Below are 115,343 nucleotides of genomic sequence, written 5' to 3' on the forward strand. Positions count from 1 at the left end.
TTTTCATGCTTGTTTTTAAGAAAGTGATAGACGTGTTGTTTCAGTTTGTACTTTATTTCTTCTCTGGATTGTTTGTCTTTCTCCTCATCTGTAAAATCATCAAATACATGTCCATATTTTATCAGATATGGGAGTGTAAGTCCCTGAACAAGCAATGTAAGCAAAATCACAACGAAAGTAATGAACAGGATAAGGTTTCTGTTGGGAAAAGGAAGTCCGTTTTCAAGGGTAATCGGAATGGCTAACGCAGCGGCTAATGATACAACACCTCTCATCCCTGTCCACCCAAGCATCAAAGGCATCAGCAAACGTCTTCTTGAGGAAGAAGCACGAGGTGCCACACTTGGCCGGAAAATAAGTGTAGCCAGCATTGCAGCATAAGAGCTTATGATTCTGGCAGCAATCAGAACACCGGTCACCAATATCCCATATTGAATAGCTATTCTCAAAGGAATTCCTTCCCACCGCAGTCCGCCAACAATTTCAGGAAGTTCCAGTCCGATAATTAAAAATACAATACCATTCAGAATAAAGACGAAGCTTTCCCATACACTGTAACCTCTTATACGGCTGGTACTGTTTAAAAAGATCATTCTTTTAGCTGACATATACAGACCTCCGCAAACTACGGCTAAAACTCCGGAACAATGGAGCTGCTCTGCAATCCAATACATCAGATAAGGCTCAATAAGTGTTAATGCAATATCTGAAGAGGCATCTGTAGGAAGTCTTTTGTGAGCCTGCACAAAAATCCATGCCAGCAATAAACCCATTCCTACTCCTCCGATTAGCATCCATAAAAAATCCAGCGAAGCTTCCTGCCATACAAACTGTCCGGTTCCTACAGCAATTAAAGCAAAACGGAATATAATAAGTGAAGAAGCATCATTCAACAAACTTTCTCCTTCCAGAACAGCAGATGTAGTGGATGGTATTTTTACAAATTTCATGATGGCTCCTGTACTTACAGCATCAGGTGGAGAAACGATTCCTCCCAGCAAAAATCCGAGGGCAAGTGTAAAACCGGGTATAAAGTAATTGGCCGTCACTGCTACGGCCAGTGCGGTAAAAAAGACCACTAAAAATGCAAAGCTTCCAATAATACGCCACCACCGTTTCATTTCTTTAAAGGAAATAGACCACGCAGCTTCAAATAGTAAAGGAGGTAAAAAGATAAAAAAGATAAGATCCGGATTAATTTTTACAACCGGGAGGCCAGGTACAAAACTGACAAGCAATCCGAATACAACAAGTAAAATCGGGTAAGCAATTTTTAATTTTGCAGCCCACATGTTGAGCAGCACGATGGCCGCAATCATGGCCAATAAAAAAGGTAAGATGGTATGCATTAATATTGTGTTTTATCCATCATATTTACTACTTCTATTTGATTTTTAAAAATTAAATAGCAATTTTTCTTATTTTTTGTGTCCACAGATCAATTCATCTGTTTGTAGATTATGTTTTTCATCTCTGATTGAATGATATAGAATTTTAATCAAACTTCTAATAAAACACGTCAAGTTTCGTCGTCTCCGCGCTATACTTTTGTTCTGTAACAAAATAGAAAATATGGACAAAGTAACCTTAGAACGAATTCAGAACCTTCATCCGTTGGTAAGAGATGAAGTGAAGCAAATTGTACAGGAATGTGACGAAGCACTTACCGGAAGAGCCAAGATACGGATCACCCAGGGATTAAGATCTTTTGAAGAACAGGAAAAGCTGTATGCAATCGGAAGAATTACGTCAGGAAAAAAGGTAACCAATGCAAAGGCAGGACAAAGCATCCACAATTACGGTCTTGCAGTAGATATCTGCCTGATGATTGACGGAAAAACAGCAAGCTGGGACACTGCAAAAGACTGGGATAATGACCAAGTTGCAGATTGGTATGAGTGTGTGAAAATTTTTGCCCGCCATGGCTGGGACTGGGGTGGCAACTGGAAAACATTTAAAGATCTTCCCCACTTTGAAAAAAAGAATATTCCTTCTAAAAAAGGCCCTGTAAAAACCAGTTGGAGAACACTTCTTAAGATGCCAAAAGACAAGCAGAATTACGTTATTTTTTAGTGTCATTTATTTGAAAATAAATATAATACGACACGTTCTGTCGCTTCCCCACACTACCTTTGCTTTATAAGAAAACAACGAAAAAAGCAATGAAATCTCAATATGGAATCTGAATGTTTTTATGATCAATCAATAGATTCTGTAGATTTAAGATTGCATGTGTCCTTTTAACAAAACATTAAAAATATCACATGAAAAAGACAACCATTCTTTCTTTGGACGGAGGTGGAATAAGGGGAATCATAACCTGTATTATTCTGCGTTACATAGAAGAACAGCTCCAGTATTATGATAAGCCCACTGCCAAGCTGGGAGATTATTTTGATCTGGTAGCAGGCAGCAGCACCGGAGGTCTGATTGCTTCTATTATTCTCTCTCCTGATGAAACCCGAAAAGCAAAATATTCTATTCAAAAAGGATTGGAATTATATGCTGAAAAGGGCGGCGACATCTTCCAGGTTTCTTTTTGGGAAAAACTGGTCAATCCATTCGGATTATTGAATGAAAGAATTTCCCAGGAAGCTCTTGAAAAAAACTTAAATGATTTTTTTGGAAATTTAGAATTAAAAGAACTAATAAAACCCTGTTTGATAACAAGTTATGATATAGAAAACAGAAGAGCAAAGCTTTTCAACTCATGGAAAGCCAACCTCAGTACAGATAATTTTTTTGTAAGAGATATCTGCAGAGCGACTTCCGCTGCTCCTACGTATTTTAGTCCAGTTCAGATTAAATCCATGTACGGACAGATTTTCAGTCTCATTGATGGCGGAATGTTTGCCAATAATCCTGCTCTTTGTGCTTATGCTGAGGCAAGAAAAATTCCTTTTGCAGAAGTGTTGAAAAATCATCAGAAAGCCAACCATCCAAGTGTAAATGATATGATTATTATTTCTATCGGAACAGGAATTGAGGCAAGACCTTACCCTTTTAAAAGACTTGAAAAAGCCGGTAAAATTGGTTGGGTAAGCCCAATTATTGACATTTTAATGTCTGCCAATGCAGAAACAGTAGATTATCAGCTGGAACAAATGTTTCAGACGCTGGGTCTCAGAAATCAAAAAAATTATTACCGCTTGAATCCCTCATTAAAAAATGCTTCTCCAGCAATGGATAATGTGAGAAGATCCAATATTGAAAACCTGATCCAGGCCGGATTGAGCTATATTGATGATAACAGAGAAATTTTGAACCAAATTGTTCAGAAACTCATTAAAAATAAAATATAAGCTTTTTACCTTATAAATAACTCATATAAGCTATTAAGATTATATTAAAAAAATCTTTTTTAAATACGTCAAGTTTTGTCGTTATCCTCTACTACCTTTGGAGTATCAAAAAGACACAAAACAACAATCCATAAAAAACTTTTAAAAGCCATTGAATTCAACATTCTCTTATGCTGAACAGCCTGAAATATGTTCACAACACCTTATAACACAAAACATGGAAACACCAGATCACAATACAAATATACTCTTTGATGAAGATCTCTATACCATTGAGTGGAGCGATATTGAAAATGCTGAGATGGATTATGAAAACTATCTCAATGACATTGAAAACTTCTTTAGAGAAGATTTTAAAGAAGGAGCACTTGAAGAAGATACTTTTTAAATAAAAAACTAATACACGACAAGTTCTGGCGCTGTTCAACATTACCTCTATAATACACGTACAGCAGTCTCATTAAACATTCTCAACACCTTTGAATTCACCATTCACAAAATGCTGGACAGCCAGAACTATGTCTGAAAATATAGCCTAAAAGGAACCTGCTTTACTAAAAGGCAGGACAAAACAATCAATTTATTAACCCACAGATCACACAACGTTTTATGAAAACAAAACAAGAATTAAAACTCTATTTTGAAAATGGAGATATCCCAAAACAGGAAGACTTTTGGGAATGGCAGGACTCGTACTGGCATAAAGACGAAAAAATTGATACACAGAAGGTGACAGGCCTTGAAAATGGCACATTCAACCTGCTCTATGCTGAAATGGATGCTGAGAAGAATGCCTCACTGGCGTTCTTTGCACAAAGAAAAATAGTTATAAAACCAGGAACGTTAACTATTCCAAAAAGCTTTACCGGAGGTTTGATCGTTACTGAAGTACAAATTCCTGACAGTGTAACAAGTATTCAGGAAAATGCATTTACAGGAAGCGGCTTAACAGCACTTGAGATTCCTGCCCGCGTAACGGATATTCAAGGCTGGGCTTTTTTCGGCAACCGAATTACATCTTTACATATTCCTGACAGTGTAACCTATATTGGAACTCAAGCATTTACAGGAAATCAGTTGACTGAAGTACACCTTCCAAAAGGAATAACAGTTATCTCACAAGGGGCATTCTCAGGTAATAAACTAACATCTATTGAGATTCCAAATGGAGTGACAGAAATTAAATCCGATGCTTTCTACGGTAATCAACTAACCTCAGCAACGATCCCCAACAGTGTTCTCAATATTGAAGCAGGAGCATTTTCAGGGAACAAACTTACAGAGGTTGTATTAGGTGAAAACACAAAGTATCATATGTATTCTTTTGATACTGATGTTAAGATAACCGGCGGACAACTTACCAATTAAACATTATACAAATGAAAACAAAACAAGAATTAAAAAAATATTTCGAAAACGGAGATATCCCCATCCAGGAAGAATTCTGGGAATGGCAGGAGTCTTACTGGCACAAAGATGAAAAAATTCCGGCAGATCAATTAGATTATGATCTCTCTCAAAAAGCAGATGTCAATGCCTCCAATCTAAGTCCACAGAATGCTCAGCTTTGGAAAGATAAGATTGAAACTCAAACCTCCATTCAGACTCCACAATTGAACGGGAACATCTTAACGGTATTCTACACCGGAGAGAATGGTACCCAGCAAAGTAAATCTGTTGATTTAAGCAGTTTGATAACCCGTGATATCAGTATTGAGAACGCCACCTATGATGCTTCTCAAAATATTATTACGATTACCCAAAATGATGGCTCAGCCTTTCACATCAATCTTTCGGAATTCAGTATCATTCCGACGACCAATTCCGACGGAAGCGTAACCTTGTCACAGGAAGGACAGGAAAAAATCTCCCTGAAAAAAGTAGCTGTAACAGGCAGCTATAATGATCTTTCTGATAAACCGACTTTTAGTGGAAATGATAATTTACAAAATGTTATCGACAGAGGGAACGGAACAACCAAGCCTATTATTTTCCAGCCAGCCCAAGGCAGAGCAGGTGAAATAAATTTCAGTCCTACAACTTATTCCTTTTGGTTTGGAAATTTAAATACAGATCATACCGGAGCCTATGGATTAGGAATTGGCTATAATACATTATCAAAATTAACCACAGGAGCAAATAACGTAGCACTCGGTTCTTATGCTTTAAATGAGCTCACCACAGGAAGATGGAATACAGCAACGGGAGTTTCAAGCGGAACTAAGCTAACAACCGGAAATTTCAATGCCTTTTTCGGAACACAATCAGGAACAGAAACAACAACGGGAACCGGAAATACGTATATCGGAGATGAAGCAGGAAACAAAAATATTACCGGAACGAATAATACGGCTCTTGGTCTTGGAGCGGCTTATTCCTTAACGAATGGAACTCAAAATACTTTTTTAGGTGCTTTTGCCGGAAACATTCATGGTAAAGCAACAGGATCCGGTGCATGGGGTTTCAATACTTTTGTTGGATATAATGCAGCCTCCACTACTCACGCTATGGGTGTTTGGGGTGATAATAATGTCGTGATCGGCTGTAATGCTCCATTAGGAGGTTCAACATTCAACAAGCTGGTTATTGAATCCAATCCGGTAGCAAGACGTCATGATTTTGTAACCCCTTTAATTGGCGGTGACTTTGCTGCAAGAACATTAGATTTTGATGCTGTAGTATCTGCAAAAAGGACACCTTTAGCTGATAACACCTATACAAAAGTAGCTGTTCTAAATGCCAATAATGTATTTGGATATAAAAATCTTTCAGACTTCCAAAACTACATTCCTCTCACAGGAACAGAAGTAAATAATCCCGTTTCTGGTAATATCCAGTTTACAGACGAAGATCCGGAGGAAAGAATCATTTATAGAACGAATGAACTTGATGGGGTAAAAAATATTCTCGGCCTATTTCCTGAAGCTGCTATGATGTCTTCCGGTAACTTAGATGGAACCAATGCCTCTACTATTTCTGTAAGTAAAGAAAATGGGGTTTTCGCATATGGCCACGGAGCTCGTTTGATGCTGAGTGATGTAGGTGCTGCTTTAAGGCAGACAGACGGAGGAGGGCTAAAAGGAATTTTTGCAAGTCCGAACTTGGATGAACCTGTGCTCATAGAACATGAAGCACCAAGTGCCAGAGGATTAAGTTCTAAAACTTATTTTGGAGACAATGCCCAGGACAATGATTACATCCAGAAACAGTATACGGATAAGCAACATTCTTACAGCACCAAAGAAGAGCTAACAGGCGGAAAATGGATCAACGGGAAACCCGTTTACAAAAAAACCTTGTATCTGGATCAGATTCCAAGAACAGGTCAAATTGAATTGAAAGCTGAATTCCCAGATCTTGAAACGATTATTTCCAACGAAATGTTTACGGAGTGGTATGACTTGAAAACCGCATTTGCAGGTAACCAATGGAGAACAAAAGCCTACATCACCATAGAAAGGGAAATGGCTATCATAGAACTGTTGAATGTGCCTGATTATGATTATTCTCTTATCAATTCGTTTACTCTAACTCTCGAATACACAAAAAAATAAGCACAAAATGTCAACCAACAATACATCAACAGCAAAGTCCGCATTTACCGTCGGAACATCCTTAGTCGGAGAAGGAATTATTAATTATAAAGAAACAAACCCTATGAATACAACCAATAATGCATCACAATCACTTTTCAGATTTGTAAGTCTGAGGAACCCACAATTAACAGAAACTAAAGACAAAAACCTAGGGTTTATCCACAGACCTAAAGGAGTAACCGGCGTTTTTGATACAGCAGTTGCAGGAAGACCTGCCAAAACATTAAAATTTGCAGCAATGAAAAGAGTTGCAGGTGAATTTAACAATGCGGGATTCGAAAGCGAAAAGAAAATTGAAGAAGGTGCATTTAAAGATCTTCTTGTAATTGGAAGAAAGCTTTCTAAAAAAGAAACATTAGAGAGTGCTGACTGGGCTCTGGTAACAGACTATTACAAAAGTCTTATTAACACCAACAGACAGCTAAATGCAGAGGGAATTGCTATATTTTCCCAGCTTTGGAATAATTATATTCATCAAATTGTTACCCAGGGAGATTTCTATATCAAAGAAGCAATCAGCCACGTTCTAATGGCTATTCAGCTTGGTTTTGCCAGCAATCAGGATCTTACCGATCAGGAAATCATCAAGGTTAATGGTGAAAAACCATTGGAAAAAGCAATGGATGGAAAAATTATACTACCCGCCATCTTATTTTCAGAGGATGTTGAAACCCTTTCAGTTTCTGCAAGAGCTGCTGAAGGTTCTGAACCTGCCCTGAGTGCAAAAACCATTCAAAGACTGGAATCTGAAGCAAGAGCTTCATTGGCTGCCACCAAAGCAATTCATAGAAAAGAATCTTTAAGCACCCTGAACTCTGAGCTTGAAAAACTTCAGAAAAAATTCCACAAATCCAGACATCAGGCATACGAGGATGAGTATTCCAGATATATGGCAGAAAACAAAGAGCGTTTAGAGCTTTATGACAAGAAACTGGCTGAAGTAGACAGCAAAATCACTCCAGACATGTCTGAAGAAGAAAAAGAACGCCTTTACAGCACCTTAAAGGAATATGAAGTTGCTCCGTTTGTATTTACGTACAATAATGAAATCAATTTACAAGATTTACAGGCAAAGCTTTCGCCGGAATCTTTCGACCTTTTTGTTGAGCTTTTCGGTGAAACCACAACGGGATTAGTTTCTCTGGCTGAAGAGACGGACAGCCTTCAGATCCTTTCACATGATACTTTGAGAATGGGCACTCAGACTATTGTTCTTGATGATGAGATAGAAAGCTATGCCGATGCTTTACTTGTTGTAAAAAACAATATTTCATCTTCCATAGAAACCGCTCTGCAAAACAGTCCTCTTCCGGAACAGCAGTATGCCAATATCGGTGGAGCTTCAGTTCCCCTTATTCAAAATACTGCCAGAACGCCGATGGCATATAGCTTATACGCACACAGTTCTTACAGAGTGTCCGGCAGCAGAGGATTTGTTAGTTTTTCTTTTGAAGTTGAAGATGTTTCATGGAGCGTTGCCAATGCCAGAATCACTGCTACAACGGATGCAGCCGGAACTTTCGAAGAAAACTACAGCAATATTTCTGTTGTAGACAATAAAATTTCTTTACCTGCAGCTTTGGTAGACAGATTCAGAAGCAGCTTTAGTTTCAAAATAGAAATCATTTTTGATAACGGAAGCGTAGCCTACGGAGAGATTGCTACACAATATCCAAAAGAAGATCTGAACCTTACCGGAATGCTGACCCTGAAACGTGCAGCCATTGAAAACCCGGGGACACCGGATCCGGTAACCATTCAGAAACGTAAAAATTTCGGAATAAAAAGACTGGGTGTAGCAGATTATCTAAAGGTAGTACAAAGTGTTCATGCCTACGTTCCCGGAGAGGTTTCCAATATTGAGAATGTTATGGCAAGCGAATTAAGACATAAATCTTCCGTTTCCAGAGAATATTCTGAAATTACAGATACAACATCTAAATCTCAGGAAACAGAGAAGATGTCCGACACTTCAAAAACTTCCAGAACGGATATGCAGACCGAAGTTGCTAAAGAAATTGAGAAGCAACAAAGTATTTCTGCCTACACAAGATTCAGCTATGGAAATGACAGTGCCATGAAGTTTGAAATCGGTGCAGACTATGCCAATAACACAGCACAGCACGACAGTACAAGACAGGCCGTGATGAAATCTCAGGAAATTACGGAAAGAGCGATGGAAAGAGTTCTGACTAAAATTTCAGAGGAAAGAGTACAGAAAATCATCAAAGAATATACGGAAACCAATGTTCATGAATATGACAACAGAGGAAAAGTAACCAATACTGATAATCCTGATGCTGCACAACCTAAACATATTACAGGAGTTTACAGATGGATCGACAAGAAAATGAAGAACCAGATCTACAATTATGGTAAGCGTACCATGTTTGAATTTATGGTTCCTGAACCTTCAAGATTACACCGTTTGGCCCTTACTGTTGCAAAAGCGCAGGTACTTAAAGCTCCTGTAGATCCTAGAAAAGCACCGGAACCATGGTTAATGCCAGATCCAAAATCTGCAACTATTGTACAGATCCAGCATTGGGCTCAGGAATATGGAGTGAATTTAGTAGCCTTCCCGGAAGCAACCAAACAGGTTATTCATACAGCTTCTAGTGTTCCTCAGACAAATGACGATTTTGGAATTGATCATACCCAATTTACCATCCCGGACAACTATGCCGGAAAGAATGCAAGCTTCGCCTGCAGATCAACAAGAAACAGAGGTGGCGGATGGTCAGGATCACGTTATTCTGAAGTAATGTTCTCTAACTTAAAAGGAGATATGATTGGACGTTCTGAACGTGGTGGAGACCTTAATTTTGATGACGGATCATCTGGTTTCAATATCACAGGGAATGTAACTTTCCAGGTGAAAGGACACAATGTTAGAAGTTACACCATCAAAGTGGTTGTAAATTGTGAACTAAGCGATGCATTTATCAATCAATGGAAAACTGAAAGCTTCAATGAAATTATTAAAGCCTATGAAGCTGCTTATGCAAAATTCCAGGAAGATCAGGCAAGATTGGATGCAGAGCAAAAAGAAAAAGAGGCACAGCTTAAAGAAAGACAGGATACGTTCTACCGTTATATGGAGCATGATGTATTAAAGCACAACTGTATCGCTTACTTATTGCAGGATTACCTTTATACATTAGGCCAGGAAACAACCAATGGTGCCGATGAGAAAACAAAAATGGATAATTTCCAGGTCTACCTGAATGAAAATCTGGACCGATATACCGCACTTGCCAAATTTATGGAACAGGCATTTGAATGGGAAATTATGGATTATACCTTCTATCCATACTATTGGGCTAACCGTAAAAGCTGGCAGGAATTCTATATCAGTGAAAGTATGGATCCTTTATTCAGAAGCTTCCTACAGGCAGGTATGGCAAGAATTATCGTTACCGTAAAGCCAGGCTTCGAAGCAGCCGTTCAGTTCTTCCTTGAAACCGGATTAATCTGGAATGGCGGATCTGTACCGGTAATCGGAGACCCAATGTACATGAGTATCGTGGACGAAATGAGACAGCCGACAGGAGAACCTCAGGGTAAATACTGGATTACCAGAATCCCTACTACACTGACGATTCTTCAGGATAAGTCTACAGGACTTCCAGTGAAGCAGCCTCTACCGATTTTCCCTGAAAATGATCCTAAGAATTGTGAGAATCCTTCAGAACTGGAGTTTGAAACAAGTTTCTCTCTGGATACTGATGCTCAGTTGTCACATAGTGATGGAGCGACAACATTACCTACAACAATTGTTGGATAGTATTAACCTTAATGGCGGTGTGAAATATCACCGCTATTTTTTTACAATTTTTAATTTCAAAAAACTTTAAAAAATGAAAAATATAGATATTAGAAATCTTGCAAAGATTGGTGTGGCTGATGTGGATGTTTATAAGACGGACAGAAGAAAATACTCAAAATATAAGCTTGAAGGAGATGTTACTTTTTATCGTTCAAAAACAAATATGATAGATAAATTGACTAAAAAAGAGAGGATAGGTTTGAATGACTCCGGATATATAGGGCAATTTGGATTTGACAAATTTAATGCGGAACACTGTCCTACTGGGAGCATAATATATTACAGAAATAAAGAAGGTAAGAAAATTACTGATAAGCTTTATACAGGATATTCTTGTCCGTACTTAAGTATTTGGCCACCTAAAATAAATAAAGAAAAAAGCTATGTTTTTTTATATGTAAGTACAGAAAATAATAATGCTGCTCCTGAATTGTTAGAATATGAATGTAAAGAATTGAATGAAAATAATGACTCCTTTATATCTATAACTAACAAAATAACTGTAACTAAAGAACGTACAGAAACTGTTCCTAATTCTGATGATAAATTTTATAAAATAAAAATAGAGTGCTTGGAACCATTTGAAAAGGATATTAGTGTTGAAGCCAAGTATGAAGGAAAAACAGTTGGAAGGCTAATTGTAAAAGCAAATGCTAAAGTATATGAAACAACCATACAGCCAGTTTTTGTTTCTTTTGATTCCGCTCCCTCCACAACTGTTGAATTAAAAGACCATAAAGAATTTGAATTTGTTAATAAATTACATAATTTCTTTAATAAACAATCTTTTAACCAAGCATATATTAAAGGCAATCTTGCTGAGCATACTCACGTTGTAAAATTTGACAAAACTGATTTTCTTAAAGATGATGTAGTTAAAATGAAAGGAAAAAATCTATTCGTAAACTACCAAGAAAACAACCAAAGAAATGCATTGATTTATAATGATTTAATCGAAAACAAATATTCCGCATTATTTTACAATGTAGTAGAAATACAAAAAAATATTGAAAAAATGCAAGCCTGTATAAAAACAATATTACAAGCATTCAAAAAAAATTTTAAGTATGATAATGAATCTAATCTGAAGAAAGCAAAAAAATTTCATGAAGATCATACGGCCACAAATGCCTGGAATCAAATAAAGGATACACTATATAAGGAATATTTAAATTATAAATCAGAGTATTTAAAAAGTAAAATTGTACATCTTAATCAGGATAAAATTGTTTATATATTTGTCAACATGTCTGTGGAAGGTGGTAAAAATGAAGATGCTAAAACACAGGCTTATTCTTATCGAAATTCAGGAATTACGCATATTTTCAAAAGTGCTATTAAGGATGAAGATGCCCTTTCTCTAGTTATTCATGAACTTGGACATTCTTTGGGATTACTCCACACTTTCGAAGACGAAGCCAGTAAAGAAATAAATAGATTAAACACTTTAATAACACGAAAAAAAGCAGAATTAGATGAATTAAATAATGTCAAAGTTGACTTAAAAAAATATTTTACACTTGATACAAAATATAGAGTTATACAGTCTGTTATTGAAAGTTCTGAAAAATCTTTGGTTGATATTGAAGAATTCGAAAAAAGATTTTTAATAAATATTGTCGGTGAAAGCTCTTATTTAAATGACAAATCGGAGCTGGTTACCGATAAAAAAACCTCAGTAATAGAACTTGAAAGTATTAATTTGCCGGATTTTGATGTTAACACAACAAAAAATAAAGTCATGAATGATATTAAAAATTATGAGAGTCAAATTGCAAAATGGACTCCTTATTTAGGTATTGTAAAAAATCAAAGTGAAACTTTAGAAAACATAATGGATTACAGACAATTTGCCGATTTGCAAGAAAGCAATGCAGGAGAAGATGGGAAACCAAATTTTAATCAAAAGTTTAAATACAAATCCTTTTATCAATGGCAATGGCAAAAAATGGTAGAAAAGTCTGTCGATTATGATTATATTAGTCCAATAAAATTGTAAACAATGAAACATATTATTTTCTTACTTATATTTTTAGTAAATTTCTTGGGTGCACAAGAATTCCTGGCAAAATTTGAAGAAAATGGTAAATTTGGATTGAAAGATCAAACTAATATATTATTACCCGCCATCTATGATCGGATAACTACCGATATATTGATTGTAACACACAAAGGGGACGAAACAACCATTTATGATCAGAAACTATCCATACTCTATAAAGATCAGGAGATTTTAACCTATAGGTATTCCGAAAATCCAGATATTTTACAAATTATTTTAAATAACGGAACTTTGGTTACTTATACACGGGATGGATTACTGAGCAATACTTCGCAATTATCCCCACAAAAAGAATCTGACAAATCATATAAAGAAGACAAAAACAATGGTTATCAAATTTATACGATTGAAAAAAATAAAATCCGGGAAAAATCATTTAATATTTTTGTGGATCCTGAAGATGACCTTTTAAATATTAAATATCCTTCTTATGGACAAGAACCAAAATTCTTAAATAATAAAAAGAGTTTGGAAATTGAATATACTTTGAGAAGAAAAAGTACATCAAATGAAAAAATTATAGATTATGGAGATAGTGAGGAAAGATTATTTTCTCCATTAAAGATATCATATATTATTTCAAAACTAAAAAATAAATATGGTGTTTGGGATTTCAAAGAACAAAAAGAAATTATTCCATTTCATTATAAAAAAATTATTTCTTATCAAAATTATTTATATCTGGAAAAAGATGGATTATCAACCTTCTATCCTAATATAGGTACTGATCCCAGATATAAAAAACTTGAACCTTATATTGGAGCTTTTGCCAGGTTTGAAACTCCGGATGGCAAAAAGGGATGGGTAGATCGAAAAGGGAAAGAATATTTTGATCAATAATAAATAAGCCACTGCAATGCTGTGGCTTATATTTTTTAGACCTGTCACATTCTTGCTACACTCATCACATATAAAATATTAGAAGTCAATTAAAATATGGCAGTATTAAAAATTATACAGAGTATAAAGCCCATAACAACGTAGAATACGACGGAACTTATAAAAAATGGGATGAAAATGGAAATTTGAAGGTATCCTTCTAATAAGAATATAATCGATAAAAAAAATTAAAACACGTCAAGTTTTGACGTTTTCCCTCCCTACTTTTGAAACACAAATAAAAAACACAAAAAATAATCTTAAAATTCTAAAAAAATTTTGAATTCACCATTCACAAAATGCTGGACAGTCAAAACTATGTCTAAAAACCAGAAATCTGGAATATAGCTATCCATCTTTTAAACAAAGCCCAGCCTTTGAAGGGATATTCTAATCTTAACCTATTTAATACAAAAATCATCGAATTTCATTATGAAAACAAAAGAAGACTTAAAACGATACTTCGAAACCGGAGACATACCCACACAAGAGCATTTCTGGTCCTGGCTAGACTCTTATTGGCACAAAAATGACCTGATCCCCTTAAACCAAATTCAAAATAGTGATCAAATTATCCAGCAAAGCAGCAGCTTTAAGGATTATATGAATCCCACTCTGGAAGTTGGAGCACTCGCAATTTCAGGGTCTGTTGGATTTCCCACAGGATCAACGATGAGAGGTAGAACGGATTCCTTTTTAGATATCATCTATGCCAACCAAATTGAACTTCTGGGTGATATGCTATTGCAAACTATTTTCTATTACACAGATAAAAATGTTTTTATTGCAAAACAGGATATCAATGCAAAAACTTTCACTCCAACCCTTCCTGCGACAGCAAAAAAATGGAAAGTTTCCCTACATCACGCTGACAAGACACAAACAGTCACTCAGTCAGAATTAAATGCAATCAAAATTAATTGCTATTCATCTAAATTAATTACACTTAATGATATCGTAGATAATACAAAAATATCTGCAAAGGTTATATCAGAATACAATAATTTTGAAATTAATTTAGGAGAAAGTATCAATACAGAAATAGGTAGGATAGCAGTGAATAATGGCTTCAACTCTACCTCCGATACAGGAATACGAACCGCTTTAATTCCTGTAGTTACAGGTAACTATTGGCTAAGCCCAAAATCAGGATATAAAATATCCCGTGTTGTTTTCTATAAGGATGGAATATTCGCCAACCAGAATGTTACTACCAATGATTTTTCAGTGGATAATGCAACCTCTAATCAGGTAAGAATAGTTTTTGAAAAAAATACTCCCACGGATATTATTACTGAGCAGGATCGCTTTGATTTCAACTATATTTTAAAGAATATTAGCGCCAGTAAGTATGATCAATTATTAAATGAAAGTAAAAAAAGCAAGCCTCTTCCATCTACAATTTATACCATAAATGAACAGGTTGCCATCCTAAATACTAATGATACCGACATCAATTTTGATTTAGCGAATCGTAAGATCATAATTTCCGGGGGAGCAATCATTGACACAGGAAACACAACCGTAGGGAGAATTAGTTTGCCCACTACAACCGTGGGTATAGATATGCCTTCTGCTATAACAGCCGGCGTTGTATTGTATAATAAAACAAACAATACAATCATTGTTCAAAATCAAACATCTCCACCTTTATTAAATCATTTGATTTTGTTTACTTATCGGTATAGTGGTTCGTTCACTAGTTTTTACGTTACCGGTCTGAAAAATTATTCTGTAAACGGAGTTTCTATATATCAAAAGGATGCAAGGCAAATGAATAAATTTGCCGTCGATAATTTCGGGATTAAATATTGGAATGCTCCGGTTTATCCTGCCTTCAATCCTTTAACTCTAAATTCGGATGTTCTTTACCCAATGTATGATCGTGTAATAGCCCCTTTCTCTAATAATGTCACAAAAACAGTTATCGGTCAAACAGAAGGTCCAACACCTTATGATATTTTACGAATTGATATTTCATTTAACAGGAAAGCAGCGCCAACACAAAGGCGCAGAAAGCCACGTATATTTGTTTGCGGAGGTACACATGGAGGTGAAAAGTTAAGTGTTTACACTACCTATTTATTTTTTAAACTCTTGCTTGAAAATCCTGATCAAGATGAAATAATAAACGTCTTACGATCTAATTATGACTGGACATTTATTCCTTTAGTTAACCCATATGCATTAAATGTTGGAAATGTAGGGGGTACGGAATCCGTAAGATGGAATCATAATGGTGTGGATATTAATAGAAATTTTGATTATCGCTGGGCAGAATATGCAGACGGAGGCGCTGGATCACAATCTTATAAAGGTACTGCACCTTTCAGCGAAAAAGAATCACAACTGGTGAGAGATACTTTTAATACGATCAAAACAGACACCGTATTATATATTGATTGCCATAATTTTGGTTCAGGGGTTACTATTGATTATCGGGCTGCGTGGTTTGCATCATCATTTAACACTGTTCAAAATGCAATATATTCATTGTGTGACAGATTAGATGCTGAAATAAGGAAACGATATAATTATCTGGCTGATAAAGATCTCCTTGCATTTTCCGATATTGACGGCAGTTCTCCGATGTCTCAGGCCTGGATGGGAAATCAGCAGGTAGCAGCAATGACAATGGAAACAGATCAGGGAGACTTTTACAACCCAACAGATCCTACATCCTTTAACAGTAATGTTATTACAAGAAGTATAGAAACCTATGTAAATACATTCTATTCTATGGGTAAATATGCTGTTGATCTTTATAACAGCAGAATATAATAATTCTTCATAAAGTTTCCACAAATAATAAAACACGACACGTTTTGTCGCATTAACCGCATATATTTGTCTTATAAAACTTTACCATGAAAACGCAGCCCTGCTGCACCCTAAAAATAGAGAAATGAAGAAAGATTTTTATCTGACAAGATATGCCTTAATTATTAAAAGATTAGAGAGTTCTCCGGCTACTTATTCCCAGCTGGAGAGCTATCTTTTAAATTCTTTTGAATTCCAGGATGCTGAAATCAAGAGCTACTCTATCCGTACCCTGCAGAGAGATATCCGGGAGATTTCCAATCTTTTTAATCTCTCCATTCACAACAAAAAAAAGGGAGACAACCGATATTATATTGAGAGCCGTCCCATTATGGAAGTGGATGAATACAACCAAAAACTGCTGGAATCTTTCCAGGTAAGTAATGCCCTGAATCTTCATCCGGATTTTTCAGATTTTATCTTTTTTGAAAGCCGTAAACCTACCGGTGTAGAACACTTTTATGATCTCTTCTTTGCAATTCGAAATAAAAGGGTGGTGACATTTGAACACTACAATTACAAAAACAAACTGATGACCTCCAGAAAAGTTCATCCTTTGGCGTTAAAAGAATCTAAAGACCGATGGTATCTCATTGCCATCGATACAAAAGATAAAGTTTTAAAATCATTCGGGTTAGACAGAATCAACTATCTGGACGTTACTAAAAATCAGTTCAGAGAGAAGTACAAATACAATTTCAGGGAGCATTTCAAAAATGCATTCGGGGTAATGAATCTGGCAGAGCAGAAACCTCAAAATATTGTATTGAAATGCAGCCGCCATCAGGGAGAGTATATCAGAAGCTTCCCTCTTCACCAATCGCAGAAAGAGACTAAAGAAACGCCTGAAGAAATTTATTTCGAGTTTTTCCTCCATCCGACGTATGACTTTATGCAGGAAATTCTTTCTTTCGGAAAAGAGGTCACCGTTCTGGAACCTAAAGGTTTAGTTGATGACATTCGCAATCATTTACAGGAATCTTTGAACCGCTATCTTGAAAGCTAAGCACAAAGAATGTATTTCATATTTTTTGTTATATTTACATAAATATACCCTTATTGAAAACTTTATTCATTGGCCTCAGCTGTTTTATCTCTACCTTTTTTCTCGCACAGCAGAAAGAAGAGTTCAGACTCGTAAAGAGCTATTATAACCAGCACAGAAATATGCTGAATAAAGAGTTCAAAAAGAAATTTGATGCAGAATCCAACACCGTAAAAAAAACGGCCATAAAGGGTGATTTCCTTTTTTTCATGAAAAAAATGGACAGCATTGAAAATAATGCACTGATCGGAGCTTTATTAAAAGTCAGGAATCTTGAAGATCTTCAGACTATCAAAAACCCAGGATTTGCCTCATCTGGAAAGTTTTCAAACGCTGAAAAGAGTGCAGATTATCCTGGCGGGATCAATTCTCTGAGACAGGAAGTCGCCAATCTGCTGTATGTTGACGGGGTATATTCTGAAGTAAAAATGATAAAAACGGATGTCGCTTTTATTGTTGAGAAAGATGGAACAGTCAGCAATGTTCATGCACAAGGGGATAATTTCACCTTCAACAGGCAGGCAGAAATTGCCTTATATTCTCTGGCAGAAAAATTTTCTCCGGCAACGATAAAAGGAGACCCTGCCATTTACCATTTTAAACTTCCTTTAACCTTAACCATAACGGATTAATGTTTACAGACGAATATTATATGAAAATGGCACTGCAGGAAGCAGAAACCGCTTTAGAAAAAGATGAGGTTCCTATTGGATGTATTGTGGTTTCCAATAACAGGATTATTGCAAGAGCCCATAACCTTACTGAAACACTGAATGATGTTACCGCACATGCTGAAATGCAGGCGATCACCTCAGCAGCAAACTTTCTTGGAGGAAAATATTTAAAAGACTGTACACTTTATGTAACCATGGAGCCATGTGTCATGTGTTCCGGCGCACTTTCCTGGTCTCAGATCTCTAAAGTAGTCATTGGAGCCCGTGACGAGCAGAGAGGGTTTATCAATAAACATCTTTCGCTGCATCCAAAAACAGAAGTTATCACAGGAATCATGGAAGCCGAATGCTCTTCAATTGTTAAAGATTTTTTTAAAAGCAAAAGATAGTCTTTTAATCATCACATAAAAAAGGGGCGGATATTTTCCAATATCCGCCCCTTTTATTTTATAGCGTATAGAATTCTGTATTCCTCTCGAATCAGTCATTAAAAATAGAATATCTCACAATATCAAAATATTCTCCGTCTTTCTTAATTTCCTGTTTTAAAATGGCTTCCTGCTCCATTCCTATTTTTTCCATAATTCTTCCGGATGCCGGGTTATGAAGGAAATGAGTGGCAAAAATTTTATTGAATTTCAAGGTATGAAAACCAAAATCTACAACAGCTTTTGCTGCTTCGGTCACATATCCTTTATTCCAATAAGACATTCCGATCCAATAGCCAAGCTCTGCTTTATCATCATCTCTGTCATGAAGGCCGATTGCTCCGATAATATGTCCGTCTTTGTTACGAATCCCAAAAGTATATCCGGTATTGTTATCAAAAGCTTCTTTTGACATTTCCAGCCAGGATCTGGCATCGTTTTCCACGTAGGGATAAGGAATATTGGAGGTAAGATCAGAATAAATTCTGTGCTGAAGATATTCAACAATGAAAGGAATATCCTTCTCCTCCAGTTGTGAAAGAATAAGCCTTTCAGTTTCTATAATCGGAAATTTTTTCATGATAATAAAATTAAGGTTGAGGTGAAGACTAAGGCATTACCCGGATTCAACCTGAACCTTAATCTTTTAATTTATAAATCTTTTCCAAGGAAGTAAAGTCCTTTCAGGGTGTGAAGTCTGTCCATCACATGAATTTTGTCTGTCAAAGGTTTATAGACGTGGGAAACTCCTCCCGTTGCCACTACAAAACAATCGTCATTAACTTCGTCATTGATACGGTTGACAAAACCTTCTACCATTCCTAAGAAGCCATACACCATTCCACTCTGCATACAGGTTACGGTATCCAATCCCAAAACAGATTTTGGCTTTTTCAGTTCGATATCCGGAAGCTGTGCCGTCTGGTTGATGAGTGAATTCAGAGAAGTAACAATTCCCGGAGCAATAATTACGCCTAAGGTCTCCCCGGTTTCAGCCACGCAACTTGCTGTAAGAGCCGTTCCGAAATCGATAACAATCTTTTTCTTACCAGGATATAGATTATGGGCTGCTACAAGGTTTGCATAGATATCTGTACCCATCTGCTTGGATTTTGCCTGCACCGCTGAAGGAGTATTCCTGTCAACAATAACAGCAGTAGTTCCATGAATTTTTTTGATTCCTGAGCTCATTACTTTGGTAAGCTGAGGTACTACGGATCCGATAATTACCTTATCGATTTCTTTGGGTTCAATTTTATACGTTTGGTAAAGCATCAGCATCTGTACATAAAGCTCATCTGCTGTTCTGTAAGGCTTTGTATTGATTACCCACGAAACATCACAATTATCACCATTGAAAAGACCAAATCTGATATTGCTGTTCCCTACATTGATTACGATTGAATTCATTGACATATTTTTCAGAAGAAATTCATTATATATAATTGAAATTCCTGCTCGATTTTGAGGGATTAAATTTAATCATTTTTATAAAAAACAAGCCCCCAATCTCTTATAAATTAAGTTTATCTTAAAAATACTTCTGTAAAAAGCGCTTCAATGCAAAACAAGTACGTTTGAAACCTGCACGATTCCTCTGAGGGCTACAAACAAGGTTGTTTTTCTTTTTACGAGATATCGGAAAGTCTTAACCAGGCTGCGGGAAACAAAATGAGGCGTATTTTTATTATTACAACATACATTTGGTTCATAAAAGCTAAAAAAAATCTATAGAAACCTATTGCTGAGTGATTAAAAAAAATTATCCTTGTACAAGAATTAAAAAACAAAAAATGGATAAAAATTTAAAAGCTATCGCCTATTTTTTATTTATAATTATGAGTTGTAGTATAAATGCACAAACTAATTATAGTTTCGATTATAAATTTCTGATAAAAAGCAGTCATAGTCCTATAAATAAATCCCAGTTCCTGATCAACTCTGAAAATCCAAAGTATATCATGTATAAATATAATGACGATATATCCAAGTTATATGATTATGAAAATAATGAAGTTATAATGCTCAATCACAAAACGGATCCTAACAAGAATATTTATAACTTCGTTTCTTCTCAAAAACTTACCTCTCAAAATAGATTTATAACCGATGATATTATCGTTGAAAAAATCGGAGAAAATAAATATTTAATACAATATTCCCGCATTTTTGAAAATATAAATAGGAAGATTAAGCTAACGATCAAATTGAAACCATGGGATAAAGATTTAATTCGATTTTATTATTCAGACCTGGGTGATGATATTGACAAAATGCTTCTCTCAAGCTTAAAAGAAAAATTGAATGGGAATTATGATTTTATTATAGAAAGCTATACTATAGATTATAAAAATGGCTTTAAGGTCACTAATTCAATAAAAAATGTAGAGAAAATCAATTTGAAAATAGCACTTCAGAATTAGGATAAAACCGCAGAGAATTCAGCAGCATCTATTATGTACACTATAAAAAAAGAGCTATCTCAAAATGAAATAGCTCTTTTTTAGTTTATTTTACTTCTACAAAATTATTCTCCATATTCACATCTGCAATTCTCTGACTGAAATCAATTCCCAAAACAGATAACTGAGATTTAGTATAAGGAATGGTAAGCGTGTATTCTTTCTGAGTCCAGGGCCAGTAAGGCATTGTTTTAAGCTCCCCGTAGATATCTTTTTCTTTCCATGTATGAGTCATATTCAATGGGATCTGATACGTAATAACTTTCTTATCCGCAGTCATCACTCCAAAATCAATAGGCATTGGGACCTGACCATTATTAACCAGGGTAATAGTGGTAGACTTGGCATCATATTTTACATCTTTGATTCCGTAATCGATTGTCTTTGTTGTATTAATCCAATAGTTGTGGAACCACTTCAGATCCATTCCGGAAACCTTTTGGGCAATGTGAAGGAAATCTCTGTCTGAAGGATGTTTCATACTCCATTGATCATAATATTGTTTTAACGTTTCTGCAAGGTTCTGCTCTCCCATAATGTATCCAAGCTGTACCAGGTATAATTCTCCTTTTACATAAGATGCATAGGTATAAGATGTACCGTTATCATGATGATCTCCCAACCAAACAGCCGGTTCTTCAATTCCTTTTTTGATAAATTTTCTGTAACCATCAAGCGTTTTTGCAAACGGGTTTGGCAGATCTTCAGGGAACAGCTGATACATGGTATATCCTTCTGCATAGCTTGTGAACCCTTCATCCATCCATGGACGAACAGACTCGTTAGTAGCGAGCATTTGCTGATACCATGAATGAGAGCCTTCGTGAGCCATTAAGCCCATTAAATCTTTAACATTTTTAGCTTCCCCTAAAATCATAGTACACATTCCGTACTCCATTCCGCCATCTCCTCCCTGGATAAATGCATAAGTTGGGTATACATATTTTCCAAAGTGGGCATTCATGATCTGGAAATACTTCGTGATGTAAGGTTGTGATTCACCCCATGCTTTTGTTTTATCATTTTTCTGATAGACCAGATATACTTTTGGTCCTTCAGGAACATTGAAGCTTTCTACAGAATAATCTCTGTCTGCACTCCATGCAAAGTCAAGGATATTTTTTGCAGTCCATTTCCAGGTTGCTTTTTTATCTTTTTCTGTTTTTATTTTAGCATTGGCATCGTAGCCTTTTACTTCTGCAGGGTTCTCCAGAATTCCTCCTGCTCCCACTACATAATCTTTATTGATTTTAATGGTAACATCAAAATCTGAGAACGGCGCATGAAATTCTCTTCCCAGATAATCAAAAGTTGCCCAGCCGTCATAATCGTACTCCGCAATTTTTGGATACCATTGGGTCATCGTCATGTCTACCCCTTCCCTGTTGTTTCTTCCACTTCTTCTGATCTGCTGAGGGATTACAGAATCCCAGTCCATCGTAAACGTAGTGGTAGAGTTGGGTTTAATAGGTTCTGCCAGGTATACTTTCATAATGGTTTCCTGAACTTCAAATTTCAGGTCTTTTCCATTTTGTTTAATCCAGTGAATATTCTGAGCTCCTTCCTGATCTTTTGGAATAGAAGCCAGTCTTGAAATACCATCTTTCTGCAGTCTTCCGTCACCATTTTTTCCTTGGGAAGCCACTCTCTGATCCATCATAGAATTAGGTTTGAAAGCATTCCAGTATAAGTGGAAATAAACCACATTCAGCTTATCCGGCGAATTGTTGGTGTATTCTAAAGTTTGTTTTCCCTGATAGGTAAATTTTTCAGCATTGACATCAATATCCATCTTGTACTTCGCAGCCTGCTGATAATAAGCTCCTTGCTGAGCCTGAAATTGTGAAATGATAAACGCAAAAATGATTGCAGCCGATTTTCTCATTTAAAATTTTATTTTTTTCTAAAGGTAGGTAATTTAAATAAAAGCCTCAAATAGGAGTTATTCTGAGATTTTATTCTGTTTAATATGGTTTTAGATAGATTTTAATCTGAATTGTTAAATTATCTTTTGAGCTTTATTTCCAACAATCCTTGTCAAGGTTTAAAACCCTGACAAAGATTATCTATCCACAGCTTTTCAAAGGTGTTCATTTATTTTCAGAGGTTTTTAATAGTTTTTTGATTAAAGTAATCTGTCCCAGATGATAATAGCTGTGTTCAATCATTCCATCGATATTCCTACGGTAAGTTCCGTACTTTTCATCTGCAAAAACCTCATCAAGTTTGGAATCAGGCATCTGTTCCAGGAGTGCTGCGAATTTTTCAGAATTTTTCCAAAATTTATCCAACAAATCCTCCCATTGTTTCTGCGATTCTATGGGAGGAAGGTCAAAACTGAATTGATCTTTAATTTCAAGATTCCCACCTTCAAAAACATTCATAATTCCTGCAATATAATAATCTATATGGAAAGTGAGCATTGCAATGGTATTAAGAGAGTCTATCTTTGTCACAGCCTGTTTCCAAGTCACCTCTGAAAGCTGATCTTTAAAATTGGTATTGGCGATCCAGAGACCATCCAGCAGAACCTCTCTGAATCTTTTCGCAAGTTGTGAAACTGAGCTCATGGATATTTTATTTATATTTCCTAAAGATAGGTTTTTATTTAAACACAAATTTCACCAATGAAAACCACTATTTTAAACACAATAAAATAGTGCAATTTGTGCAAATAAATTTGTGATATTCGTGTTTAACTAATTACAAAAAAACCTCAGATACAAATGCACCTGAGGTTGATATTATAATGAAATATAATTATTTTTTAGTGGAAGCTTCTTTCTTTCCACTTCTTAAAATCTTTTCAAGGATTCTTAAAGTGATCAGATAGGTTGGTTTTACTCCTGTAAGACCTAAGCCTCCTGAAGACAACGTACTTCCTGTTTCCAGCGGATTATCCGATGCATAGTAAGCATAGCATACAAAAAGATCTGGTGAAATATGATGTCTGATCTTGGAAGCTACCTGAATAGCTTTCTGATAATGTGCTCCTTCCATTTCAAGCCCAATAGCCTTCCATGAAGTATTCATAAAGTAAGAAAGGATATCTTTATTCTGAAGAGAAGTTCCTAAAACAGTAATCATGGGTCCTTCAAAAGCTTTCAGTTCATCATCGTTGAAATCTTCCAGCTTTAAAGCATTTTCAAAAGGATAGTTATCTGCTGTTCCTTCAAAAATATGAGAAGTAGGAATCATAATATCTCCTTTTTCTCCGGTAAGGATACCTGCTTTCCCCATAATGGAAACAGATTTTACATGCATCATATACACTTCACCTTTATGCTCAAAAGGTCTAAGCAACTCATCCATTACTTCGAATGCCTGTTCACCGAATGCGTAATCAAAAACCATCACCACATCGTCTCCACCGAACTTGCAATCAGCAAATGGAGTATTCTTCAGGTCTGTTTTGCTGAGGTCTATAATCTGAACATCAATATTACTTCCGCTTTTATCAGCAATATGAATCATCCCTTCATCCAAAGCATATTTTGATACTTTGTCACGAAGTTCTTTTTTGTTTGAAATTTCTTCGTACAGTTTATAATCAATTTCATGATGCTGCTTCTTTTTAAGGGCATTATTGGCATACAGCATATTTTTCACCGAATGCATATTGGCAGAAATAATATGTAACGGACGCATGTGAAGATTCTTTTCAAATAAAACCTCTTTCACTTTGTTGGCCCATTTTTCTCCAAAATAATGGTGCCCTACTCTTTCTTTTAATATAGAACTGAAATGAATTTCTCTTTCTCTGCTTCCTTTTGCATCATCAAGACTTACTTTTCCTAAGTTGTAAATGATTTTAAACAAACGGTCAGGATTTTGATCGTCACCAAAAGTATTGTAAGCCCTTAAAGTCTCATCAAAAGATCTTCCTATTAAAGAAGAAAGATGGATAAGTGCCACTTCTTTTTCTTTTCTGCTGAATTTCTTTTCTCCTTTTACTACTTCTTCAATGATTTTGAAAGCACGTGTAGGCTTCCAGTTTTCATCCTGAATGAATGCCAGATTACGGATTTTATCAGCTTCTATAAAAAGGAAGGTAAGGTGGGTAAGAATGTCATAAATTTCGGAACGGCCCAAAAGAACCTCAATATTCATCTGGTGTTCGTCTATTCTATAACAGTTTCTTCTTCTTTTCTTTGGAACAATGGGTTCGAAACTTCCTTTATCAAACCCTTCATCAGATGTAAGATGAATAAAAGCACATTCTTCAATTCCTTCCGGAAGTCTGTCTAGTACATACATCAAGCCGTCAAGTTCCAGTTTGCTTGGAATATTCATGGTTCCATAAATTTCCGGATTGATGGTCTTTAACAAACTTCTGATACTCTCTCCTGAAACTCCACCCGGCTTGAAAAATCCTCTATAAAATAAATGTCTCATAGAGATGTATAGTCTTTCAATAGCCTCTGTTGTTTCTCTTGCTCTAGAATTTGTCATAAAATAAATTTCACACAAATATACAAAATCTTTGCCCATTTTATTTTAACTGTCTTTTAACAAGTCGTTTAAAACATATGCTTCAGGCTAATGAATATTTGTTTTAATACGTCGAGATTTGGCGTCTGCTAAGGCTAAGTTTGCCATAATTACACTAAACATATACAGATGAGCTATCCAAAAAGATTAGGATTACATACGCAATATCCATCGATGAGTATTTCAGATATTACACAACAGGAAATATTAACAGTAAAAGACAGGGAAGAAGATGATGTTCTTTTTCTCAATAAAACAGAACTTAATACGGTAAAAACTCTTTTTCAGATTCGTAATGCAAATTATTACAGAAAACAGATTAAGCCCATTCAGTTATCTGATTATTCCACAGATATTTTCCCTAAAGAAAGGGTCTTTATTGTAGGAAAAATATTTCCGGTAATCAATATTCTTTTCAACTACGCAGGAGTAAAAGATGTGGAACAAAATGTCAATCCGCTTGTTATAGAAATTGTAGAAGGAGCTTCTAAGGTAAAATATTTTGATTCCGCCATTCATCATTCAAAATATATTAATATTGATGGAGGTAAAATTAAAATACTTCTTCCAAAAAATTATGTTGGCAATAACTTTCCTCAATTGATGTATGATTTCCTAACCAACAAAAATTCTGTAGAAAAATATATTGGAGGAGAATTTCCTGATTACGAAACTTATCAACTTGCTTTACGAAACAAAGCTATAAAAATACAAGACTGGAAAGGACAGGATGGTTCATGGCTGACAAAAGACAGGGCAGAAAATAATGATACCTGGAGAAGAGCTTATTCTTATATTATTGAGCACAAAATACCTGGAAGACTTGCTCCATTTAAACAAATTTATGATTTTTACGAGGGTGTAGACTGGAATATTAAGAACCGTTTCGGGCATGAAGTAAAGTGGTGCAAAGGAGCTAAAGGACTGGTAAAAGCATTATCGAACTCACTGGAAGGAGGAAATAGCTTTTTAGCCAATGATGTCGAAACGATTCTCAATGAATTAAATTTAGGTATTTGTGATTTTGCCATAACCAAATTTCATGAGCTGATGTATGGACAATATGCTAAAACTCCTTTAAAAGGAGACGCGGCCTATACCTGGGATAAAGAATTTATCCAACATGAACAAGGGGTTGTAGCCCCGCCCATTTATGGAAAAACGGGTTCATCAACGATATCCAGATTCCAGAATATGGCAGACAAAGACCCTTTCGGCGGATGGCATGGAGCCGGAGCTCAGGCAATTAGTTGGTTTAACGACATTGTTCCGGCATTTGATGATTTTACGCCTAATGCTAAAGTAACAGATTCACAATTCAGGATAGATTTACCATTATTAATGCTATATTTATCAAAGCATAAACCAAAGTGGTATGGATTTAAAGGCAAATTACATTCAGATGGAACTGTAAATAATGAAATTGTAAAAATTATTAAACCTTATGAAAAGTAAATTAAATAGAATTTCTCTTTTTTGGAAAATATGGATTTGTCATATCTTTATATACTTTCCTATCAGAGCTTTGTTTTTTTTGTTTCAGCTGGATGAAACACCTGATTTTACTCAAATTGTTAAATCAATTCTGATTTCTCCTTTTGCCGGAATATATGGATTATTTGATAAGTTCCCTCTTGTAATCCTCCTTCAGATGCTGGTCATGTTTTTTATAAATGCAGTTATTTCTTCTAAAAAAATACTCCCTTATCTCTTGATAACTTTTGCAACTCACATCTTATTTTATGCATTTGATATTTATGACATGGATTATTTTAAGCCTTTTCTCTATTCATTTTTTATTTTTCTGCCGATCTTTTTATTTATTTTCAGGAAAAATCTCAAGAATTAGTGTAAATAATTGTAAATTTAATTCGATATATATACAGGAAGGCAGCAAATACAATCTTTTTTGCACTGCTTAGGCAACTGGCATTCTTATTTACAATTGTTTTTGAACAGGAAACATAAAACACCCTATTAAAAAACACCAAACAATCGTTTAAATTGTATAAATTTTCAAAAGACCCCTAAAATTTTTAGGGTTAAAATATTTTTGATTCATTTTTTTTGTAAATTTGCCCTGTAAAAAATCAACCCAATTATGTCAACCTTAAGATTCAAAGCATTAGAAACCCTTCCATTTAAGGATTTCAGAAAAGACAACTCTGTTGAGATCCCTGCGAAATTATCAGAGCTATTCTGTAAAAATGTTTTCTCAGAAGAAACAATGAGAGAATATTTAACGAAAGAAGCATTCGGTTCTATCATGGATGCGATTAAAAAAGGAACTAAGATCCAGAGACATATTGCAGACCAGGTAGCTGTAGCAATGAAAGACTGGGCAATGAGCAAAGGGGTAACCCACTATACTCACTGGTTCCAGCCTTTAACAGGTACTACTGCAGAAAAGCACGATTCTTTCTTCACTCCAATTGAAGGAGGCAGAGCTATTGAAAGATTCAGTGGAAACATGCTTATCCAACAGGAGCCTGACGCATCGTCTTTCCCTAACGGAGGTATCAGAAATACTTTTGAAGCAAGAGGTTATACAGCTTGGGATCCTACATCTCCGGCATTCATTATGGGAACTACATTATGTATCCCTTCAATCTTCATTTCTTATACAGGAGAAACATTAGATTATAAAGCACCTCTTTTGAGAGCTTTGAACGCTGTGGATGAAGCTGCAACGAACGTAATGCAGTATTTTGATAAAAATGTAACGAAGGTAACGCCTACTTTGGGTTGGGAGCAGGAATATTTCCTTGTTGATTCAGCATTATACCAATCACGTCCGGATCTTGTATTAACAGGTAAGACATTGTTAGGACATTCTCCGGCAAAAGGACAGCAGCTGGATGACCACTATTTCGGTTCTATCCCTACAAGAGTAATGAACTTCATGAAAGAGCTGGAAATCGAGTGTATGAAATTAGGTATTCCTGCTACAACAAGACACAACGAGGTAGCCCCTAACCAGTTTGAGCTTGCTCCAATGTTTGAAGAAGTAAACGTTGCTGTAGACCACAACTCTTTGTTGATGGACATCATGGCAAGAGTAGCTCACAAACACCACTTCCACATCCTTTTCCACGAAAAACCATTCGCAGGAGTAAACGGAAGTGGAAAACACAACAACTGGTCTTTAGCAACAGATACGGGAGAAAACCTGTTAAGCCCAGGAAAAAATCCAAAGAAAAACTTACAGTTCTTAACCTTCTTTGTTAACACAATCAAAGCAGTTCATGAATATGCAGACCTTTTAAGAGCAAGTATCGCTTCTGCAAGCAATGACCACAGACTTGGGGCTAACGAAGCTCCGCCGGCAATTATTTCCGTATTCATCGGAAGTCAGTTGTTCAGCGTATTGGAAGAACTTGAAAAAGTAACTAACGGAAAACTATCTCCGGAAGAGAAAACAGAATTAAAATTAAATGTAGTTGGAAAAATTCCTGAAATCCTGTTAGATAATACAGACAGAAACAGAACTTCTCCATTTGCATTTACAGGAAATAAATTTGAAATCAGAGCGGTAGGTTCTTCTGCAAACTGCGCAGAGTCTATGACGGTAATGAACACCATTGCGGCAAAACAGTTAAATGATTTCAAGAAAGAAGTTGATGCTTTAATTGAAACAGGTCTTAAGAAAGATGAAGCCATCTTCAATGTATTGAGAGAATACATCAAGCAGTGTAAAAACATTATGTTTGAAGGTGACGGATATTCTGATGACTGGGCAAAAGAAGCTAAGAAAAGAGGATTAAATAACCTTAAAACAACTCCTGAAGCTTTAAAGCAGGAAATGGACAAGAAATTCTTAGATCTATATGAAGAGATGGGAATCTTTAACCACAGAGAAGTTGAAGCAAGAAACGAAATTAAATTAGAGAAATACTCTACTGTTATTGATATTGAGGCAAGAGTTTTAGGTGATATCGCAAGAAACCACATTATTCCTTCTGCACTAAACTATCAGAACAGATTAATTGAAAACGTAAAAGGTCTTAAAGAAATCTTTGGTGACAAAGAATTCAAAACTTTAGCAAAAGAACAAATGAGTTTAATTACAAGCATTTCTGAAAATGTTTCTAAAATTAAGCTTGGTGTTGAAGATCTTCTGAAAGCCAGAGAAACTGCAAAAAGTACATCAGACAGCCAAAAACAGGCAGAAAGCTATTGTAATAAAGTAAAGCCATTATTTGATCCAATCAGAGAAGCTTCTGATGCATTGGAAATGATGGTAGACGACGAGCTTTGGCCGATGACAAAATACAGAGAAATGTTGTTTACAAAATAACGTCCTGTAAAGTTCCATATTAGTTTAAATTCCTCGGTTTTCCGGGGAATTTTTTTGTTTTATTAACAGCCCTGAAAATTAGAGTTTTAAATCACAGAACCTGATATATAGAAGAAAATCGACAGAGTTTGTTAAAGAATCTTAATAAAAAAAACCGCACACTTACCAAAAATAGGCCGTTGCGGTTTATTTTTCTTTAACATATGTAAACAATATGTTAAAATGTGTTAAAATAAGATCCTGACAATTATCATATCAGGGGTCTTTTGCTCGGAATCTCTACTTTTGTATTGCTTTTGAAAATAAATATTCCTTTTTAACACGGATAATCAAATATATATGAAGAAAAGAGTTTTGTTTTATTTAGTTGCTTTAGTTACTACAGTTTCATTGCAATCGTGTGCTACAAATTATGTGGTTTCAAAACCAGCAACTTACACAAAAGAATACAAAACAGATGCCAAACTAGCTTCTATAGATAACAAAAAAATAGAGCAGGATAAGCAAAGACTTATCGACTCTTTCCTTGCTGAAAAGGCAGCATCTATCGCTAGTGCTAAAAAAGCAGTTAAGAATTCTGAGATTGCAAAAGCAATCAAACATAATAAAACCATTGACGGTATCCTTGAAGAAGCTGAAACATATCTTGGGACTCCTTACAGATACGGAGGGACAACCAGAAACGGTATCGATTGTTCAGCTTTTGTTCTTTCTGTATTCGGAGCAGCAGCAGGGCTTAGCTTACCAAGAGTAGCAGCATCTCAGGCTCAGGAAGGTGAAAGAGTAGAAAAAGGAGAATTACAGAAGGGAGATTTGATTTTCTTCTCTCATGGAAGAAGAATTTCTCACGTAGGTATTGTAGAGAGTGTTTCTGAAGAGGGTGAGATTAAATTTATCCACGCAGCAACATCAAAAGGAGTAATGATTTCTTCACTGAATGATTCTTATTGGGGGCCTAAGTTCAGATTTGCTAAGAGAGTGATTAATGAAGAAGGAGAAAATTATAACAACTTAGCAGCGACTACTCCAGCTACACCAGCAAATTTTTAATTTTATAAATAATTGATTTAAATAATGAAGCCATCAGAAATCTGATGGCTTTTTTATATGTGCTGTTTACATTAAGTTTTGGCTAAAGCCCACTCCTGCTGAATTAATTTCTATTTATTTTAGATTGGTTATTCCACAATTGCCGGTATCAGCCATTCTTATCAATTTCAATATCCAGTTTATAGAGCAGTCCATAGATTTCAGAAAGCGAAAATTTAGCCTTTTTAAGCCTGTTTAAAGCCGGATCTATTGAATAGTTAACTGATGTGCGGAAATCTGCTTTTTCAAGGTTTGTACTATCAAAAACAGCGCCCGACAAATCGCAGTGAGTGAAGACGGCATTTGACAGATCACATTCAGTAAAATCCACCTCTATTAATTTGGTATTTTTAAAGACAGTCTTCTTAATGGAAGTCTGATAAAAAACGGAGTTATTTAAAGCACTTCCGTCAAACGTGAAAGATAATCCAAAGGCATTACAATCATTAAACTGAAGTCCAAACATTTTACATTCTTTGAAAACTACCTCATGGAAGGCTGTTTTGATAAGCTTTGTCATACTTAGATTACAGGCTGTAAATTCACAGTCTGTAAAACTGAAACCGGATAGATTTCCGTATTCAAAATTACAGTTTCTGAATGTACAGTTTTCATATTCTCCTTTTTGTAATTGGGTAAGATCAATATTTTCAAAATCCTGATCCAGGATATAAGCATCTTTCATTTTTTATGATTTATAGAACGACAATATACTCCACAATCTGCAGATGTGTAAAGAAGAAGTATTACCTTTTTGCGATTTTATATTTTCGCTTAAAAGATATTACACCAGGCTATTCTTATCCGAATAATTAAGTTTAAAGAAAATAAATGTCATCATGGAGAAGGCCAGTAAAGAACTTCCACCATAACTGAAATACGGGAGAGGAATCCCAACTGTTGGGAAAAGCCCCATAACCATCCCTAAATTGATCGAAAAGTGCATCAGCAGAATCGAGGCAAAGCAATACCCGAATACACGGTTAAAAGTAGATTTCTGTTTCTCTGCCAGATAATATATCCTTCCAATATAGACCATGTAGCATAAAATAAGAATCGCACTTCCTAAAAAGCCCCATTCTTCTCCTACTGTACAAAAGATATAATCCGTTTCCTGCTCAGGCACAAATTTCCCCTGGGTAACAGATCCTTCACGGTATCCTTTTCCCCAAAGGCCACCGGATCCGATAGCCGTTTTGGAATATAACAGATTGTATCCTGAAGTATCTCTAAATGCCTTTTCACCTTTGTAAAGAACCTCAATTCTTTCTCTTTGGTGTTTAGGAAGTTTTTCTAAAATATAAGGAGACCCGAAAGCCAGGCCGCACAATAAAAGAATGGAACCGGTAATTCCCGAAATAGAAATAACGTCCCATGACATTCTATGATAATTCATAGCAATCAGAACACCAGCAATCACTAAAACAGCGATCGCAACATAAACGGGAGGAACCGCTAATGCGATCAAAAAAACTCCGGCGAAAATAAATCCAATACCAAATAAAAGACCACTCAGTCCTTCTCTGTACAAAGCAATAAAAAACGCTATAAATACGAGCATAGAACCCACATCAGGAATCGCCAGAACGACGGCTGCAGGAATACCTATAATAGCAAGGGCAGTCCAGATAGATTTTTTATTTTTAATATTAAAATCCGGGCTTGAAACAAAATTAGCCAGCATCAAAGCAGTTCCAATTTTTGCAAACTCCACGGGCTGCATGGTGAAACTTCCAAACTTATACCAGTTCTTTTGTCCCAGAATTTCTTTACCAAACGGGAAAAGCCCTATCAATAACAAAACTCCTCCAATGTAAATAATCCCGGCCATATTCTCAAAGAATTTGCTTCTCCCAACGAATATAATAAGCCCCACAAATACAGAAATACAGAAAAAAACCAATTGCTTTTCTCCTAGTTTCTGGTCCACACTGTAGATGTTTGCAATCGCAAAAATGCAAAGCAGGAAATACAGCCCAAGGCCCAGTTTATCTATTCCTTCTGTCCATTTCATTGCTTCACAGGTTTTTTAGCAGTGTTATTTTTTTTAGCTTCCTCTTCTATTTTCTTTTGCAGTTTAGCTTTTTGTTGCTTTACCAACTCCAGACTATCCTTAATTTTTTTCTGTTTAATGGAATCAGGTTTAGGATCCACATACAAACCTTTACGCTTCAAATCAGCAATCCATTGCCTTTTATATTCAGGCATGAAACTCGAGGTAATCATTTTTTTATAAAGATTTTCTCTTTTCAGATCACCTGTAATATATTTTTCAGCAATCACTGTACAAGCCGGTCCAGCCCACGTAGCACCAAATCCAGCATGTTCCATTACTGCTACTACTACAATTTTTGGTTTATCAGCAGGAGCAATCAATACAAAGATAGAATTATCCTTTCCTTGCGGAACCTGTGCTGTACCTGTTTTAGCCAATTGGGTAAAGTCATTGGATTTCAATCCTCTTGCCGTTCCTCTCAAAACCACAGCTTCCATCCCTTTTAAAACAGGTTCGAAATGCTTTGGATCTACTAACGTTTTATGTTTAACCTTGAATCTTTGATCAGGATTGGGTTTTCCATCAATAGCCTTTACGATATGAGGCGTATAATACCATCCTTTATTCGCGATAGCAGCTACGTAGTTCGCTAACTGAATAGGCGTTACCAAAACATCACCCTGCCCCATTCCATTATAAATAGCACCGGTTGACATCTCGTCCCAGTTGGTAAAATCCTTTCTCTGGGAGCCACTTGCCTTCATGATGGCTTTAAATCTTTTTTCGTAAAAATCTCCGGAAGGGATTCTTCCTTTTGCTCCAACAGCAAAATCATTATTTAAAAACTCACCCACCCCAAAACTACTCATGATTTTTTTCCATTCATCAACCCCTTTAGAAGGATTCCCCGGGTATTTTTTGATGATGGCAATAAATGCATAGGTAAAGAAACAGTTACTGGAAACCTGAATAGAAGGAATTAACGGATCAGCTCCACCATGTCCTTTAATTCTTTTTCCTTTATAGAAGAATCCTCCTCCACAAGGGAAGATTGTTTTTTCATCCATTACTCCCATTTGCATGGCCGCGAGTGCTGTCAGCAATTTGAAAGTTGATCCCGGAGGATATCCTGCCTGTAAAGAACGGTCAAAAGTAGGTTTATTCTCGTAGAGAGTATCTTTTGAAAGGGCATATAAATTTTTTGATTTATAAGGTCCGGTGAAAAGGTTCGGATCAATGTCCGGTCCTGTTGCCGCCACTAATACTTCCCCATTATTAGGATCTAAAGCTACAATAGCACCATGTTTGTTGACCATCATTTCCTCAGCTGTTCTCTGAAGATCATAATCAATGGTTAAGGTAATATCTTTACCTGTAATCACATCTTTATCTAAAGATCCGTTTTTATAGGAACCGATATTTCTGAGCCTGATATCTTTTTGAATATATTTTATCCCTTTTACTCCTCTAAGTTCTTTTTCGTAGGATTTTTCAACTCCTGTTTTCCCGATAAAATCTCCTGGTAAATAATAGACAGAATCTTTTTTAATATCTCTTTCGTTCACCTCACTGGTGTATCCCAGAAGGTTTCCGGATGTGGAGACTTCATACTGACGCTGAGGTCTTGATACTATATTGAATGCGGGGTATTTAAAAATAATTTCCTGAACTCTTGCAATATCTTCCCTGCTGAGGTCTTTAATGAAAGTCATTGGGGTCAGCTTCGAATAATATTTCTCCTTTTTGATAATATTGACTCTATTGATAAAATCCTGTTTTGTAATTTTCATCAAACTACAAAAAGCCAGTGTATCAAAATCAGGTTTCATCAAAGCCTGAGTAAATGAAATTTCATAAGCAGGCTGATTGCCTACCATGATTTTACCATTTCTATCAAAAATAACTCCACGCTGTGGAATAACATATTCTGTTTTAATGGATGTATTCGCAGCATTCAATGCATAACGGTCTGTAAACAATTGCAAATACGCAAGCCTCACCACAAAAATAAGTGCGATGATAACGAGGATCGAAAAGATTTTTAAATAACGTGTGTTCAAACTTTTTGTTTGATTTTAAATATTAATGCGTAAATGACTATAAAGATAAATGAAATTACACTTGTCACCAACACATTAAATAATATTTCAAAAAACCTGCTAAACTTAAAGAACTCAATATACTGTAATAAAAGTTGATGCAGGAAAATACTTGAAAATAAAAACAGCAAAAACTGCGCCCATTGAAGGGACTGAAAAGAGAAAAAATCCGTAGAAGTATCCGTAGAAGTTCTAAAGATCAACGTTCTGAAATAGGCAATCAGCGTTGTTGCAAACGCATTAATTCCCCATGTATTAAGAAAACCATCAATAGATAGTCCTATTAAAAAGCTCAATGCCAGGAACTGAAATTTATTTCTGAAAAATGGATAAAACATGACAAACACAGGATATAATACCGGAGTATATTTTCCGAAAAGCGTAATCCTGTTCAATACAAAAATTTGTAATGCAACAAGAAAGATCATGATCAATATATCGGTAAATAAAGTTCTGCTAATCATTTTCTTTTTTTATTACAGCCTGCATAGTGTCCTGAATCTTCTGCACTTCTGCTTTCTTAAGATTCTTCACTACATACACTTTATTCAATGCTCCCATTTTCTCACTCAGCTCTACGGAAATATCCCAGAAGCCGGTTTTATTATCTACAGAATATCCTGCAATAGTACCAATGGTTACGCCCTTAGGAAAAATAGCAGATTTACCATCTGTAACGACAGTATCCCCTACTTTTAAGGCAACATATTTAGGGATATCCGCAAGGTGCATGACTCTTGAGTTATCTCCATTCCACGTTAAGGTACCAAAATATCCTGAGTTTTTAAGTGCTGCATTAATTCTGATCTTGTTGACACTTAACACCGATTGAACTAATGCATAACTATCTGTAGAATTGATTACAATTCCCGCAATCCCTCTCGGCGCCATTACCCCCATTTGAGGGAAGACACCGTCTCTTCGGCCACGGTTAATGGTAAAATAGTTATTTCTTCTGTTGATACTGTTGAAAACAATTTCACCATCAACAAAAGTATAGATCTGCCCTCCACCAATGGTATCATGAACTCTTTTGAAAACAGGATTTTTCTCTCCGTCTTTTCCATAGAGCTCAGTCATAAGGGCTTTATTCTGAACCACAAGATCTTCATTGATCTGTTTTAGCTTCAGATAAGAAACTCCTTCATCAATATATCCGGAAACCCAGGAATTGAAAGCAGCCGTTTGGCCTGCAATCCAGGATCTCTGCATGGCATTTCTAGAGAATATCAAAACCAGAGCAATAATTTGCAGGAATATAAAGAAGACGAAAAGAGTATTCTTCGAAAATAATCTCAGCAAAAATCCCATTCAGATATAAAGTCGTAAAAAGTTAAAATTATTTAATTAAGAAATTGAACTTATCCATATTCTTAAGGGCAATCCCTGTTCCGCGAACTACAGCTCTCAACGGATCTTCAGCAACAAATACAGGAAGGCCTGTTTTTTTGTGAATTCTGTCCGCAAGACCTCTTAATAGCGCTCCTCCTCCGGCAAGATAAATACCTGTTTTGTAAATATCAGCTGCCAATTCCGGTGGAGTAAGAGAAAGTGTTTCCATTACGGCATCCTCGATTCTGATGATCGATTTGTCTAATGCACGTGCAATCTCTTTGTATCCAACCATAATTTCTTTAGGCTTACCGGTGATAAGGTCTCTACCCTGTACCGGGATGTCCTCGATATCTACATCAAGATCTTCTACTGCAGAACCTACTTCAATTTTGATTCTTTCAGCTGTTCTTTCTCCGATATAAAGGTTATGGTGAGTTCTTAAGTAATAAGCAATATCGTTGGTAAATACATCCCCGGCAATCTTCACAGATTTATCACATACGATTCCTCCTAAAGCTACTACAGCAATTTCCGTAGTACCACCACCTATATCGATGATCATATTTCCTTCAGGCTTTTGTACGTCAATCCCAACTCCTATTGCAGCTGCCATTGGTTCATAGATCAATCGTACTTCTTTTGCGTTTACTTTCTGAGCAGAGTCTCTTACCGCTCTTTTTTCAACTTCAGTGATACCAGAAGGGATACAGATTACAATTCGTAATGCAGGCTGTATGAATTTACCTTTGATTCCAGGAATTTTCTTGATGAATTCCTTGATCATATGTTCAGAAGCGTGAAAATCAGCAATAACTCCATCCTTCAAAGGACGGATTGTCTTGATATCCTCGTGAGTTTTACCTTGCATATGCTTAGCCTGTTCCCCTACAGCAATGGGTTTACCCGTAGAACGTTCAATTGCAACAATTGACGGTTGATCTATAACAATTTTATTATTATGGATAATTAGGGTATTAGCCGTTCCCAGGTCTATCGCAATTTCTTGCGTAAACATATCAAATAAACTCATATTTTTCTTCTGATTTTAAGTTTACAAAGATATAAATTTAAGACTACTAAAGAAATTTCCCACCAACTTAATTTGGTTAAAATTTTATTAAAATTTATAATTCTTTATTAACTTTCAATTTAGACATTTACAGAGTTTGATTTCAACTAAAATTCAAGGGGTGTTAAAAGGGTTGAAAAGCGAAATCCCAAAAGGGCAAAAAAGCTAAGAAAGCAGAGGATTCTGATGGGATTAAAGCGAAAAAATTCAAACGAAAAATAATTCAAGCTTTGCTTACAAGACAATTTTGTCATTTTACCGTTTAGCATTTCTTCCATAAACTTCTTTCCTTCTGCTTTTATAGTTTTTTACGATAATTATCATATACACTTTCAGAGAATGGTTAATTAAAAAAATCGTAAATTTGCGACTGCTTATGTTACAGTATTCCAACATTCATCGAACGTCAAATTTTGCCGTGCTTTCAATAAGCTACGAGAAAGCCGACGTAGAAACGAGAGGAAAGTTTGCATTCTTTGATGAGAACATCAAAAACTTTGTTTCCAGAGTCCATCAGGAAGATCTTGGTGATGCATTTGTGGTTTCCACCTGTAACAGGACCGAAATCTATACCACTTCCCCCAATTACCTTTTAGTGGCTGAGGAGTATTGTAAAACCATCGGAGTACATCTTACGGATTTTCTTCAGTTTGCCAATATTCTTACCAAAGAGGAAGCTCTTATTCACCTTTTCAGAGTAGCTGCGGGTCTTGAAAGTCAGATTATCGGAGATTTTGAAATCATCGGACAGATCAAAAAAGCATACAACCGTTTCAAAAAAGAGAGACAAAATTCTAATCCTTACCTGGAAAGAGCAATCAATGCAGCTATTCAGATTTCGAAAAGAATAAAAAATGAAACCGGCATTTCCAATGGAGCGGCTTCTGTTTCTTATGCAGCGGTTCATTATATTTTAAACAGCCAGAAAAGGATTGCAGAAAAAAACATCCTTCTTCTCGGGGTAGGTGAGATTGGGCAGAATACCGTTGAAAATCTGGTAAAACATGTCTTTCAGCCGAAAATTAAAATTGCCAACAGAACTCAGGAGAAAGCTGAAAAGATTTCCCAGAAATATAATATTCCTCACGTTGATTATTCTGATTTTGACAAGGAATTAAAAAACACCGATATCCTTATTGTAGCAACAGGAGCCAAGCATCCTATTATCAACCAGTCTCATTTCCCGAACGGAAAAGAAACACTGGTGATTGATCTTTCGATCCCTCATAACGTTGAAAAGAATGTTACCGAAAATGAAAATGTAACTCTGATTGATGTGGATGAGCTTTCAAAACAGATCCAGGAAACGATTCAACAGCGGGAAAGAGAAATTCCGAAAGCTGAAAAAATCATTAAGGAACTGATGAAAGACTTTATTGAATGGGAGAAAAAGAGAAAGCTGGCACCCAATATTCATCACTTCAAAGCGGTTCTAAAGAATATGGAACGCAACGAAATGCATAATTTTTACAGAAAGAATAAATACATAAACATCACGGACATGGAACTTTCTGACAAAATGATCCAGAAAATCACCAACCGTTTTGCAAAATATATCATCGACAATCCTTTAAAAGCCGAAGAAATTAGTAAATTAATGCACGAAATATTAGTTGAACAACCAAACAACGAATTCAATGAAAAGCATTAGAATCGGAACGAGAAATTCCGCACTTGCACTTTGGCAGGCTAGAGAGGTTGCGAGGCACCTTCAGAACAACAATTATTTAACGGAAATTGTTCCTATCGTTTCTTCTGGCGATAAGAACCTTAATCAGCCACTCTATTCTTTAGGAATCACCGGGGTTTTCACAAGAGACCTTGATGTTGCCTTATTGAATGACGAGATTGATATTGCCGTACATTCTTTAAAAGACGTTCCTACTCAATTGCCTCAGAATATTGAGATGATTGCTTATCTGGAAAGAGATTATCCACAGGACATTCTAATCAGAAAGAAATCAGCAAGAAACAAAGAGTTCCATGAGCTTAAGCTTGCCACCAGCAGTTTAAGAAGAAGAGCTTTCTGGCTGAGAAATTATCCGACTACTGATTTTTCGGATATCCGTGGGAATATTCAAACCAGACTTCAAAAACTGGAAGATGGAGATTTTGATGCCACCATTCTATCTTTGGCAGGTATCAAAAGAATGAAAATGGAAATTGATTATGAAATGCTTCCATTAATGATTTGCGCTCCATCCCAAGGAGTAATTTCCGTAGCCGGACATACTGACAAACCGGAGATCAACGAAATTGTAAGCCAGATCAACCACGAGCAGACTCAGATCTGTGTAGAAATTGAAAGAAATTTCCTGAGTACTTTAGAAGGAGGCTGTACTGCGCCTATCGGAGCATTTGCAGAAATCATTGGCGACCAGATCCGTTTCAAAGCAGCACTTTGCTCTTTAGACGGGAAAAACTGCATTGCTGTGGATGAAAACTTCGTGTATACTCCGGAAGAAAATTTTGGAGAAAAGTTCGCAAAAGTGGTTCTTGAAAACGGAGGAAAAGAATTAATGGCAGAAATCAAAAGCCAGATCTGATATTTCAGATTATAAATTCCTTCCGCAGCTCTTTTCATCTTCTTAATTTTACAGACATGAAAATCTTATTTACCAAAAATATAGACCCAACGATTATATCCAAAGAATTAGGAGAGGATATTTCGGTCGACTGTGTTGAGGTAATTAAGACAAAGCCTATTATGATCAGTCCTTTTGATCTGAAAAATTATTCTCTGATTTTCACCAGCGTGAATGGAGTGATCTCATTTTTCAAAAACAGATTTAAGCCCAATGAGAATTTTACGGCAAAAAACTACAACAAGATCTATTGTGTGGGCGAAAAAACGAAGAGGGAATTAAGAAAACATGGCTTCGGAACCTTTAAGGTGTTGAAAAATGCCGAGACTCTTTCCAGGTTTATTATCGGGAAATGCCAGCACGAGCAGTTTCTTCACTTCTGTGGCAATCTTGCCATCAATGTTCTGGATCAGGAACTTCCTTTACAAAACATTAAGTACAAAAAAGTTACGATATACAATACTGAGGAAACTCATCCTTTAATAAATGAAAAATATCATGCTGCAGTATTTTTTAGTCCGAGCGGAGTTCGTAGTTTTGCAAGGCGAAATTCTCTGGAAGGGATGAAACTTTTTTCCATTGGCGAAACCACTTCCGGTGAGCTGAGAAATTATACGCAGGAAGAAATTTTCACTTCTGAAGAAAATACACTGACCTCCATCTTTGCATTGATCAGAAAAGAAATCAGAAGTAGAATTTAGAATATCTGTTACCGAAATATTGCCGGTAATATTAGTTAAAATTGATTATGATAAAGAACGACCTATATTTAAAAGCACTTCGCGGAGAAACCGTTGAAAGACCTCCTGTCTGGATGATGAGGCAGGCTGGAAGATATCTGCCGGAATTCATTGCCTTGAGAGACCAATATGATTTCTTTACAAGATGTCAGACTCCTGAGCTTGCTGCTGAGATCACTCTACAGCCTATCCGCAGATTTCCTTTGGATGCTGCGATTCTGTTTTCTGATATCCTGGTAGTGCCACAGGCAATGGGAATTGATTTCAAGATGAAAGAATCCGTTGGCCCTTGGCTGGATACTCCTATCAGAACAATGGAACAGGTTCAGAATATTGAAACTCCGGACGTGAATGATACTTTAGGCTACGTTTTTGATGCTATTGAGCTTACGCTACAGAAACTGGACAATGACATTCCATTGATCGGTTTTGCCGGTTCTCCATGGACTATCCTTTGCTATTGTGTAGAAGGAAAAGGAAGTAAAGCTTTTGATATTGCGAAATCTTTCTGTTTCCAACAACCTGAAGCAGCTCATTTATTATTGCAAAAAATTACAGATACTACTATTGCTTATTTGAAGAGAAAAGTAGAAAAAGGAGTTTCTGCAGTACAGGTTTTCGATTCATGGGGAGGAATGCTTTCTCCTACAGATTATCAGGAATTCTCATGGCAGTATATTAATCAGATTGTTGAAGCATTAAGTCCGCTTACTCACGTTGTTGTCTTTGGAAAAGGATGTTGGTTTGCACTGGAAGATATGACAATGTCTAAAGCTTCTGCTCTTGGGGTAGACTGGACTATTAAGCCTGAATTCGCAAGAACACTGACCAATCACACAATGACGCTACAAGGAAACTTTGATCCTGCCAGACTTCACTCAACACCTGAAACGATCAAGAAAATGGTGAACGAAATGATTAACCGTTTTGGAAAAGACAGATATATCGCCAACTTAGGTCACGGAATTTTACCTAATGTCCCTGTTGAAAATGCAGAAGCATTTATCAGAGCAGTGGTTGACTGGAAGCCGAATTTATAAAATTATTTCTTTTTGAAATACAAAAAAAACCTTACAGAATGTTCTATAAGGTTTTTTTGTTCCTTTTTCCAATGATTATTCCTTCATTATTTTCTTCTTAACAATTTTTCCGTCATGATTAATGATCATTATAATATAGACTCCTTTTGGCAGATCTGACACATCATAAGAATCTGATCCTTTACTAAATGTCCTCACCAGCTTCCCTGACTGATCAATCACAGAAATCTTTTCAACCTTATTTCGAGAGTTTTGTTTAATATAAAGATTTCCCTTAACGGGATTTGGATATACGTCTATATGATCAACATATGAAACCTCAGAAGTTGCCAAAACTCCACTTGTAATCATCACATTATCTACGACAACACCGTAAGAATAGTCTCCGGCATCATCATAAACAAATCTGAGTTTAAAAGCCGCGTTAGCATAGGGTGTCAGGTCTATATTTGCAGCAGTATCATAACTTGTTACTACAAATGTAAAGGTGTTAAAATCAAGATCCCACACTCCTGCATCTCCTGAAAAAGTAAAAACCTGAACCCAGGAAGTTCCATTGAAAACTTCAACTTTTAAAGTAGAATCCAGATTATCAATCATATTGGCATAATTAAACGACAGCTTTGGATTTACTACTCCGGTAAGGTTAATTACAGGAGAAATCAGTCTGGCATTCGTATTAATTCCGGTTGGCCCTGCATCATCATCATCAAAAAAAGCTGCCCCATCGGGAAAGCCTGCGAAACCATTCTGTGAACCCACGTTCCAGTTAAAAGAGTTATCCGGATTCTCTACCGTCCACCCGGTCGGCAAAGCATTACCATTGAAGTTTTCAGAAAAAATCTGTGCATTACATAAACCACAAATGGATAAAAATAGAATAAATAGCTTTTTCATAATAAAATATTTGATGTTTATATAAAATTAATGAATTATATTTCATAAAACATAACTATACACAAAATAAATACATTACATACATTTGAATTTTATCTATAATTTATACCTTTATGCTTAAACTTTAAATCACATCCTATGAAAAAACTAAACAAAGAAAGAATGAAAAGCATTATAGCGGGAGGAGAAATCTGCCTTGAATGCGCCATCGGATATTACCAGGTTATTATTGACGGCCGATGCTATTGTGTTCCAATAGACTAATAAAAAAAGCAGCTATTAAGCTGCTTTTTAATTTATATCATAAAGAATATCGTATTGATTAGCTCAACATTCTTTGTGCTTTTTTAACTCCTTCTACCAGGATATCAATTTCTTCAAAAGTATTATACACCGCAAAACTTGCTCTTACCGTTCCGGCAATATTAAAGAAGTTCATGATCGGTTGTGTACAGTGGTGGCCTGTTCTTACAGCAATTCCCATTTTATCAAGGATCATTCCTACATCAGAGGCTATACCCACTCCTTCCAGATTAAAGGAAACAACCCCGGTTCTCTTTGCTTTTTCTCCATAGATCTTAATTCCTTCTATTTCTAAAAGCTGTCTTTGAGCATAGTCCAATAAAGCATTTTCATGATTCTGAATATTGGCATGACCTATTCTGTTCATAAAATCAACAGCAGCTCCTAAAGCGATATTTCCACCTACATTAGGTGTTCCCGCTTCATATTTAAACGGAAGACCGGCATACGTAGTTCCTTCGAAAGAACATGTTGCAATCATCTCTCCTCCTCCGTGAAACGGTGGCAATGCTTCTAATATTTCTCGTTTACCATATAAAATCCCTGTTCCCATAGGAGCATACATTTTATGGCCTGAGAATACAAAGAAGTCACAATCCAGCTTCTGAACATCAATATTGAAATGCGGAGCAGACTGAGCCCCGTCAATAACGATGTAAGCTTCTGTATTCTTTCTTGTTTTTGCAATAATCTCTTCTACAGGATTCACAATTCCCAATGCATTGGAAACCTGATTCACAGAAACAACCTTTGTTTTTTCGCTTAAAAACTGGTCAAAATGATCCATCTGAAGAATTCCGTTTTCATCAATAGGAATGACGCGAAGTTTAGCTCCGGTTCTTTCACAAAGCATCTGCCATGGAACAATATTAGAATGGTGTTCCAGATATGAAATGATAATTTCATCATCTTTCTGCAGTTTCTGTGTTAAAATATAAGCGATAAGGTTCAGCCCTTCTGTTGTTCCTTTTGTAAAGATTACTTCAAAATCATGTTCAGCATTGATGAATTTCTGGATTTTTCTTCTTGAAAGTTCCATTTCTTCTGTTGCCAACTGGCTTAGCGTATGAATTCCTCTGTGAACATTGGCATTAAGTTCTGTATAATATGCATGACAGACTTCCAAAACTGAATTTGGTTTTTGAGATGTAGCTGCATTATCCAGATAAACCAAAGGCTTACCGTTCACTTCTCTGTCCAATATAGAAAACTGGCTTCTTATTTCCTGAATGTCAAACATTTATTTATTTTTTAAATTAAAACGTTCTTATTTAGAACTCTTCAAATTTACGGCTTTTTTTCTGAAAGGAAGCATAGGGTTAAAGCCTGATACTTGTCAGCTGATAGAAATATTCGATAGCTCAAGGTGAAGAAAGTCAATAAAGCAAAAACTTTATAGAAGAGTGCCTGTTCCTCAAATAATGCAAATAAAAAACCTGCCAATACATTGACAGGTTTTATATTGTTTAAATAAGCAATTCTTATTCTGCTGCAGTTTCTTCTGCTGGAGCTGCACCTTCTTCAGTTGCAACTTCTTCTTCATCTTCATCATCCATTGCTGCTGCACCTCCTTTCATTGCATTTCTAGACATCTTAACAGCAACTACTACTGCATTGTCCGGGTGCATGAAAGAATATCCTTCTGTTTTGATACCACCGATGTAAAGTTTGTTACCAATTCTTAATGGAGTAACATCTACAACGATTTCGTCAGGTAGGTTAGCAGGGATAGCTTTTACTTTTAGTTTTCTGAAAGACTGACGTAAAACACCACCAGCTACAACACCTTTTGAACGTCCAGTAATTCTTACAGGAACCTCCATAACTACTGGCTTATCGTCAGATAGTTGATAGAAGTCTACGTGAAGAATTTTATCAGTGATTGGGTGAAACTGAATGTCCTGAAGAACAGCTGGAATTGTTTTTCCGTCAACCTCAATAGATACCGTGTGTGCTTCAGGAGTGTATACTAATCCTTTAAAAGCTTTCTCTTCAGCAGAGAAGTTTAAAGGAGCTTCACCTCCATAAACAACACAAGGAACTAATTCAGCATCACGTAAAGCTTTTGTAGACTTTTTGCCCACGTTTTCTCTTTTTGTACCTTGAATTGTAATAGATTTCATTTATAATAAATTTAAAAAATTATTCTTATTTAATTTGCAAATTGCTAAAAATCAATTAAATAACAAACTTACTGCTAATTGATTTATGCTCATGAACCATGGTCATAACATCTGCAAATAACGGGGCGCAAGATAGCACTTTTATTTTAGATGACAAATTATTTTTAACAGGAATTGAGTCAGTTACAATAACTTCCAAGAGTTTTGAGTTCTCAATATTATCGTAAGCCTTACCTGAAAGCACTCCGTGCGTTGCCATAGCTCTTACTGTTTTCGCTCCTTTTTCAATTAGGATATCTGCTGCTTTACAAAGTGTACCTGCAGTGTCTATCATATCATCAATAAGGATTACGTTTTTACCTGTAACATCACCAATAAGGAACATTTCTTCCACAACGTTTGCCTTTTTTCTTTCCTTATAAGCAATTACTACTTCAGCACCTAAGTGTCCCGCATAGTTTTTAGCTCTTTTCGCACCTCCCATATCCGGAGAAGCAATGGTAAGATTATCAAGATTCAGAGATCTGATATAATCTACGAAAATAGAAGAAGCATACAGGTGATCTACCGGGATTTCGAAGAACCCTTGAATCTGATCTGCGTGAAGATCCATTGTCATTACTCTTGTTGCTCCTGCTGCTGTAAGAAGGTTGGCAACTAACTTCGCACCGATCGGCGCTCTTGGTTTGTCTTTTCTGTCCTGTCTGGCAAGTCCGAAGTAAGGAATTACTACGGTAATGCTCTTTGCAGAAGCTCTTTTCGCTGCATCAATCATTAGAAGAAGCTCTAAAAGATTGTCTGCAGGAGGGAATGTAGATCCAATCAGGAAAACTCTTCCTCCTCTTACAGATTCGTCCAAAACAGGTTCAAATTCCCCGTCGCTGAACTCCTGAAAGTTGATTTTTCCTAATTCTTTCCCATAATTCTGGGCAATTTTCTCTGCCAAGTCCCTGCTGGTTCTTGTACAAAATAGATAACTTAACTGATCGGCCATTTTTACTTTTTAAAAGATTTTGCAAATTTAAAAAAAAACCACAAGATTTACTCCTGTGGTTTCTAAGTTTTTATTTTATCAATTATTAAGGGAATTTAACTCCTGAATATTTGTTCGGATCTACCTGTGGAAGTGTAGACTTGTATTTAGCATTGATGGACTTGATAAATTCATTAGCAACAATACCGTATCCGCGTCCTGTCAGGTGAACTCCATCTAAAGAGAAAGCTCCTCCCGTTACAAATTTCGCAGTATATTTCACTCCGTCAAATAAGATTCCTGACTGTGCATTCAGTTCAACCATTTTAGTATTGGCATCTACAAATGCAAGCCCATAGGAGTCAGCAAGTGATTTGATGGAAGCATTATATGCAGTAGTTGCAGTTTTTACGTAGCCAGCTTCTGTTTTCGTTAATACATGTTGGTTTTGTAATGGATAAGAAATTCCATAAATATTTACCGGAGCAGGAACTCCTGCTGCAGTACTTCCAATCACAGAACTTGTCGTAAGCAAGATATAATCATCTGCTGTCGCTTGTCTTGCCTGACCAAAGATCTGACCAAAAGCAGCTGCCATCAGTGGCCCCAAAGAAGGAGTTAAAGCAGCGGTAAGCTGAGCCGAAAGATCTGTCAGAGCAACATCTTTAATTAAAACAGGATTTGGACCTGTAGCGGAAAGTAAATTAATTCTATCCCCAGCTCCAAAAGCAGTAAGAGCCTGCTTTAAAGGACCATACAAGCTTGTATTAAGAGTTGTCAGATTTGAACCTAAAAGAGCTGGTGTCAAAGGATTATAAGGCACCGTAGTAAAGAAAGGAACTGAAGTAACAGAAGGGATATTAGCAATAACCCCTTTTGTTGTTCCTACACTTTTAAGACCATCTAAAACCGCCTTAATAGATCCGGCCAAAAGCGCAGGATCAGAGATATCATTTAATTTATAAGTTGCAGGATTTGTATTTCCTGTCTGAACTGTTGCAACCGAATATGTTGTAACCCCTCCTACAGTCTGCGAGTTTGTTCCTCCGTTGGTAGCATAGGACAATACATCATTATTTCCTATCCAAAGAGAGAAAAACGTAGCTTTCTGAGCCATAGCATCAGCCAGTACACTGGTTGTTGCAGAAGAAGCAAATCTTACAAAATAAGGATTAGCCGTACCGGTTAGAAGACCTGCCTGACTTCCATATCCAGGAGCAACTAAGTGGAATGACTTCGCACCCGGAACCCCCATATTGTTATAAGTACCTCCTCCGGATAGCACATCTAGTGCTGCTGCTGCCCCACTTGGTACAGGAGCCAAAGATCCGTTAACAACCTGAAGAGTCAATTTTCCAGGAAATCCCGGAAGGTTATTGAATCCACCTACGTCATTAGGCATTAAAGGTTGTTTAAAGTCTCCTCCCCCTGCAAGTTTCATCTGTGCAGCGATCATACTTGGATAAGATTCATTCTGGCCACTGCTATACAGCGCACCATCACGATATCCTGAAGTAAGAGAGTTTCCTAACGATATATATTTTGAAAAATCAGCATCTCCTTTTGTTACCTGGATATCTTTCACATCCGTATCGAAATCCGTATTACAGCTTACTGTAAAAAGAAGTGCAGAAACTGCAATTGTCGATATTATAATTTTTTTCATAGTCTTCTAAAATTAAAATGGATTATAAGATAAACCTAGACCTAAGTAGAATGCTGTTGCTTTTGACTGTCCGTAGAAACCTAAGTTAGCATTATCTACATTTCTGTATTGAGGCATTGCATATCCTCCGGCAATATCCACTCCGAATTGTTTCAGCTTGATACCTATCCCTCCGGTAACCACATAAGTATCATATGAAGGTGTCTCCGGAATAAAGTTATCTGTTGTATAAGGTGCTTCATCATAATAAGCTCCCAAACGTCCATAGATCATATTGGTGAATGCATACTGAGTTCCCAATCTGAAAGTTTTGGAGTTTTTGAAATTCTTAGGATTGGTAAGAATAGTAGGATCCGATGGATTGTTTCCAATAGGAGCATTCTCGAAATCTAAAGTAAGTTTGCTGTATCTCTCCCATCCATGATAGTTAAAGTCTGCAGAAACCTGCCATTTCGGTGTCACTTTATAAGTTAAACCAATGGTATATTCTTCCACCAACGGAAGTGTTGCAGAGAACCCATCCTGTCCGGCAGCATTTAGTTTCAACTGATTATAGATAGATTGAGAAGGGAACTGGAAAGTAGCTGTACCATTCTTAGCTTTCATATCTATTGCTGAACGGTAAGCAATACTTACATCTAATTTCGGATCAGGTCTGAAGTAGAAACCGAAACCATATCCGTGTCCGCTTGCTTTTTTATCATTGATATTTACCTGCCCTCCAAATTGTGTTACTGCTTTATCCCAATCTACAACTCCTTTTGCATAAATATAGCTGGCACCAAAAGATACCCATGGAGCTAGTTTTACAGAAACCATGGGTTGGAAGTAGAAACTTTTCAGTTCTAATTTCTGAACCATTTCTTTACCTTCCCAGTCATTCGGCCACTTAATTGTACTTCCAAAAGGCGTTGTTACACTAAGACCTACGGTAAGCTTTTCTATCGGTCTATAAGTAATCGCGGCATAGAAAGGAGTTCCTACAGGGTTATCTGTCTCTGTACTTTGTAAAGTATTGAAGTTTTGAAAAGTAACCTTGTTACTTGCTGCAAATCCTCCTGCCACTACACTCAGTTTGGAAGGGATAAATGACATACCCGCAGGGTTAAAAAATGTCACACTCGCGTCTTCGGCATGAGCACTAGTATGCGCCATTGCCAATTGTTTTACCCCTTGCAGGGAAACTCTGAAGCCTCCTGCGTAAGATAGAACTCCCGCCAATAAAGCAGTTGATACTAATATTTTTTTCATAGACTATTATTATATAAGCCAAATATAAAATTATTTTGAATACGTCTGTTAATATTTGCCAATATTTTAAACATTATCCTAAAAGAAAACTATGTTTAAAATAACACCTTGAAATAAACAAAAGACAAAACAATCATTATTAAAGGTTTAAGAATACCGAAAAACAACAACTCATTTATTGTTTAATTTTAAACAAATGTTTAACATTGTACCGCAGCATACTAAAAAAACAATACAGGAAAGCAAAATGATAATGAATGTTAAATTAAAAAAAATCTATGTTCATTTATTTCCTTATAGCAGCCTTTATACAGCCTGTGACATTCATTCTTACCTAAAATAAGAAAATGTTTTTTCCCGAATTCAGGTTATTTAAGTATTTTAGAATCGCATAAAGATAAAAATACATAAATTTGCAGATTATAAATTATAGTAAATATGAGTTGTGGATGTAAAACATCCGGCGATTCTGCACATTCTTGCGGCCCTAAAAAAACCGCAAATGGCTGTGAAAATGTAAATACCTGCGGGAATAGTTATAAATTAAGTGTTTTTGACTGGCTTTCTAACATCAACAATCCGGCACCAAACAGGTGTGATTTTGTAGAAGTTAGATTTAAAAATGACAGAAAATCGTTTTATAAAAATGTAAATAATATTCCTTTACATATTGGTAGTGTAGTTACAGTAGAATCAAGTCCGGGACACGATGTAGGCGTTGTAAGCCTTACGGGAGAATTAGTAAAGATTCAGATGAAAAAGAAAAAGTTTTCTGAAGAATCGGCACTCAAAATATACAGACAGGCCAACCAAAAAGATCTTGAGGTATGGCAGGAAGCAAGAAAAAAAGAAGATGGTGTAAAGCTTGAAGCAAGAAAAATTGCCCAGAGAATAGGCCTTGAAATGAAAGTTACTGATGTGGAATACCAGGGTGACTCTTCAAAAATCACCTTCTATTACACTGCCGAAAACCGGGTGGATTTCAGACAGTTAATTAAAGACTATGCCGGAGCATTTCGTACTAAAATCGATATGAAACAAATCGGTTTCAGACAGGAAGCAGCCAAAGTAGGTGGAATCGGATCTTGCGGACGTGAGCTTTGCTGTTCTACATGGCTTACAGATTTCAGGTCTGTAAACACCAACGTTGCAAGATATCAGCAGCTGAGCATCAATCCTCAGAAGCTTGCAGGACAGTGCGGTAAACTAAAATGCTGCCTTAACTACGAACTTGACAGTTACCTGGATGCCTTGAGCAACTTCCCTTCTTCTTCAACAACGTTGGAAACGGAGAAAGGAAAAGCATTCTGTATCAAAATCGACGTTTTCAAAAAGAAAATGTGGTTTGCTTACGTGGACAGTTCTATTGCATGGTATGATTTCGACATTGACCTTGTTAAAAAGTTGATTTCAAAAAACAAAAGAGGAGAAAAAACACTTCCTCTTGAAGATTTGAAACAGCCGGACACTCCTACCCATACTATTGATTTGATCCAGGAAAACAATGTGGATCGTTTCGAGAAGAAAAACAGAGGAAACAGAAACAGGAATACTCCAAACAAACAGAGTAACAGCCAACAGGCACAGCAAGGACAAGGGCAAGGGCAAAAAAGAAACAGACCGGAGAGACCAGAAAGGCCGGAAAGATCTGAAAAAACCGAAAACCCAAATGCTCCTCAGTCCGGGAATCAGCCCAAACCTCAAAAGCAGCACCCACAGCAAAAAGGACCTGTGGAAAAAACGGTGAGTAATTCTGATGCTGATAAAAACCCGCAGAGCAACCCAAATAAGAAGAAATTCAAAAAGAAATATCCTCCAAAAAAAGATAATAATGCATAAAATTTTAGGATTACTTTCACTTATCCTTTTCTTTAGCTGTAACTCTTCCTCAGGAGGAGATGTCATCATGAATTCCGTTGATAACAAATGGAATAAGAAAAGTGAACAAAAATTTAATCTTGAAATTTCAGATCCGCAGAATCCTAAAAATATTATATTTGTCGTAAGAAACAACAACAGTTATCCTTACAGCAATATAAGGTTTATTGTAAATTTCACCAATCTCCAGAACAAAAAAAAGGAAACCGATACCTTAAATTATGTATTGGCAAAACCAAATGGAGAATGGCTTGGTACAGGGTTTGGTGATACGAAGGAAACTTTGTTTCAATATAAATTAAATTATCAGTTTCCGGGAAAAGGAAAATATGAAATCGGTCTTACTCAGGCCATGAGAAATGACAACCTTCCGGGAATTGAGGATATTGGAGTAAAAATAGAAACGGCTAAACCGTAACCATAAATGGAAGAAAACAAAAAAAATGCAGGAAATAAGGGGAAAACATTTCCTCTGCCTCCCAAAAAAAAGAAAGATACCTCCTGGAGAAAATGGGTCTCGTTCATTTGGATCGGACTTGTTGCAGTAGTTCTGGGGATTTCGGGACTTTTCTTTGCGGTATCTCAAGGATTTCTTGGGGAAATGCCTGATGTAAAAGAACTTGAAAACCCGGACATTTTTGTCGCTTCAGAGATTATTTCCTCAGACGGAGTCACTTTGGGTAAATTCGAAAAAGAGAAAACACAACCTATCGTTTATAAGGATCTTCCTCCTTTCCTTATTTATGCCCTTCAGGCTAAAGAAGATGAGCGTTTCAAAGAACACTCCGGAATTGATCTTCAGTCTGTTGCCAGAGCTGTAGTTTTTGGGGGTGGACGAGGTGGAGGATCTACCATAACCCAGCAGCTGGCAAAATTACTTTTTACAGGGAAAAGAGCAGATAATAAAATTAAAGCTGTTTTTCAAAAGCTGAAAGAATGGGTAGTGGCTGTAAGCCTTGAAAAAAGATATACTAAAGAAGAAATTGTAACATTGTATTTCAATAAGTTTGACTTTTTATACAATGCAAACGGTATTGAAATGGCTTCCAAAATATACTTTAACAAGAAAACATCCGAGCTTACTCTGCCGGAAGCAACAATGTTTGTTGCCATGCTTGAAAATCCGGTAAAAAATAACCCGATGAGAAATCCGGAAAGAGCAAAAGCAAGAAGAGATGTTGTTTTGGATCAAATGCTAAAAACAGGCTATATAGATCAGGCTACGTTTGATAAAGCTGCTGCTACACCTATTACATTAGATTATCATCCAATCAAAAGTATTAACGATGACTATTCAGCCTATTACAAGTTTTATCTGAGAAAAGAAATTGATAAATATCTTGAAACTCATGAAAAAGAAACCGGCAAAAAGCTGAACCTTTACAAAGACGGCTTAAAGATATATGTTACCCTTGATTCTAAAATGCAGAAATATGCAGAAGAAGCCATCAAGGAACACTTAACGGATCTTCAGAAAAGATTTGACGCAGAGCAGAGGGGAAGAAAGAACAGACCGTTCTATTATCTTAATGACAAACAAATCAATAGTGTGATGGTTCAGGCCATGAAAAGAACCGGCCGATACAAACTGTTGAAAGCTGACGGCATGCCTGACGACTCTATTATGATGGAATTCAAGAAACCTATCAAAACTTCACGATTCACATGGAACGGAGAAGAAGAGATAGAAATGTCTCCTTGGGATTCTATCAGATATCACAAACAGATTGCACAGGCAGGTTTGATGTCTATGGTTCCAGGAACCGGAGAGATCAAAGCTTGGGTAGGTGGTATAGACTGGCAGCACTTCCAGTATGACCACATTAAGCAGGGTAAAAGACAGGTAGGATCCACATTCAAACCTTTCGTATATGCAACGGCTATTATGAAATTGGGAATGACGCCTTGTTCAACCGTTTCTAACGGAACTTATGATCATAACGGATGGCATGTACCGGGAAGAGGAGGAATGCTTACTTTAAAAGATGCATTGGCACACTCTCAAAACCCTGTTGCGGCAAGACTTATTGAAATGACAGGAGTAGACGCTGTAATTCAAACGGCAAGAGATCTGGGCGTAACAGAAGATATTCCAAGAAACAATACAATTGCTTTAGGATCATCAGACATTACAATTTATGAAATGTTAGGTGCCTACAGTACTTTTGCCAACTATGGTAACCACAATAAACCGGAAATGATCTGGAGAATTGAAGATGCCAACGGTAGAGTAATCAAAGAAGTAAATGTAGAACCGAAAGAAGTCATGAACCCGATGTATGCTTACACCATGATTGAATTAATGAAAGGTGTTGCACAATACGGAACAGCTTCCGGAGAATTAGGAAGAAGAGGAATCTCAAAAGCAGTAGAAATTGCTGCTAAAACAGGAACCACTCAGAATAACTCTGACGGATGGTTTATGGGAATCACTCCAAAACTAGCCACCGGAGCATGGGTTGGATGGGAAGACAGAGCAACCCACTTCTTTGGAACGGGTGAAGGTCAGGGTGCGAAAATGGCATTACCGATCTGGGCAATTTTCATGAAGAAAGTATGGGCAGATAAGAGTCTGAAAGTTAGTCCTGATGATAAGTTTGTCAAACCTTCAGACTGGAAAGACGGATGTTCAAACCTTAAAGGATTAAGTGGAGGATATGGAGATGACGGAAGCCTTCAAACCATTGACGAAATTAAAAACCCAAGGCCTGCAGATCCTACTCCTAAAAAAACAACAGAAAAGAAAGAAGATAACATCAATGAAAACCTTCATTCCAATGATGAAGTAGATTTCAATAAATAAATTCTCTTTTAGAAATACATAAGACCTTTCAATAATTTGGAAGGTCATTTCTTTTATAATTAATACCTTTGAAGGATGAATATCGAACGTATCAGACAGCCATTTATTGAAAATTTTCCTGGTGATTTTTCCAACAATTCCATGCAGAGAAATACCCCTAAGGTTTTATTTGCCACCATTAAACCTGCCGGCTTTGACAAACCAGAACTGATTGCTTTTAATGAAGTTTTATCAGAGGAAATAGGCTTAGGAAAATATAATGATAAAGATCTGGATTTTCTGGTTGGAAATAATCTTCCGGAAAACGTTCAAACCTATGCCACAGCTTATGCAGGACACCAATTTGGAAACTGGGCCGGGCAGCTGGGAGATGGAAGAGCCATCCTTGCTGGTGAGATTATCAGTGAGACAGGAAAAAAGACAGAAATCCAATGGAAAGGCGCTGGTGCCACTCCTTACTCAAGACATGCCGACGGAAGAGCCGTATTAAGGTCTTCTGTACGTGAATACCTTATGAGTGAGGCAATGTATCATTTGGGTGTTCCCACCACAAGAGCATTGAGTCTTGCTTTTACCGGAGAAGAGGTAATGCGCGATATCATGTATAACGGAAATCCAGCGTTAGAAAAAGGAGCCGTGGTTATCAGAACTGCTGAAAGTTTTTTACGTTTCGGACATTTTGAACTGATGTCTGCTCAAAGAGAGTACAACAGCCTTCAGGAGCTTGCCGACTTTACCATTGAAAACTATTACCCGGAAATTACAGCAACTGACAGCAAGAAATACAGAGACTTTTTTGAAAATATCTGTACCCGGACTGCCAACCTAATCGTTGAATGGTTCAGAGTAGGTTTTGTACACGGAGTGATGAACACAGATAATATGTCAGTTCTCGGATTAACGATTGATTATGGCCCCTATTCTATGATGGATGAATATGATTTGAATTTCACCCCCAATACGACAGATCTTCCGGGAAGAAGATATGCATTCGGAAAACAGGGACAGATCGCACAATGGAATCTTTGGCAGCTTGCGAATGCCCTTCACCCGTTAATCAAAGATGAAAAATTCTTAGAAGACACTTTAAATAATTTCGGCACTTACTTCTGGAAAGCTCATGACCACATGCTTTGTAAAAAATTCGGTTTTGATCAGCTTCAAAAAGAGGATGAAGAATTTTTCACTAACTGGCAGGGTCTTATGCAGGAACTTCAGCTGGATTACACCCTATTTTTCAATCAACTGGAAAAAATAACTCAGAACACCAATATATCAGAACATTTTAAAGAAGTCTCTTATATTATGTTGAATGAAGAAAAACGGGAAAAACTCAATAATTTCATCAAAAGCTATGAAGCAAGAATCGCTTTAAACTCAATTTCGGGAGAAGCCTCTTTAGAGATGATGAAAAAAGCTAACCCCAAATTTATCCTCCGAAATTATCTTCTTTATGAGTGTATTGAAGAAATCAGTAACGGCAAAAAAGAAATGCTTGAAAAACTGACCAGAGCCCTCGAAAATCCATATCAGGAAATATACCCCGAGTTCTCGGCCAAAAGACCAGCCGGATATGATGACACAGCCGGATGTTCCACTCTTTCATGTAGTTCGTAATTAATAATTTTTTATAAAAAATCAAAAAACGTGTAATTATTTTCATTTTTTTATTACATTTACTGACAACTTTAAACGTAAACCAAATGAAAACAAAATTACTATTCATTTTCCTAGTCTCTTCTATACTTGGGAATGCACAGATTCTCACAGAGACTTTTCAGGGCACGACATTTCCTCCAACAGGATGGACAACCGGAACAAATGTGGCTTCAAGACCTTGGGGATTTACCACAACCATATTTAATGCAACCGGACAAGCAACATTTAATATCACAGGAGGAAAATCCGCAGGGATCGGATGGATTGCTCAGGCACAGGATGCTCATTTAACAAGTCCTTCTTTCAGTTTAGTAGGAACAACAAGTCCCGTACTTAAGTTCAACGCTAAAATAGGATACGAATACATGGTTGATCCTAATCCTAACGGAGACCTAAAAGTAGAAGTTTCCACAGATGGAGGTACTACATGGACTCAGGTATGGGTGGAAGAAAACTATGGATTATTTGTTGATTATGAAACTCTGGCAATTACTGTGAGCTTGTCTTCATATGCAGGACAGGCAAATGTTAAAGTAAGATTTCATTATGTAGCCAATGATGCAGACAGTCTTTCAATAGATGATGTACAGGTTTTAGCAAGTGCTACATTAGCAACTCAGGAAAACAATGCTAAAGTAACAGGTATTACGGATATCTATCCAAACCCAACGAGAGGAGAAATCAATATAAAAACAGACAAAAAAATCAAATCTGCTACAGTATTTGATGCAAGTGGAAAATCTCTGCTTAACAACAATTCTGAGAGATTGGATATTTCTTCACTTCCAAAAGGAATCTATCTGTTAAAAGTAGACTTCTTGGATGGAACTTCCAAAACAGAAAAAGTAATCAAACAATAAGAACCTTTATATAAACTTTTAGAACCACCAATTTTGGTGGTTTTTTTATTTTACTTTTGCAAAAAATTTGACACGTGTCTTATATCAAAACAAAAATCATCAATTTTTTTAAATTGGTTTTCCCTTCCACTTATACAGAAATGGCAGTATTCCTGTTTTTCATGATCTGTTACGGAATTCTGGGATCTTATATCGCTCTTCATTACCGGATTATTTTTGACAGCAGAATTCCGTGGGATGCTTACTTCAGTTTTGATAATAAATCGATCCTGATGACAGGAGGAAGCTTTGAAAGACACCCATTATCCTACTATTTTTTTAATTGGGTAAGAGAATTTTCATTATTTATTTCCGGAGGAAAAATGGATGCCAATTTCAGGCTCACCCTGGCATGGCTCAGCAACCTGATCATCACATTGAATATTATTCAGGTTTTCAAATATTTAAAGAACATCATTAGCCTTCCTTTATGGCTAAGCATTGTAATCATTCTGTTCTTTGGAGCTTTTTCAACCAATATTATTTTGTCATTTACTCCAGAGAATTTCACCTATACCCTATTTTTACTCTCACTATACAATCACTATGCAGCTATAAAATTAAGGGAAGAAGAAAAAACTCCTGCTGCAGCATTATCACTGGCGGGGATAACCATCGGAGGACTTACGATTACCAACTTTGTAAAAGTTTTCATTCCTCTTCTTTTTGAGAAAGATCTTTTCAGCAACTGGAAAAAATTCGGAAATGCAGCATTCAGGGTAATCGTTTCAGTGATCTGCTTTGTACTTCTTTATTTGAACAGAATTGATTTTAAATACCAGAATATCTTTTCCAAAACAAACCAACAATATGAAAAGTTCTCAAATGTAGAATCCATGCCGACATGGGACATGATTCTTTCCTTCTTTTTCGGAGGGAATATTCTTTTCCCGGGATTTATTATGTCTGACAAACATAATATGAAAGGATTTAACTTCAAAGGGCTTTATATGGATCTTTATTCATCACCCTTTCCATATCTTTTCATAGCCTTATTATTGATACTGATAAGTTGGAGTTATATTAAAAATTTTAAGAATAAATGGGTTCAGGTAATCGCTATTTCGTTTCTGGTTGACATCATGATCCACTGTGTGATGAGGTTTGGGCTTCACACTTCCTATATCTATGGAGGACATTTTGTTTTTGTCTACCCTCTTCTTTTAGGATGGCTCTTTTTTGCCTACAGATCCTCTCCGAAAATCATGGCATTTTTAACATTCACCCTGGTGATATTATTTGCCTATCTGCTGGTTAATAATATATTCAGAATGACTGAATTTTTCTGGTTTATGGAAAACTATTACCGATAAAAAAAGCTGAGAAAAATTTCTCAGCTTTCTGTTTTTATTTTGAAATAAACTACTCCTATTTTGCCTCCGCACAGAAAATTCTATACTGTACTGCTACAGCAGACTTAAAGTATTCTCTGATTCTGGAAAGATCACTGGCAGCACTTTGTTTTGTGAAATAACTTCCGGCTAAAATTTTGTAATTAGGTCTTAAAGACGCATCCGTTTCCACTTTCAGATTAGGGAATCTTTTTCTGAAATACGACTTCACCTCATTAGCCTCCTCATTACTTTTCACCGTTGTAATCTGAATTTTGAAGCCTAAAATTCTAGGATTTTTTCTACAAATCTCCGCATTGGTAAGTTCTCTGCTCGGCACAAAGATCTTAGGAGGTTTTGTATTGATTCCCGTAGAAATTCCACTATCATTGTTGCTAAAATCTTTAGAGGAATTTGTAGGGGTAACTTTAGCACATTTACTTTCAACTCCTTCCAAAGCAGCGTTAATTTTAGAATCCATCGTTATGACAAGCTCCGTTCCCGATAGGGTATCTTTTTTAACAACCTGCTGTGCTTCAATATTATAAAATCCAAATAATGATAATATCGAAAATATTTTGATTAGATTTCTCATTTAAACTTGTTTCCGCAAATTTATACAAATTAAAAAACTATACCAAACTGGTTATTTAGAATCAATACAAATTAAACGTAAATGATATTTTCCCTTTTCGATATACCGTTAAATTCCTGTTAAAAATATTATTTTTGCGGAATTGATTGAATGTTCAATAATTTACTAACATAAGATAATTTAAATGATTAGTTGGAGAAAGCATTATAAAAAAACGTTGATCGCAATAGGCTTATTGCTATCAACCAGTGCTTCATTTTACGGGCAAGACGGCGATCCTAAAAACGGAGAGAAACTTTTCAAAGCGAATTGTACTGCATGTCACGCGCTGGACAAACAAGTTGTAGGACCACCATTAAAAGGGGTTGTAGAACGTGTAAAGACAGAAGGTGGTGTAGACAAAGATTGGCTTCACAAGTGGATCAAAGACAACAAAGCTCTAAGAGCTTCTGGGGATAAATACGCCAATGAGATTTTTGAAAAGTTTAACAAGACTGAAATGCAGGTCTTTCCAAATCTTACAGATAAGGATATTGACGACATTTTAGCTTTCACAACTAATCCTCCCGCTCCGGAGGAGAAAAAGCCGGAAGCAACTCCTGCAACTGACGCTACTGCGGCAGCACCTGCAGACAAAACTACAACAAACGTTGTCATCATTTCACTTTTAGCGATTGCAGGTTTACTGGTTTGGATCTTGGTTAAACTAAGACAATTGGTAACTTTAGGTCAATCCGAAGAATTAGCAGGACTTAATGAAACAAGAGTTCGTTCTTTCAGCGAAATGTATGAGAAGTTCCACTTCATTGGTAAAGGGTTATTGGCAATTCTTGCTATTTTAGCCGCTTACGGAGTATGGAACTGGTTAATGTGGATCGGGGTTTACAAAGGGTACAAACCTGAGCAGCCTATCTACTTCTCTCACAAAATCCACGCTGGAGAACAGAAAATTGACTGTCAGTTATGTCACTCTAGTGCTAAATACGGAAAAGTATCTGAGATCCCTTCTATGAACGTTTGTATGAACTGTCACAGAACAATTTCTGAATACAACGCAGATCACTACATGGAGCCAGGAAAAGACAAGGCATTCTATGACGGAGAAATCCAGAAGATCTACGCTGCAACAGGTTGGGATCCTGCAAAACAACAGTACACAGGAAAAACACAGCCGGTTGAATGGACAAGAATCCACAACATGCCAGATTTCGTTTACTTCAACCACTCTCAGCACGTAATTGCTGGAGAACAAGCGATCATCAATTCTTTCAACAAAAAGAATCCTAACAACAAAATTGATGTTGTATGTAAAGCTTGTCACGGTAAAATTGACACAATGAATGTTGTTCAGATGGCTAACGACTTTACTATGGGATGGTGTATCGAGTGCCACAGAACGACTGAAGTTGATATGAACAACGGTTATAATAAAGAGTACTTCAAAAATCTACATGACAAGTTGAAAAAACAATATCCACAAGATGGAGGTAAGATCACTGTAGATGCAATTGGAGGTCTTGAGTGTGGTAAATGTCATTATTAATAACTAAAAAATTAGAAGTATAAATGGCTTCAAACAAAATACAATTCAGAAGTATTCATGAACTTAAAGATCCAGCTTTGAATAATAAGCTGGCTCAGAAAGAGTTTCAGGAAGAAATTCCGGTAGAAGATTTCCTTGGAGATGCTGAGACAAACGGATCAAGTACTTCAAGAAGAGATTTCCTTAAATTACTAGGATTCTCTACAGCAGCAGTAACATTAGCTGCCTGCGAAGCTCCGGTAATCAAAACGATTCCTTATGTGGTAAAGCCACATGATATTATTCCGGGAATCCCTAACTATTACGCTTCAACATATTTTGATGGTTTCGATTTCGCTAGTGTTTTAGTAAAAACTAGAGAAGGTAGACCCATTAAGATTGAACCAAACCCGGCTGGTGGTGATTTAGGTAAAACTAATGCAAGAGCTCAGGCAAGTGTACTTTCTCTTTATGATAACGATAAAGTAAAACAGCCTAAACTAGACGGTAAAGACGAAACTTTCGATAAAGTAGACAGTTTTGTGATCAAAGGTTTAGAAGAAGCTAAAGCGTCAGGCAAAAAGATTGTGGTTTTATCACACTCTTTTGCTTCGCCAACTTTCAAAAAGCTATTCGCTGAATTCAAAGCTAAATATCCTACAGCTGAACTGGTAACCTTCGATGCATATCCTTATGCTGCAGGACTAGATGCTGCTCAGGAAGTATTCGGACAAAGAGCATTACCTGTTTATGACCTTAATGGTTCTGAGTTGGTAGTTTCTTTCCAGGCCGATTTCTTAGGAGATTATAATGCATCCAGCTTAGAGTCTTCTTATGCAGCAGCTAGAAAACCAAGTGCAACCATGTTGAGACACATCCAAGTGGAATCTAACATGTCATTAACGGGTGCTAACGCTGACTCAAGATACAGATTAAAGCCAAGTGCAGTAAACAAAACATTAGTTGAAGTTTATAACGCAATCGTAGGTGGTGGTACTTCTGATAAGACTGCTACTGAAATTGCAAACGAATTGAAAGCAAAAGGAAGCAAAGCTGTTGTTTTTGCTGACGGTTCTAAAGGAGCACAGGTTTTAGCACACTTAATCAACCAAAAATTAGGTTCAGTAGCTTTCACTGGTAAAGCAAACTTCCTAAAAGAATTCAACGGTGCAAGATATCAGGAATTCCTAGGTTGGGTAAATGGTGGACAAGTTGGTGTATTAGTTACCAACAATGTAGATCCTATCTATGCTCATCCAAAAGGAGAAGACTTCAAAAAGTCTTTATCAAAAGTTCCTTATGTAATTGCTGTTGCTGATAAGAAAAATGAAATGTACAAAGCAGCGAAAGCTGTAATTCCGGTTGCTAACTGGTTAGAGTCTTGGGGAGATATCGAACCACAGACAGGAGTATATTCATTAATGCAGCCAACGATCCAGAAGATCTACAAATCAAGACAGATTGAAGAATCTCTATTGGTTTGGAAAAATGGTAAAAATAATGCAGCAAACAACTACTACGATTATTTAAAGGCAAGCTCAGCTTCTCTTTTAGGTGGTACTTCTTTCAACAAAGCATTATATAACGGGATCAATGCTTCTACAAATTCAACAACATTATCTTACGCTGGTGGAAACGCGGCTCAGGCTGTTGCTGAATTAGGAAACTTCAAAGCTTCCGAATTAGAATTAGTATTATACACTACGACTTCAATGGGAGACGGAACTCAGGCAAACAACCCTTGGTTACAAGAGTTACCTGATCCAATCACTAGAATGTCTTGGGATAACTACTTGACAATTTCTCCAAAAGATGCAGAAAAGTTTGCGATCGATAACGACCTTAACGCGAGAATGCAGTTAGATGGTTCTATCGTAAACCTTACGGTAAACGGAGTTACAATAAAAGACGTTCCTGTATTCGTACAGCCAGGTCAAGCAGAAGGATCAGTAGGTCTTGCGCTTGGTTATGGTAAGAAAAACTCAGGAGCAACTGCTGATACAGGGGTAAATGCTTATCCTTTATTTGATGGTTCAAACCTTGTTCTTTCCGGAGTTAAAATCGAGAAGACAGGAGAAGATCACGAATTCGCAGGCATCCAGCTTCAAAATACATTAATGGGTCGTTACGAAATCGCGAAGGAAGTGCCTTTAGCTGAATTCATCAACGTACCATTTGATGACGAGCACAAAGGATGGAACAAGCCTTTGGAATACCACACAATCAGTGGAGCTCTTCCAGCAAGAAAAATTGACCTTTGGGATGCATTTGATGATACTGATGGTCCTCACTTCAACTTATCTATTGACTTGAACTCTTGTACAGGTTGTGGAGCATGTATTATTGCTTGTCAGGCTGAGAACAACGTTCCTGTAGTAGGTAAAGAAGAGGTAAGAATGTCTAGAGATATGTATTGGTTAAGAATTGACCGTTACTATTCTTCAAGACAAAAAGTAGAAGTATACGAAGGATTGAAAGAAGGAATGGCTGTACCAGAATTGTACGGTACTGCTTTCGGAGACGGAGGTGCATTAAACCACCCTGCAGATAATCCGGATGTAATCTTCCAACCTGTAATGTGTCAGCACTGTAACCACGCTCCATGTGAAACGGTATGTCCGGTAGCGGCTACTTCACACGGTAAGCAAGGTCAAAACCATATGGCTTACAACAGATGTATCGGTACAAGATATTGTGCAAACAACTGTCCGTACAAAGTAAGACGTTTCAACTGGTTTACTTATAACCTAAATGAAAAGTTCGATTTCAACATGAACAATGATTTAGGAAGAATGGTACTTAACCCAGACGTAGTTGTAAGAACTAGAGGGGTAATGGAGAAATGTTCAATGTGTATCCAAATGACTCAGAATACTATTCTTGAGGCTAAGAAAGAGGGAAGAAGAGTGAAGGATGGAGAATTCCAGACTGCTTGTTCTAAAGCTTGTTCTACTGGAGCAATGACATTTGGAGACATGAATGATAAAGATTCTTCTATTAGAAAGGTATATGCCTCTAACAGAAGATATTATTTACTAGAGGAGATCGGAACAAAACCAAACGTGTTCTATCATACTAAAGTAAGAAACAGAGTAGAAAAATAAAGTTTAAATAATAAATAGGTAAAAAATGTCAGGACATTACGAAGCTCCGATAAGGGAACCTCTAATTATTGGTCACAAAACTTATCACGATATTACAGAAGATATCGCACGACCTATCGAAGAAAGAGCAGGTAAATTATGGTGGATCTCATTATATGCTGCACTAGTTCTATTCCTCTATGGATTCGGCTGTATCGCTTACACTATCGGGACAGGTATTGGAGCATGGGGGCTTAACAGAACTATTAACTGGGGTTGGGATATTACCAACTTCGTATGGTGGGTAGGTATCGGTCACGCCGGGACCCTAATCTCCGCAGTATTATTATTATTTAGACAGAGATGGAGAATGTCTGTAAACAGATCTGCAGAGGCGATGACGATCTTTGCGGTTGTACAGGCAGCAATCTTCCCTGTAATCCACATGGGTAGAGTTTGGGTTGGATACTGGGTATTCCCTTTACCAAACCAGTTCGGTTCTCTTTGGGGGAACTTTAACTCTCCTCTACTTTGGGACGTATTTGCGATCTCGACGTATTTCTCAGTATCAACTGTATTCTGGTTCATGGGACTTATCCCTGACTTTGCAATGATCAGAGATAGAGCTAAAACTCCTTGGACTAAGAAAATTTATACATTCCTTGCATTCGGTTGGGGTGGTAAAGCAAAACACTGGCAAAGATTCGAAGAACTTTCTTTGGTTCTTGCAGGTTTGGCTACTCCACTTGTATTCTCAGTACACACAACCGTATCTTTTGACTTCGCAACTTCAGTTATTAAAGGATGGCACTCAACAATCTATCCTCCTTACTTCGTTGCTGGGGCGATCTTCTCAGGATTTGCAATGGTACAGACACTATTGTTAATTGCAAGAAAAGTGTGTCACTTAGAAGAATATATTACAATGTATCATATTGAAATTATGAACATCGTAATCGTTCTTACAGGGGGTATGGTAACTGTAGCTTATGCTACTGAATATTTCATCGGATGGTACTCAGGATCTAGATTTGAAGATTTCACATATCTTTCTCCAGGTGCTGCTGTAGGACCTTACTGGTGGGCATTCTGGTCATTGATCATCTGTAACCTTGTGGTTCCTGCTTCTTTCTGGTTCAAAAGACTTAGAACGAACATTATCTGGACATTCATTGTTGCATTAATCATTAACATCGGTATGTGGTTTGAGCGTTTTGATATCATCGTTATCAACCTTTCAAGAGACTACTTACCAGGATCATGGACAATGTTTAAGCCAACGATCATTGATGTGGGTGTATATTTAGGAACTATCGGATTCTTCTCTGTATTATTCTTATTGTACGCAAGAACATTCCCTGTAATTGCACAGGCTGAATTAAAATCGATTTTGAAAATCTCAGGTGAAACTTATAAAGCAAAAGAAGGAGATGAGCACCACTAAAATTGTATACGGACTTTATGCTGACGACGACGATTTAATGAACGGCGTTAAAGCATTCAACGATAAAGGAATCGCGATAAACGAAGTATATACTCCGTTTCCGGTTCACGGACTAGACAAGGCTTTAGGGTTAAAGAAAACAAGAATTTCTGATGCCGCATTCTTATATGCTCTTTACGGTGTTACTATCGGTGCTACTGTAACTTGGTATGTGATGAATCATGACTGGCCGCAGAATATCGGTGGTAAACCAGCTTTCGACTGGGCACACAACATGCCGGCATTCGTAGTTCCAATGTTCGAATTAATGGTATTCTGTGCTGCTCACATGATGTCTTTAACTTTCTTGGTTAGAAACAAAATGTATCCGGGAGCTCCAGCTCAGAACCCAGACCCGAGAACTACTGATGATAAATTCATGATGGAATTTGTAACTGAAGATGTAGAATCTGTAAAACAGTTGCTTATTGAAACTGGAGTTGAAGAAATAACTGTTAAAGACGCTTAAAATGAAAAAGAATGTATTAAAAATTACAGCAGTTTTAGGTTTAACAACAGTTTTACTTAACTCTTGCGGACCAAAGGAGAATACTCCGCTGGTATATTTCCCGGACATGTATTTTCCGGTAGCTTATGATCCATTGATGAAAGCTCAGGATGCTTATTCAGATCATGAAAATGAAATTCCTGCTTTTGTTAAAAATAGTGGTGCAACAGGTCTTTCTCCAGTAGAAGGATCAGTTGCTCAAAATAAAGATGGCGTTTTTGAAGAAAGCTTATTACCTAAAAATGTTGACGAGTACAACGCCGGGTATGAAGCTTCTAAAAAACTTACAGTATCTCCTCTAAACCCGGCTAATGCAGCTAAGGATATTGAAAGAGGAAAAATATTGTTTGATCACACTTGTGCGGCATGTCACGGAACAGGAGGTGATGGACAAGGACCTATCGTACAAAGTGGGGCATTCTCCGGAGTACCCAACTATGCAGACAGAGAAATTACTGTAGGATCTGTTCATTATGTATTAACAAACGGTAGAAATGCAATGGGATCTTATGCGGGGCAACTGAACGCAGGAGACAGATGGAGAGTGGCATTGTATGTGATGAGTGCTTTCAAAAAAGGAGCAGCAGCACCGGCAGCAGCTACAGCGGCGGCACCAGCAACAACTGAAACGACTACCGAAACTAAAAAATAAGAAAGAAATGTATAGTTTTTCACCAAAATTAAAATCAACTTCTATAATACTTCTTGTTGTAGGTTTAGTTCTTTTCGGTATTGGTTTCTTTTTGAACAAAGGAATTTCTACTGAGAAAATAGAACAAATGATGGAAGCTGTTCATGCTTCTGGTCATAATGCTCCTACACACTCAAGTGAAATGGTTGGACCACAGGATCACGCAGCTCATTTAGAGCATGCTGAGCTTCAGGTTCACAACCAGCCATTAGCATCGCTGCATTTTGTAGCTGTCTTTTTCTTTGGAGTAAGTTGCGCTGTACTGTTCTTCTACTGTATTCAGCACGCAGCTCACGCAGGATGGCCTATTATCATCACAAGAGTAATGGAGGCTATTGCTTCTTATATTCCTTACGGTGGTGCAATCCTGATTATCCTGATGATCTTAAACATCACTCATAATGGCCATTTATTCCATTGGATGGACCCTGAATTGACAAATCCAGAGTCTGCTCATTTTGACGTGATCCTATTTGAAAAGAAAAGATTCTTAAATATTCCTTTCTATGCAATCAGAACGTTCATCTATGTACTAGGTGCTTCTTTCTTCGCTTGGAAACTGAAAGCTCAGTCTAAAAAAGTAGACGAGACAAAATCAAAAGTAGAATATCAATTCCTTTACAGATGGGCAGTAGGATATATCGTATTCTTCGGATTTGCTTCTGCAGCTTGGGCTTGGGACTGGTTGATGTCTATTGACCCTCACTGGTACTCTACAATGTATATCTGGTATTCAATGGTTAGCTGCCTATCAAGTGGTATTGCTGTCATCATCTTATTAAGTGTTTATCTTAAGAAAAATGGTTTCTTACCACAGTTCAATGACAACCACTTACACGATTTAGGAGTTTTCCTTTTCGCTACAAGTATGCTTTGGACATATACATGGTTCGCTCAGTTCATGCTTTACTGGTATGCAAACGTTCCGGAAGAGGTTAACTATTTCTTCGGTAGATTCCAGCACTATGGTACTACGTTTTTACCAATGCTGATTGTTAACTTCTTATTACCGCTATTGGTATTAGTAAGCAGCAGCATCAAGAGAAACTACAAAGTAGTTACCACAATGGCAGTAGTAGTGATCTTAGGACACCTTTTAGATTACTTCAACATGGTAATGCCAGGAACGGTAGGACCATACTGGAACACTCCTGAAGTATTCTTGTTAATCCTGGGAGCGGTTCTATTCGTAGCAGGATTATTTATGTTTACTGTTCTTTCAGCTTTATCTAAACTGAAGTTGATTCCTACAGGAAACCCATTCTTACACGAATCTGAAATTTATGAGTATCCTTTCTAAGGACTTGTAACAAAATAAAAATATAAAAGACTGATTGGTAAAACGATCAGTCTTTTTTTTATGTATATCTAGCAACAGGCAACCATTCTGTTCGTTATGCGTCTCTATAATGAGATCAACAACCAAAAACAAAATCTTATTATGAAAACAAAACTTTTCATTTACTCCTTCTTTCTGTTTCTCTATAGTTTTATTCAGGCTCAGACAATCACGTTCGTTTCTGAAAAAAGTAATAATCCTCTTCCCAGAGTTTCTGTGTTTGGAAAAGATGGGGCTATTCTCGCATATTCGGATATTGAAGGCAAGATCGACAAACAATCTCTGTCACCTTCCCAGGAAAAGTTTCAGCTTGTTTATAATAATTTTCCGGTGGCCACCCTATCCTATTCCGACTTTGATCAATCTGTGATAAAAATCAATGATCAGGTAAAGGAAATTGAAACGGTAGTGATCAAAAATAATAAGCCCGCCAAATACATTTTCATCAAAGGAAACTTTAATGCTTATGTAACGGTAAACAATAAGCTGAATAGCTATGCAGACGGAATTGTAACCTACATTTTTGATAATAAAACAAAAAAACTGAAAAGCACGAATGTAGAACAGTACAGAGTTTTCAGACTGACAGAGTCTAAAAATGAGAAAAAGGAAACTTCAAAATGGGACTATAGCAATTCTCTGGAGCTGCCCAAACTTAAAAATGTTGGAAATCCGGAAGAATATAAAACAAAAAGAAATACCATTAAAGAGGTGAAGGGTGAATACAAAGACCAAATAGAGGTGACTGGTACTGCCCTTCAGGATAAAGAATTTTCATTCTTTGGATACAGATTTTACGATATAAAAACAATTTTAAACATGTCTTTTGAAAAAGGATCAGAAAAGACCCTTAAGGATTTCCTGGAATATAATGAACTTGTTTTTGTAAAACTGAAACATAAAAGTGAACCCAATTACAATCAGATAACACTTTATACCAACTTTTATCCTACAGAACTTAATTTTAGCAATGACAATGATATTGAGAAAGTGAAATTCGATAAAGACAACAGCAATTATAAAACATCTTACTGGCAGGATTCATCATTTCCCAATATGCAGACTATTTTTAGCAATTTTTTCAAAGGTGATCTAAAAGAACAAGCCAATAAAAAATAATAGAAACTCTGTTCAGCACTACTTTCCATGTTGTAAATATTCCGATTGAATTCTAAAATTAAAAGAACAGCATACATTTTCGGAAAAGAATAATAATTCAGCAAAAAACATAAAGTAAAAAATAAAATCCAGTATTAATAAAGGTTTTATTAAATTTGCAACAAACCAAATAAAAATGAAAAAGTTTTCTTTTCTACTTGTTTTCAGTCTGTTGCTTTTTACAGCATGTAAGAAAGATCATGTAGATGCTACGAATACTAAAACACTGCAGTCAAGTATCAATGATATGACTTCCAGTTTACCTACCATTAAGCAGATTAAGTTTAATGAAGCTCTTTATATCCTTAAAACATTTGGAGTAGAGGCAGATGGTGATATCAATGAATTAAAAGCTCTTGGAAAACTGATTAACGGGAAAAAAGTTCCTGAAATCATGTCTCTGGCTGACGAAGTTGCACAGAAAAACGGAATAGAATGGGCAAGTACTGCTCCACCATCACTTGGAGAAATGAATATCTTCGGAGATGATAAAGCCAAAGAAAGCGATCCTAATGATGTAAAAGCAGGGTCATTAAGCCTTGTAACAAGACCTACAGGAGATGACGGAACCGGAGCGCCTACGGCAATTCAGATTGTTCCAAGACTTGTAGATACAGCCGGAAATCCTGTATCTTTCACGGGAGCTGGTCTGGAAGCCACTCTTGAAGTGTTCAGTAACGGGGTAAGACTGGCTACTGCCAAAAACCTGATGCAGGATAATAACTTTAAAGGATTCAATTTAAAATTCTCCTCTATTCCGGCAGCAAAAGTAATAGACAATAAAATTGATATCACGGTTTCTGTAAAAACAACGGCTAAGACTTTCAAAATGTCTAAAATCGGTCTTGATGTAAATGCAGCAGCATTAAAAGTTCCTACAGTTCCTAAAACTGATTCAACCGCTGTTCCTGAACAACCAAGTGCTGTAATTGATCCAAACAATCCAACAGCTACTCCTGGTGCAACAACTGATCCTGCAACAGCTACTCCGGCAGCTCCGGCAGCGCCAAAGCAACCGACAGCAGACCCTAAAAATACCGTAAGCAAATTTTTGAACAGTGTAAGTTCTCAGAATTTAAAAGCAGCATACGAAACAGCAAGCAATCCAAGCTGGGGAAGTTATGAATCCTTTTCAAACCCTACTTCAGGTTTTGGATCGGTAAAAAACGTAAGTGTAAAGAATATTACTACCAGCGGTGCTAATGCAAACAGTGCCAGCGTAAACGCTACTTATGACGTAACGGATAAAAGCGGTAAGACGACTTCTTTAAAAGTAACTTTCGGGCTTAAAAATGTAAATGGAGACTGGAAAATTTCCAGCTATAAAATCAATTAATAAATGGCTTCAGCAGAACTGATCAAGAAACTAGAAGAAACAATTGAAAATATCCCCGATTTTCCTATTCCGGGAATACAGTTTAAGGATATTTCACCCATCTTTTTAGACCCAAAACTTTATGAAGATGTTATTGCTGATCTTGCAGCCTTCAGTAAAGGAAAAATAGATGCAGTATGCGGAATTGAAAGCCGTGGTTACCTCTTCGGAATCGCTATCGCTGTGGCATTGGAAGTTCCATTCATCTTAATTAGAAAAGCCGGAAAACTTCCTCCTCCCATCATTTCAGAAAAATATGATCTGGAATATGGAAGTGCTATTATTGAAACCCGTGAAGGACAGATAAAACCTGGACAAAGAGTTTTAATTCACGATGATCTTTTAGCAACAGGAGGCACTACAGAAGCAGCAGCTAAACTAGTAGAAAAGCAGGGAGCAATTGTTTCACAGTTTAGTTTCCTTATAGGCTTAGAAGGCTTAAACGGTGATGAAAAACTGAAAAAATTCGGTGCTGAAATCTACCATATTTTAGGATATTAAGATATAATATATATGCTTCGACAGGCTCAGCATGACAACGCTAATAATTTACTGTGAGATGAGAACAAGTAGTATTAGAAGGGTCACGCTAAGCTCAGTCGAAGCATCTTTTTTTAATAAATTCATCACTCACGATTAACAATTCACAAAATTTCATCAATAATACTCACAAAGTATTTTGTAAATCTCTCAGAAACAATTAAATTTGCATTTCAATTTTTAAAAACTTATGGCAAAATTGGGAAAGAGTGCTCAGAACGAGCAAGAAGGTAAAGAAACAGTTGAGTTCTTTAAAGACCTTGACAGAGAAGCTTTAAACACTGAAAGATTCGTTGAAAAATATTCAAAACCTCTTGGTTTGGTATTTGGAGTATTGATTTTAGGAGTTTTAGGATTCTTTGCTTATAAGCAATTCGTAGTTGCTCCAAAGAACACTGAAGCTGTAAAAAGTTTCCTTGCTGCTCAAAAAAACCTTGCAGAAGGCAAAGATAAAGATGCTCTAGGTGGAAAATCTGCAGCTAACCCTGGTTTTATAGGTACAGCTAATGAATATTCTTCTACTGAAATCGGTAAACTTTCTTCTTACAATGCCGGTTTATTAAAATTCAAAGAAGGAAAGTTCCAGGAAGCTTATGATCTTTTAGATAAATTCTCTTCCAAAAACAAAACTTTGATGGCAATGAAGTACGGAGCTATGGCAGATGCTAAATCAGGTCTTAACAAAAATGATGAGGCTTTAGGTTTGCTAGACCAGGCTGCAACAGCATCTGATGATCCTTATACAACCTATTATTTCACAAGAAAAGCAGGGATTGTTGCTTTAGGATTAAAGAAAAATACAGAAGCTAAAAAGTACTTCTCAGCAATTGACGAGAAATATCAGGACTACGACAACGGAATGTCTGATTCTTATATCGAAATGACTAAATATTATTAAAAAATGGCAACAGTTAATCTTTCCGATTACAAGCCACTTCATATAACTAATGCCGAAGATTTTTCTATCGGCATTGTTTTTTCTGAGTGGAATGATTTTGTAACCTACAATCTTCGTGATGCAGCTTTGGAAATTCTTGAAAAAGAAGGGGTAAAACCTGAAAACATCAAACTTTTCCCTGTTCCCGGAGCTTTTGAATTAAGCTATGCGAGTATGCAGCTTTGCAAAGAGAGAAAATATGACGCAATAATCTCTATAGGATGTGTAATCCGTGGGGAAACGCCTCATTTTGATTATGTATGTTCTGCTGTAGCACAGGGAATTAAAGATTGTAATATCATGACGGATACTCCTACAATTTTCTGTGTATTAACAGATGATACAAAGGAACAGTCTATTGCAAGAAGCGGCGGTGACCTTGGAAACAAAGGTGTAGAAGCAGCCGTAACAGCTCTTAGAATGATTGATTTCAAAAAGAATTTATCTGATAAGAAAGGGAATATTGGTTTCGGTCACTCTTAACCACTTATTCACTTTGACTATATAATGGGACTATTTTTGGATAGTCCTTTTTTATTAGGATAAAATTAATTCATAAATCTTATTAATAAAAAGGATGTTTTTCTTTTTTTCCATCAAAAGTTCTCCACAAAAACTATCTTTGTGAAAACTCATAAAAACAGTCAATACATGTTTTTAAAAAAAATAAAACCTTTCCTCTATTTAGGAATTTTCTATCTTATTATTTCGTTGATAATAAGAACAGTATTCTTTTTTCATCCTATTACTACCGCTAGTTTCGGATTTTTCGAAGTCGTAAAAGTTTTGTTAATAGGTCTTGTGAATGACGTGTTTGTTTTCATACTGGCCAGCTCTATTCTTGCTCTTTACTTCCTCTTTCTTTCCAATTCAAAATATAAAAAACCTTACGGCAATATTATTTTGGGGGCTTTGGTTCTATTCTTCCTTTATATATGGCTTGTTCCCAATAATATATTCAAGCAATATGGAGGTTCTATCATGGAAATCGCTCTTGTGTTTGTAGGAATAAAGACTCTTTTCTTCGGATTGATGCTGTTCCTTCCTACACAAAGAACTAAGATTCGTAACACATTATATTTCATTACATTACTATTATATGTTCTTCTGATTATCTTTAACGGAGTCAGTGAATACTTCTTTTATAATGAATTTGGAGTTCGTTATAATTTTATAGCTGTAGATTATCTTATTTACACCAATGAGGTGATTGGAAATATCATGGAAAGCTATCCTGTTGTTCCATTGTTTTCCGGAATCATGATCGTTACCCTTACCATCACATGGTTCATTTATAAGAAAACAAAAGATGAGCTGCTGGAACTTCCGGATTTTAAACAAAAAATGGTTCTTCTGGGCAGTTTTATGGTACTTTGTGCTTTGAGTGCACTGGCAATCCCTTCGTTGATGCAAATCAAATCTGATAACGTTTTTGCCGATGAAATTGAAGCCAACGGAATTCCTAAGTTTTATTGGGCGTTTACCCATAATGAACTGGATTATTTCCAGTTTTATTCACAGATTAATCAGCAGCAGGCCGAAAAGAATTTCTTAAGCCAGTATCCACAACATACATTATCAAGAGCCGTTGTTGCAGAGCAGCCGGAAGCAAAGAAAAATGTGGTATTGATCTCTATCGAAAGCCTTTCTGCGGACTTCATGGAACACTATGGTAATACACAAAAAATTACTCCTTTCCTGGACAGCCTTGCAGATAAATCCCTGATGTTTACCAATCTTTATGCTACAGGAAACAGAACGGTACGAGGACTGGAAGCCCTGACGCTTTGTATTCCTCCCACTGCAGGAGAAAGTATCATCAAAAGAGATGATAATAAAAAGAAATTCACAACAGGAAGCGTTTTCAAATCCAAAGGATATGATGTAAAGTTTTTATATGGTGGATACAGCTATTTTGATAATATGCAGGACTTCTTCGGTGGAAACGGCTATGGCATTGTAGACAGAAACAACTTTAAACCTGAAGAAATTACTTTTGCCAATGTTTGGGGCGTTGCTGATGAAGATATGGCAAGAAAAGCTATTCAGGTGATGAATGCTGAAGCCAGGTCGGGAAAACCTTTTTTCAATCATTGGATGACGGTTTCCAATCACAGACCATTTACTTATCCCGACGGAAGAATTGATATCCCGGGAACGGCAAAATCCCGCGAAGGTGGTGTAAAATACACTGATTATTCTCTTAAGCTGTTCTTTGATATGGCAAAAAAGCAAGACTGGTATAAAAACACTGTTTTTGTCATTATTGCAGACCACTGTGCATCCAGTGCAGGGAAAACAGAACTCCCGATGGATAAATACAGAATTCCTGCAATGATTTTCTCAGAAGGATTTATTCAGCCTCAGAAATTCGATGCATTGATGTCCCAGATAGATGTGATGCCTACTCTTTTTGGATTATTAAATTTCAGCTATCAGTCTAAATTTTTAGGACAGGATGTCTTCAGACAGGAATTCCAGCCTAAAGCTTATGTGGCAACATATCAAGACCTTGGATTCATCAAAGGTGACCGTTTGACCATTATTTCTCCGGTAAAAAAGGTAAAACAATATTCTTTAGAACTGGAAAAAAGTGATCTGAAACCCGAATTTAAGCTGTATTACGACGAAAAATTATTAAAAAATCCAGAGCAGAAACTGGTAGATGATGCTGTATCAGCCTATCAGTCTACTTCTTACTGGCTAAAAACAAAACAACTGAACAGATAAATATCTAGATATTTTTCGCTTATAATTTGGCATAAAATATTTAAATTAACCCATAAATTTATTAGTATGAAATGGACAGACGACAGAGGCGGAAACGTTGATGACCGCCGTGGTTCAGGAGGCGGTGGCGGCGGAATGATTGTAGGTGGAGGACTCGGAACATTAATTATAGCAGCCATCGTGTTCTTTTTGGGAGGCGACCCGTCCGGTATTTTAAATTCCGGCAGTATGCAATCTTCAGGAAATCCCGGAGAACAAAGAGAGCTTACAGCCAGTGAAAAACAAATCGGAGAAATGGTGGATATGATGGCCAAATGGAATATTCTTACCTGGGATCAGATTTTTAAGGAAAACGGAATGACTTATAGCGCTCCTCAGGTGGTTCTTTTTGAGAATACAACTTCTTCAGCATGTGGTACTGCTCAATCTGCCATGGGACCTTTCTACTGCCCTGCTGATCAGAAAGTCTATATGGATATGAGCTTTTTTGGTGAACTTCAGCAAAAGTTTGGGGCTAAAGTAACAGAATTTACAGTAGCCTATGTTCTTGCTCACGAAGTAGGACACCATGTGCAGACTCTTTTAGGAACGACCCAAAAAGTAGATCAATTAAGAAGAAGCGGAAGATATTCTGAAGAACAAATGAACAGAGTGTCTGTTGCTACAGAGCTACAGGCTGATTTTTATGCCGGAGTCTGGGCTAAAAGAACCAATGACAGCAAACATATTTTGGAGCCCGGAGACATTGAATCTGCCATAGATGCTGCAGAAGCTGTTGGAGATGATAACATCCAGAAAAGAGCACAGGGATATGTGAACCAGGAAAGCTTCACTCACGGATCTTCTGCTCAGCGTAAAGAATGGTTTATGAAAGGTTACAACACCGGAGATATCAGACAGGGTGATACTTTTAACCAGCTATTAAAATAATTTTATCAAAAGATGATATAAAAAAAATGCGGTCTCAGAGTAAGACCGCATTTTTTATTTATTGCAATTCGATAGGGTTAGAATTTTTCTTCGCTTCTTCCTTCACCCTTTCTTCCATTCTCTTTCTCATATCAGCAGGATTCTGGTTTCCACCACCACCTCCAGGGCCTCTTCCACTGCCTATTCTCATTGGAGCAGTAATACCTCCGCCACTTTGATTCATAAATGACATGGGATCGGTTTTAAACTTTTGCTGCTGTTTTAAATAATCTCCTCTTTTCACTTTTAATGTATTGCCAAACTGGTTCAAAGTAGGAAACTCAGCAATTTTATAATTCTTCATTAAATCAAAAGAGTAATCGCCTTTATCATCTTCAACTTTTACAATCAGTCCAGGAAGTCCTCCGAATTTATAAGGCCCATCCTGATAAGGAAGATCCGTTGTAAACCATGCCGTCCATTTTCTCCCTCCAAAATCCGTTTCTGCCTTCTGAACCTTGTATTCGCCTATTTTTCTTGTTTCTGATTCAATTTTCCAGTTCATTGGCCTGTCCTCTTCATAAGAATAGAGATCACGTCCTATTCTGTCTTTAAAATACGTCTTTTGGTTCGTCTTATCCTTTTCTACAGAATAGCTGATATTCGTTCTCAAACCTTCCATCTGATCTCTGTTGATACTTCCTCTTCCGCCTCCACCTTGAAATGCCTTTTGCATGATAGAGTCTCTTTTAATCCTGTTTTCAGAATAAAACACTGATTTTTCCGGAGAAATATCCAGATACGCGTTTTCCGTCTTGATATCTGTTTTATTTTCGGCATCAGGCTTCATAGTCACCTGATACACAAACCTGTTTGTCTGTGCAGAAACATTCTGTATGAACAGCGCTAATGCGATGACACCTAATTTTTTCATTTATATTTTTATTTATTTTAATTCAATGGGGTTCTGGACTGTAGTTGTAGAATAAATTCCTGCAGATGGACTTTGTGATATTGGACCTCCTTGATTATCGCCTCCCATTCCGCCTCTGTGCATTCCGCCTCTGTGCATTCCGCCACCGCCATGACCACCTCTCATTCCTCCTCCATTCATACCACCGCCGCCCATTCCGCCACCATGTCTTCCACCTCCGAAATTCATATTTCCATCTCCATTATTCCCTGCCATTGCTTTTCTGTTTTTACCAAACTCCAGTTCCAGAGCAGCTTTATCCCCATGGAAGTTGGCTCTCGTACTTTGTTTGGCATCGGAGCTTACCTGTTCTTCAAAAGCATTTTTAATGATCATCTTTTTAGCAAGATCAAACTTATAATCTCCTTTATCATCTTCCAGTTTTACAATCAGTCCGGGTAATCCGGAGAATTTATAAGGTCCGTCAGAGAAGGGAATTTCTTTGGTAAACCATGCCGTCCACACTCTTCCTCCAAACTCAGCAACTGCTTTTTGAGCGGCATATCCATTTTGTTTTTCAACAATATTTGTTACGTCCCACTTTACAGGTCTGTCTTCCTGATAATAAATTTGTCTTCCGGCTGCCTTTTCATAATAATACACTTTTTGGTCGGGAATAGTCTTAGTAATAAAATATTCAAAAAAAGTAGGTTCGAAATTTTTCTTTCCGTCTATTTTTGAAAAATCTTTTTCCTCTTTTTTATGATTTTCTTTCATTTCTGATCTGACAACAGTAAAAAGAGAATCTCTTTTCAATTTATTTTCGCTGATAAATAAAGAATGATCTCCTTTAATATCGAGAAAAGTTCTTTCACTTTTCATGCTCACCAGATTGATTGAATCTGGATTTACAAGCGTTTCATAAACAAATCTTGTAGTCTGACCATAAGATACTATCGTGAAAAACAACACAAAAAAAGCGGCTACTTTTTGTTTCATTACCTATTTTCTTTATAGATCGAAAATATGATTCAAGGTTAAAATCCGGAATGAAATCTTCACATGATGAGAAGAAATTTATCTGTTTTTAACATAAATAGTTGCCTTGAAAATCCCTATTAATATCAGAATCATTAAAATAGATATCTTCGATTTGAGATTGCGGAAATTAGTTCGTATTTTTGCATCATTAAATCATTCTAAATAAATACAATGATAAAAGTATCAGACTATGCAAAGGAGAAAGCCATCCAGTTAATGACGGAAGATGGTTTTAACCCTGCTGAAGATTATATAAGAGTAGGGGTGAAAAGCGGCGGATGCTCTGGTTTAGAGTATGTTTTAAAGTTTGATAACCAAAAAACAGACACAGATCAGATTTTTGAAGATAATAACATCAAAATTATTATAGATAAAAAATCCATCCTTTATTTAGCGGGAACAACTCTTGAGTATTCAGGAGGATTGAACGGAAAAGGGTTTGTTTTTAACAACCCGAATGCATCCAGAACATGTGGGTGTGGGGAATCATTTAGTCTTTAGAGAAAAGACATTAGATCCTAGATTTCAGACCTCAGAGCCATTCTGAATTCTGAAATCTAACATCTGAAATCTAAAAAATTATAATGAGTAAATATACAGAAGACGATTTAAGAGTCGATCTAGAAAATAAAAAATATGAATTCGGTTGGGAAACGAAAATTGATTATGAAGATTTCCCGATCGGTTTAAATGAGGACATCGTTCGTGCCATCTCTGCTAAAAAAGAAGAGCCGGAATGGATGACTGAATGGCGTTTGGAATCTTTCAAAATCTGGCAGAAAATGGTAGAGCCTAACTGGGCTAATATCAAGTATGAAAAACCAGATTTTCAGGCAATCCGTTACTATGCTGCTCCTAAAGTAAAGCCTGAACTGGCAAGTCTTGACGAGGTAGATCCTGAATTATTAGCAACTTTTGCCAAATTAGGAATCAATATCGAAGAACAAAAAAGACTTTCTGGAGTTGCCGTAGATATCGTAATGGACTCAGTTTCTGTGAAAACCACTTTCCAGGATACATTGGCAGAAAAAGGAATTATTTTCTGTTCCATCTCTGAGGCTATTAAAAACCATCCTGATCTAGTAAGAAAATATCTTGGAAAAGTAGTTCCAAGAGGAGATAACTTTTATGCAGCTCTGAACTCCGCAGTATTCTCTGACGGAAGTTTCTGTTATATTCCAAAAGGCGTAAAATGCCCAATGGAGCTTTCCACTTATTTCCGTATCAATCAGGCAGGAACAGGACAGTTTGAAAGAACACTTCTTGTAGCGGATGAAGGAAGTTATGTTTCTTATCTTGAAGGTTGTACAGCACCCTCCAGAGATGAAAACCAGCTTCACGCAGCGGTTGTAGAGCTTATCGCTTTAGACAATGCTGAGATTAAATATTCAACGGTACAGAACTGGTATCCTGGTAATGAAGAAGGAAAAGGAGGTGTATTCAACTTTGTAACAAAAAGAGGGCTTTGCGAAAGAAATGCAAAAATCTCATGGACTCAGGTAGAAACAGGTTCTGCAGTAACATGGAAATATCCGTCTTGTATCCTTAAAGGAGACAACTCTATCGGAGAATTCTACTCTATTGCAGTAACCAATAACCACCAGTATGCAGATACAGGAACAAAAATGATCCACATTGGAAAGAATACCAAATCAACGATTATTTCTAAAGGTATTTCTGCCGGAAAATCTCAAAACTCATACAGAGGACAGGTGAAAGTAATGCCTTCTGCAAAAGGGGCAAGAAACTTCTCACAGTGCGACTCTTTATTGATGGGTAATGAATGTGGTGCCCATACTTTCCCTTATATCGAAATCAAGGATCCAACGGCTCAGTTAGAGCACGAGGCAACGACTTCAAAAATTGGGGAAGACCAGATTTTCTATTGCAACCAAAGAGGTATTGATACTGAAAGAGCAATTGCTTTGATCGTCAATGGTTTCAGTAAAGAAGTTTTAAATAAACTTCCGATGGAATTTGCTATTGAAGCTCAGAAATTACTGGAAATTTCATTAGAAGGTTCTGTGGGATAATCCTCCAAAAAGAATCTATCAGATAAAAGTTCACTGATTAATGGCAAGGTTTTCAGTGTTTTTATCAGATTAAAACCGTTATTCGGGAATATAAGTTGTAATCTTCAGTGAAGATTATTACAAAACATAAAATATAGAAAGCTTCTATCCGTCTATTGAGGAAATATTCAATATAAAGACAATGTGTATTAACAGAAGAGAAGCTCACACAATTATAAAAAGAAAAAGTTAGCAAGAATGTTACAAATTAAAGACCTTCACGCCAAAATTGAAGATGGCGCAGAAATATTAAAAGGTATTAATCTTGAGATAAAGCCAGGCGAAGTTCACGCTATTATGGGCCCAAACGGAGCTGGTAAGTCTACCCTTTCTTCTGTAATCGCAGGAAAAGAAGATTACGAAGTAACTGGTGGAGAGATCCTTTTCCAGGGAGAAGACATCAGCGAAGACGCTCCTGAAGATAGAGCTCACAAAGGAATCTTCCTTTCTTTCCAGTATCCAGTGGAAATTCCGGGAGTTTCTGTAACGAACTTTATCAAAGCTGCTTTAAATGAAACAAGAAAAGCAAACGGACTGGAAGAAATGCCGGCAAAAGAAATGCTTGCATTAATCCGCGAGAAGTCTGAAAAACTAGGGATCAAAAAAGATTTCCTTTCAAGATCATTAAACGAGGGATTCTCAGGAGGTGAAAAGAAAAGAAATGAGATCTTCCAGATGATGATGCTTAATCCTAAATTGGCTATTCTTGATGAAACAGATTCAGGATTGGATATTGATGCATTAAGAATTGTGGCAGATGGAGTAAACCACTTTAAAAATGAAGGAAATGCAGTTCTTTTGATTACGCACTATCAGAGATTGCTTAACTATATTCAGCCTGACTTCGTTCACGTTTTAGCAGATGGAAAAATCATCAAAACAGGTGATAAATCTTTAGCATTAGAACTTGAAGAAAAGGGTTACGACTGGCTTCTTAACTAAGAAGAAAATGTATTATTTCAGAGATTAAAATTTTCACAATCATTCGTGAAATGGAGTAAATAAAGAATCTCTATTATTAAAAATTGGATTCCCTGTTCCTCGGAATAGCAATATTTTAGTTCAAAAAAAAAGAAAAAATGGTGCAAACCACAGATATACCAGTAATGGCATTAAAAGAACAGATTATAGAGAACCATAATGAATTTTTGGAGAGTCTTCGTCACAGATTTCTGGATGATGAAAGAAAAGAGGCTCTTCAGAGATTTGCAAATCTTGGTTTTCCGACAAAAAAAGACGAAGAATATAAATATACCAATCTAAAGGAGATCACGGAAAAAAGCTACAACTTCTTCCCGAAAGAGAGCCACAATATCACTAAAGAGCAGTTTGATGAACTGCACCTTGGAGAGGAAAATTTTGATTGGATTGTTTTTGTAAACGGTAAGCTTCACAAGGAGCTTTCAAAAGTTTCTATTGAAAATGTAGAGTTTCTTTCATTCAACTATGCATTGAATGATGAGAAGCACAAAGAGGTTTTTGAAAAATATTTCAATACCATTGCTTCAAAGGAACAAGCGTTTACCAACTTAAACCTTGCTTACTGCAAATATGGTTTCTTCCTTAAGGTTCCTAAAAATGTAGTGATTGAAAAACCAATCCACGTTTTTTATATTTCTCAGAATCAGGAGGAGAACACATTCTACAATACAAGAAACCTTTTGATTGTAGAAGAAGGAGCAAAAGTAGAAGTGATTGAAAGCCACCATAATTTTGACAGCACGTATGTATTGACCAACTCTGTAACGGAGATCTTTACCTATCCTAATGCAAAAGCAGACTGGCACAAACTTCAAAATGATAATAATACAGCCTATTTTATCGACAATACTTTCGCAAGACAGGAGAAAGACAGCTTAACCACTGTAAATACATTCTCTTTCGGAGGTAAACTGGTAAGAAACAACCTTGATTTTATTCATAATGGATCTAATATCAATTCATTCATGAACGGAATCACCATTATCGGAAAAGATCAGTTGGTAGACCACCATACGGCCGTTCACCATAACTTCCCGAACTGTGAAAGCTACCAGAACTATAAAGGAATCTTTGATGGCAATGCCCACGGAGTTTTCAACGGAAAAGTTTTTGTTGACAAAATAGCTCAGAAAACAAACGCTTATCAGCAAAACAACAACGTATTGCTAAGTGAAGGCGCAAGTATTGATACTAAACCTCAGTTAGAGATCTTTGCTGATGATGTAAAATGTTCTCACGGATGTACAGTAGGCCAGTTGAATGAAGATGCTTTATTCTACCTGAGAGCGAGAGGAATTTCTAAAAAAGAAGCACAGGCATTACTTTTATATGCTTTTGCTAATGATGCAATGCAAAACATTGATATAGAACCTCTAAAAGAAAAAATTTCAAAGTTATTGGCTGAGAAATTAGGAGTTGATATAGAATTCTAAGACTTATATATATTGATAAACAAAAGCACTTCATTTTGAAGTGCTTTTTTATTGTACTGCAGATGGTATGTCTGTCTTATTTTTTCAGCCAGCTTTGGTTATCCTTATTTTCCGAACGCTTCTTACCATTATCAAAATTGTAAGCCAAACCTACGCCTAATGTCTGTTTCAACTGTGTTTTCCATATCTGATTATGGTCATACAGCAGATCAAGAGTAACATTCGTAGAAATATATTTATTGATTTTCATGCTTAAAACACCGCTATATCCCAAAACAAGTCTGTCTGGATGGTCAAGATAGTTGGAAAATACAGACGCTGTATTTAACAGGCTGATGTTTTCCATAATTTTCAGCTTATACATAGCTGTTCCTAAGAAACCGAATTGGAAAAGAGAAGAATCACCGTCATTTTTAAGACCATAAGTTCCTGCTTTCTGAAGATCTTTATCTAATACAAAAGTCCATCTTGCATTTGCCGGACGTAAAGTCACCGTAAAATTATCATTGGGACGGTAAGTAACCCCTGCTCCTACACTCACATACCCGGGAGCCATAAAATTGGAAATCTTCTTAGCATCGGGATTGTTTCCGTCTTCATATCCCGGAGCGAACTGAGTTTGTAAACCTGCACCTGCAGACAAATACCAATGCTTGGCAAATTCTCTACCATAGTTTGTAGAAAGGTTAATAACATCCTGCGTTTTTCTTACTCCTGTTCCCTGCGTATTGTTTTGCCCATAACCCAGAATAACAATGTTTTCCCAAAGATTTTTTCCTTTTTCATAAGTCAGGTTATAATTCACTCCGGCAAGCCATCCTACGTTGTTAGCTCCACCACCTACCCAGTTTGAAAAGGCAGCCTGATTAAGCATTAATGTATTTTGTCCCTGAATAGACCAGGCTTTAACAGTATCTGCTGCCGGAGCTTCCGTTTTAGTCTCCTGAGCCAATGCTACAGCCCCAAAAGTGATAGAACTGATCAATAAAAGTTTTTTCATAATGACGATTTACTACAAATGTATAAATAATAATCTAGGCCTTTATAAAATTCACTTTAAAATGAATTTAACACCATTAAAAACAACGCAGTAATACCATGAAAATCATCACATTAAACAACACTCCAGCAACCCGCAAACTTAAGTCAACTTAAAATTATAGTATTTTAAAAACAAAAAAACACTTCATTCCGGAAGTGCTTTTTATTGAAATATCGTATTCTTTATTATTTTTTAATCCACCACTGACTGTCTTTGCGGTCGGAACGTTTTACCCCATTCTCCAAAGTATAGGCGAACCCGATTCCAAGAGTTTGCTTCAGCTGTGTTTTTTCTATCTGATTATGATCGTAAAGTAAATCTACTGTCACATTGGATGAAATATATTTGTTTACTTTCAGGTTTAGTAAAGCTCCATACGCCAGAACCAATCTGTCCGGGCGGTCAAGGTAATTCGAGAAGACAGATGCTGTATTGGTTAAGTAAATATCTTCCATTATTTTCAGTTTATAAATTGCCGTACCCAGAAAACCAAATTGTAATAAAGAAGTATCTCCGTCACTTTTCAGACCATAACTTCCTGCTGTCTGGAGATCTTTATCCAATACAAAAGTCCATCTGGCGTTGGTAGGACGTAAAGTTACCGTAAGATCATCATTAGGTCTGTACGTGATACCCATCCCGACGTTCAGGTAACCTGGTGCCATAAAATTTGAGATTTTCTTTGCTTCAGGATTATTCCCATCTTCGTAACCTGCCGCAAACTGCGACTGCAAACCGGCTCCTAAAGAGAAATACCAGCTTTTCGAAAATTTCCGCCCATAATTGGTAGAAATATTGATCACATCCTGTGTCTTTCTTATTCCTAATCCTTTCGTATCATTCTGTCCATAGCCCAGTATAATAATATTCTCCCAAAGGTCTTTGTCTTTTTCATAGGTCACATTGTAATTGATCCCGGCAAGCCATCCTACGTTGTTGGCTCCACCTCCTACCCAGTTTGAAAAGGCCGCCTGGTTGATCATTAAAGTATTTTTTCCTAATACTGACCAGTATTTCACGGTGTCTACTACTACGGAATCTTTTTTCAATTCTTCTTGTGCACTTGCATATATTCCTATAAAACAGGAAAGAATCAATAAAAACTTCTTCATTACTCTAAATAATTTTCCATACAAAAGTATTAATATAATTTTTTTTCAGGATAAATTCAGCCGTAAAGAATCGAATTTCCTCAAAGCTGAATCAATCACAATAAGATATTTCTATAAAATCAATGCCAAAATAATAAGTTTGAAAATAAAATTTGATACCTTTTGTCTTAAAATCAGGTGAGTAAGAATTGATTCATCGCCAAATTTTCCGAAATTTATCATTGGCTTTTGATTTGACGTAAAATCCACATGTTCAAAAATGTAATTTCCAAAAGAGCGATTATATACCCGTTGCTGATGCTATCTGCGATGTGGTTCGGGTACTTTTTACAAACGCAGGGCTTTTTCCAAAGCTGTTTTGGAGCCATTATCCCATTGCTGCCTGAGGGTTTGCTTGGGGTGGTAACCTCTCCTCTTTTACATGGAAATATAGATCATATCATAGGAAATTCTATCCCTATTGCAGCACTGATGTTTTTACTTTATCAGTTTTATCCTTTAGTGGCCAACAAGGTTTTTATTATCGGATGGCTGGCAACGGGGCTTTTGGTATGGCTGCTTCCTCCTATTGACATTCTTACTGGTGATTATATGTATACCTGTACCATTGGAGCCAGTGGTGTAGTGTATGTGCTTGCCTTCTTCCTCTTCTTTAGCGGTGTCTTCAAGTGGAATACAAAACTTCTCACAATTTCAATGCTTGTTGTTCTGTATTATGGCAGTTTGGTGTGGGGAATGCTTCCCGAAGAACTGTTCTATAATATGCAGGAACCGAGTAAAATCTCATGGCAGGCGCATCTTTCCGGAGCTGTAGTAGGCAGTATCATTGCCTTTGCTTTCAAAAATGTTGGAGAAAAGAAGAAAAAATTCATCTGGGAATTCCCCAATTATTACAACGAAAAAGATGATAAATTGTGGCAGGAATACAAAGAAAATCACCCGGAAGATTTTATGGAACTTCCCTATAAGAAAAAAGATGATATCTGGGATCATTTGGAGGAATTAAGGAAAAGATAATACTTATTTCATTACATTTGGGAAAAAAACACACATGATTTCCGAAGAACATCTCTATGCAATCGCCCTCCGCGAATGCAGCCATATTGGCGACATTCATTTTCATAAATTGGTCCGAACTTTTGGCAGTGCTCAGGAAGCCTGGAAAAGAGCCAGAAATGAGTATAAAAAACTGGAAGGGATAGGACAAAAAACAGTTTCAGACATTGGAAATAAATCTCATTTGAAATTCGCAGAAGAAGAATTAAATTTTTGCGAAAAAAATAATATCCGGATCAGGCTAAAACATCTTAAAGAAACACCTTTCCTCCTTAATGAATGTAATGATGCCCCAGCTATTCTTTACCAAAAAGGAAGTATGGATGATACCCAGCCAAGAGTAAGTATTGTAGGAACCCGAAATATGACATCTTATGGAAAGCAGTTCATTCAGGACTTCTTCGAAGCAACACAATCTTCAGGATATACATCGATAAGCGGTCTGGCTCTGGGTATCGATAAAGAAGTTCATGAACAGTCTATTCGTCACCAAAAACCTACTGTAGCTGTTCTTGCTCATGGTTTCCAGCATTTATATCCCGGAAAAAACAGAAAGCTCTCTGAGAAAATTTTGCAGGAAGGAGGCGCATTAATAACAGAGTTCAGCTCCGGCAGAAAACCTGACCGGGAAAACTTCATCCAGAGAAACCGAATTGTAGCAGGACTATCTCCGGCAACGATTGTAGTAGAAACCGGTTTTGGAGGAGGCTCGGTAAGTACAGCAGCATTTGCCAATGATTACAACCGTGATGTCTTTGCACTGCCCGGAAAGATTACAGACCCTTGCAGCCAAGGCTGTAACCAGCTGATTTTCCATAATAAAGCAACTGCAATTTCAACGATCAAAGATCTTATCAATATACTTGGATTTAATGATCCAAAAGAAAAAATGGAAGAGTTATTTCCTCATCACGAGATTACCATACAATTAACTGACAATCAATATTTAATATATCAGTCAATTAAAGACTATCCACAGATTTCTTTAGATGATCTTTCACAGAAGATTGATCTCTCTACTCACAAAATCTTACCAATAATTTTGGAATTGGAACTTTTAGGGAAAGTAAAATCATTTTCCGGGAGGCAATTTATCGCAATTTAAGATTTAACGATTTCTTAATACTGCATTATTTCACACATAACATTTCATTTTTAATAAATTTTAAACATAAATTATCAATTTAATAATATTACGAAACATTATTATTTAATTTTTAACAATGTTAAAATATAGTGTTGTGAATCTTGAAAAAAAAATTAAATTTGTTGACAATAATATTCAACCTTAATATATGGAACAATATAATATTGACCAGAAAATCCAAGAGTTTATTGCAAAAATTGAAGCAAAAAATCCTAACGAACCGGAATTCTTACAGGCTGTAAAAGAAGTTGCCGTAACCGTAATTCCATTCATTGCTACTAAAAAAGAATATACCGGAATGAAGCTGCTTGAAAGAATGGCTGAAGCTGAAAGAATTATTATTTTCAGAGTTCCATGGGTTGATGATAAAGGAGAGATTCAGGTTAACAGAGGTTTCAGAATCCAAATGAACTCTGCTATTGGACCATATAAAGGAGGAATCCGTTTCCATCCTACAGTAAACTTATCTGTTCTTAAGTTCTTAGCTTTCGAACAGGTATTTAAAAACTCTTTGACAACTCTTCCAATGGGAGGTGGTAAAGGAGGTTCAGATTTCGATCCACAAGGAAAATCTGATATGGAAGTAATGCGTTTCTGCCAGGCTTTCATGACAGAATTATGCAAGCACATCGGTCCTGAAACAGACGTACCTGCAGGAGATATCGGTGTTGGAGCAAGAGAAATCGGATATTTATTCGGACAGTACAAGAAAATCAGAAACGAGTTTACAGGAGTTCTTACAGGAAAAGGTCTTGCTTACGGAGGTTCATTAATCCGTCCTGAAGCTACAGGATATGGTGTAGTGTACTTCGCAGAGCAAATGCTTAAAACTATCGGACAGAATTTCCAGGATAAAATAGTAACTGTATCAGGTTTCGGAAACGTAGCTTGGGGAGTTATCAAAAAAGCGACTGAGCTAGGCGCTAAAGTTGTAACCATCTCTGGTCCTGACGGATATATCTATGATAAAGACGGTATCAGCGGAGAAAAGATCGATTATTTATTAGAACTTAGATCTTCAGGAAACAACAGAGCGGAAGACTATGCTAAAAAATATCCATCTGCTGAGTTCCATGCAGGAAAACGTCCTTGGGATGTGAAGTGTGATGTTGCCTTCCCTTCTGCAACTCAAAACGAATTAGATTTAGATGACGCAAGAAAATTAGTTGAAAACGGATGTGTTTGTGTAACTGAAGCAGCTAACATGCCTTCTACACTAGACGCCATCAACTATTTCTTAGACAATAAAGTATTATTCTCTCCTGGTAAGGCTTCCAACGCTGGAGGTGTTGCTACATCAGGATTAGAAATGACTCAGAACTCTATCCGTCTTAACTGGACTTCTGAAGAAGTTGATGCAAGATTAAAGGAAATCATGATTGGTATTCACAAAGCTTGTAGAGACTATGGAAAAGATGAAGACGGTTATGTAAACTACGTAAAAGGTGCCAATATTGCCGGCTTCGTAAAAGTAGCAGAAGCAATGTTAGCTCAAGGAGTTGTGTAACAAAAAAACAAAGGTTGGGAAAAGTCCCGACCTTTTTTGATATAGCCTGTTCCCGGGATAATGGGAAAAAAGTAAAAAGTGAAAGGAGAAAGCGCAGCTATATGCCGCGCTTTTTTTATTTTTATGTAATGATAAACACCTTTAAGAATATTGATGAGTATATTCTTCTGTTCCCGATAGAAGTACAGGAAAAACTGCTTGAGCTCAGAAAAGCAATTCATTTACAGGTTCATGATCTGGAAGAATACATAGGATATCAGATGCCGGCTTTCAGGTATAAAGGAAAACCCTTAGTTTATTTTGCAGGGTACAAAAAGCATATTGGGTTCTATCCCGGAGCGGAAGGTATTTCTAATTTTGAGAAAGATTTTGAGGAAAGAAAATATAAATTTTCTAAAGGAGCAGTTCAACTTCCTATTGATGAAAATCTTCCGCTGGATCTTGTCCGTAAAATAGTCCAATTCAAAGTGGCAGAAATTGAACAAAAAAAATCCTGAAATATAAAATTTCAGGATTCCGACTAGTGTTTGCTAAAGTGCTTTTACTTTTTCTTTTTCTTGTCTTTCTTTTCCTCTTTAGGGGCATCGGCTGGCTTAGTAGCATCCGTAGGGGTTGTACTTACTGATGGATCAGTTGCCGGAGCAGTCTCCATAGTAGTTGCAGGCGATTTTTCCTGTTGAGTCTTTGGATCCGAAGGACTTGTAGTCTGTGTATTCGGTTGGGTTTGAGTTGTCGCTGGATTATTAGTAGAAGTATCGGCTGGCTTTTGTGGTGTTGATTGTGCTGATACTGCGATTACTCCGACTAATGTAAGCGCTGCCGTTAAAAATAACTTTTTCATAATGTAATATTTAAATGATTGTTTAACTTAAACGAGGCATCATTTATAAAATTATGCGTATGTATCTTATTTAACGTACTTTATAATTATTTAAGAGGAATTTGCAAAATAAGTCCGGTTAATTTGGCGGGAAGATTGAAGCTGGAGGCTGGAAGTTTATTTCAGTAAAAATATTAACTGAGGCAGTTTATTATCAAAGCTTCTATCTTTGAAATCTACTTCGTTATATTCTTCATCATTTTTTCTACGAATTCAAATGCAGCCGGGCAGATTACTGTATTTTTCAGCATCAAATTATTAATCTGATAGATCTTCTTACGGTCCGTATGAGGGTATTCCCGACAGGCTTTCGGCCTTACCTCATAGATAGAACAGGTATTATCATTATTCAGGAAAAAACAGGGAAGATTTTGCAATACTTTATCATTGTCTTCGTCTACTCTTAAAAACCTGGCTTCAAAATCTGCAGACTTCATTCGGAGATGTTTGGAAATTCTCTCAATATCTTTTTCGGTGTAAAGAGGACCGGTTGTTTTGCAGCAATTGGCACATTGTAAGCAGTCTATTTCCTCAAAAACTTCATCATGGGTTTCCTGTACTATATAATCAAGATTCTTGGGCGGTTTTTTCTTTAATCCGTCCAGAAATTTCTTGTGTTCTTTCTGCTTTTGTATAGCCTGTTTTTTATAAAAATCTAAATTCATTTATTCTTTATTTGCCACTAAGTCCGGAAGTTTTTCTTTTTTATATTCATTGATTTTATCCAGATCCAGCACTGTTGAGAGATTTTCTTTGTTAGGATAATACATCGGGACAAATTTCGCTCCATATATAATTTCTCCTGTCGTATATGAAGACCTCTGAACCACGGTATTTGAAAATACTTCATCAAATGCACGAACCTGTATAATAAGTTCAATATCTGTGTTTTTAAAATCCTCTTCAGAAAAACCATAAAACGGAGAGTTTTCATCAATTTTATGGACCACAGTCCAGTTGAGTGCTAATGTATTAATCTTACTCATCTGTGTATTAAGCCTGTAAAAATTACTTTTGGCGATTCCGTTTTCTATCACCTCAATGGCTGCAGATACAATAACATCTGCATCCGTCAATGCATTGTTTTTGTAAGGAGCAAGCCTGAACATTAATGCTGAAGATTCCTGAAAAGGAGCAATTACTGCAATATCAGAAAATCTAAGGTATGCCCGCGGTCTTGAAAATCTTCCGTAAAAAAGACCCGTTGCAATGGCAAAGGTAAGCAATCCCAGAAAAGCTTCAAAAGTAGCCACGAGACTTGCCAAAAAACCTACCGGCGCTATTCTCCCATATCCAACAGTGGTAAAAGTCTGAGAACTGAAGAAAAACACATCGATAAACTCATTTAACGGATCACTCTTGTCTATTCCCGTAAGATGCTCTACTCCAATCAGGTAATAGATCATGGCAAATACAAGATTAATGAGGATATAAGCGATAACCAAATAAGAAATAAAGCGAAATGAAGACAAATTCAGCATGGTATGATACCAGCTCAATCTGTTGAAAACATTTACCCCTGTTCTCTTAACGTTCGGGAGACCGTCTTTATTGATGAACCTCCCGGATGCATTAGTTCCGAAACCACTGTTTTCCGCATTTTTCTGACGGATCTTTTTTCTGAATCCTCCTGTCATTTTTTAATCATTTTAACGATCTTATATTATGATTCTATTCTAGCAATAAGCCGGTTACTGCTCAGCCCTACCCTTCAACATATCAATATTTAAAAAACAAAGTTAAGAATAGAATCTATTAAGACACCTATGCTTTTCAGGAATCATCACAGATTACTTTCCCATGGGTCTTTAAGGAACTTTTACTCAAACAAAACAGCAGAAATTCTGAATTTCTGCTGTTCTACAATCTTTTTTAAAGGTGTTTTTATATCTTCTGCGCAGGTGATTCCATAACAGTAACACTTACATTGCTTACAGATTTTACAATCCCCGACTCTCCGTGTATATTGGAAAGAAAATCAGGGAAGTTTTCAATAGGAAAAGCCCAATAATAATGTCCATCTGCCGGAGAAGGAAAGTTGGCCTGTAATCTTCCGGTCAATTTCATAGGTACAAAGTATTCAACAGAAGACCCTTTTAATTTCGTCAGAATAGAAATACTTTTTTTAGAGTGAGCCGGTACGATAGTCTTATAGCTGCTGGTCTCGGTAATTTCTTCAGAAGTTTCTGTGCCTTCCGTTGTATCTCCTCCTACAACAACTTTTGTGCTGGCAGAAGCTTTTGCCACTAACGGAATATCAACAGATACGGATGCTGCCACTTCAAATGAGCCTGAGACAGTGCGCTTCCAGGAAGTAGAATATCCCTTTTTATAGGAATAGGTTACTGTAATTTCACTTTCTCTATCTCCATTATTAATGGCCTCCGTGGTATAGGAATTATCCGGTAAATCTACTCCGTCTGTTTTTATGTTTACCTCAGGTGTTCCTAAAACAATGGAAACATTAGGATTAGGAGCCGTATTCCGGACATCTCCGTCTACAGAAAGATCAGGATTAAATATAATTCCATCCGGAACCTGACCAGCGTAGGCAAAAACATTTTTCAATCTCGTTCTTTCTCCGGAAAAACTAACATCATATCCCATATCTTTCAGGTGATTTGGTTTGAAAGGAATTTCACGCTCTTCATGGGTAGAAGTATAGTTTATCCCCTGATTATTATTGCCTGGCAATTTAAACTCATCTACAACTTTCCAGCCTTTCTGAAGCATCTCTGCCTGTGTTAAATGTGCACGCTTTGTATCAGCATAATTTATTTTTTCCGGATCATCATTCATAGAACTCACTTCATCCCTTGAACATGATACTGAAAATGCTAATAAAAGAATCAAAACAGAATTGATTTTTTTATTCATTTTAATAATTTTTTAGTGTTTAATAATTAAATTTACAAAAATCATATTCTTTCAAGGCGTTTTTTTGTGAATTAATCAAATTTTAATGTTTCCTAATTTTTCATTTTACGGTTGTATGTTTTGGCGGGATGGGTTGTAAAATACTGTTTATATGAAATTTATCAATTTACCGATTGGAATCCTTTACACAAATTACCCTAAATTTGGGCTATGAAAAAGCTTGAATCACGAGAAGATATTGAACATCTTGTCAACGCATTTTATGCCAAAGTAGTTAAGGATGAGACTATAGGGCTCTTTTTTAATGATATTGCTAAAGTAGACTGGGATCAGCATCTTCCTAAAATGTACTCTTTCTGGGAATCTATCCTTTTTGGACAGATGACGTATAAAGGAAACCCGATGGGTGTACACTTCCCAATTAATGAAATACAGGCTATGGAACAGAAACACTTTGACCAATGGCTGCTGCTTTGGCGTACCACTATTGAAGAAAATTTCGTAGGAGAAAATGCAGATATGGCTATTTATAAATCTGAGAATATAGCAAAACTCATGGCTTTCAAGATGGAATTAGCGAGAAGACTGTAGTGAGTTACACGATTCGGGATGCGAGGTTCGTGTTATGAAATTCTGGCTATGGAGTTTACACTAGGCTTTTACTTCTTATTTAAGGAACGATTACCGTAAAGATATAGGCCGCCAGATTCACTAATAAAACTGTTCCATAGAGGACATTTGTTTTTCCACGGCTCAAAGAAAGCATTACGATAAATACCGATAAAGAAAGCAGGATTATGTCTTTTTTGTCCAGGCCTAATACCAGTGGAATATCATACATAATACACACTGCTGAAACTGCGGGAATGGTAAGACCAATACTTGCCAATGCAGATCCTAATGCCAGATTTAAACTGGACTGTATCTGATTGGCTCTTGCGGCACGAATTGCGGCTACCCCTTCAGGAAGAAGAACCACAGCGGCAATAATTACCCCTACCAGAGATTTTGGAGCTCCAAGGCTTTGTACCATTCCTTCTATCGTATCAGAAAGTCCTTTTGCCATCAGTACAACAATGACAAGGCAAACGACCAAAAATCCAAAGCTTACAAGAGTCTTTGTTAATGAAGGAATATAATGTTCTTCCGGATGCTCGTCAGGAACGATAAAATAACTTCTGTGCCTTACCGTCTGTACCATCAGAAAAATACCGTAGATGACAAGACATGCTATTGATATAAAAATAAGCTGTGCTTCGTTATAGAAAGGGCCATTCACACTGGAAGTAAAATTAGGCAGAACAAGAGTAAGTACAAGAATGGAAACAATACTTACCAGATAAGTAGTTGCAGAGGTTCTTGCGAAAAACTGCTCATGGTATTTAACGCCGCCTACTAAAATACATATTCCCAGAATTCCGTTAAGAATAAGCATTACAGCAGCAAAAACGGTATCTCTGGCCAGCGTGATCGCCTGATCTCCGCCGGCTACCATCAGCGAGATGATCAACGCAACTTCAATAATGGTGATACAAAGAGCCAGAATAATTGTTCCGAAAGGTTCTCCTACTTTATGAGCGACTACTTCAGCATGATGTACTGCTGATAGAACACTTCCGATCAATAAAATACCGGCAAGGATATCATAAAGAACACCACTTCCCATTAAACCGGAAAAGTAGTATCCTACTGCCAGAATAGGAAAAATATAGGTGTATTGTAAAAATTCTTTAGGTCTCATAAAGTGACTACAAAATACAAAAAATCTATAGAAATTTCAATATCAAAAGAAAATATTAATAATATTTTAATGAGGCCAAAAGTTAAAGTCCTGATAATCTGTGAACATATGAAACAGAAGCCCAATTGCTATAATCCTTATATTTCCTTTAAAGAACAGCAGCAAAAAATACACCGCAATGGCATAATATGAATGTAAAAAGTGAAATCCTATACTTCCTCTTGAAGGATCAAAAATGGGATGAGCAAAAAGATGGTCCAGATCTACCAGCATCGTAGCCAGAAGAATAAAATATGCCTTTTTCCAATTTTTACGATAAAAAATCAATGCAATAAAGGCCGGAAAAACAAGATGCAGAAAATAATGAGTACATGTTTTGAGCAATGCGATATCTGATGGAGCCATTAATAGATCATTTTAGGTTTCTATTTTTTACCACCGTAAAATTAGGGGTAATTCTCCACTTTTTGCTTTTATTTTCACCCAATAATCCTTTGATTTATTCCCATAGAATATATAATCGATATCCGAGATGATTCTTTTTTCGCTGGCACTCAGCATTTTTAAAGAAGAATACAGCAGCTTGTTGTTTCTGATGAAGATGTAATTTTCTTTCAGCTGAGGTGACAGTGAAATGGGTTTTCGGGTTGATTGTATGACAACGCCGTTATTATTTTGGCTGGCTTGATTGGGTTGAAAAGGAATTTCTGTGAATTGATTTTCACTATTGATCCATTTTTTAGCCTGAAAGAATTCCCAGGTTTTTAAGGGATCATTGCTTTTGAGATCTATGGTATAGTTAGGTTGGGTAATATTTTGAAAGGTTTTCTTTTCAACTTCATTAAAATTATCGTCATATTCATAACTGATGATCGTATCATTAACCTGTTCAAGATCAGCTGTAGCTCTAATATTAGTGATCTGCGATGAGTCAGCAATGTTTTTGTTAAAACCCTTGCTGAAATGCCTGATATTTTCTTTGTCTAATTCAAGCTCCAGAAAGTGATTACCGGTCTGAAGTTTAGAGATTATTGAATTAAAAATTTCAGAATCTGAATTGTTTTTGATTTCAATTTCATCATCCTTTAGCTCAATAGAAAAGTTTTGAATTCTTTTTCCTGAAATAAAAGAAATACTCCCTGCAGTGTTATGAATAAACTGATCTGCATCCAGGACAGTATTTGAAGACGCCTGAAGAAGCTGTTTCTGAATCGTTTCAAAAGCCGAATCTGAAGTTCCTGCAATACAATGATTGCCATTGATCATAAGAAAGACCTGATCTTTCTGAAAGCGGTTATTTCCCTGATCTGCAAACCTTTGCGCTTTTAGAAAATGAATGAATTTTTGTGAATCTTTCAATTCTACAACACTATACCACTCGGAAAACTTAGTGTTTTTGACATGGAAAATCTGTAGAAAATCCGGAATTTGGATTCCTGAATCTTTCAGAGAACCAGATCCTTTACCCTTGGTCTTGCTCCCGGACCATTGTGAGGGGTGGGCTACCCAACTGAAGAGGTACTGTCCCGTTACTTTCTTTATATCTATTAAAATTACGGCATCTGCATTCTCGGGAATATATTTGAGGGTCTTATTTTTATGAAAGACTACAAAATAGACTGCCACAGCAAACAGTAAAAGTAACGGGACAATAATCTTCTTTTTCTTCATTTATAAAATTTGTGGTTTCTCTTCTGTTTCTTTTGTTTTAAAAACCTGATCGAATACATCAAAGAAATACATTAAGCTGTTTTCCGAAGAATCTTTAATATTATAATTCATTTCAGTCTGGATACTTTCTCCTTTCACCTCCGTCTTATAGTACATTTCACCTACATTTTTTCTGATGGCATCCAGGGCTTTTCTTTCTTTTGGAGTTTTGAATTCTTTATCCAAACCGATTAAGAATTTTTTAATATCCAGCCTTCCTGATAACGGATATTTGGCTGAATCTTTTGCCCATTTTCTGGAAATATCAGACTGGCCTACAGATACATTGTTGTCTGCAGAACTCATCAGATACACCACTCCGTCTTTTACGGTAAAGAACAGCTGATCAATATATCCTCCGCTTTTCTCTTCTTTAAAAGTATAAAGATTTCCTTTTTTAGAGAATCTTTTAGACAGCTTCTTATTAGTTGTCAGCATATCAAAAATACGGTTCCAGTAGCCTTCATTTTCTGTTGCAAAAGCGAAAGTGAAGTTAGGAACAGCAATTTCTTTGGTTTTCTTTACTTCTTTTTCGTTGAAATCAGCATCATATTCGTAATCGGTATACTCTACTGTTTTGGATTTCAATTCATTCAAAACAAATATTCCGTTTCCGGGTGCAATTTTGGTAATGGCTTCTTCATCCAGAACAATTTTCATGGTTTCCATGATGAGTTCCATTTCTTTTTTGTATTCATTTTCTCCGGAGTCCTGAAAAAGACTGTACATCATGTCGAAACACTTTGCTCCATTTACATTCATTGCATAGTAACCCACACTTTTCTCATTGATCAGTTCCAGCAGTTTTTTGTTTTTCTTTCCTTTATAAATGGCAGAGATATTCTTTTGAATCTCAGGATTTTTGTGCTGATAATTATTAACCAGTCTTACTTTATCCTTATCAAAGTACAGATTGTACGAATAATTGGAGTTGTACATGTTTTTGAAGAACTGCCCATAGCTGTACAACTTGGTCATCTTACCATAGATTCCGTCATTTACGATTCTTCCATAGTCTGTATATACAAACACATCAGAATTGCCATCTCTGAACGCGAGCATTTCTTTAGGAACTTCAATTTCCAAGTTTGAACTGAAGTATTGATCAAAACGGTCTTCAGCATTCTTTTTTACAATTTTGAAGTTTTCTCTGCGGATAGAATCCTGTTCTTTCTTATAGGCATTATCTTCCTCTTCATAAGATTCATTAGGCATCTCTTCTTCATTCTCAGGGCTCTCAGCATTCTCTTTTTCCTCAGGATATTTGTGATGTTTCTGCAGATATTTGATATCTTTCTGAATTCTTGCTATTTCAAGATTGTTATCCTTAATACTTTCTTTAAGATATTTAATATCATCTTTAAGATTTTTGATTTCTTCCTTATAATTAAAAGGTTTTTCAGGCTCATCAGTATAAGCACTATCACCAGCATCTATGGCATCTACCGCAACACTGTCCACAACAGCAACGGCTGTACTGTCTGCAACAGCTTCTTCTGCCCAAAGGTCTTTATAAGGTTTGGTATAGCTTATCATGCTAAGCATAGCACGGCTTCCGTTCCAGGCAACAAAAATATCATCATTGATATCTACGTAAGAATAATTTTTTCTGTTGGAAACCTCCTGCCCTTTTTTCTTTACAGAATTAATGAATTCCTGGAACTTTTCCTTATTATCGATGATAAAATGGGTATTGTATGCTTTAATAGAATCATTAAAACTTGCGTAGTGGTATTGAACAGCATCGTATTTGATTCCTGTTTTGGAGTAATCTGTCCATGAAAGGTTTTCTTTACTCTTTTTACTCAGCTCATGCAGCAAAGGATTCAGTTTATTCCAGTTGATTTTATTATTAAGCTGTTTTCCGTTGACTTCCATATAAAATACAGCGTCGGACGGGATTTTCATACTGTTTTGGGCAAAAACCAGGGTAAAGCCAAAGAGTACGAAAAAAAAAAATTGCGTTTTTAATAAGATAGATTTCATGACTATAGTTTAGAAATTTATTGAAAAAGTATTGTGTTTTGTATTTGTTTTTTCTGAAGGATCAGATCCAGAATATCAGCTTCCAGTTTAAGAGCCTTTTTATTGGGAGAAAGTATGTAAGTGTTATTGGTTTGTGATTTTACCGTACTTTCGAACTGCATAATGGAAGTATATCGGGCATCATTAAAAACTTCCTTGTCCGCCTTATTCATCTTGTCATAATCCGCCTTGAAAGTATTTACTTTATTTCTGGTTAACGTCTTCTTTTCAAGATTCTGACTGTAGACTTGTGTGGGAACCATTTTGCCTAATATATTCTGAGCCTTCAGCTTTTCCAGACCGGCATTGATATTTTCAATTTTTTTGAAATTACAGCTCAGTTTGATGATATAATTGTCAAAATCCATGGATGTTTTCACATTACTGATTCCGGGAGTTGCCTTAAAAATTTTTGCAGCTTCATTGATTTTGTTTTCAATTTCACCCTTTTTCGGAACTTTTTTCCCGTTAATCGTTTCCATTTTGGAGATGGATGCCAGCCTTGTCTTGCTTTTGCTGGCGTTAAGGATTATGGTATATTCTCCCGTTCCGTCAGCTTTTACATTCACTTTATCAAGAATATCGAAACAGCTTGTCAGGAATAACAAAGGAAGAAAAAGAAGAAATAATTTGAGAAAATTTTTCATGATTGGTTTTAAAACCACGAAATTACTCAATTTTGACCTTAAAACCTTATTCTGTTTGATTTTTTGAACATAAATAGCTGTTTTCCGGTACTTTTTTTGGGGAAAATACGGTACTATTTCTGTATATTATTTTTTAAATATGTCCTTTCAGATAATCCTGGCGAAGATCTTCGTCCAGTTTTTCAATGGCATATCGTAAGCAGGTTCTCGGCATTTCTTTGTAATACTGATTCAAATAGCTGATGAGCTCTCCTTCATTCTTATTACCCATTTCCCTTAATAACCAGCCATTTGCTTTATGCATCAGATCATGAGAATGTTTCAGATTTCTGGTGACAAATTCCTTGGTAAGAGCAAATGATCCCTTTTTAATATAATGCATTGTTCCTACCACAGCAATTCTCTTATGCCACATTTCGTCAGACTCTGAAAGTTCTCTCAGAAGGCTTTCTTTCTGATTTTCAAAAGTATATCTTCCCAGAATTTTATAACAGGAAGAATCTACCAGATCCCAGTTATTCACATACAGAAGGTGGTTCAGATAAAAAGTAACCACTTCTTCTTTTACCGCTTTATCTTTTGTTTTTTCAAATTTTGAAATCAGTATAAAAAGAGCGGTTAGCCTATGTTCATGGTATTTTGAGGAAAGTAATACACTGAGTTCTTTTAAATTGATTTTTGAATAATATTCTTTGGCAACAGAACGCTGATCCGGAACTTTTACGCCCAGAAACAAATCTCCTTCACCATATTCTCCTTTTCCTGTTTTGAAAAATCTTGGAAAAAACTCTGCTTTTTCAGGAATAGACAAAACAGCAAGTGCTTCCTGTATTTCTTTAACAATACTCATATTACAATTTAAGCTTTCTCTTCTACAGCAATACTTTCCTGCTCTTCCTCTTCTTTGGCAATCTTATTAGGGTTGGCCACTTTGGCAATGGTAAGCCCCTGAACAATGATTGAGAATACCACAACGCAGTAGGTAATACTTAATATAATCTCGCTGTATTCACTTTTAGGAATAGACATCGCTAAGGCAATAGAAACCCCACCCCGGATTCCTCCCCAAACCAGAACTTTCACGGTCTGCGGACTGAAACTTTTTCTCAGAGAAGTAAATTTTGTAGGTCCCCAGATGGAAATAAACCTAGCAAACAATACAACCACAATAGCAGCCAGACCTGGAATCATGAAATGTCTAAGATCTTTAATCATCAAAAGTTCAAATCCTATGAACAGGAATAATACAGCATTCAGAATTTCATCAATCAATTCCCAGAATTTGATCAGATAATCCTGTGTAACAGATTTCATTTTGAAACTTCTGTTGAAATTCCCCATAAACAACCCTGCTGCCACCATGGTCAACGGCCCTGAAATATGCATTTGACGGGCAATAAGATATCCTCCCATAACAACAGAAAGTGTTACTAATACTGAAATAATATAATCATCCACTTCACGCATCAGTCTTGAAGTAACCCAACCCAGCAGAACTCCCAGCAATAGACCGCCTCCTGCTTCTTTAAGCAAAAGCAATCCGATGGTTTCCACACTCAGATCCACTTCTTTTCCGACCGCCAGCTGTAAGATCACTGTAAAGACTACCACCGCCATACCGTCATTAAAAAGAGATTCTCCGGCTACTTTTGTTTCCAGAGATTTTGACACATTAGCTTGTTTCAGTACACTCAGAACAGCTACCGGATCAGTAGGTGAAATCAGGGCACCAAAAACAAGACAGTAGATAAAAGGAAGTTTAACGCCTACATAAGGAAGCAGATAAAACATTCCAAATCCCACAACAAAAGTAGAAATTACAACACCTACTGTGGAAAATATAACAACAGGCCTGAACTGTTCTTTCAGATCATTAATATTAATATGAATTCCCCCCGCAAAGAGTAGAAAATTAAGCATAGCGCCCATCAAAACCTCCGTAAAGTCGATCCCATTCATCAGGTTGTGAAGATGTCCGAAAGTTCTCGGAAGAACGGTTTCTCCAAACATTACCAGAAAAATAGAAACCACAATGGCGATCACCATAATTCCGATGGTACTTGGAAGCTTTAAAAACCTATAGTTAAGATAGGCAAATATTGATGCTAATACGATTAATGCTGAAAATGAATAATATAATTCCACTAAGTGTTTTTTATTTTAAGATTAATTGGTTAGTTCCAAATAGAGTATTTTGATATAAATCTGCTTCCCGTCTTTTTCCCAGATATCAAACATGCCTTCTTTAGCAGGTTTTGAGCTCCTTTTATAATCCTGTCCTATATTCAGAATATTGAGCAAAATATATTCATCCCCTACAGAATTCACGATATAAGCTGTTTTCTCAGATTTTCCGTTTCCCGAACTTCTTATACCTTCAGTAAGGGCGCGGAATTGGTTCAGATGGTGTATAAAGTTATTTCCATCCTTTACAGAGTCGTAAGCCCTAAGAAGAATCAGCAGAATATCCAGGTTGGTAGGATCTTTACCATATAAAGCTTTTCCCTGTTTGATACACTCTGCAAAATTGTTTTCTTTAAAGGACTCTGCAAGACTTTTAAAACTTTCTTCTGATGTACTTACTTTATCATTCCTGAAATTTCTTCCGTAGTACAGATACTGAGATTCTATACTATCCAGAGACTTTGGATATCCTTTATATTTGAAAATAAGCTTTTCATAATTGTAGGGAGAATCTGAAGTTCTGAGACTTTTCTCAATAGCTTTTAAATCAATTTTTGATTTCTGGCTGAACCCAAAAACCGAAAACATGATGAATAAAAGGAAAAAGTGATATTTCATTAATTGTTGCTTTCTTCTTCGTCGTTATCGAAATATTCGAAAAGAAAATCGTTGTATGGAAATCTGGAAATATGAATCTTCATGACCTCATCATAAATCATTTTCTTCATTTCCGGGAAATTTTCCTTCGTTAAAGCAGAAATAAATACAGTTGGGTATTTTGATTTTGCCATCCATGTCTTTTTCCATTCTTCCAGAGAGACGTTTTTACGGGTAGAAGGCGTAAGATCATCTTCATCTTTCTTCTCATAACTGAAGCCGTCAATCTTATTGAAAACCATAATCATAGGTTTCTGATGAGCATTAATTTCCATCAGAATATGATTTACAGATTCTATGTGATCTTCAAAGCTTTCATGAGAAATATCCACCACATGGATCAAAAGATCAGCTTCACGAACCTCATCCAAAGTAGATTTAAATGATTCTACCAGCTGAGTCGGCAATTTTCTGATAAATCCTACGGTATCTGTAAGCAGAAACGGTAAATTTCCGATCACCACTTTTCTTACAGTAGTATCAAGGGTTGCAAATAATTTATTTTCGGCAAAAACTTCAGATTTCGAAATGGAATTCATTAAAGTAGATTTCCCCACGTTGGTATATCCTACCAAAGCTGCACGAACCACTTTTCCACGGTTGTTACGCTGAGTTGCCATCTGCTTGTCAATGGTCTTCAGTTTCTCTTTCAGCAAAGTAATTCTGTCACGGATAATACGACGGTCAGTTTCAATTTCCGTTTCACCGGGACCTCTCATCCCAATTCCCCCTTTCTGACGCTCAAGGTGAGTCCACATTCTTGTCAATCGTGGTAAAAGGTATTGATATTGTGCCAATTCCACCTGCGTTCTTGCATACGAAGTTTGTGCTCTTTGGGCAAAAATATCAAGGATAAGATTGGTACGGTCCAAAATCTTAACTTCCATCTCTCTTTCCAGGTTTTTAAGCTGTGAAGGAGAGAGCTCATCATCGAAAATTACAGTTCCGATCTCATTTTCTTTTACATATTCTTTTATCTCAATGGCTTTTCCGCTTCCGATAAAGGTTTTGGAATCAGGCTGAGTTAATTTTTGGGTAAAACGCTTTTGTACGGTTGCGCCCGCTGTGAAAGCTAAAAACTCCAGTTCATCTAAATACTCCGTCAGTTTTTCTTCGTCCTGATTTTGAGTAATAACACCCACCAAGACTGCTTTCTCATAGTTATGTTCTTTCTTTTCTAACATTAAGTTCTGTCTATGTTTATGATTTTTACAAGTTAATATTTTTCAGAAAAAAAACAAAATCAATTTTTATTTAATAACATATTTTAATATAAATTTAAGTTTACTGGTGAATGATATACAAAAAATCAATAACTTTATGTAATAAAATTCTGATTTTTAAACATTTAAATTAAAAACTAATCTCCGGAATATCATGATTACGCATATCAGATGTATGATTATTGATGATGATGAACTGGACAGGCTGGTTCTTCAGCATTATATCAGGCAATATCAAAACATTGAAATTGTTGGCACTTTTGATTCTGCAGAAAAGGCGATTCCCTATCTTGACCTTCCTGTTGATCTTCTGATTACTGAAACCAATTTAAAGGGAATCAGCGGTATTGAATTTCGGAAGATGGCCCATAAAATACCCGCATGTATTTTCGTAAGTTCACATCCTGAACTGGCTGCGGGGGTTTTTGAAATCAACACATTAGATTTCATTACCAAACCACTTACCGCAGAACGTTTTCATCATTCTATGGAAAGACTCTTCAATTTTTTTGAAATCAAGGAGAAATGTGAATGCTATGATGCCATGATAGGAGAAAACTGCATCAAGATAAAAGAAGGAGGTCATATTTTTCAGATTAAGATGAAAGATATTCTGTATCTGGAAGCCCTGAAAGACTATACCCGAATTATCACTCTTGAAAAAAACCACTGTATTTTAAACTCTCTGGGAAACCTCCTGCAAAAAAACTTTTTTGATTCTTTTGTCAGAATACACAGAAGCTATGCGGTTCCGCGCCATCTTATCCGAGGAAAAAGCTGTCATGAAATAGAGCTCGCTCATCACATCAAGCTACCTATCGGCCGAACCTACAAGGATAATCTTTCTTTTTTCAATCCTTAAAAAAGCCAATAATAATTCATAAAATGCCATTGGTCGATTATTTCTGCCGTTGGTCTATTTTCCTGTCATTTGATTGAGATAGGTGGTAATTTAGTCTTCCCAAATTCCCCCAGAAAAACACATCTATTAATCACCAAAACTGTTATCCATGGAAAGAATATCTATTTATTGTATTATTCTGTCTGTCTTTTCCGTCCCCATACTGCACGCTCAATCTGCAGTTCTGGCAACCGGACTGGATGCATCAGCAGCTAATGGTTTTGTTTCTTACAGCATAGGTCAGACCACCTATCTGGAAAAAGGAACAGGACAAGTTCTCGAAGGCGTTCAACAGCCTTACGAAATTATCACTCTTACTTCCCTTGAAACTTCTTCTGAACTCAATGGTATTTTGCTCTACCCTAATCCTTTCAGAGATTATTTGTATTTAGATTTTACTTCAAATAATTTCAAAGGATCAGAGTATCAGTTATTCGATGCCCAAGGTAAGCTGGTAAAAAAAGACAAGATCTCACAATCAAAATCTGAGCTTAATTTCTCCTCACTTCCTTCAGCTATGTACATCATCAGGATTACCCAAAATGGAGAGAATATTAAAACTTTTAAAATCATTAAAAAATAAAATGCCATGAAAAAAATATTATCACTGTTTTGGATCCTGACCGGTTTCTTTATGGGACTTTCTCAGGCTCCGGAAAAAATGAGTTACCAAGCTGTCATGAGAAACGGTTCCGGACAACTCCTAGTCAATCAGGGAATCGCCGTGAGAGTAAGCATATTGCAGGGATCTCCTGCGGGAGTCGCAGTCTATTCTGAAAGACTTACCGGAAACACCAATGCCAACGGACTTATCAGCCTTGAAATAGGAACAGGAACTGTACTCACCGGAACATTTGCCACCATCGACTGGCCTGCAGGAAGCTATTATTTAAAAACAGAAACTGACCCTGCAGGAGGAACAAGCTATACCATAGTAGGAACCAGCCAGCTGCTAAGTGTTCCTTATGCCATGTATGCCAAATCAGCAGGTGGCGGAGGCGGAAGTTTTGCAATTCCCTATACAAATACAGTCAATAATGCCTCTACTTTGTTTTCATTAACCAATGACGGTGATGGAACATCTTTAGAGGGTAATAATAATACAACAACCTCCAATATTGCAGCAGTAAGAGGGGTCGTTACCAATGTAGCCCCCGGAGGATTTTCTTCAGCGGTTCGTGGTATTAATAACGGAACCGGAGGACTTGGAGTAGGTGTATACGGAAGCCAGGCCGGAAGTGGATGGGGAGTATACGGTGTTACTCCAAATGGGTTAGGTGTATATGGTAATGCCAGTGCTAACGGCACCGGGGTTTATGCCAACAGTAATACAGGAACCGGTCTTACTGCTACCAGTAATAACGGAATCCCTGCAAGTATTTCAATCTTCAATAATGCGAATAATAATGTTGCTCTTAATGCATCCAGCGTAGGAAATGGTACCGTTGTAAATGTTACAACCTCAGGAAACGGAGCTGGAGTAAGAAGTTCTACCGGAGCAGGATTTGGGGTACAAGGAATAACTTCTGCACAGACATCTGCGGGTGTTGTAGGTGACAACAACGGCGGCGGTGAAGCGGTAGTGGGTAGAACAACCAGTGATATTGCCGGAGCAGTAGTAGGCCGTAATGACGGAGGTGGATATGGGGTGAGAGGTTTTGTAGCTACCAATACATCCGGAACCGGTATCGGTGTTTACGGACAGGTAGGCTTAAATAACAGTACAGGTCGTGCCGGAAGATTTGAAAATTTTAACCAAACAAATACTACAGGGAATACTTTTGAGGTAGAAACGAATGGAAATGGAAATATTCCGGACAACACCCAGGGAAATGCAGCCTCTTTTCTCGTTGACAATACCAATAGCGTTGGTGCTGCAGTAAGAGGAGAAGTAAATACTATTTTCGGAAACTTTGGTGCCGCCGCAATTTTTGGAATTTCTTCCGGAACGGGAGGACGTGCAGGTTTATTTTATGCCTCAAACCCTTCAGGAAACGGAGCTTCATTGATTGCACTGACTGATGGTAACGGAAATGCAATCACCGCCAATGCAGGCAAAGACGGAAACGGAATTGAAACCAACATTGATGGCGCTGGAAACGCTCTCTATGCATGGGTTCCTACTTTTGCTACCGGAAGAGCCGGAAGGTTTAACATCTTCAATGAGAATAATACCAGTGATGTTATAACAGTAACCACAATTGGAAACGGTATTGCAGGGAATTTCAAAGTAGACCGAACCACAGGAACTTCAGCGGCAGTGAGAGGAGAAGTAAATTCACAGTTTGCCAACTTCGGCACTGCTGGGATTTATGGAATTTCTTCCGGTACAGGAGGATATGGAGGTTTATTTCATGCCAGTAATCCTGCCGGAAACGGCCCTGCACTGATTGCTATTGCAGATGGAAATGGTAACGGTATAACAGCTAATGCATCCAACACAGGGGATGGTGTAGAAACCACAGCAGACGGCACAGGAAGTGCTATTTATGCATGGATTCCTAATTTTGGAACAGGCCGCGCCGCAAGGTTCGTTAATTATAACACCTCCAATACCAATCCTCCTCTTACAGCAGAAACCCGAAGTGCCGGTTCTATTGCTGTATTCAGATCCGGAAATCCTAGTGCTGTAAATGTGGCTCGTATTGACAATACCGGACGTGGATTCTTTAATGGAGGAACTCAAAGCAGCGGTGCTGACGTTGCTGAAGCATTTGATGTCAATGGACATATTTCTGAATATGAGCCTGGTGATATTCTTGTCATCTCAACAAAAGCAGACAGAACTGTTGAAAAATCTTCAACTCCCTATTCCACTCTTGTTGCAGGTGTATATGCCACTAAACCGGGTGTATTGCTTACAGAAGAGCATATTGACACTGACATTTCAGATAAAGCTCCAATGGGAGTCATTGGGGTAATCCCTACCAAAGTATGCCTTGAGAATGGAAAAATAAAAAGAGGTGACCTGTTGGTTACTTCATCCAAACCGGGTGTTGCAATGAAAGCCAATATCAAAATGGTAAAAATTGGACAGGTAATCGGAAAAGCGCTTCAGGATTATGACCAAAAAGAAATTGGAAAAATTCAAGTATTAGTCAACATAAAATAAACCGTCATGAAAATAGCATATATTATCCCGTTATTATTTTTAAGCACTATTATTTATGCTCAGGAAAATAAAAAAGTTGCTCCGCTAGAGGAAGACCAGGCATTGGTTGTAAAACAGGCAAAAGAACAACAGGCAAAACTCATGCAGGAAGCCAAAGAAAGAGACGAAAATAAAACGGTAAACTCAGGTATGGTCTCTGATCATGGTCTTGAAGTAAAAAAACAGGATTCCAAACCCAAAGCAGTTGCAGACAATTCAGGAAAGCTTCTACCCAATACAGCAAGTCTTGAAGACATTAAAAAAACAATCCCCAACAGACAGGCATATCACAATACTATAAATTCTAGGAACACAAAAATGACAGTTACCGGGCTGCCTAACACAGCAACCCTGGAAGAAATAAAAAAAACGATTCCAAAAAACTAATGACTCTCAAAAGCTAATAACCGCAAAAAAGCTGATAACCAAACTAGATTTTTCAAACAAAGAAGTCCGCTGCAATGCGGACTTTTTATATCGTAATAGGCCATTATTAATCCCAGTCAGCAGCTACAAATTTCATTGAATTCCCCTGATCATCGGATAACGTAAGAAAATGTCCCTCGATAGAATAATGAGTCATGGTTTCTATTTTCTTCTGAAAAGAGGTTTCAAGATTCATATCCTGACATGCTTTCATCGTACTGATTCTATTTGAAATCTTTACTTTTCCTTCTTTTTTAAATTCTGATACAAAAGACATCCGGTTACATCCCATGTAAGCACTCCCCTGAATTTTACCCTTCACCATATTGGCTGTCAGATTCATTTCTGCTTGATGAGCTATCAGCTGGTCTTTTGAAAAACCATCCAGTGAAATCAGCATCCACTGCCTTTGAAGGGAAGGATTTTTAGCCGGTACTGTGGAACAATTCAAAACAACTCCTAAAAGTAAAACGGCAAAAAGTGATAATAGTATTTTTTTCATGCGGATTATCATCCCATTTTCATACCATTCCGGGACAGAATCTCGTAAAAATTAGTAAATTAGCGACACAAAAATTATTTTATAAAATGAAAAGACTATTTCTACTATTCACTTTCTTACTGGGCTTTGCTCAGATGAGGGCGGATGAGGGGATGTGGCTGCTAATGCTCATCAAAAGACTTAACGGTGTTGATATGCAAAAAGAGGGTCTACATCTTACGCCTGAAGAAATTTATTCAGTAAACAATTCAAGTTTAAAGGATGCTATCGTAAGTTTCGGTGGATTCTGTACAGGTGAAATTGTTTCTGATAAAGGACTTATATTTACCAACCACCACTGTGGTTACGGTGCTGTTGCTGCTGCTTCTACACCAGAAAAAGATTATTTGAAGAACGGATTCTGGGCAATGAAGCAGAAAGACGAATTCAATGCAAAGGATCTTTATGTAAGATTTTTAGTGAGAATGGATGATGCTACGCAGAGAATCAATTCTAAGCTAAACAACAATATGACCGGAGCAGAGAGAAAAGCTGTTATTGATGCTGAAACTAAAGCAATCCAGACAGAAAACTCTGAAAACGGGAAATATACTGTCGTAGTAAGAGATTTCTTCAACGGAAACGAATTCTACTATTTCGTATATCAGGATTATAAAGATATCAGATTAGTAGGTGCTCCACCTTCATCATTAGGAAAATTCGGAGGAGATACAGATAACTGGGAATGGCCAAGACACACTGCAGACTTTACTGTTTTCAGAGTGTATGCTGATGCTGCAGGAAACCCTGCTGAATATTCTCCAAGCAATACTCCTTTAAAACCTAAGCACTTCCTTCCGGTTTCTCTTAAAGGAATTAAGCCTGGTGATTTCTCAATGATCTTAGGATACCCTGGAAGAACAAACCGTTACCTGACTTCTTACGGAATTCAGCAAATGGTAACTAAAGATTACCCGGCTTGGGTTGAAGCTTCTAAACTTGCTATGGATGTAATGAAAAAGTACATGGACAAGGATAAAGCAACCCAGCTTAACTATGCTTCTCAATATGCTTCAGTAGCTAACTACTGGAAAAACAGACAGGGAACTATTGATGCAGTAGAGAAAAACGGAACAATTTCAGACAAACAAAAGATCGAAGAAACTTACAATAAGTGGGCTGCAATGCCAGGAAACGATCAATACAATGGCGTTTTAGAAGATATTGGTACTTATTACAAGCAAGTATCTGATAGAAATGTTGAAAGAAACTATGCTTCTCAGTTTTCAAGAAATGCAAAATATATTACCCTTGCATTACAAGTAGGTTCTGCACTTAAAGCTTATGCTGCGCAGGATATGCAGGGAAGATTAGCAATGAAAGCTAAAACTGAAGCTGCCATCAAAGCTGCTTATGAAAACTTCAATCCATCTTTGGAAGGAGAAATGCTTGCGGCTATGACCAGCCTTTATCAGGCGAGAGTTAAAAACCCTGATGTTGCTTCTGCTACTATTTTAGGGTTAGATGCTAAAACAGTTTCTAATTTAGCTTACTCTTCAATCTTTGCTAACAAGACTTCTGCTACAAACTTCTTATTGAACCCAGATGCTTTGAAACTTGATGCTGACCCTCTTTGGAAAGCCGCTAACGGAATCATTGCTGATCAAAAGATAAGCACAGAAAGATTTGTTAAAATTGATGATAATTTTGCAAAAAATAACCGTCTTTTCTTAGCAGGTCTAATGAAGGCTATGCCTGAGAAAAAATTCTATCCGGATGCTAACTCTACCATGAGATTAACTTACGGTACAGTAGATAAATTACCTATCAGAAATGACAGAAACTATTTTGGTATTACTGATAACTACTATACAGATATGACAGGTCTTGTTGGAAAATACAAGAAAGGTGATGAAGAATTCGATCTTCCTCAAAGAGTGATTGATCTTTACAACCTTAAAGATTTCGGACAATATGCTGATGCTGCAGGATATATGCCTGTAAACTTCCTTTCTAACAACGATATTACAGGAGGTAACTCTGGTTCTCCGGTAATTGATGGAGACGGAAACCTTATCGGTATTGCTTTCGACGGTAACAGTGAAGCATTAAGCGGTGATATTGTATTCGAACAGGAATGGCAGAAAACAATTAACGTAGACGTTCGTTTTGTTCTTTGGACAATCGATAAGTTTGCAGGTGCTAGAAGATTAGTTGATGAATTAAAGCTTGTAAGAGGTGAAAATACTCCAGCTGATACAAAAACTAAAAACTCAGGTACTACTGCAACACCTAAGAAAATCAAGAAAAAATAATATTTTTTGATATATTTTTTGAAACCGTGAATTTACTTTCACGGTTTTTTTATTTTTGACTCTTAAAACATGTCATCATGATCCTTAAAAAAATTGAATTTACAGCCATTATTCAGCAAAACGGAGAAATGAATGCTGCATTTGTAGAATTTCCATTTTCTACGGAGGAATTGTTTAATAAAAAAGGACAGGTAAAAATTAAAGCCTTATTTGATAATAAAATCGAATACCGTGGAAGCCTGGCTAAAATGAAATCAGATTGTCATATTTTAGGACTTACCCAAGAAGTCAGAAAACAGCTTGGTAAAACTTTCGGCGATGAGGTTTCTGTTTCTCTTATTGAGGACAAGGAAGAAAGAGTGGTTGAAATTGCCGATGACATTGCCTCTGTTTTTAATGAAAATCCGGATGCAAAAGGTCTGTTTGACAAAATGAGTTACACTCACAAAAAGGAATACATCCGCTGGATTGAAGAAGCCAAGAAACCGGAAACAAGAGAAAACAGAAAAATAAAAATGATTCAGATGATTCTGGATGGGAAAAAGGGAACATAATCGTCTTTTTGAAAAAAAAATGAATTAAGAAAATATTTTTTGTCAGGATCTCAAAAAGTAGCCGACTATAGTTACAGATATCAATGATAACTATAAAAATTTACTTTTATGAACAAATTTATTTTCAGAACATCTGTTTTAGCGGCAGCCACTCTAGCCACATTTACCCTTTCTTCATGCAAGGATTCAAATGATGACATGATGATGGACATGTCTTTTCAAAGAACAATTACCTTTGAAAATGTAGTAACCCCTAAAGATTTTGTAGAAAGCGGAAGTTTTCAGGGAACAGGAACTCCTATTATTTTGCCGGGACAATCTGTTTCCGTTACATTCAGTGCAGGAAAAACACAGGCCTTGATGTTCGCAACGATGTATGGAGCTTCAAAAGACTGGTTTTTTGCCTCCCAACAGCCAGGGATCAAACTGTTTGATACCAATGGGAATGCGATTACGGGAGATGTTTCTTCAAGTGTACGACTATGGGATAACGGAACGAAAGATGATGCTACAGGACAGGTTGAAAGCAAGCCCATCATGCAGGTTCCTAATGTAAATGCTTCACAGCTTATGAAACTCAATCTGGCTTATAATGATGTAACTTCGGAATTTACTCTCACCATTACCAATACTTCTGGCGGAACCGCCAACGAAACTCCTTTTTCTCCCGGAGTATGGGCAGTATCCAACTACAATGGTTCTCAGCTGCTGAACAGTGCGCCATTCTTTACACCTAATGCATTATCAAATCCTGAAATTACAGATATTGCTCAAATGGGAAATATCAGTAAAATGATGACTAAACTGAATGCCAATACCGGAATTATGACAGGGCTTTCTCCTGCTTTGGTAGTTGTTTACCGTGGTGACAAAAATCCAATGTATGAATTGGGTAAAACAGATAGCGGAATAGGACTGAAAGATATTGCCCAGTTTGGAAATGTAGCCAAACTTCAAAACAGTTTGAAATCTTTATCCAATGTGAAAGGGGTATATATTGCCGGAAATGCACCTGTAGCACCGGGAAGTAAGGTAGCAACAAACTTTAATGCTGAACCGGGTGATAAAATTGCCTATGTAACGATGTTTGGTTTCTCCAACGACTGGTTCTATGCTAATGAACAAAGCATTGATGCCAATAGTAAGGGAGACATTAGTTCAAAAACCTCATTATATGATTCCGGAACAGGTATTGATCAATATCCCGGCGCTGGAAATCATCAGGCATTATTTGGCGGAACTCCACAAAGTGAAAATAAGATCATTTCCAAAGTGGGAACCCAATATCCTGTTCCTGCTGTTCAGAATGTGATTAAAGTAACCATCAATTAATATTCAGATAAATAAAAGATCAGACCTTATTGTCTGATCTTTTTCTTTATAGAAGCCTATGCCTGACTATAGCTTTAGCTGGCCTTCCAAATATTGTTCTCCTCCTCCATTGGTAACCGTTATAAAACCTTCATATTGGCTTACCTTCACCCCCAGATCATTGTTTATTTCCTTAAAATATCCAGCTTTTTCTTTGTTATAGATTGTATCTCCCTGCCAAAGAAATTTTGCAGACTGTCCTGTTTTATTGTGAAATGTAAGAGCTTTCAATGAGTTTGTAAGTCCCCCGGATCTAAGATCTACCACTGCACTTTCATTGGCAGCAAAATCTTTGGACAATACAATAATGTTATTCATTTATTTTTCTTTGGTTTTCGGTTAATTAAAAGCTGAGCAATACTTTCTCATTGCCCTGATACAAATGTCATTCTCCACTACGACAAAACTTGACGTATTTGCTCGCCAAAAATTAAAAGCCCAAACATATTCTGCCTGGGCTTTTTCAATTATTAAAATACTATTCAACCGGAATTCCCAGATATTGTAAATAGGAATCCAGTATTTTTTTATCAAACACCGGTTCCTGAATGCCTGACCCTTCCAGATACTGAATAACATTGGTGCAGTCCCATACGTAAGTGTTCTGGTAAAGTTCTACAGTAGATAAGCCTTCATGCATATTATCTCTGAAAAGACTTGTTAATGGATACAAACGGTTTTTACTGTCATTTTCCCACTGTTTTCGCCATTCTTTATAAGGCAGACCTTTGAGTGGGAAAGGATAATATTTCTTCATCAATCCAAAGAAATCCTCCGGCGTAAGATTGGTTTCCGGACGGGCAATCAGATTGAATTTTTTGCCTATCGCTTCTTTATTTTTTGTGATATGAGTCATGGCTCTTGTCATGTAATCTACTGTGATAAGACCTTCTCTAAGCTCAGTCAATGCAGGATAAGACTTGAATTCTATGCAGTTTTTCACCAATCCGGACCACCACTGATAAGAAGCACTTGCTCCTGTTTCACTGTGGCACATTGCGTATCCCAGGCGATAAGTAATCAATGGCAGCCCTTCTTTTGCCGCTAAACCGGCAACAGCTTCCATGACCCATTTACTTCTTACATAGCCAATATCTTTGCTTACAGACATCAGGTTTTGTTCAATATCATCGGATTCAAGCATTACTTTTTTTCCGGTAAATACATGTCCCCAGCTGTACACAGAAATGGTGGATAACAAGGCAAGACATTTTGTTCTCTCAGCTCCTGCCAATTTTATGATTTCCCTTAATCCTTCAACATTCGGAGCTTTCATGTAGGAATAAGGTTCAATGAAGTTTACTGAGCTTCCGGAATGATAAATCACATCGGTTTGTTTTGCCAGTTTTGTGAATATTTCTTCTGATAATCCTAAAGACGGCAAAGCAAGATCTCCGATTACAAGAATAATTCTTGATTTCTGTTCTATTTTTTGAGGAATGCGGTATTGTTTAAAACATCTGTCAATTTTTTCCATTGCAGAAAATTCATCCTGAGCCCTTACAAGGCAATAAATATCTGCATGAGTAGTATCCAGAAGTTCCTGCAACAGGTGAATTCCCACAAATCCTGTAACACCCGTTAAAAATATGGCCGTTGGATTTTCCACCTGCTTAGGATCAAATCCGCCTGCAAAAACAGTTCCGGGAGCCAGATAAACATCTTTCTGTAATTCAACATAAGGCTCTACATCTTCCACAGGAATTGCTTCCCGTGTTTCCCTAGATCTGGCAATAAGAACTTCTGATAACTGCTGCAATACCGGATACTGATAAATATCCCGTAAATAGATCTTTATATCAAGCTTTCTTTGTAACGCTACAACAACAGTTGCTACCAACAGAGAATTTCCTCCAATATCAAAAAAATTATCTGTAATATTAATAACGGGGCGTTCCAATGCAGAAGACCAGGCCTCTACAATAATTCTTTCAGTTTCATTGGTAGGAGGTTCGAATGAAATTAATTCTTTGGCTTCTTTATCAGCCAGATCTTTTAATGCCTGGGTATCTGTTTTACCGTTTGCTGTTAATGGAATTGAATCTACAAAAATAATCTGTGCAGGAATCATATAGCCCGGAAGCTCTTCTTTCAATGCATTTCGTATTAAAGAAATATCCTTTATCGCATCAGATTTTAATACAATAAAAGCAATCAGATATTGGGTACTTCCTTCCGTCTCTTTACCAATGACCACTGCTTCTTTATTATTTTCCTGCCGGATTAATGAACGTTCTATTTCTCCAAGTTCAATCCTGAATCCACGAATTTTCACCTGATTATCAATTCTTCCCAAGAATTCTATATCACCATCCGGTTTCCATTTGGCTAAGTCTCCGGTACGATAAAGCTTTTCTTTTTCATTGAAGGGATTGGTAATGAATTTAGTATTTGTAAGTTCTTCATTATTAAGATATCCATTGGCTAAAAGGCTTCCTCCAATGCATAATTCTCCTATAGCTCCCACCGGCAGCAATTCCATATTATCACTTAAAATATAGGCTTTTGCATTGGCGATAGGTCTTCCTATAGAGGAAACATACTTTCCGTTGATGTCTTTCACTTTTTTGAATGTAGCAAATACAGTACATTCCGTGGGACCATAATAGTCTACCAGTTCGTAGCTCAATTCAGAAGTAAGTACGGGTTTGAGCTTTTCACCTCCCGTAAAGAGATATTTCAATTTCAAATCGTTATAATTCCTGGAGTAATTAACTACAGAAGGTGCTAAAACAGAGGGCACAAAACCGTGTGTAATCTGATTTCTTCTGTAATAATCCACCAATGCATGAGCATCTGTTCTGTCTTCGTTATCTGCAATAAAAACAGAACCTCCGGCAGTAAGTGCCGACCAGGTTTCCCATACGGAGATATCAAAAGCCAATCCTGCAACAAGAGTCAGTTTTGAATGGTGATCCACATGAAAATGATGGTTATGCCATGTCACCAGATGTTGTATAGCCTGATGGCTCACCATCACACCTTTGGGTTTTCCGGTGGAGCCGGAAGTATAAATTGTGTATGCTAAACTGTTCTGATGAATAGTAATTCCAGGATATTCTGAAGATAAATCATCAAGATTCCCGATATTGCTCAGATCAAACACTTTTGTCTTTTCTGTTTCTGATAAAAGGTCTCCGAGAATTTGATTGGTAATGATAATATCAGCAGCGGTATCTGAAAGAATATACTCTATTCTCTTCGCAGGGTAAGCAGGATCTATTGGAACATATGCCGCTCCCGTCTTAATAATCCCAAGAACTGCAACAAGCCATTCTAAAGAACGATCGAGCCAGACAGGAACATATTTTCCTTCTTTGATATCCTGTTCTAATAGAAATCCGGCAACCTGATTACTTCTCTGATCCAAATCTCTATACGTAATTTCCTGATCCCGATAAACTGCTGCCGTTTTATCGGGATGCAGAATTGCCTGTTTCTGGAAAAGAGATTCCAATGTTTCTTCGTGGTGATAATCCCAGCCGGTTTTATTGAATCCATTTAACAATTTTTCTCTGTCTTCAGATGATAGTAATACAGCTGAACCTATTGATAAGGCTTCTAATGAGGGAATTGTGTTTGACATAATAATAATTTGATTTGGTTTAAAAATTTGTAATTATTGGATTTGAATCTATTTAAAGTTGATTTCAGACTTTATGAAACAAGGAAACAACTGGGTATAAGGTATAACCACAGTTTATTTACTAAATGTGTTTCATAAGAGTTTAAAAAACGGAATGACATAAAGTCTTAAGCGGTTCACTCATTGAGAAGAACCGCAAACGTTATTTATTGGAATCAAAAAGAAGAAAGAATGTATGGTAGATATTCTTCAGAAATCGAGGTGAATATTTTACTCCGAATTTAAAAATTTGATTTTCATAATATAATATTATTAATAATTTGGTAATCAAACTTAACATAATATTTCAGCCTATGCGTTACATAATTACTATGTTTATCGTAAAGAACAGAATTAAACTTATGAAAACACCATTTGTATTTATTTAAAAATCAATCCAATAATAAAAAATCAACCATTCCAGAATTCACGATCCAGACTTCTGTATTGTATGGCTTCAGAAATATGATGAGACAGAATATTTTCAGATTCTTCAAGATCCGCGATTGTTCTGGCTACTTTCAGAATTCTGTCATATGCTCTTGCTGAAAGATTGAGTTTCTCCATTGCTAATTTGATAAGACCGAAAGAGGTTTCATCCAATTCACAAAATGCCTCAATTTCCTTTGGCCCTATCTGGGCATTACTGCTGATTGTAAGATGCTGATACCGATTATTCTGGATATCTCTTGCTTTCAGCACACGTTCCCGGATGTCACTACTCTTTTCCCCTTTTCTTTTTTCAGAAAGCTGTTCAAATTCTACCTTCTGAACTTCAATATGGATATCAATCCTATCCAGAAGCGGCCCTGAAAGTTTATTCATATACCGCTGCATTTCATAAACAGATGACGTATTATTAGGATCATCAGGGAAAAAACCGCTTGGACTAGGATTCATAGAGGCCACCAGCATAAAACTTGCCGGATAGTTTACCGTAAACCGGGCTCTTGAAATAGTTACTTCACGATCTTCCAGAGGCTGTCTCATTACTTCCAGAACGGTTCTTTTAAATTCAGGCATTTCATCCAGAAATAATACGCCGTTATGAGCAAGGGAAATCTCTCCTGGCTGCGGATAACTTCCGCCACCTACTGTAAATTGCATTACTTTTTGATAATATCTAATCCTTTAATAACACTTTTTACAAAAGTAAATGATAATTGAAACTTCTTAAAATAATTTTTAACTTTAATTACACAAAAGATGTTGATTATGAGCCATAAAAAAGTTAGACAAATTGGGTTATCCAATTTAAGTTTAACAGGAAACATATATAGCGCTAAAGGAAATGAAATAGTAAATTTTGAATCCTCATTGGAACGAGATTATATTCATCTTTTAGAATATGACACTAAGGTTTATAAATACTATGAACAGCCATTAAAAATATATTATGGGAATAATCAATATTATGTCCCTGATTTTTTCGTGCAATACCATTCAAAAGATGTAAAAAGCGAACTTATTGAAATAAAATATGTAAATGACCTTGTTGAAAATAAAGAAAAATACAAACTAAAGTTTGAAGCAGCCCAAGCATTTTGCTCTGATAATGGATTAAAATTTAATATTGTTACCGAAGAGCAAATACGTCAAGGTCATAGATTACAAAATGCAAAATTTCTATTAGGATACAGGAGTCCCAAAGTTGGATTTGATGATGGTCTTATGACTGTTTTAGAAAGAGTTATAGAAAATCATAAAATAGTTTCAATACAAGAGACTCTTGATTTAGCAATTACTTGCGAAGAGAAAAAAGCTGAACTATTATACGTTT

At 36.7% G+C, this 115,343-nt stretch carries 96 protein-coding genes and 1 pseudogene (2 of these 97 cut by a window edge); 57 read left to right on the forward strand and 40 right to left on the reverse strand.

Translation table 11 applies throughout. The features are described 5' to 3' along the window. Positions 1-1,349, reverse strand: the 5' portion of a protein-coding gene (locus tag ODR02_RS04965) for a Na+/H+ antiporter (RefSeq protein WP_209786343.1). 235 nt of this gene lie to the left of the window's left edge; only the first 1,349 of its 1,584 coding nucleotides appear in the window; the start codon lies at positions 1,347-1,349; its stop codon lies off the left edge, out of view. A 223-nt stretch (positions 1,350-1,572) separates the two neighbouring features. On the opposite strand from ODR02_RS04965, the gene ODR02_RS04970 reads away from it, so the two are divergent. The 12 genes from ODR02_RS04970 (at position 1,573) to ODR02_RS05025 (ending at position 18,596) form a co-directional block, all read left to right on the forward strand. Continuing rightward, a complete protein-coding gene (locus ODR02_RS04970) occupies positions 1,573-2,073 on the forward strand; it encodes a M15 family metallopeptidase (RefSeq protein WP_209786344.1) in 501 nt (166 codons plus the stop codon). 191 nt (positions 2,074-2,264) lie between these two features. Next, entirely contained in the window at positions 2,265-3,302 is a 1,038-nt protein-coding gene (locus ODR02_RS04975) for a patatin-like phospholipase family protein (protein WP_105683133.1), read from the forward strand. Between the two features lie 217 nt (positions 3,303-3,519). Then, complete coding sequence (locus ODR02_RS04980; RefSeq protein ID WP_209786346.1) at positions 3,520-3,690, forward strand: hypothetical protein; 171 nt, start codon at positions 3,520-3,522, stop codon at positions 3,688-3,690. 221 nt (positions 3,691-3,911) lie between these two features. Continuing rightward, positions 3,912-4,670, forward strand: a complete 759-nt coding sequence (locus ODR02_RS04985) for a leucine-rich repeat domain-containing protein (protein WP_209786347.1) — start codon at positions 3,912-3,914, stop codon at positions 4,668-4,670. Positions 4,671-4,681: 11 nt separating this feature from the next. Next, positions 4,682-6,856 (forward strand): hypothetical protein, encoded by a 2,175-nt coding sequence (locus tag ODR02_RS04990; protein WP_309511754.1) that lies wholly within the window; start codon positions 4,682-4,684, stop codon positions 6,854-6,856. A gap of 7 nt (positions 6,857-6,863) precedes the next feature. Further along, complete coding sequence (locus tag ODR02_RS04995) at positions 6,864-10,685, forward strand: hypothetical protein (RefSeq protein WP_209786349.1); 3,822 nt, start codon at positions 6,864-6,866, stop codon at positions 10,683-10,685. 73 nt (positions 10,686-10,758) lie between these two features. Then, entirely contained in the window at positions 10,759-12,726 is a 1,968-nt protein-coding gene (locus ODR02_RS05000) for a hypothetical protein (protein WP_209786350.1), read from the forward strand. A gap of 3 nt (positions 12,727-12,729) precedes the next feature. Then, a complete protein-coding gene (locus tag ODR02_RS05005) occupies positions 12,730-13,629 on the forward strand; it encodes a hypothetical protein (protein ID WP_309511755.1) in 900 nt (299 codons plus the stop codon). Between the two features lie 471 nt (positions 13,630-14,100). Continuing rightward, positions 14,101-16,449 carry a M14 family zinc carboxypeptidase gene (locus ODR02_RS05010; RefSeq protein WP_309511756.1) on the forward strand — a complete coding sequence of 783 codons (2,349 nt, stop codon included), beginning with the start codon at positions 14,101-14,103 and terminating at the stop codon, positions 16,447-16,449. A 124-nt stretch (positions 16,450-16,573) separates the two neighbouring features. Next, on the forward strand, positions 16,574-17,494 hold the full coding sequence (locus ODR02_RS05015; protein WP_309511757.1) for a helix-turn-helix transcriptional regulator: 921 nt from the start codon (positions 16,574-16,576) through the stop codon (positions 17,492-17,494). Between the two features lie 53 nt (positions 17,495-17,547). Beyond that, positions 17,548-18,165 (forward strand): hypothetical protein, encoded by a 618-nt coding sequence (locus tag ODR02_RS05020; protein ID WP_245169799.1) that lies wholly within the window; start codon positions 17,548-17,550, stop codon positions 18,163-18,165. Next, positions 18,165-18,596, forward strand: coding sequence for a nucleoside deaminase (locus ODR02_RS05025; RefSeq protein WP_309511758.1), 432 nt, complete (start codon positions 18,165-18,167; stop codon positions 18,594-18,596). Before ODR02_RS05020 ends, ODR02_RS05025 begins: the two co-directional genes overlap by 1 nt. A gap of 91 nt (positions 18,597-18,687) precedes the next feature. Here ODR02_RS05025 and ODR02_RS05030 read toward each other — a convergent pair whose 3' ends face one another. Further along, the gene (locus tag ODR02_RS05030) at positions 18,688-19,215 is read right to left on the reverse strand and encodes a GNAT family N-acetyltransferase (protein ID WP_309511759.1); all 528 of its coding nucleotides are present in this window, start codon (positions 19,213-19,215) and stop codon (positions 18,688-18,690) included. A gap of 71 nt (positions 19,216-19,286) precedes the next feature. Further along, on the reverse strand, positions 19,287-20,045 hold the full coding sequence (locus ODR02_RS05035; RefSeq protein WP_309511760.1) for a type III pantothenate kinase: 759 nt from the start codon (positions 20,043-20,045) through the stop codon (positions 19,287-19,289). A 383-nt stretch (positions 20,046-20,428) separates the two neighbouring features. Between ODR02_RS05035 and ODR02_RS05040 the strand changes: the two genes are divergently transcribed. Beyond that, positions 20,429-21,058, forward strand: a complete 630-nt coding sequence (locus ODR02_RS05040; protein WP_209786356.1) for a hypothetical protein — start codon at positions 20,429-20,431, stop codon at positions 21,056-21,058. 85 nt (positions 21,059-21,143) lie between these two features. Here the strand turns inward: ODR02_RS05040 and ODR02_RS05045 are convergent, their stop codons facing one another. The 3 genes from ODR02_RS05045 to ODR02_RS05055 form a co-directional block, all read right to left on the reverse strand. Then, positions 21,144-22,982: a M1 family metallopeptidase gene (locus ODR02_RS05045; protein WP_309511761.1), complete on the reverse strand. Its 1,839-nt coding sequence runs from the start codon at positions 22,980-22,982 to the stop codon at positions 21,144-21,146. 205 nt (positions 22,983-23,187) lie between these two features. Then, positions 23,188-23,667, reverse strand: a complete 480-nt coding sequence (locus tag ODR02_RS05050) for a DUF1572 domain-containing protein (RefSeq protein ID WP_209786358.1) — start codon at positions 23,665-23,667, stop codon at positions 23,188-23,190. Between the two features lie 190 nt (positions 23,668-23,857). Next, positions 23,858-25,549, reverse strand: coding sequence for a DUF6909 family protein (locus ODR02_RS05055; RefSeq protein ID WP_209786359.1), 1,692 nt, complete (start codon positions 25,547-25,549; stop codon positions 23,858-23,860). Positions 25,550-25,717: 168 nt separating this feature from the next. Between ODR02_RS05055 and ODR02_RS05060 the strand changes: the two genes are divergently transcribed. From ODR02_RS05060 to ODR02_RS05070, 3 genes are all read left to right on the forward strand, one after another. Further along, a complete protein-coding gene (locus ODR02_RS05060; RefSeq protein ID WP_309511762.1) occupies positions 25,718-27,043 on the forward strand; it encodes a hypothetical protein in 1,326 nt (441 codons plus the stop codon). Positions 27,044-27,689: 646 nt separating this feature from the next. Continuing rightward, complete coding sequence (locus ODR02_RS05065) at positions 27,690-29,885, forward strand: glutamine synthetase III family protein (protein ID WP_209786361.1); 2,196 nt, start codon at positions 27,690-27,692, stop codon at positions 29,883-29,885. 339 nt (positions 29,886-30,224) lie between these two features. Continuing rightward, positions 30,225-30,935, forward strand: a complete 711-nt coding sequence (locus tag ODR02_RS05070; protein ID WP_105683117.1) for a C40 family peptidase — start codon at positions 30,225-30,227, stop codon at positions 30,933-30,935. A gap of 148 nt (positions 30,936-31,083) precedes the next feature. Here the strand turns inward: ODR02_RS05070 and ODR02_RS05075 are convergent, their stop codons facing one another. The 6 genes from ODR02_RS05075 to ODR02_RS05100 all read right to left on the reverse strand — a co-directional run bounded on the left by ODR02_RS05075 (position 31,084) and on the right by ODR02_RS05100 (position 37,434). Next, the gene (locus ODR02_RS05075; RefSeq protein ID WP_209786362.1) at positions 31,084-31,659 is read right to left on the reverse strand and encodes a pentapeptide repeat-containing protein; all 576 of its coding nucleotides are present in this window, start codon (positions 31,657-31,659) and stop codon (positions 31,084-31,086) included. Positions 31,660-31,758: 99 nt separating this feature from the next. Beyond that, positions 31,759-32,988 (reverse strand): rod shape-determining protein RodA, encoded by a 1,230-nt coding sequence (rodA, locus tag ODR02_RS05080; RefSeq protein WP_209786363.1) that lies wholly within the window; start codon positions 32,986-32,988, stop codon positions 31,759-31,761. Continuing rightward, a complete protein-coding gene (locus ODR02_RS05085; protein WP_309511763.1) occupies positions 32,985-35,030 on the reverse strand; it encodes a penicillin-binding transpeptidase domain-containing protein in 2,046 nt (681 codons plus the stop codon). Before ODR02_RS05085 ends, rodA begins: the two co-directional genes overlap by 4 nt. Next, positions 35,027-35,533 carry a rod shape-determining protein MreD gene (locus ODR02_RS05090; RefSeq protein ID WP_105683113.1) on the reverse strand — a complete coding sequence of 169 codons (507 nt, stop codon included), beginning with the start codon at positions 35,531-35,533 and terminating at the stop codon, positions 35,027-35,029. The genes ODR02_RS05085 and ODR02_RS05090 overlap by 4 nt, the downstream gene beginning before the upstream one ends. After that, positions 35,526-36,380, reverse strand: coding sequence for a rod shape-determining protein MreC (gene mreC, locus ODR02_RS05095; RefSeq protein WP_062673151.1), 855 nt, complete (start codon positions 36,378-36,380; stop codon positions 35,526-35,528). The genes ODR02_RS05090 and mreC overlap by 8 nt, the downstream gene beginning before the upstream one ends. Before the next feature lie 28 nt (positions 36,381-36,408). After that, on the reverse strand, positions 36,409-37,434 hold the full coding sequence (locus tag ODR02_RS05100) for a rod shape-determining protein (protein WP_045491741.1): 1,026 nt from the start codon (positions 37,432-37,434) through the stop codon (positions 36,409-36,411). 415 nt (positions 37,435-37,849) lie between these two features. On the opposite strand from ODR02_RS05100, the gene hemA reads away from it, so the two are divergent. The 4 genes from hemA to hemE are packed head-to-tail and all read left to right on the forward strand — an operon-like array spanning position 37,850 to position 41,838. Then, positions 37,850-39,124: a glutamyl-tRNA reductase gene (gene hemA / locus ODR02_RS05105; protein WP_105683111.1), complete on the forward strand. Its 1,275-nt coding sequence runs from the start codon at positions 37,850-37,852 to the stop codon at positions 39,122-39,124. Further along, positions 39,111-40,019: a hydroxymethylbilane synthase gene (gene hemC / locus ODR02_RS05110; protein WP_309511765.1), complete on the forward strand. Its 909-nt coding sequence runs from the start codon at positions 39,111-39,113 to the stop codon at positions 40,017-40,019. Before hemA ends, hemC begins: the two co-directional genes overlap by 14 nt. A 56-nt stretch (positions 40,020-40,075) precedes the next feature. Further along, positions 40,076-40,759: a uroporphyrinogen-III synthase gene (locus ODR02_RS05115; protein WP_209786366.1), complete on the forward strand. Its 684-nt coding sequence runs from the start codon at positions 40,076-40,078 to the stop codon at positions 40,757-40,759. A 47-nt stretch (positions 40,760-40,806) separates the two neighbouring features. Next, a complete protein-coding gene (gene hemE / locus ODR02_RS05120) occupies positions 40,807-41,838 on the forward strand; it encodes a uroporphyrinogen decarboxylase (RefSeq protein WP_047376227.1) in 1,032 nt (343 codons plus the stop codon). Between the two features lie 75 nt (positions 41,839-41,913). On the opposite strand, the gene ODR02_RS05125 is transcribed toward hemE, so the two are convergent. Continuing rightward, positions 41,914-42,735, reverse strand: a complete 822-nt coding sequence (locus ODR02_RS05125) for a T9SS-dependent choice-of-anchor J family protein (protein WP_309511766.1) — start codon at positions 42,733-42,735, stop codon at positions 41,914-41,916. A 138-nt stretch (positions 42,736-42,873) separates the two neighbouring features. Here ODR02_RS05125 and ODR02_RS05130 point away from each other — a divergent pair, with 138 nt between their 5' ends. Continuing rightward, positions 42,874-42,999: a GNAT family acetyltransferase gene (locus ODR02_RS05130; protein WP_105683107.1), complete on the forward strand. Its 126-nt coding sequence runs from the start codon at positions 42,874-42,876 to the stop codon at positions 42,997-42,999. Between the two features lie 58 nt (positions 43,000-43,057). Here the strand turns inward: ODR02_RS05130 and ODR02_RS05135 are convergent, their stop codons facing one another. The 5 genes from ODR02_RS05135 to ODR02_RS05155 all read right to left on the reverse strand — a co-directional run bounded on the left by ODR02_RS05135 (position 43,058) and on the right by ODR02_RS05155 (position 49,051). Further along, positions 43,058-44,278 (reverse strand): aminotransferase class V-fold PLP-dependent enzyme, encoded by a 1,221-nt coding sequence (locus tag ODR02_RS05135; RefSeq protein ID WP_309511767.1) that lies wholly within the window; start codon positions 44,276-44,278, stop codon positions 43,058-43,060. Positions 44,279-44,519: 241 nt separating this feature from the next. Next, positions 44,520-45,161: a 50S ribosomal protein L25/general stress protein Ctc gene (locus ODR02_RS05140; RefSeq protein ID WP_047380212.1), complete on the reverse strand. Its 642-nt coding sequence runs from the start codon at positions 45,159-45,161 to the stop codon at positions 44,520-44,522. Positions 45,162-45,216: 55 nt separating this feature from the next. After that, on the reverse strand, positions 45,217-46,155 hold the full coding sequence (locus ODR02_RS05145) for a ribose-phosphate pyrophosphokinase (protein ID WP_047380211.1): 939 nt from the start codon (positions 46,153-46,155) through the stop codon (positions 45,217-45,219). A gap of 85 nt (positions 46,156-46,240) precedes the next feature. Further along, positions 46,241-47,800: a G-D-S-L family lipolytic protein gene (locus ODR02_RS05150; protein ID WP_309511768.1), complete on the reverse strand. Its 1,560-nt coding sequence runs from the start codon at positions 47,798-47,800 to the stop codon at positions 46,241-46,243. Positions 47,801-47,812: 12 nt separating this feature from the next. After that, positions 47,813-49,051 carry an OmpP1/FadL family transporter gene (locus ODR02_RS05155; protein WP_105683103.1) on the reverse strand — a complete coding sequence of 413 codons (1,239 nt, stop codon included), beginning with the start codon at positions 49,049-49,051 and terminating at the stop codon, positions 47,813-47,815. A 438-nt stretch (positions 49,052-49,489) separates the two neighbouring features. On the opposite strand from ODR02_RS05155, the gene ODR02_RS05160 reads away from it, so the two are divergent. The 6 genes from ODR02_RS05160 (at position 49,490) to ODR02_RS05185 (ending at position 57,603) form a co-directional block, all read left to right on the forward strand. Next, the gene (locus tag ODR02_RS05160; protein WP_209786370.1) at positions 49,490-50,890 is read left to right on the forward strand and encodes a PSP1 domain-containing protein; all 1,401 of its coding nucleotides are present in this window, start codon (positions 49,490-49,492) and stop codon (positions 50,888-50,890) included. Continuing rightward, on the forward strand, positions 50,883-51,347 hold the full coding sequence (locus ODR02_RS05165; protein WP_209786371.1) for a gliding motility lipoprotein GldH: 465 nt from the start codon (positions 50,883-50,885) through the stop codon (positions 51,345-51,347). The genes ODR02_RS05160 and ODR02_RS05165 overlap by 8 nt, the downstream gene beginning before the upstream one ends. Before the next feature lie 6 nt (positions 51,348-51,353). Next, the gene (locus tag ODR02_RS05170) at positions 51,354-53,732 is read left to right on the forward strand and encodes a transglycosylase domain-containing protein (RefSeq protein WP_209786372.1); all 2,379 of its coding nucleotides are present in this window, start codon (positions 51,354-51,356) and stop codon (positions 53,730-53,732) included. Between the two features lie 75 nt (positions 53,733-53,807). Next, entirely contained in the window at positions 53,808-55,349 is a 1,542-nt protein-coding gene (locus ODR02_RS05175) for a protein adenylyltransferase SelO (RefSeq protein WP_309511769.1), read from the forward strand. Between the two features lie 86 nt (positions 55,350-55,435). Next, positions 55,436-56,251 carry a T9SS type A sorting domain-containing protein gene (locus ODR02_RS05180; protein WP_309511770.1) on the forward strand — a complete coding sequence of 272 codons (816 nt, stop codon included), beginning with the start codon at positions 55,436-55,438 and terminating at the stop codon, positions 56,249-56,251. A gap of 74 nt (positions 56,252-56,325) precedes the next feature. Then, a complete protein-coding gene (locus ODR02_RS05185) occupies positions 56,326-57,603 on the forward strand; it encodes a DUF6080 domain-containing protein (RefSeq protein ID WP_309511771.1) in 1,278 nt (425 codons plus the stop codon). Between the two features lie 55 nt (positions 57,604-57,658). On the opposite strand, the gene ODR02_RS05190 is transcribed toward ODR02_RS05185, so the two are convergent. Further along, positions 57,659-58,216: an SPOR domain-containing protein gene (locus ODR02_RS05190; protein ID WP_309511772.1), complete on the reverse strand. Its 558-nt coding sequence runs from the start codon at positions 58,214-58,216 to the stop codon at positions 57,659-57,661. A 184-nt stretch (positions 58,217-58,400) separates the two neighbouring features. On the opposite strand from ODR02_RS05190, the gene ODR02_RS05195 reads away from it, so the two are divergent. From ODR02_RS05195 to ypfJ, 13 genes are all read left to right on the forward strand, one after another. Further along, positions 58,401-59,759 (forward strand): c-type cytochrome, encoded by a 1,359-nt coding sequence (locus ODR02_RS05195; protein ID WP_105683096.1) that lies wholly within the window; start codon positions 58,401-58,403, stop codon positions 59,757-59,759. Between the two features lie 23 nt (positions 59,760-59,782). After that, a complete protein-coding gene (locus ODR02_RS05200) occupies positions 59,783-62,842 on the forward strand; it encodes a TAT-variant-translocated molybdopterin oxidoreductase (protein WP_309511773.1) in 3,060 nt (1,019 codons plus the stop codon). A gap of 25 nt (positions 62,843-62,867) precedes the next feature. Further along, positions 62,868-64,265, forward strand: coding sequence for an NrfD/PsrC family molybdoenzyme membrane anchor subunit (nrfD, locus tag ODR02_RS05205; RefSeq protein ID WP_047380200.1), 1,398 nt, complete (start codon positions 62,868-62,870; stop codon positions 64,263-64,265). Continuing rightward, positions 64,252-64,773, forward strand: a complete 522-nt coding sequence (locus ODR02_RS05210) for a DUF3341 domain-containing protein (RefSeq protein WP_047376185.1) — start codon at positions 64,252-64,254, stop codon at positions 64,771-64,773. The genes nrfD and ODR02_RS05210 overlap by 14 nt, the downstream gene beginning before the upstream one ends. Before the next feature lies 1 nt (position 64,774). Further along, positions 64,775-65,464 (forward strand): c-type cytochrome, encoded by a 690-nt coding sequence (locus ODR02_RS05215; RefSeq protein ID WP_105683094.1) that lies wholly within the window; start codon positions 64,775-64,777, stop codon positions 65,462-65,464. A 7-nt stretch (positions 65,465-65,471) separates the two neighbouring features. Then, positions 65,472-66,803, forward strand: coding sequence for a quinol:cytochrome C oxidoreductase (locus tag ODR02_RS05220; RefSeq protein ID WP_209786377.1), 1,332 nt, complete (start codon positions 65,472-65,474; stop codon positions 66,801-66,803). Positions 66,804-66,944: 141 nt separating this feature from the next. After that, positions 66,945-67,961, forward strand: coding sequence for a hypothetical protein (locus tag ODR02_RS05225; protein ID WP_309511774.1), 1,017 nt, complete (start codon positions 66,945-66,947; stop codon positions 67,959-67,961). 175 nt (positions 67,962-68,136) lie between these two features. Continuing rightward, on the forward strand, positions 68,137-69,336 hold the full coding sequence (locus ODR02_RS05230) for a hypothetical protein (protein WP_209786379.1): 1,200 nt from the start codon (positions 68,137-68,139) through the stop codon (positions 69,334-69,336). 3 nt (positions 69,337-69,339) lie between these two features. Beyond that, entirely contained in the window at positions 69,340-69,876 is a 537-nt protein-coding gene (locus ODR02_RS05235; protein WP_105683091.1) for an adenine phosphoribosyltransferase, read from the forward strand. 229 nt (positions 69,877-70,105) lie between these two features. Continuing rightward, on the forward strand, positions 70,106-70,813 hold the full coding sequence (locus ODR02_RS05240) for a tetratricopeptide repeat protein (protein ID WP_209786380.1): 708 nt from the start codon (positions 70,106-70,108) through the stop codon (positions 70,811-70,813). Between the two features lie 3 nt (positions 70,814-70,816). Continuing rightward, on the forward strand, positions 70,817-71,335 hold the full coding sequence (ribH, locus tag ODR02_RS05245; protein WP_105683089.1) for a 6,7-dimethyl-8-ribityllumazine synthase: 519 nt from the start codon (positions 70,817-70,819) through the stop codon (positions 71,333-71,335). A 168-nt stretch (positions 71,336-71,503) separates the two neighbouring features. After that, positions 71,504-73,582, forward strand: a complete 2,079-nt coding sequence (locus ODR02_RS05250; RefSeq protein WP_209786381.1) for an alkaline phosphatase family protein — start codon at positions 71,504-71,506, stop codon at positions 73,580-73,582. Positions 73,583-73,648: 66 nt separating this feature from the next. Beyond that, positions 73,649-74,512 (forward strand): KPN_02809 family neutral zinc metallopeptidase, encoded by an 864-nt coding sequence (gene ypfJ / locus ODR02_RS05255; protein ID WP_209786382.1) that lies wholly within the window; start codon positions 73,649-73,651, stop codon positions 74,510-74,512. 58 nt (positions 74,513-74,570) lie between these two features. Here ypfJ and ODR02_RS05260 read toward each other — a convergent pair whose 3' ends face one another. Both ODR02_RS05260 and ODR02_RS05265 read right to left on the reverse strand, forming a co-directional pair. Further along, on the reverse strand, positions 74,571-75,425 hold the full coding sequence (locus tag ODR02_RS05260) for a GLPGLI family protein (protein ID WP_209786383.1): 855 nt from the start codon (positions 75,423-75,425) through the stop codon (positions 74,571-74,573). A 12-nt stretch (positions 75,426-75,437) separates the two neighbouring features. After that, positions 75,438-76,403, reverse strand: coding sequence for a GLPGLI family protein (locus ODR02_RS05265; protein WP_309511775.1), 966 nt, complete (start codon positions 76,401-76,403; stop codon positions 75,438-75,440). Between the two features lie 213 nt (positions 76,404-76,616). Between ODR02_RS05265 and ODR02_RS05270 the strand changes: the two genes are divergently transcribed. The 4 genes from ODR02_RS05270 to sufD all read left to right on the forward strand — a co-directional run bounded on the left by ODR02_RS05270 (position 76,617) and on the right by sufD (position 80,931). Next, entirely contained in the window at positions 76,617-76,946 is a 330-nt protein-coding gene (locus tag ODR02_RS05270; protein WP_027372006.1) for a HesB/IscA family protein, read from the forward strand. 83 nt (positions 76,947-77,029) lie between these two features. After that, positions 77,030-78,478, forward strand: coding sequence for a Fe-S cluster assembly protein SufB (gene sufB / locus ODR02_RS05275; protein ID WP_105683084.1), 1,449 nt, complete (start codon positions 77,030-77,032; stop codon positions 78,476-78,478). Between the two features lie 237 nt (positions 78,479-78,715). Next, complete coding sequence (sufC, locus tag ODR02_RS05280) at positions 78,716-79,459, forward strand: Fe-S cluster assembly ATPase SufC (RefSeq protein ID WP_105683083.1); 744 nt, start codon at positions 78,716-78,718, stop codon at positions 79,457-79,459. Positions 79,460-79,623: 164 nt separating this feature from the next. After that, positions 79,624-80,931: a Fe-S cluster assembly protein SufD gene (gene sufD / locus ODR02_RS05285; RefSeq protein ID WP_209789230.1), complete on the forward strand. Its 1,308-nt coding sequence runs from the start codon at positions 79,624-79,626 to the stop codon at positions 80,929-80,931. A 76-nt stretch (positions 80,932-81,007) separates the two neighbouring features. Here the strand turns inward: sufD and ODR02_RS05290 are convergent, their stop codons facing one another. Together ODR02_RS05290 and ODR02_RS05295 are read right to left on the reverse strand one after the other, a co-directional pair. Further along, positions 81,008-81,931, reverse strand: coding sequence for a DUF3078 domain-containing protein (locus ODR02_RS05290; RefSeq protein ID WP_209786385.1), 924 nt, complete (start codon positions 81,929-81,931; stop codon positions 81,008-81,010). Positions 81,932-82,158: 227 nt separating this feature from the next. After that, positions 82,159-83,085, reverse strand: coding sequence for a DUF3078 domain-containing protein (locus ODR02_RS05295; protein ID WP_209786386.1), 927 nt, complete (start codon positions 83,083-83,085; stop codon positions 82,159-82,161). 249 nt (positions 83,086-83,334) lie between these two features. On the opposite strand from ODR02_RS05295, the gene ODR02_RS05300 reads away from it, so the two are divergent. From ODR02_RS05300 to ODR02_RS05315, 4 genes are all read left to right on the forward strand, one after another. Beyond that, entirely contained in the window at positions 83,335-84,102 is a 768-nt protein-coding gene (locus tag ODR02_RS05300) for a rhomboid family intramembrane serine protease (RefSeq protein WP_105683080.1), read from the forward strand. Positions 84,103-84,136: 34 nt separating this feature from the next. Further along, positions 84,137-85,246, forward strand: a complete 1,110-nt coding sequence (dprA, locus tag ODR02_RS05305) for a DNA-processing protein DprA (RefSeq protein WP_309511776.1) — start codon at positions 84,137-84,139, stop codon at positions 85,244-85,246. A 190-nt stretch (positions 85,247-85,436) separates the two neighbouring features. Next, a complete protein-coding gene (gene gdhA / locus ODR02_RS05310) occupies positions 85,437-86,795 on the forward strand; it encodes an NADP-specific glutamate dehydrogenase (protein WP_079243812.1) in 1,359 nt (452 codons plus the stop codon). A 128-nt stretch (positions 86,796-86,923) separates the two neighbouring features. Continuing rightward, a complete protein-coding gene (locus ODR02_RS05315; protein WP_309511777.1) occupies positions 86,924-87,292 on the forward strand; it encodes an iron chaperone in 369 nt (122 codons plus the stop codon). 44 nt (positions 87,293-87,336) lie between these two features. Here ODR02_RS05315 and ODR02_RS05320 read toward each other — a convergent pair whose 3' ends face one another. From ODR02_RS05320 to ODR02_RS05335, 4 genes are all read right to left on the reverse strand, one after another. After that, positions 87,337-87,636, reverse strand: coding sequence for a hypothetical protein (locus ODR02_RS05320; protein WP_309511778.1), 300 nt, complete (start codon positions 87,634-87,636; stop codon positions 87,337-87,339). Between the two features lie 215 nt (positions 87,637-87,851). Next, positions 87,852-88,340 (reverse strand): YkgJ family cysteine cluster protein, encoded by a 489-nt coding sequence (locus ODR02_RS05325; RefSeq protein WP_209786390.1) that lies wholly within the window; start codon positions 88,338-88,340, stop codon positions 87,852-87,854. After that, a complete protein-coding gene (locus tag ODR02_RS05330; protein ID WP_309511779.1) occupies positions 88,341-89,312 on the reverse strand; it encodes an ion channel in 972 nt (323 codons plus the stop codon). Positions 89,313-89,559: 247 nt separating this feature from the next. Beyond that, entirely contained in the window at positions 89,560-90,552 is a 993-nt protein-coding gene (locus ODR02_RS05335; RefSeq protein ID WP_309511780.1) for a hypothetical protein, read from the reverse strand. Between the two features lie 210 nt (positions 90,553-90,762). Here ODR02_RS05335 and ODR02_RS05340 point away from each other — a divergent pair, with 210 nt between their 5' ends. Next, on the forward strand, positions 90,763-91,143 hold the full coding sequence (locus tag ODR02_RS05340) for a group III truncated hemoglobin (RefSeq protein ID WP_309511781.1): 381 nt from the start codon (positions 90,763-90,765) through the stop codon (positions 91,141-91,143). Positions 91,144-91,222: 79 nt separating this feature from the next. On the opposite strand, the gene ODR02_RS05345 is transcribed toward ODR02_RS05340, so the two are convergent. The 9 genes from ODR02_RS05345 to hflX form a co-directional block, all read right to left on the reverse strand. Beyond that, positions 91,223-92,293, reverse strand: a complete 1,071-nt coding sequence (locus tag ODR02_RS05345; RefSeq protein ID WP_209786394.1) for a calcium:proton antiporter — start codon at positions 92,291-92,293, stop codon at positions 91,223-91,225. Positions 92,294-92,359: 66 nt separating this feature from the next. Continuing rightward, positions 92,360-92,698: a DUF6122 family protein gene (locus ODR02_RS05350; protein WP_309511782.1), complete on the reverse strand. Its 339-nt coding sequence runs from the start codon at positions 92,696-92,698 to the stop codon at positions 92,360-92,362. Between the two features lie 27 nt (positions 92,699-92,725). Continuing rightward, positions 92,726-93,964, reverse strand: coding sequence for a hypothetical protein (locus ODR02_RS05355; RefSeq protein ID WP_309511783.1), 1,239 nt, complete (start codon positions 93,962-93,964; stop codon positions 92,726-92,728). Then, entirely contained in the window at positions 93,965-95,911 is a 1,947-nt protein-coding gene (locus ODR02_RS05360; protein WP_309511784.1) for a hypothetical protein, read from the reverse strand. A 95-nt stretch (positions 95,912-96,006) separates the two neighbouring features. Then, on the reverse strand, positions 96,007-96,675 hold the full coding sequence (locus tag ODR02_RS05365) for a hypothetical protein (protein WP_309511785.1): 669 nt from the start codon (positions 96,673-96,675) through the stop codon (positions 96,007-96,009). A 133-nt stretch (positions 96,676-96,808) separates the two neighbouring features. Next, positions 96,809-97,525, reverse strand: coding sequence for a DNA alkylation repair protein (locus tag ODR02_RS05370; RefSeq protein ID WP_309511786.1), 717 nt, complete (start codon positions 97,523-97,525; stop codon positions 96,809-96,811). Between the two features lie 8 nt (positions 97,526-97,533). After that, positions 97,534-98,820 carry a cation:proton antiporter gene (locus tag ODR02_RS05375; protein WP_309511787.1) on the reverse strand — a complete coding sequence of 429 codons (1,287 nt, stop codon included), beginning with the start codon at positions 98,818-98,820 and terminating at the stop codon, positions 97,534-97,536. Positions 98,821-98,841: 21 nt separating this feature from the next. Further along, positions 98,842-99,477 (reverse strand): DUF4919 domain-containing protein, encoded by a 636-nt coding sequence (locus ODR02_RS05380; protein ID WP_209786401.1) that lies wholly within the window; start codon positions 99,475-99,477, stop codon positions 98,842-98,844. Beyond that, positions 99,477-100,700 (reverse strand): GTPase HflX, encoded by a 1,224-nt coding sequence (hflX, locus tag ODR02_RS05385; RefSeq protein WP_105683064.1) that lies wholly within the window; start codon positions 100,698-100,700, stop codon positions 99,477-99,479. The genes ODR02_RS05380 and hflX overlap by 1 nt, the downstream gene beginning before the upstream one ends. A gap of 193 nt (positions 100,701-100,893) precedes the next feature. Between hflX and ODR02_RS05390 the strand changes: the two genes are divergently transcribed. The 4 genes from ODR02_RS05390 (at position 100,894) to ODR02_RS05405 (ending at position 105,178) form a co-directional block, all read left to right on the forward strand. Then, entirely contained in the window at positions 100,894-101,601 is a 708-nt protein-coding gene (locus ODR02_RS05390) for a LytR/AlgR family response regulator transcription factor (protein WP_309511788.1), read from the forward strand. 148 nt (positions 101,602-101,749) lie between these two features. Then, the gene (locus ODR02_RS05395; RefSeq protein WP_209786402.1) at positions 101,750-102,223 is read left to right on the forward strand and encodes a T9SS type A sorting domain-containing protein; all 474 of its coding nucleotides are present in this window, start codon (positions 101,750-101,752) and stop codon (positions 102,221-102,223) included. Positions 102,224-102,229: 6 nt separating this feature from the next. Next, on the forward strand, positions 102,230-104,752 hold the full coding sequence (locus ODR02_RS05400) for a beta strand repeat-containing protein (protein ID WP_309511789.1): 2,523 nt from the start codon (positions 102,230-102,232) through the stop codon (positions 104,750-104,752). A gap of 6 nt (positions 104,753-104,758) precedes the next feature. Then, positions 104,759-105,178 carry a hypothetical protein gene (locus ODR02_RS05405; RefSeq protein WP_309511790.1) on the forward strand — a complete coding sequence of 140 codons (420 nt, stop codon included), beginning with the start codon at positions 104,759-104,761 and terminating at the stop codon, positions 105,176-105,178. A 106-nt stretch (positions 105,179-105,284) separates the two neighbouring features. Here the strand turns inward: ODR02_RS05405 and ODR02_RS05410 are convergent, their stop codons facing one another. After that, positions 105,285-105,719: an META domain-containing protein gene (locus tag ODR02_RS05410; RefSeq protein WP_309511791.1), complete on the reverse strand. Its 435-nt coding sequence runs from the start codon at positions 105,717-105,719 to the stop codon at positions 105,285-105,287. An 86-nt stretch (positions 105,720-105,805) separates the two neighbouring features. On the opposite strand from ODR02_RS05410, the gene ODR02_RS05415 reads away from it, so the two are divergent. The 3 genes from ODR02_RS05415 to ODR02_RS05425 all read left to right on the forward strand — a co-directional run bounded on the left by ODR02_RS05415 (position 105,806) and on the right by ODR02_RS05425 (position 109,899). Beyond that, complete coding sequence (locus tag ODR02_RS05415; protein ID WP_309511792.1) at positions 105,806-108,013, forward strand: S46 family peptidase; 2,208 nt, start codon at positions 105,806-105,808, stop codon at positions 108,011-108,013. 77 nt (positions 108,014-108,090) lie between these two features. After that, positions 108,091-108,567, forward strand: coding sequence for a YdeI/OmpD-associated family protein (locus tag ODR02_RS05420; RefSeq protein WP_309511793.1), 477 nt, complete (start codon positions 108,091-108,093; stop codon positions 108,565-108,567). A gap of 108 nt (positions 108,568-108,675) precedes the next feature. Further along, positions 108,676-109,899 carry a spondin domain-containing protein gene (locus ODR02_RS05425; RefSeq protein ID WP_309511794.1) on the forward strand — a complete coding sequence of 408 codons (1,224 nt, stop codon included), beginning with the start codon at positions 108,676-108,678 and terminating at the stop codon, positions 109,897-109,899. A gap of 66 nt (positions 109,900-109,965) precedes the next feature. On the opposite strand, the gene ODR02_RS05430 is transcribed toward ODR02_RS05425, so the two are convergent. The 3 genes and pseudogenes from ODR02_RS05430 to ODR02_RS05440 form a co-directional block, all read right to left on the reverse strand. Further along, positions 109,966-110,256: a hypothetical protein gene (locus ODR02_RS05430; protein WP_209786408.1), complete on the reverse strand. Its 291-nt coding sequence runs from the start codon at positions 110,254-110,256 to the stop codon at positions 109,966-109,968. 160 nt (positions 110,257-110,416) lie between these two features. Next, entirely contained in the window at positions 110,417-113,524 is a 3,108-nt protein-coding gene (locus ODR02_RS05435; RefSeq protein ID WP_309511795.1) for a non-ribosomal peptide synthetase family protein, read from the reverse strand. Positions 113,525-113,974: 450 nt separating this feature from the next. After that, a pseudogene (locus ODR02_RS05440) lies at positions 113,975-114,658 on the reverse strand (YifB family Mg chelatase-like AAA ATPase); the annotation flags it as partial. A 120-nt stretch (positions 114,659-114,778) separates the two neighbouring features. Here ODR02_RS05440 and ODR02_RS05445 point away from each other — a divergent pair. Next, positions 114,779-115,343: the 5' portion of a TnsA endonuclease N-terminal domain-containing protein gene (locus tag ODR02_RS05445; RefSeq protein ID WP_175608825.1), read on the forward strand. Its footprint extends 83 nt past the window's final position; the window shows 565 of its 648 coding nt (coding positions 1-565); it begins with the start codon at positions 114,779-114,781; the stop codon falls past the right edge of the window.

The organism is Chryseobacterium sp. CFS2, from assembly GCF_036543225.1.
In the GTDB taxonomy this organism is placed as follows: domain Bacteria; phylum Bacteroidota; class Bacteroidia; order Flavobacteriales; family Weeksellaceae; genus Chryseobacterium; species Chryseobacterium culicis_A.

Coding starts and splice junctions, on each gene's coding strand:
- ODR02_RS04970 (WP_209786344.1), top strand. CDS start 1,573: ATGGACAAAGTAACCTTAGAACGAATTCAGAACCTTCATCCGTTGGTA.
- ODR02_RS05165 (WP_209786371.1), top strand. CDS start 50,883: ATGCATAAAATTTTAGGATTACTTTCACTTATCCTTTTCTTTAGCTGT.
- ODR02_RS05130 (WP_105683107.1), top strand. CDS start 42,874: ATGAAAAAACTAAACAAAGAAAGAATGAAAAGCATTATAGCGGGAGGA.
- ODR02_RS05235 (WP_105683091.1), top strand. CDS start 69,340: ATGGCTTCAGCAGAACTGATCAAGAAACTAGAAGAAACAATTGAAAAT.
- ODR02_RS05100 (WP_045491741.1), bottom strand. CDS start 37,434: ATGAGTTTATTTGATATGTTTACGCAAGAAATTGCGATAGACCTGGGA.
- ODR02_RS05225 (WP_309511774.1), top strand. CDS start 66,945: ATGAAAACAAAACTTTTCATTTACTCCTTCTTTCTGTTTCTCTATAGT.
- hemC (WP_309511765.1), top strand. CDS start 39,111: ATGAAAAGCATTAGAATCGGAACGAGAAATTCCGCACTTGCACTTTGG.
- ODR02_RS05250 (WP_209786381.1), top strand. CDS start 71,504: ATGTTTTTAAAAAAAATAAAACCTTTCCTCTATTTAGGAATTTTCTAT.
- sufD (WP_209789230.1), top strand. CDS start 79,624: ATGGCATTAAAAGAACAGATTATAGAGAACCATAATGAATTTTTGGAG.
- ODR02_RS05175 (WP_309511769.1), top strand. CDS start 53,808: ATGAATATCGAACGTATCAGACAGCCATTTATTGAAAATTTTCCTGGT.
- gdhA (WP_079243812.1), top strand. CDS start 85,437: ATGGAACAATATAATATTGACCAGAAAATCCAAGAGTTTATTGCAAAA.
- ODR02_RS05125 (WP_309511766.1), bottom strand. CDS start 42,735: ATGAAAAAGCTATTTATTCTATTTTTATCCATTTGTGGTTTATGTAAT.
- ODR02_RS05340 (WP_309511781.1), top strand. CDS start 90,763: ATGAAAAAGCTTGAATCACGAGAAGATATTGAACATCTTGTCAACGCA.
- ODR02_RS05145 (WP_047380211.1), bottom strand. CDS start 46,155: ATGGCCGATCAGTTAAGTTATCTATTTTGTACAAGAACCAGCAGGGAC.
- ODR02_RS05405 (WP_309511790.1), top strand. CDS start 104,759: ATGAAAATAGCATATATTATCCCGTTATTATTTTTAAGCACTATTATT.
- ODR02_RS05365 (WP_309511785.1), bottom strand. CDS start 96,675: ATGAAAAATTTTCTCAAATTATTTCTTCTTTTTCTTCCTTTGTTATTC.
- ODR02_RS05350 (WP_309511782.1), bottom strand. CDS start 92,698: ATGGCTCCATCAGATATCGCATTGCTCAAAACATGTACTCATTATTTT.
- ODR02_RS05395 (WP_209786402.1), top strand. CDS start 101,750: ATGGAAAGAATATCTATTTATTGTATTATTCTGTCTGTCTTTTCCGTC.
- ODR02_RS05295 (WP_209786386.1), bottom strand. CDS start 83,085: ATGAAGAAGTTTTTATTGATTCTTTCCTGTTTTATAGGAATATATGCA.
- ODR02_RS05150 (WP_309511768.1), bottom strand. CDS start 47,800: ATGAAAAAAATTATAATATCGACAATTGCAGTTTCTGCACTTCTTTTT.
- rodA (WP_209786363.1), bottom strand. CDS start 32,988: ATGAAATGGACAGAAGGAATAGATAAACTGGGCCTTGGGCTGTATTTC.
- ODR02_RS05215 (WP_105683094.1), top strand. CDS start 64,775: ATGAAAAAGAATGTATTAAAAATTACAGCAGTTTTAGGTTTAACAACA.
- ODR02_RS05070 (WP_105683117.1), top strand. CDS start 30,225: ATGAAGAAAAGAGTTTTGTTTTATTTAGTTGCTTTAGTTACTACAGTT.
- ODR02_RS05200 (WP_309511773.1), top strand. CDS start 59,783: ATGGCTTCAAACAAAATACAATTCAGAAGTATTCATGAACTTAAAGAT.
- hflX (WP_105683064.1), bottom strand. CDS start 100,700: ATGTTAGAAAAGAAAGAACATAACTATGAGAAAGCAGTCTTGGTGGGT.
- ODR02_RS05005 (WP_309511755.1), top strand. CDS start 12,730: ATGAAACATATTATTTTCTTACTTATATTTTTAGTAAATTTCTTGGGT.
- ODR02_RS05060 (WP_309511762.1), top strand. CDS start 25,718: ATGAGCTATCCAAAAAGATTAGGATTACATACGCAATATCCATCGATG.
- sufC (WP_105683083.1), top strand. CDS start 78,716: ATGTTACAAATTAAAGACCTTCACGCCAAAATTGAAGATGGCGCAGAA.
- ODR02_RS05320 (WP_309511778.1), bottom strand. CDS start 87,636: ATGAAAAAGTTATTTTTAACGGCAGCGCTTACATTAGTCGGAGTAATC.
- ODR02_RS04985 (WP_209786347.1), top strand. CDS start 3,912: ATGAAAACAAAACAAGAATTAAAACTCTATTTTGAAAATGGAGATATC.
- ribH (WP_105683089.1), top strand. CDS start 70,817: ATGGCAACAGTTAATCTTTCCGATTACAAGCCACTTCATATAACTAAT.
- ODR02_RS04975 (WP_105683133.1), top strand. CDS start 2,265: ATGAAAAAGACAACCATTCTTTCTTTGGACGGAGGTGGAATAAGGGGA.
- sufB (WP_105683084.1), top strand. CDS start 77,030: ATGAGTAAATATACAGAAGACGATTTAAGAGTCGATCTAGAAAATAAA.
- ODR02_RS05380 (WP_209786401.1), bottom strand. CDS start 99,477: ATGAAATATCACTTTTTCCTTTTATTCATCATGTTTTCGGTTTTTGGG.
- ODR02_RS05330 (WP_309511779.1), bottom strand. CDS start 89,312: ATGACAGGAGGATTCAGAAAAAAGATCCGTCAGAAAAATGCGGAAAAC.
- ODR02_RS05390 (WP_309511788.1), top strand. CDS start 100,894: ATGATTACGCATATCAGATGTATGATTATTGATGATGATGAACTGGAC.
- ODR02_RS05335 (WP_309511780.1), bottom strand. CDS start 90,552: ATGAATAAAAAAATCAATTCTGTTTTGATTCTTTTATTAGCATTTTCA.
- mreC (WP_062673151.1), bottom strand. CDS start 36,380: ATGGGATTTTTGCTGAGATTATTTTCGAAGAATACTCTTTTCGTCTTC.
- ODR02_RS05410 (WP_309511791.1), bottom strand. CDS start 105,719: ATGAAAAAAATACTATTATCACTTTTTGCCGTTTTACTTTTAGGAGTT.
- ODR02_RS05190 (WP_309511772.1), bottom strand. CDS start 58,216: ATGAGAAATCTAATCAAAATATTTTCGATATTATCATTATTTGGATTT.
- ODR02_RS05290 (WP_209786385.1), bottom strand. CDS start 81,931: ATGAAAAAACTTTTATTGATCAGTTCTATCACTTTTGGGGCTGTAGCA.
- ODR02_RS05420 (WP_309511793.1), top strand. CDS start 108,091: ATGATCCTTAAAAAAATTGAATTTACAGCCATTATTCAGCAAAACGGA.
- hemE (WP_047376227.1), top strand. CDS start 40,807: ATGATAAAGAACGACCTATATTTAAAAGCACTTCGCGGAGAAACCGTT.
- ODR02_RS05265 (WP_309511775.1), bottom strand. CDS start 76,403: ATGAAACAAAAAGTAGCCGCTTTTTTTGTGTTGTTTTTCACGATAGTA.
- dprA (WP_309511776.1), top strand. CDS start 84,137: ATGATTTCCGAAGAACATCTCTATGCAATCGCCCTCCGCGAATGCAGC.
- ODR02_RS05025 (WP_309511758.1), top strand. CDS start 18,165: ATGTTTACAGACGAATATTATATGAAAATGGCACTGCAGGAAGCAGAA.
- ODR02_RS05155 (WP_105683103.1), bottom strand. CDS start 49,051: ATGAAAAAAATATTAGTATCAACTGCTTTATTGGCGGGAGTTCTATCT.
- ODR02_RS05135 (WP_309511767.1), bottom strand. CDS start 44,278: ATGTTTGACATTCAGGAAATAAGAAGCCAGTTTTCTATATTGGACAGA.
- ODR02_RS05195 (WP_105683096.1), top strand. CDS start 58,401: ATGATTAGTTGGAGAAAGCATTATAAAAAAACGTTGATCGCAATAGGC.
- ODR02_RS05435 (WP_309511795.1), bottom strand. CDS start 113,524: ATGTCAAACACAATTCCCTCATTAGAAGCCTTATCAATAGGTTCAGCT.
- nrfD (WP_047380200.1), top strand. CDS start 62,868: ATGTCAGGACATTACGAAGCTCCGATAAGGGAACCTCTAATTATTGGT.
- ODR02_RS05140 (WP_047380212.1), bottom strand. CDS start 45,161: ATGAAATCTATTACAATTCAAGGTACAAAAAGAGAAAACGTGGGCAAA.
- ypfJ (WP_209786382.1), top strand. CDS start 73,649: ATGAAATGGACAGACGACAGAGGCGGAAACGTTGATGACCGCCGTGGT.
- ODR02_RS05315 (WP_309511777.1), top strand. CDS start 86,924: ATGATAAACACCTTTAAGAATATTGATGAGTATATTCTTCTGTTCCCG.
- ODR02_RS05400 (WP_309511789.1), top strand. CDS start 102,230: ATGAAAAAAATATTATCACTGTTTTGGATCCTGACCGGTTTCTTTATG.
- ODR02_RS05270 (WP_027372006.1), top strand. CDS start 76,617: ATGATAAAAGTATCAGACTATGCAAAGGAGAAAGCCATCCAGTTAATG.
- ODR02_RS05370 (WP_309511786.1), bottom strand. CDS start 97,525: ATGAGTATTGTTAAAGAAATACAGGAAGCACTTGCTGTTTTGTCTATT.
- ODR02_RS05415 (WP_309511792.1), top strand. CDS start 105,806: ATGAAAAGACTATTTCTACTATTCACTTTCTTACTGGGCTTTGCTCAG.
- ODR02_RS05115 (WP_209786366.1), top strand. CDS start 40,076: ATGAAAATCTTATTTACCAAAAATATAGACCCAACGATTATATCCAAA.
- ODR02_RS05300 (WP_105683080.1), top strand. CDS start 83,335: ATGTTCAAAAATGTAATTTCCAAAAGAGCGATTATATACCCGTTGCTG.
- ODR02_RS05010 (WP_309511756.1), top strand. CDS start 14,101: ATGAAAACAAAAGAAGACTTAAAACGATACTTCGAAACCGGAGACATA.
- ODR02_RS05030 (WP_309511759.1), bottom strand. CDS start 19,215: ATGAAAAAATTTCCGATTATAGAAACTGAAAGGCTTATTCTTTCACAA.
- ODR02_RS05015 (WP_309511757.1), top strand. CDS start 16,574: ATGAAGAAAGATTTTTATCTGACAAGATATGCCTTAATTATTAAAAGA.
- ODR02_RS05180 (WP_309511770.1), top strand. CDS start 55,436: ATGAAAACAAAATTACTATTCATTTTCCTAGTCTCTTCTATACTTGGG.
- ODR02_RS05355 (WP_309511783.1), bottom strand. CDS start 93,964: ATGAAGAAAAAGAAGATTATTGTCCCGTTACTTTTACTGTTTGCTGTG.
- hemA (WP_105683111.1), top strand. CDS start 37,850: ATGTTACAGTATTCCAACATTCATCGAACGTCAAATTTTGCCGTGCTT.
- ODR02_RS04980 (WP_209786346.1), top strand. CDS start 3,520: ATGGAAACACCAGATCACAATACAAATATACTCTTTGATGAAGATCTC.
- ODR02_RS05050 (WP_209786358.1), bottom strand. CDS start 23,667: ATGAGCTCAGTTTCACAACTTGCGAAAAGATTCAGAGAGGTTCTGCTG.
- ODR02_RS05040 (WP_209786356.1), top strand. CDS start 20,429: ATGGATAAAAATTTAAAAGCTATCGCCTATTTTTTATTTATAATTATG.
- ODR02_RS05430 (WP_209786408.1), bottom strand. CDS start 110,256: ATGAATAACATTATTGTATTGTCCAAAGATTTTGCTGCCAATGAAAGT.
- ODR02_RS05035 (WP_309511760.1), bottom strand. CDS start 20,045: ATGAATTCAATCGTAATCAATGTAGGGAACAGCAATATCAGATTTGGT.
- ODR02_RS05240 (WP_209786380.1), top strand. CDS start 70,106: ATGGCAAAATTGGGAAAGAGTGCTCAGAACGAGCAAGAAGGTAAAGAA.
- ODR02_RS05075 (WP_209786362.1), bottom strand. CDS start 31,659: ATGAAAGATGCTTATATCCTGGATCAGGATTTTGAAAATATTGATCTT.
- ODR02_RS05220 (WP_209786377.1), top strand. CDS start 65,472: ATGTATAGTTTTTCACCAAAATTAAAATCAACTTCTATAATACTTCTT.
- ODR02_RS04990 (WP_309511754.1), top strand. CDS start 4,682: ATGAAAACAAAACAAGAATTAAAAAAATATTTCGAAAACGGAGATATC.
- ODR02_RS05210 (WP_047376185.1), top strand. CDS start 64,252: ATGAGCACCACTAAAATTGTATACGGACTTTATGCTGACGACGACGAT.
- ODR02_RS05090 (WP_105683113.1), bottom strand. CDS start 35,533: ATGATTAGCAGAACTTTATTTACCGATATATTGATCATGATCTTTCTT.
- ODR02_RS05345 (WP_209786394.1), bottom strand. CDS start 92,293: ATGAGACCTAAAGAATTTTTACAATACACCTATATTTTTCCTATTCTG.
- ODR02_RS05325 (WP_209786390.1), bottom strand. CDS start 88,340: ATGAATTTAGATTTTTATAAAAAACAGGCTATACAAAAGCAGAAAGAA.
- ODR02_RS05260 (WP_209786383.1), bottom strand. CDS start 75,425: ATGAAAAAATTAGGTGTCATCGCATTAGCGCTGTTCATACAGAATGTT.
- ODR02_RS04995 (WP_209786349.1), top strand. CDS start 6,864: ATGTCAACCAACAATACATCAACAGCAAAGTCCGCATTTACCGTCGGA.
- ODR02_RS05170 (WP_209786372.1), top strand. CDS start 51,354: ATGGAAGAAAACAAAAAAAATGCAGGAAATAAGGGGAAAACATTTCCT.
- ODR02_RS05065 (WP_209786361.1), top strand. CDS start 27,690: ATGTCAACCTTAAGATTCAAAGCATTAGAAACCCTTCCATTTAAGGAT.
- ODR02_RS05055 (WP_209786359.1), bottom strand. CDS start 25,549: ATGACAAATTCTAGAGCAAGAGAAACAACAGAGGCTATTGAAAGACTA.
- ODR02_RS05425 (WP_309511794.1), top strand. CDS start 108,676: ATGAACAAATTTATTTTCAGAACATCTGTTTTAGCGGCAGCCACTCTA.
- ODR02_RS05160 (WP_209786370.1), top strand. CDS start 49,490: ATGAGTTGTGGATGTAAAACATCCGGCGATTCTGCACATTCTTGCGGC.
- ODR02_RS05000 (WP_209786350.1), top strand. CDS start 10,759: ATGAAAAATATAGATATTAGAAATCTTGCAAAGATTGGTGTGGCTGAT.
- ODR02_RS05045 (WP_309511761.1), bottom strand. CDS start 22,982: ATGAGAAAATCGGCTGCAATCATTTTTGCGTTTATCATTTCACAATTT.
- ODR02_RS05230 (WP_209786379.1), top strand. CDS start 68,137: ATGAAAAAGTTTTCTTTTCTACTTGTTTTCAGTCTGTTGCTTTTTACA.
- ODR02_RS05360 (WP_309511784.1), bottom strand. CDS start 95,911: ATGAAAATCCCGTCCGACGCTGTATTTTATATGGAAGTCAACGGAAAA.